Annotated in this window: 111 protein-coding genes and 2 pseudogenes (1 of these 113 running past the window's edge); 70 read left to right on the top strand and 43 right to left on the bottom strand. The window is 68.9% G+C overall.

Features of this window, described 5'->3' with window-relative positions:
• The 5 genes from map (ACFE87_RS04705) to ACFE87_RS04685 form a co-directional block, all read left to right on the top strand.
• Window positions 1-220 carry the final stretch of a type I methionyl aminopeptidase gene (map, locus tag ACFE87_RS04705; RefSeq protein WP_375458459.1) on the top strand. 533 nt of this gene lie to the left of the window's left edge, so only the last 220 of its 753 coding nucleotides appear in the window; the start codon falls outside the window, past its left edge; it ends in the stop codon at window positions 218-220.
• Between the two features lie 208 nt (window positions 221-428).
• Window positions 429-1460 (top strand): phosphate acyltransferase PlsX, encoded by a 1032-nt coding sequence (gene plsX / locus ACFE87_RS04700; protein ID WP_375458458.1) that lies wholly within the window; start codon window positions 429-431, stop codon window positions 1458-1460.
• Window positions 1461-1507: 47 nt separating this feature from the next.
• Window positions 1508-2467, top strand: a complete 960-nt coding sequence (locus ACFE87_RS04695; RefSeq protein WP_375458487.1) for a beta-ketoacyl-ACP synthase III — start codon at window positions 1508-1510, stop codon at window positions 2465-2467.
• A 119-nt stretch (window positions 2468-2586) separates the two neighbouring features.
• Window positions 2587-2898 (top strand): integration host factor subunit alpha, encoded by a 312-nt coding sequence (locus ACFE87_RS04690; protein WP_375458457.1) that lies wholly within the window; start codon window positions 2587-2589, stop codon window positions 2896-2898.
• A gap of 25 nt (window positions 2899-2923) precedes the next feature.
• Window positions 2924-3451, top strand: coding sequence for a MerR family transcriptional regulator (locus ACFE87_RS04685; protein WP_375458456.1), 528 nt, complete (start codon window positions 2924-2926; stop codon window positions 3449-3451).
• A gap of 29 nt (window positions 3452-3480) precedes the next feature.
• Here the strand turns inward: ACFE87_RS04685 and ACFE87_RS04680 are convergent, their stop codons facing one another.
• Window positions 3481-5169 (bottom strand): thiamine pyrophosphate-binding protein, encoded by a 1689-nt coding sequence (locus ACFE87_RS04680; protein WP_375458455.1) that lies wholly within the window; start codon window positions 5167-5169, stop codon window positions 3481-3483.
• A 208-nt stretch (window positions 5170-5377) separates the two neighbouring features.
• Here ACFE87_RS04680 and ACFE87_RS04675 point away from each other — a divergent pair, with 208 nt between their 5' ends.
• The 9 genes from ACFE87_RS04675 (at window position 5378) to ACFE87_RS04635 (ending at window position 15426) form a co-directional block, all read left to right on the top strand.
• Window positions 5378-6232, top strand: a complete 855-nt coding sequence (locus tag ACFE87_RS04675; RefSeq protein ID WP_375458454.1) for a tellurite resistance TerB family protein — start codon at window positions 5378-5380, stop codon at window positions 6230-6232.
• A gap of 62 nt (window positions 6233-6294) precedes the next feature.
• Window positions 6295-7404: a M20 family metallopeptidase gene (locus ACFE87_RS04670; RefSeq protein ID WP_375458453.1), complete on the top strand. Its 1110-nt coding sequence runs from the start codon at window positions 6295-6297 to the stop codon at window positions 7402-7404.
• An 11-nt stretch (window positions 7405-7415) separates the two neighbouring features.
• Window positions 7416-7967 (top strand): sugar O-acetyltransferase, encoded by a 552-nt coding sequence (locus ACFE87_RS04665; protein ID WP_375458486.1) that lies wholly within the window; start codon window positions 7416-7418, stop codon window positions 7965-7967.
• A 185-nt stretch (window positions 7968-8152) separates the two neighbouring features.
• Entirely contained in the window at window positions 8153-8902 is a 750-nt protein-coding gene (locus tag ACFE87_RS04660) for an alpha/beta fold hydrolase (protein WP_375458452.1), read from the top strand.
• A 156-nt stretch (window positions 8903-9058) separates the two neighbouring features.
• Window positions 9059-9862: an ImuA family protein gene (locus tag ACFE87_RS04655; RefSeq protein ID WP_375458451.1), complete on the top strand. Its 804-nt coding sequence runs from the start codon at window positions 9059-9061 to the stop codon at window positions 9860-9862.
• Entirely contained in the window at window positions 9759-11303 is a 1545-nt protein-coding gene (locus tag ACFE87_RS04650; protein WP_375458485.1) for a DNA polymerase Y family protein, read from the top strand. Before ACFE87_RS04655 ends, ACFE87_RS04650 begins: the two co-directional genes overlap by 104 nt.
• 52 nt (window positions 11304-11355) lie before the next feature.
• Window positions 11356-11607 (top strand): plasmid stabilization protein, encoded by a 252-nt coding sequence (locus tag ACFE87_RS04645; protein WP_375458450.1) that lies wholly within the window; start codon window positions 11356-11358, stop codon window positions 11605-11607.
• Window positions 11604-12038, top strand: a complete 435-nt coding sequence (locus ACFE87_RS04640) for a type II toxin-antitoxin system VapC family toxin (protein ID WP_375458449.1) — start codon at window positions 11604-11606, stop codon at window positions 12036-12038. The genes ACFE87_RS04645 and ACFE87_RS04640 overlap by 4 nt, the downstream gene beginning before the upstream one ends.
• 22 nt (window positions 12039-12060) lie before the next feature.
• Window positions 12061-15426: an error-prone DNA polymerase gene (locus ACFE87_RS04635; RefSeq protein ID WP_375458448.1), complete on the top strand. Its 3366-nt coding sequence runs from the start codon at window positions 12061-12063 to the stop codon at window positions 15424-15426.
• 22 nt (window positions 15427-15448) lie between these two features.
• On the opposite strand, the gene rpsU is transcribed toward ACFE87_RS04635, so the two are convergent.
• Window positions 15449-15778: a 30S ribosomal protein S21 gene (rpsU, locus tag ACFE87_RS04630; protein ID WP_375458447.1), complete on the bottom strand. Its 330-nt coding sequence runs from the start codon at window positions 15776-15778 to the stop codon at window positions 15449-15451.
• A 314-nt stretch (window positions 15779-16092) separates the two neighbouring features.
• Here rpsU and ACFE87_RS04625 point away from each other — a divergent pair, with 314 nt between their 5' ends.
• Window positions 16093-17178 (top strand): mandelate racemase/muconate lactonizing enzyme family protein, encoded by a 1086-nt coding sequence (locus tag ACFE87_RS04625; protein ID WP_375458446.1) that lies wholly within the window; start codon window positions 16093-16095, stop codon window positions 17176-17178.
• An 18-nt stretch (window positions 17179-17196) separates the two neighbouring features.
• Here the strand turns inward: ACFE87_RS04625 and murJ are convergent, their stop codons facing one another.
• Together murJ and ACFE87_RS04615 are read right to left on the bottom strand one after the other, a co-directional pair.
• Window positions 17197-18720 carry a murein biosynthesis integral membrane protein MurJ gene (gene murJ / locus ACFE87_RS04620; protein ID WP_375458484.1) on the bottom strand — a complete coding sequence of 508 codons (1524 nt, stop codon included), beginning with the start codon at window positions 18718-18720 and terminating at the stop codon, window positions 17197-17199.
• Between the two features lie 124 nt (window positions 18721-18844).
• Window positions 18845-19858: a glycosyltransferase family 2 protein gene (locus ACFE87_RS04615; RefSeq protein ID WP_375458445.1), complete on the bottom strand. Its 1014-nt coding sequence runs from the start codon at window positions 19856-19858 to the stop codon at window positions 18845-18847.
• A 22-nt stretch (window positions 19859-19880) separates the two neighbouring features.
• On the opposite strand from ACFE87_RS04615, the gene ACFE87_RS04610 reads away from it, so the two are divergent.
• Window positions 19881-20735 (top strand): ChbG/HpnK family deacetylase, encoded by an 855-nt coding sequence (locus ACFE87_RS04610; RefSeq protein WP_375458444.1) that lies wholly within the window; start codon window positions 19881-19883, stop codon window positions 20733-20735.
• Window positions 20736-20745: 10 nt separating this feature from the next.
• On the opposite strand, the gene ACFE87_RS04605 is transcribed toward ACFE87_RS04610, so the two are convergent.
• A complete protein-coding gene (locus tag ACFE87_RS04605; protein WP_375458443.1) occupies window positions 20746-21342 on the bottom strand; it encodes a superoxide dismutase in 597 nt (198 codons plus the stop codon).
• A gap of 176 nt (window positions 21343-21518) precedes the next feature.
• On the opposite strand from ACFE87_RS04605, the gene ACFE87_RS04600 reads away from it, so the two are divergent.
• The gene (locus tag ACFE87_RS04600) at window positions 21519-22013 is read left to right on the top strand and encodes a hypothetical protein (RefSeq protein ID WP_375458442.1); all 495 of its coding nucleotides are present in this window, start codon (window positions 21519-21521) and stop codon (window positions 22011-22013) included.
• Window positions 22014-22020: 7 nt separating this feature from the next.
• On the opposite strand, the gene ACFE87_RS04595 is transcribed toward ACFE87_RS04600, so the two are convergent.
• The 3 genes from ACFE87_RS04595 to ACFE87_RS04585 form a co-directional block, all read right to left on the bottom strand.
• Complete coding sequence (locus ACFE87_RS04595; RefSeq protein WP_375458441.1) at window positions 22021-24150, bottom strand: S9 family peptidase; 2130 nt, start codon at window positions 24148-24150, stop codon at window positions 22021-22023.
• 1246 nt (window positions 24151-25396) lie between these two features.
• Window positions 25397-25567, bottom strand: coding sequence for a YegP family protein (locus ACFE87_RS04590; protein WP_375458440.1), 171 nt, complete (start codon window positions 25565-25567; stop codon window positions 25397-25399).
• 310 nt (window positions 25568-25877) lie between these two features.
• Window positions 25878-26831 (bottom strand): IS1595 family transposase, encoded by a 954-nt coding sequence (locus ACFE87_RS04585; RefSeq protein WP_375458439.1) that lies wholly within the window; start codon window positions 26829-26831, stop codon window positions 25878-25880.
• Between the two features lie 255 nt (window positions 26832-27086).
• Here ACFE87_RS04585 and ACFE87_RS04580 point away from each other — a divergent pair, with 255 nt between their 5' ends.
• Complete coding sequence (locus ACFE87_RS04580) at window positions 27087-27839, top strand: DUF6456 domain-containing protein (RefSeq protein ID WP_375458438.1); 753 nt, start codon at window positions 27087-27089, stop codon at window positions 27837-27839.
• A gap of 1 nt (window position 27840) precedes the next feature.
• Here the strand turns inward: ACFE87_RS04580 and ACFE87_RS04575 are convergent, their stop codons facing one another.
• Window positions 27841-28272: a SufE family protein gene (locus ACFE87_RS04575; RefSeq protein ID WP_375458437.1), complete on the bottom strand. Its 432-nt coding sequence runs from the start codon at window positions 28270-28272 to the stop codon at window positions 27841-27843.
• Window positions 28273-28339: 67 nt separating this feature from the next.
• Window positions 28340-28603 (bottom strand): hypothetical protein, encoded by a 264-nt coding sequence (locus ACFE87_RS04570; RefSeq protein ID WP_375458436.1) that lies wholly within the window; start codon window positions 28601-28603, stop codon window positions 28340-28342.
• 327 nt (window positions 28604-28930) lie between these two features.
• Here ACFE87_RS04570 and ACFE87_RS04565 point away from each other — a divergent pair, with 327 nt between their 5' ends.
• From ACFE87_RS04565 to ACFE87_RS04555, 3 genes are read left to right on the top strand one after another with little or no spacing between them, the layout of a single operon-like run.
• Complete coding sequence (locus tag ACFE87_RS04565; RefSeq protein WP_375458435.1) at window positions 28931-30661, top strand: ATP-binding protein; 1731 nt, start codon at window positions 28931-28933, stop codon at window positions 30659-30661.
• Window positions 30658-31305, top strand: coding sequence for a peptidoglycan-binding domain-containing protein (locus ACFE87_RS04560; protein WP_375458434.1), 648 nt, complete (start codon window positions 30658-30660; stop codon window positions 31303-31305). Before ACFE87_RS04565 ends, ACFE87_RS04560 begins: the two co-directional genes overlap by 4 nt.
• A 19-nt stretch (window positions 31306-31324) precedes the next feature.
• On the top strand, window positions 31325-31675 hold the full coding sequence (locus ACFE87_RS04555; RefSeq protein WP_375458433.1) for a DUF1491 family protein: 351 nt from the start codon (window positions 31325-31327) through the stop codon (window positions 31673-31675).
• On the opposite strand, the gene ACFE87_RS04550 is transcribed toward ACFE87_RS04555, so the two are convergent.
• A complete protein-coding gene (locus ACFE87_RS04550; RefSeq protein WP_375458432.1) occupies window positions 31587-32720 on the bottom strand; it encodes a hypothetical protein in 1134 nt (377 codons plus the stop codon). The two genes, ACFE87_RS04555 and ACFE87_RS04550, sit on opposite strands and share 89 nt — an antisense overlap.
• Window positions 32721-32847: 127 nt before the next feature.
• On the opposite strand from ACFE87_RS04550, the gene ACFE87_RS04545 reads away from it, so the two are divergent.
• Together ACFE87_RS04545 and ACFE87_RS04540 are read left to right on the top strand one after the other, a co-directional pair.
• Window positions 32848-33075 (top strand): hypothetical protein, encoded by a 228-nt coding sequence (locus ACFE87_RS04545; protein ID WP_375458431.1) that lies wholly within the window; start codon window positions 32848-32850, stop codon window positions 33073-33075.
• Window positions 33076-33101: 26 nt separating this feature from the next.
• Window positions 33102-33896, top strand: coding sequence for a hypothetical protein (locus ACFE87_RS04540; RefSeq protein WP_375458430.1), 795 nt, complete (start codon window positions 33102-33104; stop codon window positions 33894-33896).
• Between the two features lie 6 nt (window positions 33897-33902).
• On the opposite strand, the gene ACFE87_RS04535 is transcribed toward ACFE87_RS04540, so the two are convergent.
• On the bottom strand, window positions 33903-35927 hold the full coding sequence (locus ACFE87_RS04535; protein WP_375458429.1) for a transglycosylase domain-containing protein: 2025 nt from the start codon (window positions 35925-35927) through the stop codon (window positions 33903-33905).
• 199 nt (window positions 35928-36126) lie between these two features.
• Here ACFE87_RS04535 and ACFE87_RS04530 point away from each other — a divergent pair, with 199 nt between their 5' ends.
• From ACFE87_RS04530 to ACFE87_RS04495, 8 genes are all read left to right on the top strand, one after another.
• Window positions 36127-36579: a YcgN family cysteine cluster protein gene (locus ACFE87_RS04530; RefSeq protein ID WP_375458428.1), complete on the top strand. Its 453-nt coding sequence runs from the start codon at window positions 36127-36129 to the stop codon at window positions 36577-36579.
• A 110-nt stretch (window positions 36580-36689) separates the two neighbouring features.
• Entirely contained in the window at window positions 36690-37196 is a 507-nt protein-coding gene (locus ACFE87_RS04525; protein WP_375458427.1) for a ferritin-like domain-containing protein, read from the top strand.
• A 675-nt stretch (window positions 37197-37871) separates the two neighbouring features.
• Window positions 37872-39305 (top strand): N-acetylmuramoyl-L-alanine amidase family protein, encoded by a 1434-nt coding sequence (locus tag ACFE87_RS04520; RefSeq protein ID WP_375458426.1) that lies wholly within the window; start codon window positions 37872-37874, stop codon window positions 39303-39305.
• A gap of 632 nt (window positions 39306-39937) precedes the next feature.
• Entirely contained in the window at window positions 39938-40552 is a 615-nt protein-coding gene (locus tag ACFE87_RS04515; protein ID WP_375458425.1) for a hypothetical protein, read from the top strand.
• Window positions 40458-41744, top strand: a complete 1287-nt coding sequence (locus tag ACFE87_RS04510) for a DNA-packaging protein (protein WP_375458424.1) — start codon at window positions 40458-40460, stop codon at window positions 41742-41744. The genes ACFE87_RS04515 and ACFE87_RS04510 overlap by 95 nt, the downstream gene beginning before the upstream one ends.
• A gap of 45 nt (window positions 41745-41789) precedes the next feature.
• Window positions 41790-43022 carry a phage portal protein gene (locus tag ACFE87_RS04505; protein WP_375458423.1) on the top strand — a complete coding sequence of 411 codons (1233 nt, stop codon included), beginning with the start codon at window positions 41790-41792 and terminating at the stop codon, window positions 43020-43022.
• Window positions 43019-43606 carry an HK97 family phage prohead protease gene (locus ACFE87_RS04500; RefSeq protein ID WP_375458422.1) on the top strand — a complete coding sequence of 196 codons (588 nt, stop codon included), beginning with the start codon at window positions 43019-43021 and terminating at the stop codon, window positions 43604-43606. The genes ACFE87_RS04505 and ACFE87_RS04500 overlap by 4 nt, the downstream gene beginning before the upstream one ends.
• Window positions 43603-44859: a phage major capsid protein gene (locus tag ACFE87_RS04495; RefSeq protein ID WP_375458421.1), complete on the top strand. Its 1257-nt coding sequence runs from the start codon at window positions 43603-43605 to the stop codon at window positions 44857-44859. Before ACFE87_RS04500 ends, ACFE87_RS04495 begins: the two co-directional genes overlap by 4 nt.
• A 48-nt stretch (window positions 44860-44907) precedes the next feature.
• Here ACFE87_RS04495 and ACFE87_RS04490 read toward each other — a convergent pair whose 3' ends face one another.
• The 3 genes from ACFE87_RS04490 to ACFE87_RS04480 form a co-directional block, all read right to left on the bottom strand.
• Window positions 44908-45480 (bottom strand): fasciclin domain-containing protein, encoded by a 573-nt coding sequence (locus ACFE87_RS04490; protein ID WP_375458420.1) that lies wholly within the window; start codon window positions 45478-45480, stop codon window positions 44908-44910.
• Between the two features lie 85 nt (window positions 45481-45565).
• Window positions 45566-46336: a trypsin-like serine protease gene (locus tag ACFE87_RS04485; RefSeq protein WP_375458419.1), complete on the bottom strand. Its 771-nt coding sequence runs from the start codon at window positions 46334-46336 to the stop codon at window positions 45566-45568.
• Window positions 46337-46443: 107 nt separating this feature from the next.
• Window positions 46444-47241, bottom strand: a complete 798-nt coding sequence (locus tag ACFE87_RS04480) for a trypsin-like serine protease (protein WP_375458418.1) — start codon at window positions 47239-47241, stop codon at window positions 46444-46446.
• A 4-nt stretch (window positions 47242-47245) separates the two neighbouring features.
• Here ACFE87_RS04480 and ACFE87_RS04475 point away from each other — a divergent pair, with 4 nt between their 5' ends.
• From ACFE87_RS04475 to ACFE87_RS04420, 12 genes and pseudogenes are all read left to right on the top strand, one after another.
• Window positions 47246-47818 carry a hypothetical protein gene (locus ACFE87_RS04475; protein WP_375458417.1) on the top strand — a complete coding sequence of 191 codons (573 nt, stop codon included), beginning with the start codon at window positions 47246-47248 and terminating at the stop codon, window positions 47816-47818.
• Complete coding sequence (locus ACFE87_RS04470) at window positions 47815-48147, top strand: phage head closure protein (RefSeq protein ID WP_375458416.1); 333 nt, start codon at window positions 47815-47817, stop codon at window positions 48145-48147. Before ACFE87_RS04475 ends, ACFE87_RS04470 begins: the two co-directional genes overlap by 4 nt.
• Window positions 48144-48563, top strand: coding sequence for a DUF3168 domain-containing protein (locus tag ACFE87_RS04465; protein WP_375458415.1), 420 nt, complete (start codon window positions 48144-48146; stop codon window positions 48561-48563). Before ACFE87_RS04470 ends, ACFE87_RS04465 begins: the two co-directional genes overlap by 4 nt.
• Before the next feature lie 27 nt (window positions 48564-48590).
• Window positions 48591-49001 carry a phage major tail protein, TP901-1 family gene (locus tag ACFE87_RS04460; RefSeq protein ID WP_375458414.1) on the top strand — a complete coding sequence of 137 codons (411 nt, stop codon included), beginning with the start codon at window positions 48591-48593 and terminating at the stop codon, window positions 48999-49001.
• A 1-nt stretch (window position 49002) separates the two neighbouring features.
• Window positions 49003-49344 (top strand): gene transfer agent family protein, encoded by a 342-nt coding sequence (locus ACFE87_RS04455; protein WP_375458413.1) that lies wholly within the window; start codon window positions 49003-49005, stop codon window positions 49342-49344.
• Window positions 49341-49556, top strand: coding sequence for a phage tail assembly chaperone (locus ACFE87_RS04450; protein WP_375458483.1), 216 nt, complete (start codon window positions 49341-49343; stop codon window positions 49554-49556). Before ACFE87_RS04455 ends, ACFE87_RS04450 begins: the two co-directional genes overlap by 4 nt.
• 3 nt (window positions 49557-49559) lie before the next feature.
• The gene (locus ACFE87_RS04445) at window positions 49560-50162 is read left to right on the top strand and encodes a phage tail tape measure protein (protein WP_375458412.1); all 603 of its coding nucleotides are present in this window, start codon (window positions 49560-49562) and stop codon (window positions 50160-50162) included.
• A 15-nt stretch (window positions 50163-50177) separates the two neighbouring features.
• The gene (locus ACFE87_RS04440) at window positions 50178-50810 is read left to right on the top strand and encodes a TIGR02217 family protein (protein ID WP_375458411.1); all 633 of its coding nucleotides are present in this window, start codon (window positions 50178-50180) and stop codon (window positions 50808-50810) included.
• A 22-nt stretch (window positions 50811-50832) separates the two neighbouring features.
• On the top strand, window positions 50833-51726 hold the full coding sequence (locus tag ACFE87_RS04435) for a DUF2163 domain-containing protein (RefSeq protein WP_375458410.1): 894 nt from the start codon (window positions 50833-50835) through the stop codon (window positions 51724-51726).
• Window positions 51723-52154: a DUF6950 family protein gene (locus tag ACFE87_RS04430; protein WP_375458409.1), complete on the top strand. Its 432-nt coding sequence runs from the start codon at window positions 51723-51725 to the stop codon at window positions 52152-52154. Before ACFE87_RS04435 ends, ACFE87_RS04430 begins: the two co-directional genes overlap by 4 nt.
• Window positions 52151-56075, top strand: a pseudogene (locus tag ACFE87_RS04425) (glycoside hydrolase/phage tail family protein). The gene ACFE87_RS04430 and the pseudogene ACFE87_RS04425 overlap by 4 nt, the downstream one beginning before the upstream one ends.
• 13 nt (window positions 56076-56088) lie before the next feature.
• On the top strand, window positions 56089-57843 hold the full coding sequence (locus ACFE87_RS04420; protein ID WP_375458408.1) for a DUF2793 domain-containing protein: 1755 nt from the start codon (window positions 56089-56091) through the stop codon (window positions 57841-57843).
• Between the two features lie 7 nt (window positions 57844-57850).
• Here ACFE87_RS04420 and ACFE87_RS04415 read toward each other — a convergent pair whose 3' ends face one another.
• Complete coding sequence (locus ACFE87_RS04415) at window positions 57851-58105, bottom strand: hypothetical protein (RefSeq protein ID WP_375458407.1); 255 nt, start codon at window positions 58103-58105, stop codon at window positions 57851-57853.
• A gap of 159 nt (window positions 58106-58264) precedes the next feature.
• Between ACFE87_RS04415 and ACFE87_RS04410 the strand changes: the two genes are divergently transcribed.
• Genes ACFE87_RS04410 through ACFE87_RS04390 form a run of 5 tightly spaced genes read left to right on the top strand, consistent with a single transcriptional unit; the run spans window position 58265 to window position 60534 of the window.
• Entirely contained in the window at window positions 58265-59005 is a 741-nt protein-coding gene (locus tag ACFE87_RS04410; RefSeq protein ID WP_375458406.1) for an N-acetylmuramoyl-L-alanine amidase, read from the top strand.
• Between the two features lie 54 nt (window positions 59006-59059).
• Entirely contained in the window at window positions 59060-59383 is a 324-nt protein-coding gene (locus ACFE87_RS04405) for a hypothetical protein (protein ID WP_375458405.1), read from the top strand.
• Between the two features lie 19 nt (window positions 59384-59402).
• Window positions 59403-59678 carry a hypothetical protein gene (locus ACFE87_RS04400; protein ID WP_375458404.1) on the top strand — a complete coding sequence of 92 codons (276 nt, stop codon included), beginning with the start codon at window positions 59403-59405 and terminating at the stop codon, window positions 59676-59678.
• Window positions 59679-59681: 3 nt separating this feature from the next.
• A complete protein-coding gene (locus ACFE87_RS04395; protein ID WP_375458403.1) occupies window positions 59682-60197 on the top strand; it encodes a hypothetical protein in 516 nt (171 codons plus the stop codon).
• The gene (locus ACFE87_RS04390; RefSeq protein WP_375458402.1) at window positions 60178-60534 is read left to right on the top strand and encodes a hypothetical protein; all 357 of its coding nucleotides are present in this window, start codon (window positions 60178-60180) and stop codon (window positions 60532-60534) included. Before ACFE87_RS04395 ends, ACFE87_RS04390 begins: the two co-directional genes overlap by 20 nt.
• A 15-nt stretch (window positions 60535-60549) precedes the next feature.
• On the opposite strand, the gene ACFE87_RS04385 is transcribed toward ACFE87_RS04390, so the two are convergent.
• Window positions 60550-60720, bottom strand: coding sequence for a hypothetical protein (locus tag ACFE87_RS04385; RefSeq protein ID WP_375458401.1), 171 nt, complete (start codon window positions 60718-60720; stop codon window positions 60550-60552).
• Between the two features lie 83 nt (window positions 60721-60803).
• Between ACFE87_RS04385 and ACFE87_RS04380 the strand changes: the two genes are divergently transcribed.
• The 5 genes from ACFE87_RS04380 (at window position 60804) to ACFE87_RS04360 (ending at window position 64897) form a co-directional block, all read left to right on the top strand.
• Entirely contained in the window at window positions 60804-61130 is a 327-nt protein-coding gene (locus tag ACFE87_RS04380; RefSeq protein ID WP_375458400.1) for a PepSY domain-containing protein, read from the top strand.
• 15 nt (window positions 61131-61145) lie between these two features.
• The gene (locus ACFE87_RS04375; protein ID WP_375458399.1) at window positions 61146-61829 is read left to right on the top strand and encodes a response regulator; all 684 of its coding nucleotides are present in this window, start codon (window positions 61146-61148) and stop codon (window positions 61827-61829) included.
• Between the two features lie 9 nt (window positions 61830-61838).
• Window positions 61839-63221 carry an ATP-binding protein gene (locus ACFE87_RS04370; protein WP_375458398.1) on the top strand — a complete coding sequence of 461 codons (1383 nt, stop codon included), beginning with the start codon at window positions 61839-61841 and terminating at the stop codon, window positions 63219-63221.
• Window positions 63222-63284: 63 nt separating this feature from the next.
• A complete protein-coding gene (ccmI, locus tag ACFE87_RS04365) occupies window positions 63285-64403 on the top strand; it encodes a c-type cytochrome biogenesis protein CcmI (protein ID WP_375458397.1) in 1119 nt (372 codons plus the stop codon).
• Window positions 64400-64897, top strand: coding sequence for a cytochrome c-type biogenesis protein (locus ACFE87_RS04360; RefSeq protein ID WP_375458396.1), 498 nt, complete (start codon window positions 64400-64402; stop codon window positions 64895-64897). Before ccmI ends, ACFE87_RS04360 begins: the two co-directional genes overlap by 4 nt.
• 7 nt (window positions 64898-64904) lie before the next feature.
• Here ACFE87_RS04360 and ACFE87_RS04355 read toward each other — a convergent pair whose 3' ends face one another.
• The 7 genes from ACFE87_RS04355 to map (ACFE87_RS04325) all read right to left on the bottom strand — a co-directional run bounded on the left by ACFE87_RS04355 (window position 64905) and on the right by map (ACFE87_RS04325) (window position 72919).
• The gene (locus tag ACFE87_RS04355) at window positions 64905-67061 is read right to left on the bottom strand and encodes a putative bifunctional diguanylate cyclase/phosphodiesterase (RefSeq protein WP_375458395.1); all 2157 of its coding nucleotides are present in this window, start codon (window positions 67059-67061) and stop codon (window positions 64905-64907) included.
• 110 nt (window positions 67062-67171) lie between these two features.
• Window positions 67172-67948 (bottom strand): peptidase, encoded by a 777-nt coding sequence (locus ACFE87_RS04350; protein WP_375458394.1) that lies wholly within the window; start codon window positions 67946-67948, stop codon window positions 67172-67174.
• A gap of 23 nt (window positions 67949-67971) precedes the next feature.
• A complete protein-coding gene (locus tag ACFE87_RS04345; RefSeq protein ID WP_375458393.1) occupies window positions 67972-68835 on the bottom strand; it encodes a transglutaminase N-terminal domain-containing protein in 864 nt (287 codons plus the stop codon).
• A 13-nt stretch (window positions 68836-68848) separates the two neighbouring features.
• Entirely contained in the window at window positions 68849-69787 is a 939-nt protein-coding gene (locus ACFE87_RS04340; protein ID WP_375458392.1) for an alpha-E domain-containing protein, read from the bottom strand.
• 62 nt (window positions 69788-69849) lie between these two features.
• A complete protein-coding gene (locus ACFE87_RS04335) occupies window positions 69850-71286 on the bottom strand; it encodes a circularly permuted type 2 ATP-grasp protein (RefSeq protein WP_375458391.1) in 1437 nt (478 codons plus the stop codon).
• 75 nt (window positions 71287-71361) lie between these two features.
• Window positions 71362-72051: a DNA repair protein RadC gene (gene radC / locus ACFE87_RS04330; protein WP_375458390.1), complete on the bottom strand. Its 690-nt coding sequence runs from the start codon at window positions 72049-72051 to the stop codon at window positions 71362-71364.
• Between the two features lie 37 nt (window positions 72052-72088).
• Window positions 72089-72919 (bottom strand): type I methionyl aminopeptidase, encoded by an 831-nt coding sequence (gene map / locus ACFE87_RS04325; protein ID WP_375458389.1) that lies wholly within the window; start codon window positions 72917-72919, stop codon window positions 72089-72091.
• A 144-nt stretch (window positions 72920-73063) separates the two neighbouring features.
• On the opposite strand from map (ACFE87_RS04325), the gene ACFE87_RS04320 reads away from it, so the two are divergent.
• The 3 genes from ACFE87_RS04320 (at window position 73064) to sufA (ending at window position 75129) form a co-directional block, all read left to right on the top strand.
• Entirely contained in the window at window positions 73064-73921 is an 858-nt protein-coding gene (locus ACFE87_RS04320; RefSeq protein ID WP_375458388.1) for an FkbM family methyltransferase, read from the top strand.
• Window positions 73918-74664 carry a competence/damage-inducible protein A gene (locus ACFE87_RS04315; protein WP_375458387.1) on the top strand — a complete coding sequence of 249 codons (747 nt, stop codon included), beginning with the start codon at window positions 73918-73920 and terminating at the stop codon, window positions 74662-74664. The genes ACFE87_RS04320 and ACFE87_RS04315 overlap by 4 nt, the downstream gene beginning before the upstream one ends.
• A 90-nt stretch (window positions 74665-74754) precedes the next feature.
• Window positions 74755-75129: a Fe-S cluster assembly scaffold SufA gene (gene sufA / locus ACFE87_RS04310; RefSeq protein ID WP_375458386.1), complete on the top strand. Its 375-nt coding sequence runs from the start codon at window positions 74755-74757 to the stop codon at window positions 75127-75129.
• A 68-nt stretch (window positions 75130-75197) separates the two neighbouring features.
• Here the strand turns inward: sufA and ACFE87_RS04305 are convergent, their stop codons facing one another.
• The 4 genes from ACFE87_RS04305 to ACFE87_RS04290 all read right to left on the bottom strand — a co-directional run bounded on the left by ACFE87_RS04305 (window position 75198) and on the right by ACFE87_RS04290 (window position 80817).
• Window positions 75198-76187 (bottom strand): GGDEF domain-containing protein, encoded by a 990-nt coding sequence (locus ACFE87_RS04305; protein WP_375458385.1) that lies wholly within the window; start codon window positions 76185-76187, stop codon window positions 75198-75200.
• 160 nt (window positions 76188-76347) lie between these two features.
• Complete coding sequence (locus tag ACFE87_RS04300) at window positions 76348-77901, bottom strand: DEAD/DEAH box helicase (protein ID WP_375458384.1); 1554 nt, start codon at window positions 77899-77901, stop codon at window positions 76348-76350.
• A 175-nt stretch (window positions 77902-78076) separates the two neighbouring features.
• Window positions 78077-79444: an ABC1 kinase family protein gene (locus ACFE87_RS04295; RefSeq protein ID WP_375458383.1), complete on the bottom strand. Its 1368-nt coding sequence runs from the start codon at window positions 79442-79444 to the stop codon at window positions 78077-78079.
• A gap of 125 nt (window positions 79445-79569) precedes the next feature.
• On the bottom strand, window positions 79570-80817 hold the full coding sequence (locus tag ACFE87_RS04290) for an NAD(P)/FAD-dependent oxidoreductase (RefSeq protein ID WP_375458382.1): 1248 nt from the start codon (window positions 80815-80817) through the stop codon (window positions 79570-79572).
• Window positions 80818-80886: 69 nt separating this feature from the next.
• Between ACFE87_RS04290 and ACFE87_RS04285 the strand changes: the two genes are divergently transcribed.
• Window positions 80887-81675, top strand: a complete 789-nt coding sequence (locus ACFE87_RS04285) for an MBL fold metallo-hydrolase (RefSeq protein ID WP_375458381.1) — start codon at window positions 80887-80889, stop codon at window positions 81673-81675.
• On the opposite strand, the gene ACFE87_RS04280 is transcribed toward ACFE87_RS04285, so the two are convergent.
• Window positions 81668-82162, bottom strand: coding sequence for a DUF29 domain-containing protein (locus tag ACFE87_RS04280; protein ID WP_375458482.1), 495 nt, complete (start codon window positions 82160-82162; stop codon window positions 81668-81670). The two genes, ACFE87_RS04285 and ACFE87_RS04280, sit on opposite strands and share 8 nt — an antisense overlap.
• Window positions 82162-84021: a M3 family oligoendopeptidase gene (locus tag ACFE87_RS04275; RefSeq protein WP_375458380.1), complete on the bottom strand. Its 1860-nt coding sequence runs from the start codon at window positions 84019-84021 to the stop codon at window positions 82162-82164. Before ACFE87_RS04275 ends, ACFE87_RS04280 begins: the two co-directional genes overlap by 1 nt.
• A gap of 137 nt (window positions 84022-84158) precedes the next feature.
• Between ACFE87_RS04275 and ACFE87_RS04270 the strand changes: the two genes are divergently transcribed.
• On the top strand, window positions 84159-85649 hold the full coding sequence (locus ACFE87_RS04270) for a sigma-54-dependent transcriptional regulator (RefSeq protein WP_375458379.1): 1491 nt from the start codon (window positions 84159-84161) through the stop codon (window positions 85647-85649).
• 81 nt (window positions 85650-85730) lie between these two features.
• The gene (locus ACFE87_RS04265) at window positions 85731-87338 is read left to right on the top strand and encodes a murein L,D-transpeptidase (protein WP_375458378.1); all 1608 of its coding nucleotides are present in this window, start codon (window positions 85731-85733) and stop codon (window positions 87336-87338) included.
• A 2-nt stretch (window positions 87339-87340) separates the two neighbouring features.
• Here ACFE87_RS04265 and ACFE87_RS04260 read toward each other — a convergent pair whose 3' ends face one another.
• Window positions 87341-88330, bottom strand: a complete 990-nt coding sequence (locus tag ACFE87_RS04260) for a bifunctional riboflavin kinase/FAD synthetase (RefSeq protein ID WP_375458377.1) — start codon at window positions 88328-88330, stop codon at window positions 87341-87343.
• 166 nt (window positions 88331-88496) lie between these two features.
• On the opposite strand from ACFE87_RS04260, the gene ACFE87_RS04255 reads away from it, so the two are divergent.
• Window positions 88497-88880, top strand: coding sequence for a response regulator (locus ACFE87_RS04255; RefSeq protein WP_375458376.1), 384 nt, complete (start codon window positions 88497-88499; stop codon window positions 88878-88880).
• A gap of 17 nt (window positions 88881-88897) precedes the next feature.
• Here the strand turns inward: ACFE87_RS04255 and ACFE87_RS04250 are convergent, their stop codons facing one another.
• Window positions 88898-89845, bottom strand: a complete 948-nt coding sequence (locus tag ACFE87_RS04250; protein WP_375458375.1) for a TIGR01459 family HAD-type hydrolase — start codon at window positions 89843-89845, stop codon at window positions 88898-88900.
• A gap of 31 nt (window positions 89846-89876) precedes the next feature.
• On the bottom strand, window positions 89877-91319 hold the full coding sequence (locus ACFE87_RS04245; protein WP_375458374.1) for an EAL domain-containing protein: 1443 nt from the start codon (window positions 91317-91319) through the stop codon (window positions 89877-89879).
• Window positions 91320-91472: 153 nt separating this feature from the next.
• On the opposite strand from ACFE87_RS04245, the gene ACFE87_RS04240 reads away from it, so the two are divergent.
• Both ACFE87_RS04240 and ACFE87_RS04235 read left to right on the top strand, forming a co-directional pair.
• Window positions 91473-91694, top strand: a complete 222-nt coding sequence (locus ACFE87_RS04240; protein WP_375458373.1) for a hypothetical protein — start codon at window positions 91473-91475, stop codon at window positions 91692-91694.
• 77 nt (window positions 91695-91771) lie between these two features.
• On the top strand, window positions 91772-93121 hold the full coding sequence (locus ACFE87_RS04235) for an aspartate aminotransferase family protein (RefSeq protein WP_375458372.1): 1350 nt from the start codon (window positions 91772-91774) through the stop codon (window positions 93119-93121).
• Between the two features lie 63 nt (window positions 93122-93184).
• Here ACFE87_RS04235 and ACFE87_RS04230 read toward each other — a convergent pair whose 3' ends face one another.
• Window positions 93185-93616 (bottom strand): DUF1236 domain-containing protein, encoded by a 432-nt coding sequence (locus tag ACFE87_RS04230; protein WP_375458371.1) that lies wholly within the window; start codon window positions 93614-93616, stop codon window positions 93185-93187.
• A 238-nt stretch (window positions 93617-93854) separates the two neighbouring features.
• Here ACFE87_RS04230 and ACFE87_RS04225 point away from each other — a divergent pair, with 238 nt between their 5' ends.
• From ACFE87_RS04225 to ACFE87_RS04200, 6 genes are all read left to right on the top strand, one after another.
• On the top strand, window positions 93855-95486 hold the full coding sequence (locus tag ACFE87_RS04225; protein ID WP_375458370.1) for a histidine--tRNA ligase: 1632 nt from the start codon (window positions 93855-93857) through the stop codon (window positions 95484-95486).
• Between the two features lie 80 nt (window positions 95487-95566).
• Window positions 95567-96466: a hypothetical protein gene (locus tag ACFE87_RS04220; protein WP_375458369.1), complete on the top strand. Its 900-nt coding sequence runs from the start codon at window positions 95567-95569 to the stop codon at window positions 96464-96466.
• A 154-nt stretch (window positions 96467-96620) separates the two neighbouring features.
• Entirely contained in the window at window positions 96621-97724 is a 1104-nt protein-coding gene (locus tag ACFE87_RS04215) for an ATP phosphoribosyltransferase regulatory subunit (protein WP_375458481.1), read from the top strand.
• A complete protein-coding gene (gene hisG / locus ACFE87_RS04210) occupies window positions 97721-98734 on the top strand; it encodes an ATP phosphoribosyltransferase (RefSeq protein ID WP_375458368.1) in 1014 nt (337 codons plus the stop codon). The genes ACFE87_RS04215 and hisG overlap by 4 nt, the downstream gene beginning before the upstream one ends.
• 51 nt (window positions 98735-98785) lie before the next feature.
• Window positions 98786-99256: an META domain-containing protein gene (locus ACFE87_RS04205; RefSeq protein WP_375458367.1), complete on the top strand. Its 471-nt coding sequence runs from the start codon at window positions 98786-98788 to the stop codon at window positions 99254-99256.
• Window positions 99257-99464: 208 nt separating this feature from the next.
• On the top strand, window positions 99465-101567 hold the full coding sequence (locus ACFE87_RS04200) for an ABC transporter ATP-binding protein/permease (protein WP_375458366.1): 2103 nt from the start codon (window positions 99465-99467) through the stop codon (window positions 101565-101567).
• Between the two features lie 24 nt (window positions 101568-101591).
• Here ACFE87_RS04200 and ACFE87_RS04195 read toward each other — a convergent pair whose 3' ends face one another.
• Window positions 101592-102059, bottom strand: a complete 468-nt coding sequence (locus ACFE87_RS04195) for a MarR family winged helix-turn-helix transcriptional regulator (RefSeq protein WP_375458365.1) — start codon at window positions 102057-102059, stop codon at window positions 101592-101594.
• Complete coding sequence (locus ACFE87_RS04190) at window positions 102056-102829, bottom strand: ferredoxin--NADP reductase (protein WP_375458364.1); 774 nt, start codon at window positions 102827-102829, stop codon at window positions 102056-102058. The genes ACFE87_RS04195 and ACFE87_RS04190 overlap by 4 nt, the downstream gene beginning before the upstream one ends.
• Window positions 102830-103008: 179 nt before the next feature.
• Here ACFE87_RS04190 and ACFE87_RS04185 point away from each other — a divergent pair, with 179 nt between their 5' ends.
• Together ACFE87_RS04185 and ACFE87_RS04180 are read left to right on the top strand one after the other, a co-directional pair.
• Entirely contained in the window at window positions 103009-104208 is a 1200-nt protein-coding gene (locus tag ACFE87_RS04185) for an amidohydrolase family protein (RefSeq protein ID WP_375458363.1), read from the top strand.
• A gap of 10 nt (window positions 104209-104218) precedes the next feature.
• Window positions 104219-104455 (top strand): hypothetical protein, encoded by a 237-nt coding sequence (locus ACFE87_RS04180; protein WP_375458362.1) that lies wholly within the window; start codon window positions 104219-104221, stop codon window positions 104453-104455.
• Between the two features lie 96 nt (window positions 104456-104551).
• Here the strand turns inward: ACFE87_RS04180 and ACFE87_RS04175 are convergent, their stop codons facing one another.
• The 7 genes and pseudogenes from ACFE87_RS04175 to ACFE87_RS04145 all read right to left on the bottom strand — a co-directional run.
• On the bottom strand, window positions 104552-105253 hold the full coding sequence (locus tag ACFE87_RS04175; RefSeq protein WP_375458361.1) for an ABC transporter ATP-binding protein: 702 nt from the start codon (window positions 105251-105253) through the stop codon (window positions 104552-104554).
• The gene (locus tag ACFE87_RS04170; RefSeq protein WP_375458360.1) at window positions 105246-106028 is read right to left on the bottom strand and encodes an ABC transporter ATP-binding protein; all 783 of its coding nucleotides are present in this window, start codon (window positions 106026-106028) and stop codon (window positions 105246-105248) included. Before ACFE87_RS04170 ends, ACFE87_RS04175 begins: the two co-directional genes overlap by 8 nt.
• Entirely contained in the window at window positions 106025-107905 is a 1881-nt protein-coding gene (locus tag ACFE87_RS04165) for an ABC transporter permease (RefSeq protein ID WP_375458359.1), read from the bottom strand. The genes ACFE87_RS04170 and ACFE87_RS04165 overlap by 4 nt, the downstream gene beginning before the upstream one ends.
• Window positions 107906-108130: 225 nt before the next feature.
• Window positions 108131-109336: an ABC transporter substrate-binding protein gene (locus tag ACFE87_RS04160; RefSeq protein ID WP_375458358.1), complete on the bottom strand. Its 1206-nt coding sequence runs from the start codon at window positions 109334-109336 to the stop codon at window positions 108131-108133.
• Window positions 109337-109430: 94 nt separating this feature from the next.
• Entirely contained in the window at window positions 109431-110015 is a 585-nt protein-coding gene (locus tag ACFE87_RS04155; protein WP_375458357.1) for an amino acid synthesis family protein, read from the bottom strand.
• Window positions 110012-111145 (bottom strand): UPF0280 family protein, encoded by a 1134-nt coding sequence (locus ACFE87_RS04150; RefSeq protein ID WP_375458356.1) that lies wholly within the window; start codon window positions 111143-111145, stop codon window positions 110012-110014. The genes ACFE87_RS04155 and ACFE87_RS04150 overlap by 4 nt, the downstream gene beginning before the upstream one ends.
• A pseudogene (locus ACFE87_RS04145) lies at window positions 111142-111428 on the bottom strand (6-hydroxynicotinate reductase); the annotation flags it as partial. The pseudogene ACFE87_RS04145 and the gene ACFE87_RS04150, both read right to left, overlap by 4 nt.

The raw sequence follows: 111428 nt of genomic DNA, 5'->3' as shown, positions 1-111428 counted from the left end.
GGAGATCGCAACGTGGGACGACCCCTCCGAGCGGCGCATCATGCAGGATGGGCTGGTCTTCACCGTCGAGCCCTTCCTGTCCCTCGGGGCTGAATTCGCCGAGAATGGCGACGACCCCTGGACCCTCTACAGCCGGCCCCGAGCCCTCACGGTTCAATTCGAGCACACGGTCGTCGCCTCACGGAACGGACCGCTGATCCTCACCATGCCGGGACAATAGGGTCGCTTCCAGACCGAGAGTTCGCCCGGCCCGCTCCCGCCACCGTCTCGACGGGCCATCGGACGACGAGGCTATGGTGGATCGGCGCTCATCTGCTTTCGTTCGGTTCCGCTGCGGAGGCCGAGGATCGGAGAAACAGGTTGCGGTCCGGAGCCGCGGAGGCGATATGACGGCAGCCCGCCCGCTTCGAGCCCGTCCGAAAATCTGAATGCCACAACCCGTTCGCATCTCGCTCGACGCCATGGGCGGTGATGCCGGTCCGGAGGTGGTGATTCCGGGTGCGGCGCTCGCGCTCGAACGCCATCCTGGCATGCGCTTTCTGCTCGTCGGCAACGAGGCCCTGCTGAGGCCCATCCTCGCTCGCCACCCGGCGCTCGAAGCCGCCACCGACGTGAGGCATGCCGAACTCACGGTCGGGATGGACGAAAAGCCGAGCCAGGCGCTGCGGGCAGGCCGCTGGAAATCCTCCATGTGGATGGCGATCCAGGCCGTCCGCGACGGCGAGGCCGATTGCTGCGTCTCGGCCGGCAATACCGGCGCGCTGATGGCGATGTCGAAGGTCTGCCTGAAGACCATGGCGCATATCGAGCGGCCGGCCATCGCGGCGATCTGGCCGACGACGCGGGGCGAATCGGTCGTCCTCGACGTCGGCGCGACGATCGGGGCGGATGCCGCCCATCTCGTCGACATGGCCGTGATGGGCGCCGCCATGGCCCGCATCATCTTCGACATCCCCCGGCCGACCGTTGGCCTCCTCAATGTCGGTACGGAGGAGGTGAAGGGGGTCGAGATCGTCCGGGAGGCGAGCCGGATGCTGCGTGAGCAGGATATCCCGGGCCTGACCTATCACGGCTTCATCGAGGGCGACGATCTCGGCCGCGGCACGGTCGACGTGGTCGTGACAGAAGGTTTCACCGGCAACATCGCGCTAAAGACGGCCGAAGGCACGGCGAAGCAGATCGGCGAGTATTTGAGGGCGGCCATGAGCCGCACGATGATGGCCCGGCTCGGATACTTCTTCGCGAGGTCCGCCTTCGACGCACTGCGCGACAAGATGGATCCCCGCAAGGTCAATGGCGGGGTCTTCCTCGGTCTCGAAGGGATCGTCGTGAAAAGTCACGGCGGTACCGACGCACTCGGTTTTGCGAGCGCGGTCGACATGGCGCACGACATGGCGCAGCACCATCTGATGCAGACGATCCGGGACATGCTCGAACAGACCTCGACGATCGCGTCGTGAGGGTGAGGCCTTTGGCAGAAAAGCAAGATCGTCCGACCAGGCGCTCGATCGTGCGCGGATGCGGCTCCTATCTGCCGGAGCGCATTCTCACCAACGCCGATCTCGAGAAGATGGTGGCGACCTCCGATCCCTGGATCGTCCAGCGCACGGGCATCCGCGAGCGCCACATCGCCAACGAGCACGAGACCACCTCGGTGCTCGGCTTGAAGGCGGCGGAGGCGGCGCTCGCCGATGCCGGGCTCGAGGCGGGCGACATCGACCTCATCGTCTGCGCCACCTCGACGCCCGACTACACCTTTCCGGCGACTGCGACCCAGATCCAGATGGGCCTCGGCCTGCAGGGCGGAGCCGCCTTCGATCTGCAGGCCGTCTGCACGGGCTTCATCTACGGCGTCGCGACCGCGGACAAGTTCCTCCTGTCCGGCTCGCATCGCCGAGCCCTCGTGATCGGCGCCGAGACCTTCTCGCGGATCATCGACTGGACCGATCGCGGCACCTGCGTCCTGTTCGGAGACGGCGCGGGCGCGATCGTGCTCGAGGCCGGGGAGGGCGAGGGAACCGCGGCGGATCGCGGGGTCCTCACGACGCAGCTCCGCTCCGATGGACGCTACCGCGACCGCCTCTACGTCGATGGCGGCCCCGGTTCGACCGGCACCACGGGCCACCTCCGGATGGAGGGGCGGGACGTCTTCAAATTCGCGGTCGGCAAGGTGATCGACGTCGTCACCGAGGCTTTTGCAGAGGCCGGCATCGGGCCGGACGATCTCGACTGGTTCGTCCCGCACCAGGCGAACCGGCGAATCATCGAGGCCTCCGCCGACAAGCTCGGCATCCCGCGCGATAAGGTGGTCATCACGGTCGACCGGCACGGCAACACGTCGGCCGCCTCGATTCCGCTCGCGCTCGACGCGGCCCGGAAGGACGGGCGCATCAAGACCGGCGACCTCGTCATGCTGGAGGCGATCGGCGGCGGCTTCACCTGGGGCAGCGCACTCATTCGCTGGTGACCCACCTGTGCGGTCTTGAGGGCCGAACGCCGCGAACGGTTGACCGTCCAGGTGCGACCGAATAGCTCTACGGGCCGAGGCGGGTACGGTCGTGTGTTCGACCGAATGGAGAGGCGGGGATGGCGGGTCGCACGGTGACGCGGGCCGATCTGAGCGAGGCCGTCTACCAGAAGCTGGGTCTGTCCCGCACCGAATCCTCCGCCCTCGTGCAAAGCGTGCTGGACGAGATCTGCGCCGGGCTTGCCCGCGGCGAAACCGTGAAGCTGTCCTCGTTCGGCTCGTTCCTGGTCCGCAGCAAGGGCCAGCGGATCGGTCGCAATCCGAAGACGGGCGTCGAGGTTCCGATCGAGCCGCGCCGCGTGCTGGTCTTCAAGCCGTCGAACGTTCTGAAGAGCCACATCAACCGCGCCGAGAACGGCGACGCATCCTGACCGTCGGCCGGCCCGCCACGATCCGATGAACAAGGGCCCCGACGCGTTCAGGACGATCAGCGAGGTCGCCGAGGACCTGGACATCCCGCAGCACGTGCTGCGCTTCTGGGAGACGCGGTTCACCTCGATCCGCCCCCTGAAACGCGGCGGCGGCCGGCGCTACTACCGGCCGGACGATGTCGAGCTCCTCAAGGGCATCCGCCAGCTGCTCTACGGGCAGGGCTACACGATCAAGGGCGTGCAGCGCATCCTGAAGGAGGATGGCCTGCGCTTCGTCCAGGGCGTCGGCCGCGGCGAGACGGCCGTCTTGCCGGTGTCGCCCGAGGCTGACGACGGGGCCGAGTACGGGCCCGACGACGGTCCGACGTCCGAGGATACCGGACCGGACGAGCCGGAGCCGGAGGGCGTCCGGCAGGACCGAACGGGTGCTCGAACCGCCTCTTTTCGGGCGGAAGCCGGCGGCTTAGCTGCCCGGGATCGCGACCTCCTCAGGGCGGCCCTCGACGAGTTGCTCGATTGCGAGCGCGCCCTGGATTCGCTCAAGCGCGATTGAGGCTGGGCCTCGACCCAACCCGAGCCGTCCTAGGCAGCAGGTGAGGGTTTCGCGCTGGAGCTGCCCTTGATCTCGGACAGGGTTCGATCCGGCGTCAGCGCCTCCTGGTCCACGTGGCAATGCAGGATGGCTGGCTTGCCGGAGGCGAGCGCCCGCTCGAAGGCGGCCGGGAAGTCTTCCGTCCGCATCACCGTTTCGCCATGCCCGCCGAACGCCGTGGCATAGGCGGCGAAATCCGGGTTCCGGAGGCGCGTCGCCGAGATTCGGCCAGGATAGTCCCGCTCCTGGTGCATGCGGATGGTGCCGTACATGGCGTTGTCGAAGACCACGACGACGATCGGGATCTCGTATTGCACGGCGGTCGCGAATTCCTGGCCGTTCATCAGGAAGTCGCCGTCGCCCGCGAAACACACGACGGTGCGCTCGGGATGGGTGCGCTTGGCCATGATCGCGGCGGGCGGCCCGTAGCCCATCGAGCCCGAGGTCGGGGCGAGGTTCAGCCGCGTGCCGTCGAGCCGCAGGAAGCGGTGGACCCAGGTCGCGAAATTGCCCGCGCCGTTGCTGACGATCGCGTCTTTCGGAAGCCGGTCGCGAAGCCAGACCATTGCGGCTCCGGCCTGGAACGCGCCCGGGAGGGAACGAGGGGCGTCGGTGCGTTCGAGGTAATCCGCGCGCGCCTCGGCGCTGCGCTGCTTCCAGCGGATCTCGCGGGGCGGCTGGAGCCGCTCGAGCGAGGCCGCGAAAGCGTTGGGCGATGCCTCGATCGCGAGCGCAGGCTGGTAGACCCGGCCAAGCTCCGAGGCATCCGGATAGACGTGGACGAGCTTCTGCTTCGGCACCGGCACGTCGATCAGGGTGTAGGACGAGGACGGCATCTCGGACATGCGACCGCCGACGAGGAGCAGGAGGTCGGCGTCCTTGATCAGGGCCGTCATCTTGGGCCCGGGATTGATGCCGACATCGCCGGCATAGTTCGGGTGGTCGGCCGGGAACAGGTGGGCGCGCCGGAAGGATGTCCCGACCGGAAGGTCGAACCGTTCGGCGAAGAGGACTACGGCCGCCCGGGCCCGGTCGGTCCAGCGTGATCCCCCGAGGATGACGAAGGGGCGCTCGGCCTCGCCCAGCATGGCCTGGAGCCGGTCCATGTCGGCCGGGGCCGGCCAGGGCTCGACCGGCTCGACCCGGGGCGCGTCGGCCACCTCGGCCGTCTCCGTCAGCATGTCCTCGGGCAGGGCGATGACCACCGGTCCGGGGCGTCCCTGCATGGCCACGCGGAAGGCCCGGGCGACGATCTCCGGAATACGGTCGACGCGGTCGATCTCGACCGCCCATTTGGTCATCGTGCCGAAAACGGCCCGGTAATCGAGTTCCTGGAAGGCCTCGCGCTCGCGCATCGTGCTGTCCACCTGGCCGACGAACACGATCATCGGGGTCGAATCCTGCCGGGCGATGTGGATGCCGGGGCTGGCGTTGGTGGCGCCAGGGCCGCGGGTCACGAAGCAGATACCCGGGCGTCCGGTGAGCTTGCCCTGCGCTTCCGCCATCATGGCGGCCCCGCCCTCGTTCCGGCACACGAGGACGTCGATCTCGGCATCGTAGAGGGCGTCGAGCACGGCGAGGTAGCTCTCGCCCGGGACGCAGGTCGCCCGCTGCACACCCTGCGCGACGAGCTGGTCGACGAGGATCCGGCCGCCGGTCCGGCGTGACTCAGGTTGCATGCCCACTCGCTTCGCTCCCGCCTTGTGCTGGCCGGGAGCCTAGCTATCCGCGCCGGCCAGCCCTGGATAGGGGCGCTCGTCCGTTCGCAACGGCAGAATGTCGGTCCCCGACGCTCTCGAACCTTTCGGTCGGCCTCCTATGCCCCTGCTTCAACCTTGCGGGTGAAGGACGACGCCCCACCTTCCGGTGACAGAGGAAAAGGCAGGCATGTTGGACGCGAAGAGATTGTTGGACCAGTTCCTCGGCGGCGGGGGAGGCAGCCAGGGCGACCGCTTCGGCCAGTCCGGCGGCCGGACGTCGGGTGGCCTAGAGGATATCGGCCGGGTCATCGGGAGCCTGACCGGCGGGTCGGGTGCGGGCGGCGGGTCCATGGCGGCCGGATTGGCCGGCCTTCTCCTCGGCACGAAGGGCGGGCGTCGCCTGGGCGGTTCGGCCATGAAGCTCGGCGGCATGGCGATGGTCGGCTCGCTCGCCTACAAGGCCTACCAGAGCTGGCAGGCCGGGCAGCAGGGCGGGGCACCGTCCGGCAGCTTCTCCGGCGCGGGCGGCCCCACGGGGAGCTATGCCCCTGCGCGTCAGGCAACTGGATGGCCGGCAGCGCCTCCGGCAGGCTCGCCCTTCCATCCTGCCGCCGAGGCAGATCAGCAATCCCTCTGCCGCGCCATCCTCAGGGCGATGATCGCGGCGGCGAAGGCCGATGGCCACGTCGATGCGACCGAGCAGGCGAACGTCTTCGCGGCCATGGACAGGATGACGCTCGACAGCGACGACAAGGCGTTCGTGATGGACGAGCTTCGCGCGCCCCTCGACATCGATGCGGTCGCGCGAGGTGCGCGCAACGTGGAGGAAGCGACCGAAATCTATGCGGCGTCGCTGCTCGCGGTCGATGTCGATAATCCGGCCGAGCGTGGGTACCTGCAGCTTCTTGCAGCCCGGCTCCAGCTGGACGAGGAACTCGTCCGACACCTTCATGCGGTCGTGGAGGAGGCGGCGCCGGCCCATGACGGCTCGGCCGGTTTCGCGCAGGGGGGAAGCCACTCGCCCTTCGTGCCCCCGAGATGACATCTCCGGTGCGATCGGTTCATGCTCGTCCCTGAGCTGAAGCCTCGGCCACCGGAGATCCTATGACCGACCTCGCCCGCGTGGCGCTCGATCTCGCCCGCGACCTCGTCCGGATCGACAGCCGGAGTTTCGTGTCGAACCTCGCGATCGCGGATCGGATCGAGGCTGAACTCTCCGGCTTCGAGATCGAGCGGCTCGACTACGTGGACGAGAGCGGCGTGGCGAAGCGGGCCCTGGCAGCCCGGCGCGGCCCACCCGGAGGCCTCGCCTTCTCCGGTCACATGGATACGGTTCCCGACACGGGTTGGCAGGAGGACCCCTGGAGCGGCCGGATCGCGAACGGGCTTCTCTACGGGCTTGGCTCGGCCGACATGAAAGGGCAAACGGCGGCCGCCATCGTGGCCGCCCGCGCGCTCCCGGACCATGTGCCGGCGACGTTGCTCATCACGACGGACGAGGAGACCACCAAGGGCGGCGCCAAGGCGATCGCGGAACGCTCAGAACTCGCCCGAGGCCTGGCCGCGATCCTCGTCGTCGAGCCGACCTCGATGGTGCCGATGCGTGGCCACCGCGCCCATGTCCAGTTCACGGCGACGGCGATCGGGGTCCAGGCCCATTCTTCGACGGGGCGCGGCCGCAATGCGAATTGGGATCTCGTCCCTTTCCTGTCCGCGATGCGCGAGATCAACGAGCGGCTGCGGACGGACCCGGCGCTGCAGGATACGGCCTACGATCCGGTCTTCAGCGACTTCAACCTCATCATCGACAACCACGGCACCGCCGTGAACGTGAATGTTCCGCGTGCGACCGCTACGATCAAGTTTCGCTACAGCGCCGGCGTCGATCCCATCTTCGTCGTCGAAGGGGTGCGGGATGCGGCACGCCGCTTCGGCCTGGCGCTCGCCGAATCCTGGGAAGGACGCCCGCCCGAACTGCCGGTCGACCACCCCTTCGTGCGTCTCTGCAGCGAGACGACCGGCGCCGCCCCGCAGGTTGCTCCCTACGGGACCGACGCGGCCGAGCTCCAGGCGATTGCGCCCTGCGTGCTCCTGGGCCCGGGCGATATCGGGGTGGCGCATCGCCCGAATGAATGCGTGGCCACGGCCGATCTCGCGGCGGCCGTGCCGGTCTTCATGCGGCTGGCCGAGAAGGTGGCGGAGCAGGGCCGGTGAGTAGCACGATCATGAGCGAGAAGGAGAAGATGCTGGCAGGCCAGCTTTATCGGCCTGTGGACCCGGAGATCCAGGCCGATCTCGCCGACACCAAGCGTTGGCTTGTTCGCTACAACGCGGCGCTCGCAGCGCCGCTGGCCGAGCGCCGTGTCCTCCTGGCCGAGCGGCTCGGGGCCGTGGGGGAGGGAGCCGTCATCCGGCCGCCCTTCCATTGCGATTACGGATTCAATATCCGGCTCGGTCGCGACGCGTTCCTGAATTTCAGCTGCGTCATCCTCGACGTGGTCGAGGTCGAGATCGGGGAGGGGACCCAGATCGGCCCGGCCGTGCAGATCTACGCAGCCGACCACCCGCGCGACCCCGAGACCCGCCGCAGCGGCCTGGAATTCGGTCGCCCGGTTCGGATCGGCCGTCACTGCTGGATCGGCGGCGGCGCCATCATCCTGCCGGGCGTGACGATTGGCGACGATGCCGTGATAGGAGCCGGTAGCGTGGTCACCCGCGACGTACCGGCGGGCGCCACGGTCGTCGGCAACCCGGCCCGCGTAGTCAGGACGGGCTGAAAGCCCCTGTTGCCATGCAACCGGTGGACACAGGAGGGCGAGGCCTCTTGCGACGGAGCGCATGCGCGGCGATTCTGGCCTTTGCGGCAGGACCGGTTCTCGGGCGCGAGGCGGAAGCGCCGGCGCCAACGAAGCCGAAGCGGCGCGATGCGGGCACACCGCTGCCGTGGTCGAAGCTCCCAGGGATGCCGAAGCTCGATCTGAGCCGGGCCCAGACCGGGAGGGTGACGGCCGAGAGGCTCTTCTACGCTCAGTTCGGGCAAGGCGAAGACGTTCTCCTCCTCCACGGCGGATTGGGCAGCTCGGACGTCTGGGCAGGGCAGGTCCGCCATCTCGCGGGCCGGTATCGCGTGACGGTGATGGATACGCGGGGGCATGGCCGGAGCCCGGTCGTGTCGAACCGCTACGGCTTCGCGCTCTTTGCCGGTGACGTGGAGAAAGTCCTGGATCATCTCGATACCGGCAGGACGGCCATCGTCGGCTGGAGCGACGGCGGCATCACGGGGCTGTTGCTCGCGATGTCGAGGCCCGAGCGGGTCAGCCGGCTCTTTGCCTATGGGGCAAATGCCTCGCCGGGCGGGCTGATCGCGGGCGGGTCGAAGAAGCCGGCCTTCGCAGCCTATGCCGCGCGCTGCCGGGAGGAATACCTCACGCTCTCGCCGGAGCCGAAACGATGGCCGGACCTCGTGGCCGGCCTCGGCGCGATGTGGCGGCGCGAACCCAATGTCTCGACGGCCCAGCTGGCCACCATCCGGGTGCCGACGACGATCGCCTTCGCGGATCGCGACGAGATCATCCGGCCGGACCATGCCCGCTACCTGGCCGACACGATCCCGGGTGCCAGGAGCGTCGCCCTCAAGGACGTAAGCCATCTCGCGATGCTGCAGGACCCGGCTCGCTTCAACGCCGCCCTCGACGCCTTCCTGGCCGGCTGACCCACGGATAACGCTGGCTGGGTGACCGCGCCAGACGACCGCCACGTTCACGCTTTCGTTGCCGGGACGGCCGCGCTCGGCGCGGCGGATTGACTCACGGGCCTGCATGAGAACAAAATAGGAACAATACGGCTTCCGCAACCTCTCGGGCAAGGCATGACCCATGCCGGGCACAATCCTGTTTTGTCTGATCTGCGTCGGCGGGTCGTGGCGCTCGAACGGTCCCGGCGGGCCGCGCGGCCTCCGCTCGCCTTCGGCCTCGCGGCGATCGATGAGCATCTGCCCTGGGGCGGGCTGCCGCTCGGCACGGTCCACGAATGCGTCGAGAGCGGCATCGACAGCGAGCATGCGGCGGCCGCGACCCTGTTCACGGCCGGCATCCTCGCCCGCAGCCGCGGCACGGTCCTCTGGTGCCTCCGCGGCCGCGACCTGTTCGCGCCGGCGCTTGCCTCCGTCGGGCTCGGGCCCGACCGGGTCATCTATGTCGAAACCTGGAAGGACGGCGAGGTCCTGCCCGCCATGGAGGAGGCCCTGCGGCATGGCGGCCTTGCAGGCGTCGTGGGCGAGGTCGCCCGGCTCGGGCTCACGGCGTCGCGGCGGCTCCAGCTCGCGGCCGAGGGATCGGGCGTGCCGGCCTTCATCCTGCGCCGGTGGCGGAGCGAGGCCGAGCGCGCCTCCGCCGACGAGCCGAGCGCCGTCTTCACGCGCTGGCGCATCTCGGCGGCCCCGTCCCGCGCGTGCTCCGCCCCGGGCCTCGGCCGCGCCCGCTGGCGCGTCGAGCTCCTCCGCTGCCGTGGCGCGGAGGCCACGTCCTGGATCGTCGAGGCCTGCGATGCCGAGGGTCGTCTCGCTCTACCTGCCCTTCTTCCCGAGCGACCGGCTCCGCAGGAGATCCGGGTCCCCGGCCGCATCGACCGGCCCGCTCGGGTCGAGCAACTCGGCCAACGCGCCGTCGCGTGAGGGTAGCGCTCCGCTCGTCACCGTCACGCGGCAGGGCTCGCGCCGAATTGTCGCCGCGGCCGACGAAGCCGCGCTCGCGATCGGGATCCGGCCCGGCCAGGCGGTGGCCCAGGCTCAGGCCTCCGTCCCTGGGCTCGTGCTCGTCGACGCCGCGCCGGAGGCGGACGCGGCGGCGCTCGCCGATCTCGCGGGCTGGTGCGGCCGCTACTCGCCCGTGGTCCAACCCGACCCGCCGGACGGCATCCTGATCGACATGGAGGGCGCATCCGCCCTCTTCGGCGGCGAAGCCGCCATGATGGCGGACGCGGTCCGGCGGCTCGGCCGCGCCGGGATCACGGCCCGGGCCGCACTCGCGGAGACGCCCGGCGCGGCCTGGGCGCTCGCCCGCTATCGGCCCGGGACCATCGCGTTCAGGGGCGAGATCGAGCCCGCGCTCGCCCCCCTTCCGGTCTCGGCCCTGCGGCTCGAGGACGAGGCCGTGCGCAGCCTGCATCTTCTCGGGATCGACCAGATCGGGGATCTCACCCGGCTGCCCCGGCCCGAACTCGCCCGCCGGATCGGCCGGCCGGTGCTCGACCGGCTCGACCGGGCTCTCGGCCATGTGGCCGACCCGCTCGCACCCCTCGTGCCGGCGACCATTCCGCAGGTCCGCCTCGCCTGCGCCGAGCCGCTCGGGCATCTCGAAGGGCTCGTGGCCGCGCTCGACCGTCTCGTGCCGGCGCTCTGCCGGGAGCTCGACCGGCGCCACGTGGGCCTGCGCCGGCTCGACGCCATCCTGCGCCGGGTCGACGGCCGGCCGTTCGGCTTCCGGATCGGCACCGCCGCGCCCTCGCGCGATCCGGCCCATCTCGTCCGCCTTCTCGGGGAGCGGCTGCCCGAGATCGACCCGGGTTTCGGCATCGACGAGATCGTGCTGGCCGCGAGCCATGTCGAGCCCCTGCGGGCGCGCCAGCTCGATGCGGCCGTCATGCTGGACCTGTCCGGGCCGGGGGAGGGCGATGCGGCGCTGGCGCCTCTCGTCGACCGTCTCGCCGTGCGGCTCGGCGCCGCCCGGATCTTCCGCGCCGCCCCCGTCGAGAGCCATGTGCCGGAGCGCTCCGTCCGTCGGGTCCCGCCGCTGTCCCTCGGCGGGAAAGCCTCTTGGCCGGCCGTCCTGCCGCGCCCGAGCCGCCTCATCGAGCCGCCGGAACCCGTCACCGCGATCGCGATCGTTCCGGACGACCCGCCGACCTTCTTCGTTTGGCGCCGCGTCCGCTACGTCGTCCGCGGCGCGGACGGGCCGGAGCGCGTGCGCGGCGAATGGTGGCGAATGGACGAGGAGACCGCCTCCCTGCGGGATTATTACCGGGTCGAGGACGTCCAGGGCCGCCGCTTCTGGCTCTTCCGCGACGCACCCATGGCGGAGAACGGCCGCTGGTGGCTGCACGGGAGGTTCGCGTGACGCGTTCCGGCCCCGCTGATATCATTGATATCGCTGCAGAGGGGTCTCGGTCTTGGCGACACTGCTCATTCGTAAGCTCGACGACGATCTCAAGACCCGCTTGCGAAAACGGGCCGCCTTCCATGGTCGCTCAATGGCTGAGGAGGCAAGAAACATCCTTCGGGAGAGTCTTTCGGAGGCAATGCCTAGGACGGGAGCCGGGTTCGTTGCCTCCATCCGGGCCAAGTTCGAGCATTTGGGTGGCATTAACCTCGATATCCCGCCCCGAGAGCCGATGCGCGCCCCCCCCTGCTTCGACGAATGATCATTCTCGACACGAACGTGTTGTCGGAGGTGATGCGGGAAGCTCCTTCGCCGCAGGTTCTCATGTGGCTGTCCGGCCAGGAGCCGGCTCGGCTGTGGACGACCGCGGTCAGCCAGGCGGAGATCATGGTCGGCATCACTGTCCTGCCGCCAAGCCGAAAGCGGGCGGCTCTGGCATCAGCGGCCCAGCATATGTTCAAGGAGGACTTCGCCGACCGGATTGTGCCTTTCGACCAAGCGGCGGCGTCCTGGTACGCGGATGTCATGGCGCATTGCCGAAGGGTGGGCCGACCAATCAAGGCCTTCGACGGATTGATCGCCGGAATTGCGAGAGCTCGAGGCGCTGCGGTCGCCACGCGAGACATCCTCCATTTCCGAGATTGCGGGCTCACCCTGCACGATCCCTGGCAGGAGGGCGGCACCTCCGCCTGAGCGCGTGGCGCGGGATGCGCCGATGAGCGCCGGGATTGTCCGGGCCATTCCTCCTCCGACCGACGCCCGAATCCCAAGAACGGACGGCGGTGGAAGAGGCACCGCACCGTTCCCAATCCCCGAACTCCAGGTCACGAGCCATTACTCCTTCCTGCGCGGCGCCTCCTCGCCGGAGGAGCTGTTCGCCGCCGCCGCTCTGCTCGGCATCCCGGCGCTCGGGATCGTCGACCGGGGCTCGCTCGCCGGGATCGTGCGATGCTGGCAGGCCGCCAAGGCGACCGGCACGCGCCTCGTGGTCGGGACGCGGCTCGATCTCGAGGGCGGGCCCACCCTCCTCGTCTACCCGACCGACCGGGCCGCCTATTCGCGGCTGACGCGCCTTCTCTCGCTCGGCAAGGCGCGGGCCGGGAAGGGCGGCTGCCGGCTCGACTGGGACGACCTCGCGGAATGGGGGAGCGGGCTCGTCGCGATCCTGGCGCCCGACCGGCCGGACGGCCAGCTCGCGGGGGATCTCGGCCGCTTGCGGGAGCTGTTCGGCGACGCCGCCTATTGCGGCCTGACCCGCCGTTTCCGGCCGGACGATCATCTTCGGCTCGACGCGGTGGCGGGCGCAGCCCGGACGGCCGGGGTCGCGACCGTCGCCATCGGAGACGTGCTCTACCACGAGGAGGAGCGACGCATCCTCCAGGATGTCGTGACCTGCATCCGGCTCGGCGTGACGATCGACGAGGCCGGTTTCCGGCTCGAAGACCATGCCGACCGGCACCTGAAGCCGCCGGCCGAGACGGCCCGGCTCTTCGCCCGCCATCCGGATGCGATCGCCGGCGCGGTCGAGATCGCTGACCGTTGCCGCTTCGACCTCGGCGAACTCCAATACCAATACCCGCAGGAGGTGGTGGAGCCCGGCCGCACCGCCCAGGAGACCCTCGTCCGTCTGTCGGAGGAGGGCGCCGCCGCCCGCTACGGCGGCAGCATTCCGGACCCGGAGGCGAAGCAACTCCGTCACGAACTCCAGCTGATCGAGAGCCTGGATTACGCGCCCTATTTCCTCACCGTCCACGCCATCGTGCGGGCGGCACGCGGGATGGACATCCTGTGCCAGGGGCGCGGTTCGGCCGCCAATTCCCTCGTCTGCTACCTCCTCGGCATCACGGCCATCGACCCGATGGAGAAGGACCTCCTGTTCGAGCGCTTCGTCTCGGCGGAACGACGCGAGCCGCCCGACATCGACGTCGATTTCGAGCATGAGCGCCGGGAGGAGGTCATCCAGTGGGTGTACCGGGAATACGGCCTCCACCGCGCCGCGCTCTGCGCAACCGTGATCCGATACGGTGCGCGCGGCGCCGTGCGCGAGGTCGGCAAGGTCCTGGGCGTGCCGGAGGACGTAACCGGCGCGCTGGCCGGCCTCGTCTGGGGCTGGAGCCGGGACGGCGTCGGCGCCCGGGAGGTCGACAGCCTCGGCCTCAATCTCGAGGATCGCCGCCTCAGGATGACGCTCGACCTTGCCCGTGCCCTCATCAACACGCCGCGCCACCTCTCGCAGCATCCCGGCGGCTTCGTCCTGACCGAGGACCGGCTGGACGAGCTTGTGCCGATCGAGCCCGCCTCGATGAAGGACCGGCAGGTCGTCGAATGGGACAAGGACGACATCGACGCGCTCGGCTTCATGAAGGTCGACCTGCTCGGCCTCGGCATGCTCGGCTGCATGAGGCGGGCCTTCGACCTCATCGAGAAGCACCGTCCGGGACAGCCTACGACGCTGGCCGGCATCCAGCAGGGCTGCGAGGACACCTACGACATGATCTGCCGGGCCGACACGCTCGGGACCTTCCAGATCGAGTCGCGCGCGCAGATGGCGATGCTGCCGCGCCACAGGCCCAGGACCCTCTACGACCTCACCATCCAGGTCGCGGTTGTTCGGCCCGGGCCGATCCAGGGCGACATGGTCCATCCCTATCTTCGTCGACGGGAGAACCCGACCCTCGTCGATTATCCGACGCCGGAACTGAAGAAGGTTTTGGAAAAGACCCTCGGGGTGCCGCTTTTCCAGGAGCAGGCGATGCGGGTCGCGATCGTCTGCGCCGGCTTCAGCCCCGGCGAGGCGGACCAGCTGCGCCGCGCCATGGCGACGTTCAAGGTGACGGGTGGCGTGTCAGCCTTCAAGGAAAAAATGATCCAGGGCATGATCGCCCGCAAATACTCGCCTGAATTCGCGGAAAAGACCTTCAAGCAGATCGAGGGCTTCGGCTCCTACGGCTTCCCCGAAAGCCACGCCGCCTCCTTCGCGCTGATCGCCTACGCGTCGGCCTGGGTGAAGTGCCACCATCCCGACGTCTTCCTGGCAGCGCTCCTCAATTCGCAGCCGATGGGCTTCTACGCCCCGGCGCAGCTCGTCCGCGACGCCCAGAATCACGGCGTCACGGTGCTGCCCCCCGACGTGAACCTCTCGCGATGGGACACGGTCCTGGACGAGGTGCACGGGAGCGCTCGTCGCTACCTCCCCGTTCGCCTCGGCCTCCGGGTGGCCAAGGGCCTCTCCAACGCCGAGGGCGCTCGCATCGTCACGGCGCGAGGCGAGGCGGATTACGGATCGGTCGAGGAAATCTGGCGGCGCGCCGGCGTGACGGTCGCGGCCCTGACCCGGCTCGCCGAGGCGGATGCCTACGGGTCGCTCCGGCTCCAGCGCCGGGATGCGCTCTGGGCCATCCGCGGGCTTCCGTCCGAGCCGCTGCCGCTCTTCGCGGCGGCGGACCGGCGCGAGGGAAGGCTCGCGCCCGAACTTCCCGACATTCCGGTCGCGCTCGCCCCGATGACGGAGGCTCGGGAGGTGGTCGAGGATTACCGCTCGCGCGGCCTCAGCCTACGCCGCCACCCGGTGGCCTTCCTGCGGGGCGAGCTGGAAAGGCGGGGCGTCATCCCATGCGGGCGGCTGAAGCAGCTGCGAGACGGGCGGAATTTGACGGTCGCCGGCCTCGTCCTCGTGCGTCAGAAGCCCGGCTCCGCCAAGGGCGTCATGTTCATCACGATCGAGGACGAGACGGACGTCGCCAATCTCGTGATCTGGCCGTCGGTCTTCGAACGGCAGCGCCGGTTGATCCTCTCGGCCGGCATGATCAGCTGCCGGGGCCGCATGCAGCGGGCCGGGGAGGTGATCCACGTCGTGGCCGACGACCTGGTCGACCTGTCGGGCCTTCTTCGCAGCGTCGGCCAGAGCGGGCGCGGCGACGAGGATTTCCCGCTCCGGACGGGCCGGGGCGACGAGGCCAAGCATGGAGGCTCGCCCGACCAGCGCGACGATCCGCCGATCGGTCACCGGGCCCGGACCATCTCCGCGCCGGACATGAGAACGAGGCCGGAGATCAAGGTCACCACCCGGGATTTCCGGTGAGCGACCCTGACCTGGACGGGTCTTAGAAGCGTTCCGCGGGCCGACCGGCACCGGTGCCGGCAGCGGCACCCGGAGCAGGCGGTGCGCCCGGGGCGCCGCCCGGCCGGCGAGCGCCTGCCGCGAAGCGAGGCTTTGGCTTCGGGGCCGCGATCAGGCCTTCCCGAATCGCCTTCTTGCGGGCCATCTTGCGCGCACGGCGGACGGCTTCCGCCTTCTCGCGGACCTTGCGCTCGGAGGGCTTCTCATACGCCTTCCGCATCTTCATCTCGCGGAAGACGCCCTCACGCTGCATCTTCTTCTTCAGCACCCTCAACGCCTGATCGACGTTGTTGTCGCGAACAAGTACCTGCAAAACCTATCCGATCCCAGGAAAGCCTAACGAGCGGGGGCGCCCGTCCGGCCCGGTGCGAAGCAGTGCTCGACCGTGGAAACGTCCTCCATAGCACCCAATCGGCGCCGCTGTCGCGCGAAATTCTGCCCCGGCCCGATCCAGCCCCCGGCAGCGGAGCACCGAGATCGCGATCGGGACACCCGCTTCCACGCCAACGATAGACCGCAGCTTCGGCAACGGCTCCACATTCCGTTCGCCACCCCTTATGCGATGGCGGGACGGCAAAGGGACCGGGCCGCGACGAGCCCGCCACCATGCCGGGGAGGAATGACACTATGGTGGCCTTGTCGTCGATCCAGCCCGGCTTTTTCCGGATCCCGCTTCCCGAGGTGCTCTCGGACTCGACCCACGGCGAGATGACCGCCTTCGAGCTGAACACCGTCCGGGTCCGGGACGCCGACGGGGCGGAGGGTGTGGGTTACACCTATACGGTCGGGCGGAACGGCGGGGCCGTGAATGCCGTGCTCGGTGAACTCTCGGAGATGATGCTCGGCGAGGATGCCGACGCGATCGAGCGGCTCTGGCACAAGGGCTGGTGGGGGCTGCATTACGGCGGCCGCGGCGGCCCGACGGTGCTGGCGCTCTCCGCCTTCGACATCGCGCTCTGGGACCTGAAGGCGAATCGAGCTGGACTGCCGCTCTGGAAGCTCCTCGGCGGCTACGATCCGCTCGTCCCGGTCTATGCCGGTGGCATCGATCTCGACCTGTCCGTCGATGCGCTGCTGCGGCAGACTGACGGCAATCTCGGGCGCGGCTTCCGGGCCATCAAGATGAAGGTCGGCCGCAAGAACCTGCACGAGGATGTCGAGCGGGTCCGGGCCATGCGCGAGCATCTCGGGCAGGATTTTCCCCTCATGGTCGACGCCAACATGAAGTGGAGCGTGGACGAGGCGATCCGGGCCGCACGGGCCTTCCAGCCCTTCGGGCTCACCTGGCTCGAGGAGCCGACCATCCCGGACGATCCGGCCGGCCACGCCCGCATCGTCCGCGAGGGCGGCGTGCCGATCGCGGCCGGCGAGAATCTCCGCAGCCTCTGGGAATTCAAGCTCTACATCGCGGGCGGCGGCGTCACCTATCCCGAGCCCGACGTCACGAATTGCGGCGGCGTCACCTCTTTCATGAAGATCGCGCACCTGTCCGAGGCGTTCAATCTGCCGGTGACCAGCCACGGCGCCCACGATGTCACCGTGCATCTTCTGGCGGCCTGTCCGAACCGGTCCTTTCTCGAGGCGCATGGTTTCGGACTCGACCGCTACATCGCCGATCCGCTCGTCATCCGGGAGGGGGTCGCGATCGCACCCGACCGGCCGGGTCACGGCATCCGATTCGATTGGGACGGGCTCGCCGCCCTGACCTCCTGACCCGGGCAGCTCGGCTGACTAACCCCGCCCGAGGCTCACCCGGAAGAGACGCAGGAGGATGAGGAGCACGCCGCCATAGACGACGACGCTGGCGCCGCCGAGCGCGAGCAGCGTGGCAAGGTCCGAGAGGGATCCTGCGATCGGCCGAAGCCAAAGGTCCAGAGGCGCGCGGCCGAACCAGGTCACGACGGCCAGCAGCATGCAGCCGATCGCGACGGCAAGCAGCGTGAGCAGGAACGGTCGTGACGGCGCCGTGAATCGTTTCCTAAGGGCGAGAATCCAGAGGATCAGGACATTGGTCCAGGCCCCGACCGAGGTCGCGAGCGCCAGCCCGACGATGCCGAAACGACCGATCAGCAGGATCTTCAGTGCGATGTTGACCGCGTAGCCGGTGAGCGAGGCCCAGAGCGGGGTCGCCGTGTCCTGCCGGGCGTAGAAGCTCGCCGTCACCGATCGGAGGATTACCGCGGCCGGCAGCCCGACCGCGTAGGCGGCGAGCACGCCACCCGAGCGGGCGGCTGCCGCGGCGTCGAATGCGCCGCGCTGGAAGAGTGCGGCCAGGATCAGGTCCGGAACCGTCAGGAAGGCCACGGCACAGGGCGCGGCCAGCGCGAGGGTCAGGCCGATGGCGCGGTTCTGAGCCGCGTGGGCGCCGGCGACGTCGCCCACGGCGATGCGGCGGGTCATCTCCGGCAGGAGCACGGTGCCGGCCGCGATCCCGACCACGCCGAGCGGCAGCTGGTAGAGGCGCTCGGCATAATAGAGTGCCGAGAGCGCGCCCGTCGGCAGCGTGGACGCGATGATGGTGTCGGCGAACATGGCGAGCTGCACGCCCGCCGAGCCGACGACGGCCGGGCCGAGGAGCCGGAAGAATTGGCCGATGGCGGGGTCGCGCCGGGGCAGGGCGGGCCGGGGCGCGATCCCGCCTCGCCCGGCATCCACCCAGACGAGCACCAGCTCCAGCAATCCCGCAGCCGCCACGCCCCAGGCGGCGGCATGCCCGGCGCTCGGGAAGAAGGCTGTCAGGAGGAGCGCCGTCACCATGGAGACGTTCAGGAGGATCGGCGCCGCGGCTGCCGCCCAGAATCGGTCATGGGCGTTCAGGATTCCCGAGATCAGCGTCACCTGGGTGACGAAGAAGAGATACGGGAAGGTGATCCGGGTCAGCGCGATCGCGAGATCGAAGGTGCCGGGTGGCAGCCCCGGGGCGAGGAGCCCGACAAGCGACGGCGTCCAGATGATCGCCGCGGCTAGGATCGCGAGCTGCACGGCGATCATCAGGCCGAGGATGCGGTCGGCGAAGGCCCGGGCGGCGAGGTCGCCCGCTGTCGCTCGAAGCCGGCCATAGGACGGGATGAAGGCTGCGTTGAAGGCGCCCTCGCCGAAGATGGCGCGGAAATGGTTCGGCAGTCGGAAGGCCACCACGAAGGCGTCCGCGACCGGCCCGGCACCGAGAACGGCCGCCATGACGACGTCGCGGACGAAGCCGGTCGCCCGCGACACGAGCGTCCAGCCCCCGACGGAGAGGATGCGGGCCAACATGGTCAGAGCCTTTCGGGCAGGCTGGTCGGCGAGCCGGCTCGCGGCCGAGTCGCCGGGCAGGGTGTCGCGGATAGCCGTCTCCGCGTCCACCTCGCGCAGGCAGCGCGGATGACGATAGAGGCCCTCAGGCCAGGGAGGTGCGTCGGTCCTCGGCCGGAACGGGCATGGAGGCGGAGACGCGGCCCACCGTCTCGCCGACGACGTAGAGAGGCCGACGCTTCACCTCGGCGAAGATGCGACCGATATACTCGCCGATGATGCCGAGCGACATCAGCTGAATGCCGGCGAAAAAAGTGATCGAGACGATGATCGAGGGGTAGCCGGCCACGTCCGATCCGAAGATCAGGGTCCGGACGGCGACGTAGATCGCGGCCGCGATGGCGCACAGGGAAACGAGGCCGCCGAGATAGGTCCAGACCCTGAGCGGAACGGTCGAGAAGGACGTGATGCCGTCGAAGGCGAAGCGGAACAGCCGGCGAAAGCTCCATTTCGTGGTGCCGTGATGGCGGTCCTCGACCACGAACGGGACGCCGGTCGACTTGAACCCGATCCAGGCGTAGAGGCCCTTCGAGAACCGGGCGCGCTCTCCCAGCGCCGTCAGGACCTGGACGCCCTTTCGGTCGATCAGGCGGAAGTCGCCGGCCCCTTCGGGCAGCTCGGTCTCGCCGAAACGCGCGAACAGGCGGTAGAAGACATGGGTGAAGCTCCGCTTGAGCCGGCTCTCGCCCGCACGGTCCGTCCGCTGGCCGTAGATCATCGTGTAGCCCTCGCGCCACCGCTCCACGAAGGCCGGGATCGTCTCCGGCGGATGCTGCAGGTCGGCATCCATGATCACGACGGCCCGGCCGCGCGCATGGTCGAGCCCGGCCGCGATCGCGATCTCCTTGCCGAAATTGCGGCTGAACGAGACCGCCGCGATCCGAGGCTCGGCGGCGTTCGCCCGCCGGATCTCGTTCAGCGTCCCGTCCGTCGATCCGTCATCCACGAACAGGATTTCGAAGGCGGGCGTGATCCGCTCGACAACCGGCAGGAGGCGGGCGCAGAGGGGGGCGATATTCCCGGCTTCGCGGTAGACCGGGATCACGACGCTGATCTCGGTCTCGCCGGCTTCGCTGATCTCAGAGGTGACGGGCTGCATGGCGTCAGGGACTGGTCCGGCCGTGAGCAATAGCTCGAGCCACCATGTCGTGCTCTGCGCCGATGACTACGGCATGAATGCGGGCGTGAGCCGGGGCATTCTTCACCTGGCCGAAAGGGGTCGCATCTCGGCCACGAGTTGCATGACGAATTCTCCCCATTGGCCCGAGGCCGGGCGGGCACTGGCAGCCTTGGGCGCCCCGATCGGAATCGGCCTGCATCTGACCTTGACCTGGGGCCGGCCGCTGGGCGCGATGCCGGGCTTTGCCGGGAAGGGGAGCATGCCGCCGCTCCGGCGCGTGCTGGGGGAGGCTTTTGTCCCCGGGTGGGGCGGTCCCGGACGGGACGCGGACATCGGGCGGGAGATCGCGCGGCAGCTCGATGCGTTCGGCGAGGTGATGGGACGGCCGCCCGATTTCGTCGACGGTCACCAGCATGTCCATGTCCTCCCAGGCATCCGGGCTCAGCTCCTGGATGTGCTGTCCGGCCGGGGACTCGCCGGCCGACTGTGGCTCCGAAACCCGTTTGACCGGATGCCGGCCATCGTCGCCCGACGGCTCTCCGCCGCGAAGGCGCTCTTCGTCGGCGCTCTCGCGGCCACGTTTGGCCGCGACGCCCGTCGGGCCGGCTTCGCGACCAATGCCGGATTCTCGGGGTTCAGCCCCTTCGATCCGGCTCGCGATCCGGCGGCGGATATGAAGTGCTATCTGGCGGCGCTCGGCCCGCGACCGCTCGTCATGTGCCATCCCGGTCTTTCAGACACGAGTCCCGACGAGATCGCCGGGGCCCGGCTCCGGGAATTCGGCTATCTCGAATCCCCCGAATTCATCCGCGACCTGGAGAGTCGGGGCGTGGCACTCGTGCCGGCCCCGACCTGACAATGCCAGATCAGGCCGTCTTGCTCATCATCTCGGCCACGTGTTCCCAATTCACGAGGTTGTCCACGAAAGCTTTGAGGTAATCGGGCCGGCGGTTGCGGTAGTCGATATAGTAGGAATGCTCCCACACATCGACGCCGAGGATCGGCTGCGCGCCGTGAACCAGCGGGTTCTCCCCGTTCGGCGTCTTCATGATCTCGAGCTTTCCGTTCTTCACGGCGAGCCAGGCCCATCCGGAGCCGAACTGGGTCTTCCCGGCCTCCATGAAATCGGTCTTGAACTTCTCGACGCCGCCGAGATCGGACGTGATCCGCTTCTCCAGTTCGCCCGGAATGGACCCGCCGCCATTCGGCTTCATCCACTGCCAGAAGTGAATATGATTGTAATGTTGACCCGCATTGTTGAAGAGCGGCTGGTTCTTGCCGTAGCTCTCCTTGACGATCTCTTCGACGCTCTTGCCCTCGAGCTCGGAGCCTTTCAGCAGCGTGTTGCCGGTGTCGACATAGGCCTTGTGATGCTTGTCGTGATGAAATTCCAGCGTCTCCTTGGACATGTAGGGCTGGAGCGCGTCATAGGCGTAGGGAAGCTCGGGCAGGCTGAAGGTCATGATGATCTCCTCGGACGGTCCGGGTTCGCGGCAGACGGGGCGGGTCGCCGCGAGGCGATGCCACCGGGCCGGACACAGGGCACCAGAGGGACTTAGCGAGGCGCGTCGCGGTTGCCAAGGCGAGGCTTTCCTCCCTAAGCTCGACGGCTGGCAAGCGAAGTATCTGGGTGGCGTCGATGGTCGTGGTCTTGATCCTGCTCGCGCTCTCCCTGGTCGGCGTCGGCGGTGCGGCCGTGGTCTTCGGGGCCCCCATCATCCAGATCGAGCGCGGCTACACGATGGTCCTCGCCGGCACCATGGCGGTCTGCTCCGGCATCCTCCTGCTCGGTGTGGCGCTCGCCGCCCAGCGGCTCGGGCGGGCGGCTCAGGAACTCGTCCGCATCCGCGACCGGCTTCAACGGATGGAGATGTCGACGGCGTCCTCCGGCGTAACCGCGATGCCGGCGAATGGGCCGCTTCCCGCTTTCTCGCCGTCGCCCGGGGCGAACGCGGGGTACGGGTCCCCGGCCGAACCGAACGTGGTCGGCCAATATTCCTCGGGCGGCAACGCTTATGTGATGTATTCCGACGGCACCATCCTGGCCGACACCCCGAGCGGAAAGCACCGCTTCCGCTCCCTCGACGAACTCCGGGCCTTCACGTCGGGAGGAGGCGAGCGGGCGAACGCCTAAGGGCGTGTCAGGCGCCTGCCTCGGACCAGCCGCCCTCGGCCACCCTGAGCGCGAAGGCGTAGATCAGCGCGACCTCTTCGAGCCGATCGAACCGGCCCGCCGCCCCGCCATGACCCGCCTCCATGTTGATGCGCAGGAAGACGGGCCCGCCGCCCGTCATCGTCGCCCGGAGCTTCGCGACCCATTTCGCGGGTTCCCAATAGGTCACGCGCGGGTCGGTCAGTCCCCCGAGCGCCAGGATGGCCGGATACGGCTGCGGCGAGACGTTGTCGTAGGGCGAGTAGGACAGGATGGTGCGGAAAGCTTCCTCGTCCTCGCCGGGATTGCCCCATTCGGGCCATTCGGGCGGCGTCAGCGGCAAGTCGCCATCCAGCATCGTGTTGAGGACGTCGACGAAGGGTACGTCGGCCACGATCCCGCCGAAGCGGTCCGCGCCGATATTCGCAACCGCGCCCATCAGCATCCCGCCCGCCGAGCCGCCGTGGGCGACGATCCGGCCGCGGCGCGTGAAGCCCTGGGTGATCAGGGCGTCGGCGCAGGCCACGAAGTCCGTGAAGGTATTCGGCTTTTTGGTACGCTTGCCGTCGAGGTACCAGCGCCAGCCCTTTTCGGTGCCGCCCCGGACATGGGCGATAGCGTAGACGAAGCCGCGGTCCACCAAGGAGAGGAGGTTGGTCCGGAACGACGCCGGCATCGAGGAGCCATAGGAGCCGTAGCCGTAGAGGAGGCAGGGGGCCGTGCCGTCCTGGGCGAGGTCGCTCCGGTAGACGAGCGAGATCGGGACGGTCTCGCCGTCCGGCGCGGTCGCGTGGATGCGGCGGGTCCGGTAGCGCGAGCCGTCGAAACCGCTCGGGATCTCCTGGCGCCGGCGGAGCACACGCTCGTGGGTGACGAGGTTGTAATCGTAGGTCTCGTTCGGCGTCGTCATCGACGAATAGACGAAGCGGATCGTATCGGTGTCGAACTCGTAGCCCGTGCTGAAGGAGAGGCTGTAGGCCTCCTCCGGAAACGAGATTGCGTGTTCGGCCCCGGTCCAGGTCTCGCGCACGACGATGCGGGGATTGGCATCCTGCCGCTCGAGCCGGACGAGGTGGCGGGCAAGCGCCGCGTGCCACAGGATCATGGTCCCGGGGCGGTGCGGAACGAGGTCGCGCCAATTCTCCCGTCCGGGATCACCGAGCGGCGCCACCACGAGCTTGAAATCCTCCGCCGCGCCGTCATTCGTCCGGACCAGGAGGTCGGAGCCGTGATGCGCGACCGAATAGAGAATCAGCGGAGATCGGGCCGCGACGAGCCTCGGCTGGCCTTCATTCTCCAAGTCGACGAGCCAGGTCTCGGACGTCTCGTGGTCGCTGATGTCGATCGTCAGGAAGCGATGCGAGCTCGTTTGGCCGATGGAGACGAACCAGCCCGTCTCCCGCTCTTCGTAGATCAGGACGTCGTCCTCGCCCGAGGTGCCGATCGTGTGGCGCAAGACCCGGAGCGGCCGGTGATTCGCGTCGACCTCGACATAGTAGAAGGCCGCCCCGTCGCCACTCCAGACGACCTCGCCCGAGGTCGCCCGCACCTCGTCGTCGAGATCCGTCCCGGTCTCGAGGTCGCGGATGCGGACGGTATAGAGCTCCGAGCCGGAGCGGTCCGCGCTCCAGGCGAGACGCCGGTGGTCGGGGGAATGCACTGCGCCTGACAGGTCGAAATAGGCGAGCCCTTCTGCCTCGACGTCGCCGTCGAGCAGAATGTGCTCGTCGCCACCGTCACGCGGGCGTCGGCAGACGATCTCGTGCTGCCCGTTCTCGCGGTGGCGCGCGAAATACGACCAGGGGCCGTCCGGCGACGGCACGCTCGATTCGTCTTCCTTGATGCGGGCCCGCATCTCGCGGACGAGTTCGACCCGCTGCGGCTCGAGATCGGACAGCGCCGCCGCCGTATAGGCATTCTCGGCTCCGAGATGCTCCGCGATGTCGGCCGGCAGCCGGGAGGCGTCCTTCAGCACATCCTTCCAGTTCGGCGCCTTGAGCCACGCATAATCATCCTGAACGAGGGTGCCATGGACACCGAATTCGACGGTCCTGACCTCCGCTCGAGGCGGGTCGAGACGCGTGCGACGCACGGCCGGTAGGGCCTGTGATGTGGACATCCGTTCTCCCGAAGCCGGCCCGGCCCAGCCCGGCCGATTGGCCCGAGCCCTCTTAGAAGGCGGGAGCCACCCCATCAACGCGGTGTCGCGTCGGCAAAGTTGCGCCCGCAAGCCTCGGCTTGACAGATCTAGGAATATATACGCAATTACGCACTTGAGTTAGCACGATGGGCGAGGTAGGTAGGCAGGGACAGGCCGGCACGGATGCGCCCGTCTCGCAAGAGACGGAGCGCTGGGTTGCGACTTTGGATCCGATGATCCAGCACGTCATCCTCGCGGAATTCACTGAAATGCTCAGGGAATATACCTGCGGGGAGAGCGAGCTACCTCCTGATTGGGTTGATGACTATCACGTGCTAGCCGAGGCGATGCTCTCTTTCGTCTTGAAAGTGGCGGTTCTTGGCCCCGTTAGATAGCCAGTAAAAAGCATCCTTAAGCGCCAGGAGTTCTGTTGCCGCTATGCGCTGAAGCTCATCTATGGAATACGAAACGTCGATTCTAAAGCCGGCCGTTCGGCGCCAACGTATAAGCTCAGCAAACGTTGATATAGCCTTTAGTTCGGGAGGGGCCTTCTCCCAAATGCGCCTAGCGGCTTTACGGTGATGGCCTTTGTGATTCGTAAGGATGTTGCACGTTATGTGAGTTCCATTGAGCGTAAGGCGACCGTGGATGATGTTGTCGCGAACCTCACGAAGGACAATAATGCTGTCCTTCATCTTCTTGATGTCTGCGGACAGTTTGGCGTCTTGGCCGGCGGCCGCGAACGCAGCCACACACCAAGCGTCTAACTGAGGACGAAACTCAGGCCGACTTGCTTTCTCGCAGTTAGCTATCCCGCACAGGAACGATGCCTGTCCTATTATGAGATTTTCGAAATCGTTCCATTGGAGCACGAGACAGCCTACAAGATAGGCGAACTCGTCATCGGGACCTCGAAATGGTGGACACTCAAAAGAAAGACGCATCCGCAGACCCTACCAAGGCGCCTGAGTTTCAGCGCGTCCTCGGCAACATGCTCCGGACGCCGCCTAAGCCGCAATCTGAGATGAAGGTCGGGAAGCGGGCGCCGCCGAAGCCGAAGAGTGGCAAGGCCGCTACACCGAAGAGCGAGCAAACAATCTGATCATAAGCGGGATTGCGGGGATTAAAGCTTGTGTGTCATACCAAGCGGGTCGAGCCGAACCGACTCGATAAAAAAAGGGCCGGCAAACGGGCCGGCCCTCAGTCCAAATAAGCAGCCTAAAAATCAGCGCTCATGAACGAGCGCTTGACCGGAAGTAGCAACCAAAGCGATGGCATGACGACAGTCAGCCTTGTTATGGTAACCCTCGCCAGCATTGGCGATTTTCCGGTTGTTGGCCGCGTACAGCGTCCAACGCCACTGCTTGTCAACGTCTATATAGATAACATAGTACATGACACACCTTCCTGACCGTAACGGTCATATCAATCGGTACCTGTTCGAGTACCGGTTTCAGGGAGCGGAGTGGGGCTTTGAGGTGACCGCACGATCGCCGGAAGAGGCGAAAGAGCGGATCAAGGCACTGACCTGGGCCCGTTACGAGGGCCAAGTCAGACTCAAGGTTCCAGTTCCTGGCGCAGGGCTGATCCAACGAATCGCCGCGCGCTACCATCAGCTTAGCAGTTCCTTAAAATCCTAGCGAATCCACCTGCGGATAACTTTCGGCTTCGGGCCGGGATGCTTCTCGCGCCAGCGGACGAAGCGGTTAGCTTTGTAGGTGAAGACCGGAGCCGTCAGGCCGTCGATAGGTGAGACGCTTACCTTCGATGCCTTTGAGCGCAGCGGCGGCGCGGTCCGTGTCGTTGAAGCCGAGCGCGGTGCGGTAGTTGTAGCGGAAGTCGAACTCGGCAAGGTAGCGGTGCAGGTGCTTCTCGCCGCAATGCTGGTAGATGCCCTTCATCCCGCGCTTGAACACGGAGAAGTAGCCCTCGATCGTGTTGGTGTGGACCTCGCCGCGCACGTACTCGCCGGACGAATGATGCACGGTCAGGTGCTCGCCGAAGTGGCCTTTGACCTCGCCATAGAGGCGGCTTTCGTCGGTGAAGACGCGGGACTCGCGGGCGATGTTGCCCTTCACGATCTCGGTCACGGACGCCTTCGTGGCGATGCCTGAGTAGAACGAACGAACGGAGCCGCCGCGCTCGACCAGGGAGACGATCGGGCGCTTGCCGCCAAGCCCGCGCTTGCCGCGGATCGTGGTCTTGCCCTTGGTCTTGTCGTCCATGTTGCCGTGATAGGTCTCATCGACCTCGACAATCTTGCCTTCGCCGCCGATCGGGCCGGCGTCGGGCGCGGGAGCCATGGCAGCGCGGATGCGGTGAGCCATGAACCAAGCGGTCTTGTACGTCACGCCGAGCATGCGGTGCAGCTGGTGGGCGCTCATGCCCTTCTTGCTCGACGTAAGCAGGTGAATGGCGAGGAGCCACTTATGAACCGGAACGTGCGAGCGGCCCATGACGGTGCCAACGCGGGCCGTGAACTTGTCGCGGCAATCGTTGCACAGGAACATGCCGGCCTGCGTCTTGCCGGCCATGCGGTGGACCTTGAACGATCCGCAATGAGGGCAGGACACCTCACCGTTCGGCCAACGCGACTCCTCAAGGTGAGCCATCGCAGCGGCTTCGTCGGTGAATACGGGATTGGTGAGGTCGGCAGACATGGGAAGCTCCTATGCCCAGGACCCTACGCCATCACGCCTGCTAACTCAAGTGTATAATTGCCAATATATACTTAGTACATCGTGAGCAGCGGGGCCTGGAGGAAGGCCTCGACGGGAACGAAGAGGCAACATCCCATGAGTCGTCATGTCGCGTCCAGAACGTCGCCCCCGATTTCCCGAACGACGGCCGAGTCGCCGCTCCCGCGCGCGTCGTACCGCCTGCTCACGTCCCTCGCGGAGACCGGCGCCGCCGCGATGTCGGATCCGACGCGCGACGGGGTCGTGATCCTCCAGACCCAACGGGCCGGCATGTCGCTGGGACGCGGCACTCATCGCAAGCCTGTGCTCGAAGACTTGCGCCGTCGCGACCTCGTGAATGTCGACCTGCGCGGGCGGGCCACGATCTCCGAGGCGGGGCGGGCCCATCTCCGCCGCCGGGGAGCGGTCGAGGCGGGCTTCTCGGCCCAGCATCGCGATCTCGTGTCGGCCGTCATCCCGGGAGAGGACGGGCCCGAACGCGTTACGGTGAATGCGGCCGAGAGCCCCCTCGACTGGCTCCGGCGCCGCCGCGACCGGGACGGAGAGCCGCTCATCGACGCGGCCAGTTTTGCGGCGGGCGAACGGCTCCGGCGCGATCTCACAGCGGCCGGGATGATGCCGAGCGTGACGGCGCGCTGGGACGGCGCGGTCGCGAGCGGCGCCGGCGGGGCACGCGATCCCGCGAGCGCGACCGATGCGGTCATCGCCGCCCGGCAGCGTGCCCGCGCCGCCTTCGCCGCGGTCGGATCCGACTTCGCCGACCTGCTGCTCGACCTCTGCGGCTTCCTGAAGGGTCTCGAGGTGATCGAGCGCGATCGGGGCTGGCCCTCGCGCTCCGCCAAGGTCGTCACCCGCCTGGCCCTCCGTCAGCTCGCACGCCATTACGGTCTCGAATCCGAGGCCCGGGGTCCCGCCCAGGCCTCGCGCCTTCGGACCTGGATCGCCCCGGAGGTGGAGGAGGCCGCCTGACCTAGGCCGGGGCGGCCGCGACCCGGCTCGCCTCGGCCTTGATCCGGTCGACCATGGAGCGAAGACCGTTCGAGCGTTTGCTTGTGATGTGCTGGCCGAGGCCGAGGTCGCGAAACATCTGGAGCGCATCGATCTCGACGACGCGACGGACGGGTTGTCCGGCGTAGAGGGCCACCAGAAAGGCCACGAGCCCCTTCGTGATATGCGCGTCGCTGTCGGCGCCGATCTCGAGGACGGCCTCGTCGCCCCTTCCGCGGACCTGCATATCGAGCCACACCTTGCTCTGGCAGCCGGGCACGAGCTTGTCGTCCGTATGCGCCTCAGCCGGCAGGGCCGGCATCTGGCGCCCGAGCTCCATCAGATACTCGAACTGCTCGTGCGCATCGTCGAGGAGTTCGAAATTGGACAGGATCTCGTCCGCGGGAGGCAGCATCTTGGGCTCATCGCTCGTCTTCGAGAGCGATATAGGCGCGGCGCCCCCTCGGCGCGAGCCGGCCGGCTCAGCGCCGCGACGACGAGGTCTCGGGTCTCGCCCCGACGGTCCCGGCCGCCGTCGCGCTCGGCGCGGCATCCGCGATCGTGCGGCGCAGCACCGCGTCCGCCATGGCCGGCCCGGCCCCGCTTGCCGCGACGGCACCGGCGAGGTGAGCCGAGGCATCCTTCGTGGCCGCCGCTAAGCTCTCGGCCAAGCCGAGGCCGGGCCGTTGGGGAGAGTAGGAATAGATCGAGGCGATCACTGCCGTCGCCAGAACGATACGCAACATGGATGGACCTTGACCGAGCAGGAGATCTTCTGTGCCGAATAATCATTGAAATTCTGAGTACTTGCCACCTGACTTCAGGATTAACGGCGGGTTAAATGCCAAGAAGCGCCGGAATGGCGTGATCTTGCCCGATCTCATAATAAATTATGAAGTCCCAGGCGGATCAAGTCTGCGTTCCCCTTTAGCTTTGATTTAAGTCCGCTCTGTCACGGTCCGTTTGTGCAGGCGAGGGGCGCACGGCCAACGTGTGGACAGGGTTTGCGTAACTTAACAGCCTTCGTTTCCGACGAGAGCGTCGCGCTTCGCGCCTCCCGTACGGAACGGGAGATGGTCGGCAGCCTGGCAGCTTTCGTGTCCGCTCGGAGCGCCTCGGGCATTGTCGGGCTCGCCTCCGTTGCAGCCTGTCTCGCCGTCTCAGTCGCGACCGGCTGGACCGCGCCGCTGCTCGTCGTCGCGGCTGCGGCGCCCTGCCTTTCGGCGGCGGTCGCATCCCGCATGGGCCGGTCGGCGCCCGCCTATTTCATCTCGGGCACAGGCTTCGGAATCTTGGCCGCCGCGAGCGCCGGCTCCTCCCCCCTCGGCCTGTTGCCGCTTTTGCTCGTCCTCCTCGCTGCCGAGCCGGCCGACGCCTTGCTGTCCAACCACCGCCGCGGCTTCCTCGCTGCCTCGGTCGGCTCGATGCTGGCCTTCGCGGCCGTCATCTCGGCTGCGCTGCCGACCGACGCAGCCGCGTCCTGGGCGGCTCCGATCCTAATCCTGCAGGTCGCGGTACAGGCGGCCGTCTCGGCCAAGCTGCGGTCGCAGGGGGCGACGGTTCGGCGTCCGGAAAGGTCGTCGCCGATCGAGGATACCGTGCCGATCGCGGCCATCGGCGATCTCGTGACTTGGCATGACGCATTCGGCGACGTCCTGCGGGCGAGCGCAGCCTCGGGTCGCCTCCTCGGCGCGGCACCCCGCGCGCTCGCCGGAGGCGGTCTCTTGGCCCGCGTTCACGTCTCCGACCGTCCCATCTACCTGAAGTCCCTGAGCGACGCCGCGAATGGCGTCGAGCCGGTCAGGGTCGAATTCCGTGTTCACCGCGACCGGTCGGACGAGCCCGATCAGGGCCATGCGTCGCGCACCTCCGGCGCCGTTGTCTGGGTCGAGATGCGGGCGCATCCGCTGCGAAGGCCGGGGCATGACCAGGCGGGTGCGGCCGTGCTCGCCGTGACCCGCGACGTGTCGGACCAGCGCCGTCACGCCGAGGAGCTCGAGACTGCAAGGCTCGAAGCCGAGCGGGCGAACGAGATAAAGGGGCGTTTCCTCGCAACCGTCAGCCACGAACTCCGTACGCCCCTGAATGCGATCATCGGCTTTTCCGAGCTGCTCTCGGCCGACCATCCGTTCCTCCTCACCGAGGAGCGCCGGAAGGAATACGCCCACATCATCCGGGGATCCGGCCACCATCTCCTCGAGATCGTGAACACGCTTCTCGATATGTCGAAGATCGAGACCGGAAACTTCAACTTCGAACCCGAACCCTTCGGGCTTCGAGAACTCGCAGCGAGCACCTGCGACCTGATCCAGCTCAAGGCCGATGAGGCTGGTGTCAGGATCGAGCGCCGCCTCGATTCCGGCCTGCCCGAGATCGTCGCCGACCGGCGTGCCTGCCGGCAGATCCTGATCAACCTGATCTCGAACGCCGTGAAGTTCACGCCTCGGGGCGGCCTCGTAACCGTGTCGCTCGGGATGGCCGACGAGGAGGTCGTGATCGGGGTCGCCGACACCGGCATCGGGATTCCCGAGACGGACCTGCCGCGGCTGGGCGATCCCTTCTTCCAGTCGGGCGACGTTCACCGCCGCTCGCATGAGGGGACCGGGCTCGGCCTGTCCGTCGTGCGTGGGCTCGTCGGCCTCCATCGTGGCCGCATGTCGATCGAGAGCGGGTCGGGCGCCGGGACCACGGTCACGGTGAGCCTGCCTCTGGAGGCCGGCGACGATGTCCTGCCTGCAAAGCCGGCCGTCGTTCACACCTTGACGCGCCTGCCGGTGCGTCAGCCCGAAAGGATGAGCGCGTGAACCCGCGTAGCGCCACGATGTCCCGCGCCCCTGCACGGGGCGCGCCCGCGGGATCTGCGGTGGCGAATGTCGGCCGGCGCGCCGGCATGGCCGTGTTGCGCCTCGCTGCCCGCAATCCGGGCAAGATCCTCGGCTTCGTGGCGGTCTTCGGCGGGGCCGGCGTGTTCGGCTGGAACGTGCTGATGACCCAGACGGCGCGCCACCCGGCGCCCCTGTTCGGCCCCGCGAAGCCCGCCGTCGCCCCACCGGTCGAACCGCCCCGGAGGCCGGAGGCCGCGACCATGCCGCCCCTGCCGGCGCCGCGTCCGGATCCCGCCGCCCTGCCGGGGCGGCCGGCGGCGGAACCGGTCAGCCGGACGGGATCGACCTCCGACCCGATCGGCGCCTTGATCAAGTCGTCGGACCCGCAATCCCCGCGCGCCTCCGCGGAGACGAAACCCGCTCCCTTGCCCCGAGTGGCGTCGGCCCAGAAGGCCTTGGCCAAGCTCGGCTACGGCCCGATCGGCGCGGACGGCCTGATAGGGTCGGCGACGCGCCAGGCGCTGGAGCGTTTCGAGCGGGACCGGAGCCTGCCCGTCACTGGCGCACTCGGCCCCCGTACCGCAAAGCTCCTGGCCTCGGCGTCCGGCATCCCGGTCGAGTGACCGGCGGGGATCGGGGGAGATGGCGCGGCTGCGCTCGGATTTCTGGGTGGCGGCCCATCTCCGGCGCTGCGGCGTCGAGGGGATCGAGGCCGTCTTGCGCCGGCGCGGCGCGGCCGAGGCCGGCGCAATCTACGTGACAGTGGACCATCTCGACGGTCTGGTGGATCTCTACGGTCCCGCGCCGCAATCGGAGCTGACGGGCGACGAGACTGACCGGCTGTTCGCACCGCTCCTTTCAGGGGCGGCCCCGCCCGACATCGAGGTCCGGATGGTCCGGGAGCTCAGATACGATCCAGACCTCTGGTGGATTTCGATCGATGACCGGCTGGGACGCTCGGCCCTGACGCTCGTGCGGGCCGAACCGCGCTGAGCGCGGGGTTTGCGGCATCGAGACGACCGGCCGCGGCCTTGCCCCGGCGGCCCCGGTCGAGCTCCCGTGTATCCGACCGACGCGTCTCGACGGGCGCCTGCCTCTGCGGTACGTCCGACCCGACCAGATAGGCCGCGGCGTCCAGGCTCGTCGACCGCGCGACTGCGGCGAGTTCGAAGATCACGTCGACGGATTTCGCTTCCCGCCAGTCGAGACCGAGGAGAACCCGGACGCAATCGTCCGGCGCGAGATCGAGCGCCCGGAGAGCCAGGACGAGCGTCTCGCGACTGGCCTCGTGATTCGCGTCGAGCCGCCAGCCCGGGCCGAGCCGCAGCTCGGCTGCGAGGAACGAGACGAGCCTGGTCGGACGCTGGCCGGCGGCGAGAGCCAGGATGCGCTCGCCCGCCCCAGTGCCGGGGCGCGGCCGCGACGGCGCCGTGCGGGCCAGATGGCCCTCGACCTCGCCTCTGATCGCCGCTCGGACGTCCGTGGGGGCGAAGCCGTAGAGGGCTGCCCGGTCGGCGACGCTGAGATCCGAGCGCGCGAGAAGCCGCAAGGCCAGGCTTTCGCGGAAGCGGGCCCGGTCCACAAGCGATGCCAGGGCATGGCCGCCGAGGCGGACGGCCCGGTTCGCGGCCAGCGCCAGATCGACCTCGTCCCGCGCGAGGGATACGAAGTCGTCCACCTCGGAGGGCGAGAGGTCCGCGAGGGTGGCTCGCGCCGCGGAACTGTGCCGGTCCGCAGTCGCAGGTGCGGGCGGCGGCATATCGGGGGCGAGCCGCGAGCGGAGAGCCCCGAGGACGGCTTCGGGCGCGTCGTCCACATTGCCGAGCAAGGCAGCCGTCTCCGAGAGAACATCGTCGGTGACGAGCGGGATCAGGCCGAGCGCGATTTCCTCGTAGTCGCGAGCCGCCGCCGGGCAGCGATTTTGCGCCGAGACGAAGGTCTGCGTCTGGATTCGCAGCAGCAGCGGTCGCAAATCCGCCTTCGGACTCTGCGCCAGCCGCGCGAGATGGGACAAATCGGGGACGGGATCGCTCCGCATGGTCGAGCTCGAAGAAGCCCGGTCGTTATCGGACGATCAAGCTTACCGAACACATAACGCGGAGCGCCGAAGCCAGAAGAAGCGCGGCGGGAACGAAGTCTTAACCATAACCGGGTGGATTTCCGTCATGGCGGCGGAGAGGATGATGTCGAAGGAACGAAGGCAGGGTGAGGTCGTACCCTTCCCGGTGTCCAACCCCCAGGGACCGCGTCGGCAGGACGACGGCCCGGACGAACGGGGCGTCCTCCTCCTGTTCACCGGCGTCCGGTACGAGCGCGCCGCGCCCGATGCCCCCGTGCCGCCGTCGCCCGGAGACCGGACCCGCCCGACCCGTCGGCGTCGGGTCGGGCGCTGACGCGCATCCGCGGTCAGGACCGTCGCGTGCAGCGCCTCTCCGCGACGCCCCTTATCCTGATCCTCGCCTCGACCCTCGCGGGCTGCGTCGAGCGGGGCGATTTCGGCCGCGTGAAGACCTCCGCGTGGAACAGCATGGTCGGGCAGACGGGATCTCTCGCGGCCGCCGCCCGAGGCGAGCCCGTCTCCGGCAACCCCTTCACCGACGACGAGACGGAGTTGCGCGACCGCGCCTGGCGCTTCCTCGTTCCGGGACGGGACCGGCCCTGGTTCGACCGCATCCTGGCCGAGCTCGTTGCGACCCGGATCGTCCCGCCCGACCTGATCGGGCCCGACCGCCAAGCCTATCATCGTGGCCTGCTGGAGGATCAGGGCCGCTCGCCCGTGTCCCTGTACCGCCGGCTGTCCGAGGATGCGGCGGCCGATCTCCGGCTCGTCGAGCCCTTCGCCCGTGTCGCCGCCGAGGTCCTGGCCGCGGACCGTATCCGTCTCCGCGCGCTCGGCCGGGCAGCCGAGGTGAGCCCCGACGATGTCGGCGACGCCCGGGCGCGCGTGGCCGAGAACCGCTGCCTCATCGCCTGGGTGACCGCGGCGAGCGCCTTTCGGGTCGCCGCCTACGCCTACGCGCTCGACCACTTGGTGATCGAGGCGCCGCAGCGCGATGCCGGGCCGACGGAGCGCGTCATCGCGGCGCTCCGCGTCGAGCGGATCCGTCTCGAGCGGCTCGGCGTGCGGCCGCTCGCCGCCGCGTCCTGCGCCGGAGAGGTCGAGACGATCGTCCGCCCGATGCGCAACGATGCTCCTCTCGTCCGCAAGGGCTGACGCGCCTCAGCGCAGGCCGGTCCGCCCGGACCCCGAGACCACGTCGAAGCCGCGTCTGCCCTGAACCGGGCTGAAACCTGAAGCCGCGGCGGCGGGCTCGATGAACCCTCGCTCCCGCTGGGCGGCGGTGCGGGGGCCCGCGCTGTCGAGCCCTGGCAAGGGCAGCGGGGCAAGTCCGCGATGGGCCGGCGCCATGACGTCGTGCCAGAGCGCGGCGGGCAGGGCTCCGCCGGTCAATTGGCGGGTTGGGCGGTCGTCGTCGTTGCCGAACCAGACGCCCCCGACGAGATGGCCCGTGAAGCCGACATACCAGGCGTCCCGATAGGCGCTCGTGGTCCCGGTCTTGCCGCCGGAGGGATGGCCCGGGATCGCCGCGCGCCGCGCCGTTCCCTCGTCCACCACCTTGCGCAGCATGCTGTTCATGTCGGCCACGATGTCGAGCGCGATCGCGCGGCCCGGTCGCGGCATGTCGCGGTCGCGGCGAAACAGCAGGGTGCCGCGGGCATTGGCGACGCCGACCACGGCGTGCGGTTCGACCCTGACGCCGCCGCTCGCGAAGACCGCGTAGGCGGCCGTCATGTCGAGGAGCTTTACCTCGGAGGCGCCGAGCGGCAGCGAGGGCGTGTCCTGAAGCTTCGTCGTGAGGCCGAGCCGCTGGGCCACGTCGATGATGCGGCCGCGGCCGAACCGGGCCTGCCGCGCTGTCGTGGTCTCGCCGGCCGCCCGGCCGATCTCGACCGAGAGCCTGACCGCGACCGTGTTGATCGACCGCGCCAGCGCGGAGGAGAGCGGCATGGCGCCCGCGAAGCTTCGCCCGTAATTCGCCGGGCACCACGAGCCGAGACAGATCTCCGCATCCTGAACGAGCGAATTCGGCCGCAGCGAGGTGTAGGCGAGGGCGGCCGCATAGACGAAGGGCTTGAAGGCGGAACCGGGTTGCCGGAGCGCGTCCGTCGCGCGGTTGAACTGGCTGTCGCCGTAGTCGCGCCCGCCGACCATCGCCCGCACCGCCCCGTCCGGGTCCATCACCACCATGGCGGCCTGCCGCACGGCGAAGCGCTGGCCGTCCCGGGCGAGCGCCGCCCGGAGGCTCGTCTCGGCCTGGCGCTGGATGGCTCCGTCGAGCGGCGTCTCGACGACGAGCACCGTCTCGGCGCCGAACCGGCCCGCTCCGGCAAGGCGCTGCACTTCCCGGAAGGCCCAGTCGAGATAATGGTCCGGGTGGAGCGCCTCGTCGCGCGCGACCGCGACGGCGGGCGCCTCCTTGGCCGCATCGCGCTCCCGCCGGCCGATCGCGCCCGTGTCGTACATGCGGTCGAGCACGTCGCCGGCACGGGCCTGGGCCGCGGCCGGCGAGGCATGGGGCGCGTATCGCGACGGCGCCTTGAAGAGGCCGGCCAGGGTGGCGGCCTCGGCCAGGGTCACGTCGCGGGCGGACTTCTCGAAATAGAAGCGCGAGGCGGCCTCGACGCCGAAGGTTCCGGCGCCGAGATAGGCCCGGTCGAGATAGAGTTTCAGGATCTCGGCCTTGCCGAGCCGGAATTCGAGCCAGACCGCCAGGAAGGCCTCGCTGATCTTGCGCTCCAGCGTCCGCTCGCCCGACAGGAACAGGTTCTTGGCGAGCTGCTGGGTGATGGTTGAGCCGCCCTGGACGATGCCGTCCGCCTGCGCATTCGCGACGAGGGCCCGGACCAGGCCGACAGGGTCGATGCCGTGATGGTCGTGGAAGCGCCGGTCCTCGGTCGCCAGCACGGCCGCGACGAGATGCGGCGGCAGGTCGTCCAGCGCGAGCCGGTCGTCGTGCCGGATGCCGCGGCGGCCGATCTCGCGCCCATGGCGGTCGAGGAAGGTCGCCGAGAGATCGAGCCGCTTCAGCCAATCGGGCCCGGTCTCCCGGAAGGCGGGCTGGGCGAGGGTGAGGAGAAGGAGGGCGCCGACCGTCGCCAGCGTGACGGCCTCGTCGAGGCCCGCCAGCAGGAGGCGGAGCGCGCGGCCCAAGGCGAGCCCGGCCGCGTGCAGAGCGGAGCCCAACCATCCGCCGACGCGTCTCGTGATCCCGACCACCCCCGGCCTTCCTCGCCGGGAGGTGCGCTGCCTCGACACGCGGCCGGGACACGCGTCCCGTGCGGGTTCGTGCTACAGGGCGGAGCGGCGCAAAGCGCGTTCCCGACAAGACCGTCCCGGGCCGACCCAGACGGACGGGACCATGCGCCGAAACGGATCATTCACCATGTCGCAGCCGGTCGGACCGGAACAGCCATTCTGGCGCACGAAGACCCTGGAGGAGATGAGCCCCTCCGAATGGGAGAGCCTGTGCGACGGCTGCGGGCGCTGCTGCCTGATCAAGCTCGAGGACGACGAGACCGGGACCATCCACTACACGGATGTCGGCTGCATCCTCCTCGACGGCGGGACCTGCCGCTGCCGCGACTATGAGCGCCGGCAGGAGCGGGTCTCCGATTGCGTGCGCCTGACCCCCGAAAGCGTGCGGGCGATCCGCTGGCTCCCCCGCACCTGCGGCTATCGCCTCGTCAAGGAGGGCCGCGACCTCGCGCGGTGGCACCCGCTGGTCTCGGGCGATCCGGACAGCGTTCACCGGGCCGGGATCTCGGTCCAGGGCGAGGTCGCCGGGACCGAGGAGGATTTCACCGTCGACGAACTGCTCGACCGCATCGTGGATTGAGCGCGCGCGGGCGACCCCCGCCGGAACTCCCGCCGCCCTAGTCCGTTCTGCTCACGGGACGTGGCCGCCCGGCGGCCGCCAGTCTTTCCTCGAGAATCAGGAGCGGGCCCATGGGGTTCTTTTCGTCACCGATCAAGACGATGGATGATCTGTATCTGCATACGCTGCAGGACATCTACTACGCCGAACATCAGATCACGAAGGCTCTGCCTCTGATGGTCGACAAGGCGGGCAATTCCGCGCTGAAACAGGCGTTCAAGAAGCATCTCGGCGAGACCGAGAAGCAGATCACCCGCCTCGACGAGGTGTTCAAGATCCTCGGCAAGGAGCCCAAGGGTGCGACCTGCCCGGCGATCGACGGCATCATCAAGGAAGCCAACGAGCTGATGTCGGATTGCGACGACACCGAGGTGCGCGATGCCGCCATGCTGGCCGCCGCCCAGGCGGTCGAGCATTACGAGATCACCCGCTACGGCACCCTGATCGCGTGGTCGAACCAGGCCGGCAAGGCGAACATCGCCAAGATCCTCGAGCAGACGCTCGAGGAGGAAAAGGCGACCGACCAGAAGCTGACCCAGCTCGGCGAGACGAACGTCAACAAGAAAGCCGCCGCCTAACCGCGCCCGGCGACTGCGCCCTCAGGGGCGACGCGGACGGCGGCCGAAAGGCCGCCGTTTTCGTGCGAGAAAGCAAGCCGCGCCGGGGTTGGTACGCTAGGGAGCGTATTGACGGGGCATTTCCTACGTGCTGCTGCCCTTCTCGGCACCTATGGAGGCTTGAGCGGCGCGCAGGGAATCTTCCGGCTTTTGGCCCAGGACGGGATCGCCCCCACCCGAGAACGTCCAGCGTGGTCTCGCCCGTCTCGGTTCCGCTGGCCAACAAGGTAATCCGGGCTGGGCAACCCGTTGTAATGTGGTGGTGTGTCGAGGCCGTCCCCGCTCGGGCGCGCCGCCGACCGCGGTGGTGGAGAGGGTCGGTCCTTGGCCTGAACGGAACGCCGCCCTCCTAACGCGACGTGCGCCGACGGCCACTGCCGGGACCAGGCTACCATCGGGGTCAGACAAGGGGCGGCACTTCTTCGACAGTGCCGCGCTACATGAGCGGGCGCCCACGTTGCTCACCCGTTGTCCTATAGGGAGCGGCGCGGCCGTTTGCCAATTTTGCGCTTTGCGCGGCCGGGTCGGGATGCGTCCTCCCTCCAAGTAGTAACGGCCACCCCAAATCAGTGCTGAGAGTCCTCTTGCTTGAGCGTGGCGAACGGCTACCATCCCAAAGTAGAACGGGAGGGTGTCGTGAGCGAAACTATCGAAACAACAACAGTTCCAATTTTGGTAGAGTTGATTGCGCAAGGACGACCGAATAGACCAGGCAAAAATATTAATCCAAAATACATTACTGTACACAATACGTCGAACGTAAGTAAAGGGGCTGGAGCAAAGGCGCATTCGAAGTTTGTACGTGAGACGGGGTACTACGTGTTACCCAACGGGCAGAAACAATGGGTGTCATGGCATCTCACCGTCGACGACACATACGTTATCAAGCATTTGCCTTTCAACGAGATCGCTTGGCACGCGGGCCCGGGAAACGCGGCGAGCATCGGCATTGAGATTTGCATGAACTCCGACGGCGACCAGGCGGTAGCCAACAAGAAGGCGGCCGCGCTGATCGCGCAATTACTCAAGGAGCTGAAACTTGAGATCGGTGCCGTTAGAACTCATCAATCCTGGACCGGCAAGTACTGTCCAACTTTGCTGATCGGCCAGTGGGCCGCATTTCTTGCTATGATTAAGGCCGCCCGGGACGCTATCGATCCAAAGTTGGACGATTTCATCATTTCTCAGGACGAGCGCAATGAGATGAAGGATCTTGAGCCGTCCGACGAAGACCTTCGCCCCGAGATCGATCACGATGAGGTGGCGCGCGTCGTGTCGTCGGAGCTCCGAACTCAGTCCGCGGAGCTTGGGGCCTACTCGACGGCCCTCGAGACTTTTAACGCCCTGATCAACAAGGCAGCAGGGGTCCACGAGCATGCCAGGCCGAGGCTGTTTCCGAAGGGCATCGACTATATCGAATTCAGCCTCAAAGCTCCGACCGAGCTCAAGTTCATCATCGCAGGCCCGAAGAGCAGACCCTCCACTTCTTCATCGCCGGAGGTCCCGCACCAGGCTCACGAGGATCACCTATCGGGCGAGGCGGATGGGGATGACAGCCCATCAGGCTATCTCGATCCGGAAGGAGACACCGTTCCGGAGGAGAACTGGTTCGACGCTCTGAGCGCGCCGCCGGTCAACGCGCAGCTTGTCATGCCCAAGACGGGCTTGTGGACTTACGGAAGCGCCTCGAAGCGATGGGGGATACAGCGAACCATCCAGGCCCTGACGGCCGTCGGTCAGTCCTTCGCGACCAAGCACCCCGGCGTCTCGATCGGGATCGGCGACGTCAGCAAGCAAGGAGGAGGTCATATTCCCGGCCACAAGTCTCACCGGCTCGGCGTCGATGTCGACGTCCTCCCGCTGCGATCGGACCACGCGAAGCAGGGTGTAACATGGAAGGACGCCGCCTATTCCCGCGTGCTCACGCAAGACCTCGTCCACCATTTCCTAACTAACAGCGTCTTTCCCGTTCGGCTGATCTTCTTCAATGACTCGAAGGTGAAGGGCGTTCAGCCCTGGCCAAACCACGACAATCACCTTCACGTCCGTTTCAACCTCGACGTCGTGTGACTAGCTACCGACCGCGTTGCGTCGTCACAGCACTTCTGGCGGTGCTGTGACGATCCACTGTCCGGTCGAGGTGGTGCTGATCGAGGGATCGTACCACAGACCGCTGCCTTCCTGTATTACTACGCCCGTGGTTCTGTTCTTGCACCGGCGTTCTGGTCATCGTCCAGCCCTCCACGGAAGAATAGCCCACGCGCTGCTCGGAAGGCCTGCCCCCACCGCGACGGCCCGCGTAGCTCCATAGCCGCCAAGGCGCGCGCTCCCGCCACCCAACTCTCTCGACTATCGTGCCAATGCGGTGTGTCCGCAATGGGTCGGAATCGGTCAGGAAGCGATGTCTGCTCTCCGCGCTGACTTTCGACAGCGGTCCCTTCCGCTTCCGGCCAGCCTCTGACTTTCACGACCAGGATGTCACGGCAACGGGGAGACGCCCCGGTCCCGGTCCCCCCGCGGCCTCGTACGCCGACACTGTAAGCCCCTCGATCACCTTCGCAGCCCCTAATGTGAAAATAGTCCTTGACACCGGTGCGCTCCTGGGCTACTCAACGGGAACGCTGACGAAGTGTGTCGAGGCGAGGCGCCGCTGCCCGGTGGGGCGGGACGCCGAGGGCCTCCACCCCAACAACGGCCCGACCTTGCAGACATCTCGACCCCTGCTGAGCCCGCACGAGCGGGCCCTGCTCGACAGCTACCGGGCGGGCGATCTCACCGTCGCCGAGATCCTCGTCCAGCATGATGCGACGCGCGAGGAACTCTACCGCACCCTCGGCAAGGCGAGGGAGCCATTCCGCCGGCCCGCCTCCGCCCGGCCCGGCCGGAACCTTCTTCGCCGGCGGCCGGTCGCCTTTCCGGAGGAACAGGACGGTGCGGTCTCGCGGCTGGAGCGGCGGCTCGCCCGCCTCCTGTCGGAGCGCATCGCCGAGCTCGAGGACCGTGCCTCGCCCGGGCGCAGCGCCGATCCGGAGGCGACCGCCAAGGCCCTCGCGCTCAGCGTCAGCACCTTCGCGACCCTCCGGCGGGCCGGGATCGGCCAGGACAAGCAGGACATCGATGCCGCTGCCGACGACAGGCCCCTGCGCAGCCTCGCCGAGCTGCGGGACGAGCTTTACGGCCACCTCCAGCGCATTTCCGACGAGGAGCGAGCGCGACGCGGCGATGGATGCGCTCCGGCTTCGGAGGAGCGAGCTGGAGGACCTGCTGCGCCATTGGTCGATCTATTGTCGGGAGAAGCAGCGTCCTCCGGCGATTGAGCCGGGCGGCCCCGACTGGACGATCTGGATGATCCTCGGCGGGCGCGGCTCGGGCAAGACGAGAACCGGGGCCGAATGGATCCGGGGCGCGGCTCTCGGCCATCCCGGCTTCTGCGAACCGCGCGCCGGCCGCATCGCGCTGGTCGGCGAGACCTACGCGGCGGTGCGCGACGTCATGGTGGACGGCCCTTCGGGCCTGCTCGCCGTGCATGGCGGCAGGTCCGACCGGCCGATCTGGGCGCCCAGCCTGCGCCGGCTCTCGTGGCCGAACGGGGCGGTCGCGCATGCCTTCTCGTCCGAGGACCCCGATGCGCTGCGCGGGCCGCAATTCGGCGCGGCCTGGGCGGACGAACTGGCGAAGTGGCGCCATCCCGAGGAGACGTGGGACATGCTGCAATTCGCCTTGCGGCTGGGGGCGAGGCCGCGCGAGGTGGTGACGACCACCCCGAAGCCGATCCGCCTCCTGAAGCGCCTCCTCGCCGAGCCGCGCGTGGTCGTCAGCCGGACGCGGACAGGGGAGAATGCCGAGCACCTGGCGCCGGCCTTTCTCGACACGGTGGTCGGGCAATATGCCCACACGCGGCTCGGCCGCCAGGAGCTCGACGGCGAGCTCGTCGAGGAGCGGGCCGACGCATTGTGGACGCGGGACATGATCGAGGCCGCCCGGGTCGCGGCGGCGCCCGATCTCGCCCGCGTCGTGGTCGCCGTCGACCCGCCGGTCTCGTCCGGGGCCCGGGCCGATGCCTGCGGCATCGTCGTGGCCGGGATCGACGCGATGGCGACGGGCTTCGTCCTGGCCGATGCCACCCTGCAGGGCGCGAAGCCCGGCGAATGGGCCGCGAAGGCGGTGGCGACCTGGCGGCGCTGGTCGGCCGACGCCCTGATCGTCGAGGCGAACCAGGGCGGCGAGATGGTCCAGGCCGTGCTGCACGAGGTCGATCCCGGCGTGCCGGTGACCTCGGTCCGGGCGAGCCGCGGCAAGTATCTCCGGGCCGAGCCCGTCGCGCTCCTCTACGAGCAGGGGAGGGTGCGCCATGTCGGCGCCTTCCCGGCGCTCGAGGACGAGATGGCGGATTTCGGCCTGGGCGGGCTCTCCAACGGCCGCTCGCCCGACCGGCTCGACGCCCTCGTCTGGGCGATCACCGACCTGATGCTGCGCGCGCCGGGCGAGCCCCGGATCAGGGCGCTCTGAGGGCGGGGTACGCCCACGACACCTCCTCGTTCCAAGGACCATCGCATGCTGCAACCGATCCTCGGCTGGCTCGGGCTCGCGCCCGACCGCAAGGCCGCGCAGACCCGGCCCCCGCCGCTCGGCTCGACCCTCGCCTTCTACCTCACCGGCCGGCCCGTCTGGACGGCGCGCGATTACACTGCGCTCGCCCGGGAGGGGTTCCAGCGCAACGCCGTCGTCCACCGCGCGGTCCGGCTGGTCGCGGAGGCGGCCGCCTCGATCCCGCTGACGCTCACGGAGGACGGACGGGCCGTGGATCGGCATCCCGTGCTCGACATCCTGGCGGCGCCGAACCGGCGCGAGGCCGGAACGCGCTTCCTGGAAGGCATCTACGGGCATCTGATGGTGTCCGGGAACGCCTACCTGCAGGCGGCCTCCGTCGATGGCGTGCCGCGCGAACTCTACGGGCTCCGGCCGGACCGGATGCGGGTGGTGCCCGGCACGGACGGATGGCCCGAGGCCTATGACTATGCCGTCGGCTCCCGCACCCTCCGCTTCGAGCAGGAGGGGGAGGGCGTCCCGCCCATCCTCCACCTCACGCTCTTCCATCCGCTCGACGACCATTACGGATCGTCGCCGATGGAGGCCGCGGCCGTCGCGCTCGACATCCACAATGCGGCCGGCGCCTGGAACAAGGCGCTGCTCGACAATGCCGCGAGGCCGTCCGGCGCGCTCGTCTTCGCCGGTCCCTCCGGCGCCTCGCTGACCGACATCCAGTTCGACCGGCTGAAGACCGAACTCGCGCAGAATTACCAGGGCGCCGGCAATGCCGGCCGCCCGCTTCTCCTCGATGGCGGGCTCGACTGGAAGCCGCTGTCGCTCTCGCCGAAGGACATGGATTTCGTGGAGGCCAAGAACGGGGCGGCGCGGGAGATCGCGCTCGCCTTCGGGGTGCCGCCGCTTCTCCTCGGCCTGAACGGCGACAACACCCACGCGAACTACGCCGAGGCGAACCGCGCCTTCTACCGCCAGACCGCGATCCCGCTCGCGCGGCGCACCGGCGAGGCGCTGATCCAGTGGCTCGGGCCGGCCTTCGGGCCCGCGTCGCGGGCGCACGGCTTCCGGCTCGAGCCGGATCTCGATGCGATCGAGGCGCTCGCGACGGAGCGCGAATCGCTTTGGCGACGGGTCGGCGGCGCGACCTTCCTGGACGAGGACGAGCGCCGCGAAGCGGTCGGCTACGGGCGGCGCGTCGCCGGCGCCCGGGCTCCGGCCTCTACTGGAAAGGCAACGGCATGAGACCGGCAGCAACCCGTCGGGCAGGCCCGGCCCGGGAGACGAAGCTCCTCGCCGATCCGGCCCTCGCCGTGTCCCGGGCCGGCGAGTTCGAAGGCTATGCGAGCCTGTTCGGCACGCCCGACCTCGGCGGCGACGTGGTCCTGCCCGGCGCCTTCCGGGACAGCCTGGCGCGGCGCGGTCCGGCGGGAATCCGCATGCTGTGGCAGCACGATCCGGCCGAGCCCCTGGGCCGCTGGATCGCGCTCTCCGAGGACGCGCGCGGGCTCCGGGTCAGGGGACGTCTCAACGCCAACGTCGCCCGTGCCCGCGAGATCGCCGCGCTGATGGCGGAGGGCGGCGTCGACGGGCTCTCGATCGGCTTCCGGGTCGTCGAGGCCGACCGCGACCGGGCGAGCGGCCACCGCCGCCTGCGCCGGGTCGACCTCTGGGAGATCTCGGTCGTGACCTTCCCGATGCTGCCGGGGGCGCGGGTCTCCGCGCCGCCTCCCGCCCCGACGCAGAGCCTGGCTCTCGCCATCCGCCGAGCCGCGATCCGGCTCTCCCACCCCGCCGGCCTGCCGGCGCTCACCATGAGGACACGATGACCCCCCACGCCCAAGCCCCCGAGACCAAATCCGCCGCCGCCGGCCGCGACGTCGCCGACGCCTTCGAGGATTTCGCCCGCGGCTTCGACGCCTTCCGGCAGACGAATGACGAAAGGCTGAGCCAGATCGAGAGCCGCCACGGCGCCGACATCCTCACGGACGAGAAGCTCGCCCGCATCGACGGCGCGCTCGACGACGCCAAGCGCCGGCTCGACCGGCTCCAGCTCGACGGGCGGCGGCCGGCGCTGGCCGGCCAGGCCCGCGACCGCCGCGACCCGGCACTCGTCGAGCACAAGGCCGCCTTCGACCTCTATGTCAGGGCGGGCGAGGCCGGCGGGCTGAAGGAGCTCGAGGCGAAGGCGCTCTCGGCCGGCTCCGGGCCCGACGGCGGCTACCTCGTTCCCGAGACGGTCGAGAAGGAGGTGCTGACCCGGCTCGCGACCCTCTCCCCGATCCGGGCGATCGCGTCGGTCCGGATCATCTCCGGCGGCCATTACAAGCGCGCCGTGTCGACCTCAGGCCCGGCCTCGGGCTGGGTCGGCGAAACGGCGGCGCGTCCGCAGACCGCCGCGCCCGGGCTCGCCGAGATGGCCTATCCGGCGATGGAACTCTACGCGATGCCGGCCGCGACCCAGACGCTGCTCGACGACGCGATCGTGAATATCGACGAGTGGCTCGCCGACGAGGTCGAGACCGCCTTCGCGGCCCAGGAGAGCGCTGCCTTCGTGGGCGGCGACGGCGTGAACAAGCCGAAGGGCTTCCTGACCTCCAGCACCGTCGCCGAGAGCAGTTGGAGCTGGGGCCATCTCGGTTTCGTCGCGACGGGCGTCGAAGGCGCCTTTCCGGCGGACGCACCGTCCGACAAGCTCGTCGAGCTCGTCTACGCCTTGAAAGCGGGACATCGGCAGAATGCCCGGTTCGTGATGAACCGCCGCACGCAGAGCGTGATCCGGAGGTTCAAGGACGATGGCGGGGCCTATCTCTGGCAGCCGCCCGCGACCGTCGACCAGTCCGCGACGCTGATGTCGTTCCCGGTGAGCGAAGTCGAGGACATGCCCGACATCGGGGCGGACAGCCTGTCGGTCGCCTTCGGCGACTTCCGGCGCGGCTACCTGGTCGTCGACCGGGCCGGCATCCGGGTGCTGCGGGACCCGTATTCCGCCAAGCCCTACGTGCTCTTCTACACGACGAAGCGGGTCGGCGGCGGGGTTCAGGATTTCGAGGCCATCAAGCTGCTGAAATTCACGGCCTGAGGCGAACCTCTCCCCGCCTGGGCGGGGAGAGGCAGCACTCGGGAGAGCTTACGTGGCCGGCATCATGACCGTGTCGACGACGTGGATGACGCCGTTCGACTGGTTGACGTCGGCGATCGTGACCTTGGACTTGCCGCCCTTGGCGTCCGTGATCTCGATCCCGCCGCCGGCCGCCATCGCGGTCAGGTTCTCGCCTTCGACCGTCTTCAGCATGGCTTTGCCGCCGCCATCCTTGATGGCCTTGGTGAGCTCGGCTGCGCCCATCTTCCCGGCCACGACGTGGTAGGTCAGGATCTTGGTGAGGGTCGCCTTGTTCTCGGGCTTCACCAGCATGTCGACGGTGCCGGCCGGGAGCTTCGCGAAGGCCGCATTGGTCGGTGCGAAGACCGTGAACGGGCCCTTGCCCGACAGCGTGTCGACCAGGCCAGCCGCCTTCACGGCGGCGACGAGCGTCGTGTGATCCTTCGAATTGACGGCGTTCTCGACGATCGTCTTCGACGGGTACATGGGCGCGCCGCCGACGGTGACGGTCTTCTCCTGCGCGGTCGCGACGGCGGCCATGCCGGTCAGCGAGACGCCGGCCAGCATCGCGGCCAGTATCAACCCTCTGGAATGTGTCATGGTTCAGCTCCGTTGAACCCCGCGTCAGAGCGAGGATGGCGGAGGTACGGCGGCGGCCGAGCGAAGGTTTCAGGCCTGCGCGGCGTTATCGTGCGGTCCAGTCGTAGGCGTTGCCGCCGGCGGAGGACGAGCCCCGCTCGGCCGAATAGCGCCGGAGCGCATCGGAGCGCGAGGCGATCCAGCCTTCGTGCTCCGCGACCGGGGTGACCGCGGTCAGGCCGCCGCAGGCCGTCGGGATGTTCGACTTGAGGGCGCCGCTCGACCAGCTCACGATGCCGAGAAGTTGATACGAGCCGGGTCCCCCCCGCACGATCGGGCCGCCGGAATCGCCCCGGCATGCGCCGGCGCCGGTGGTCTCGGCGAGCCGATCTTCGTCCGCCATCACGAGAACGCGATTACGCACCTGGAGCGTGCCGAGCGAGATCAGGCGGGTCTGGCGCAACACCCGGGCCGATCCGCGCCGGTTCTCGGCCGACAGGCCGAACCCGGCGAGATTGACGAAATCGCCTGGTGCGACACTGGACGCCGCGGCCGGGTCGAGGGGCGTGAAATCGGGGCCGAGAGGCCGGGCCAGCTTGATGATGGCGAGGTCGATTCCGGGCTGGTTCCGGGGCGTCGTGCCGGGCACGAAGTCGGGGTGCATCGCGGCCGCGACGGCCTTCACGGCAAAGCGCCGGAACCGCTGGTCCACGAGGACGACGCGGTAGGCGGCGCGCTGCAGCACGCAATGCGCCGCCGTGAGGATGAGGTCGGGCGCGATCACGGCGCCCGAGCACAATTCGCCGCGCGAGCTCTCGATCTGCACCACGGACCTGCGGAGGCCGTTCGGGTCCTGCGTGACCACGCCGCGGGTCACCGCGGCCGCCGTCGCCGGTGAGAGTGCAAGACAGGCGGCGAGCATTCTGATCAGGCGGCGCATGGCGGCACTTTGCGTCGCACTCTGCCGAACGGCAAGGGCCGGGCTCACTCCCACGAGGCGGCCCGCCCCCAGCCGGAGAGCGTCCGGTCGATCCAGGCGCGCTGGGGCGCGACGAGCACGCCTTGGCTCATCTCGCCACAGCGGGCCCGGCCCCGCCCGGTCGCCCAGGTCGAGACGGCGGCAACCGCGCCGCCCGCCGACGCGATCGGACCGCCGGAATCGCCTTCGCAGGCGCCGGATGCTCCGCCCCCGCTGCTGGCCGCCCAAAGCAGGATCCGGCCGGGCCCGTAGGGCTCGACGGCGGCGAGCGCGGCCGTCCTGAAGGTCCCGGTCGAGCGGGGATCGCCCTCGCGCGACACGCCGTAGCCGCCGAGCGAGACGGCCGCACCCTTCGCCGGAAAAGCGGTGGTGAGGGTCGCGGCGGAGAAGCCGGCCGGCAGGGCGGTCGCGGTGCGGATCAGCGCGAGATCGATGGATCGACGGCGCGCCTTCGCGGCTCCCCGGTCGTAGCCGGGATGCACGGTGATCGCGGACGGTTCGATCAGGATCGGCGAGCCGCCGCCGCCTGGAAGATGGATTCGGTACTGGTCGGTCCCGGTCGCGCAATGGGCGGCCGTGAGGATCGCGTCCTGCGCGACGACGATGCCGGAGCAGACCCCGCCGCGCGAGTTCAGGACCATCACGGTGGTTCGTGAGAGCGGCCCCTGATCATCGCTGCCGCCGACGACGGCGCCGGCCCTGACCGGCGCGAGCGCGAGCGCGAGCGCGAGAATGCGGCCGACGGCACGCGGAACAGCCGGCGCCGGTCGGCGCGGCACAGCATCGATCATATCCGGAGACATCGCGATGAGTCCGATAGCTCTCGTCGGCCCGGCCGTCGAGCCCGTCACGCTGGACGCCATGAAGCGCTACCTGCGGCTGGACGGCACCGAGGAAGACGACCTCGTCTCTGCCCTCATCATGGCCGGCCGGCTCACGGTCGAGCGAACCGCGCGGCTTTCGCTCCTCGAGCAAAGCTGGCGCGTGCGGCTCCGTTCCTGGCCGCCGGGCCGTGTCGTCGCCTTGCCGGTCTTTCCGGTCCTGGCCGTCGAGGCGGTCCGGCTGGTCCGCCCGGCCAGCATGCCGGACCTCCTGTCGCCCGACATGTATCGGCTCGACCTGGATTGCGACCCGGTCCGTCTCCTGATCGACGCCACGGCGCCGGACCCGGCAGGACCGCACGGCGCGATCGAGATCGATGTCGCCTGCGGCTACGGCAGCGCGCCCGCCGCGGTGCCCGAGCCGCTTCGCCTCGCGATCCAGAGGCTCGTCGCGCATTGGTTCGAGCATCGGGGCGACGACGGGCCACCGCCAGGCGGGAAGCTTCCGGCCGACGCCCTCGCGCTCGTCGCGCCGTATCTTCGGCCGAGGCTCGCATGAGGGCGCGTCCCAGCACCGGCCGGCGCGGGCGCCGCTTCACGCTCGAACTCCCGCTCGAAACGCCGGACGGGTTCGGGGGCGTGGTCCGCACCTACCAGCCGGGCCCGCAGCTATGGGGCGCGATGGAGCTCCTGTCGGGCTCGGAGCGGTTCCGGGCGGGGCGGGAGGAGGGGCTCGCCACGCACCGGCTCACCTTTCCGTTCCGGGACGGGGTCACGGCCGCGATGCAGCTCACGCTCGGCGTCCGGCGCTTCCGGATCACCCATGCCGGCGACCCCGACGGACGCCGCCGCGCGCTCGTCTGCCTCGTCGAGGAGTTCGGCCCATGAGCTCTCCCATCCTGCCGCTTCGGGCCGCGATCCGGGCGACCTGCCAGGCCGACGCCACGCTGTCCTCGCTGATGGGGGGACTGACAGGCCCCCATGACGAGGCGCCCCGGGGTGCGCCCCCGCTCTACGCCGTGTTCGGCGACGCGGTTCTGCGGGACCGCTCCACCTCGACCGAGCGCGGGCACGAACAGGACGTCTCGATCGTCGTCTACGCGAAGGCCGGAAGCGCCGCCTCCGCCCTCCGGGCCGCGGACCGGATGGCGGCGCTGCTCGACGATGCGCCGCTCGCGCTCTCCGGACACCACCTGGTCCGCCTGTCCGTCGGCGAGATCGCGAGCGACCGGGATCCGGAGACGCGCCTCGCCCGGGTGACCTTGCGGCTCGTCGCCGTGACGGACGTCGCCGCCGCGCCGTGAGGCAGGCCAACCAACGAGGATGATGGAATGAGTGCCCAGAAGGGGAAGGACCTCCTGATCAAGCTCGCCGACGGTGCGGGCGGCTTCGAGACCGTGGCCGGGCTGCGGACACGGCAACTCGCCTTCAATGCCGAGACGGTGGACGTGACGAACGCCGATTCGGCCGGGCGTTGGCGGGAGCTCCTGGCCGGAGCCGGAATGCGGCGGGCCGCGATGAGCGGGTCGGGCGTCTTCAAGGATGCCGCGTCGGATGCCCGGATGCGGGCCATCTTCTTCGATGGCGGCATCGAGATCCTGCAGGTGATCGTCCCCGATTTCGGCCGGATCGAGGGCGCCTTCCAGATCACGGGTCTCGAATACCGGGGCGACCATGCCGGCGAGGTCACCTTCGAGATGGCCCTCGAATCCGCCGGCGCCCTATCCTTCACGGCGCTCTGACATGGCCAATCGCAGACGCGGCGAGGTGAGCGCGACGGTCGATGGCCGGCGCTACACCCTGTGCCTCACCCTCGGCAGCCTCGCCGAATTGGAAGACGCCTTCGGCGTCGACGATCTCGGGGCGCTCGCGGCCCGGTTCGGCACGGGCCGGCTCTCGGTCATGGACCTTGTCCGCATCTTCGGCGCGGGGCTCCGGGGCGCGGGTCACCCGATCAGCGACGAAGAGGTCCGGGCGATGCCCGTCGGGGGCGGCTTGCACGAAATCGCGGCGGCCGTCGCGGCGCTTCTCGACGCGACCTTCGGAGCGCCGTCGCCAAACCCTCCCGAGCCGCAGCAGGCCTGAACCCGGAGCCAGGCGTCTCGCCCTTTCCCTGGGACGAGGTGCTGGGATTCGTGCTCGGCCGGCTGCGGTGGACTCCCGAGACGGCGTGGCGTGCGACGCCGCGCGAAATCGTGGCCGCCCTCGGCCCGCCTGCGCAAAGTCTCGTGCCTCTCCTCGGCCGGGACCTCGCCGCCCTGATGAGGTCCTACCCGGACCGCCAACCCGGAGATTGACCCATGCCGATGTCGGATGACGGCGAGGCGCTCGCCCGGCAGCAGCGCCAGCTCGAGACGCTCGATCGCCTGGCCCAGAGGTTCGGACAATCGCTCTCCGGCGCGCTCTCCGCCGGCACCTCGACCGGCAAGGAATTATCCGGCGTGCTCGACCGCGTCGCGAGCTCGCTCACGTCGTCCTTCGGACGCGACCTCGGTTCCACGATCGGAACGACGCTGTCCGGCGCGCTTCGAAACGCCGTCCAGTCGCTGTCGGAGACCGCGAGCCTGACGAGTTTCGGGGGTGGCGCCTTCCCGTTCGCGAGCGGCGGGGTCTTGGCTGCCGGGCGGCCGGTTCCCTTTGCGGAGGGCGGGGTAGTCGCGGCGCCGACCTTCTTCCCAATGGCGCAGGGCCGTCTCGGGCTGATGGGAGAAAGCGGGGCCGAGGCCATCCTGCCGCTCGCCCGGGGCGCCGACGGCAAGCTCGGCGTGCGCTCGGCCGCGGGCGGCACGACCCAGGTGACGGTGAACATCGCGGCCCACGACATCGAAAGCTTCCGGCGCTCCGAGGCGCAGGTCTCGGCCGCGCTCGCCCGGGCCGTCTCCCGCGGCCGGCGGGCTCTCTGAGCGGAGCGCACAGCCATGCCGACCGACTTCCACGAGATCCGCTTCCCGCTCGACATCGCGCTCGGGTCGCGCGGCGGACCGGTCCGGCGCACCGACATCGTGACGCTCGCCTCCGGCCGCGAGCACCGGAACGCGCGCTGGGCGAATTCGCGCCGGCGCTACGATGCCGGGCTCGGGATCCGGAATGTCGACGCGCTTCACGCCGTTCTCGTCTTCTTCGAGGAGCGGCGGGGCCGGCTGATCGGTTTCCGCTTCCGTGACCGGATGGACGATCGGTCCTGCCCGCCCTCCGCCGAGCCGACGGCGACCAATCAGCTGATCGGGACCGGAGACGGCGTCAGGACCGTCTTCCCGCTCGCGAAAAGCTACGGGACGGGCGCGACAGCCTGGCATCGGGCGATCGCGAAGCCGGTCGACGGGAGCGTTCGGATCGCCGTCGGCGGCGTCGCGCGCACCACCGGAATCGGCGTGGATGCGACGAGCGGCCTCGTCACCTTCGCGGTCCCGCCGCCTCCTGGAGCCACGGTCACGGCCGGCTTCCGCTTCGACGTGCCCGTCCGCTTCGACACCGACGCGCTCGAGATCGATCTCGCGGCCTTTCAGGCCGGGCAGATCCCGTCGATGCCGCTCATCGAAATCCTGCCCTGAGGGCATCAACCCGGAGCAGCTCATGCGAGCAATCCCGGCCGGTCTCGCCGGCCATCTCAGTGAGGGTGTGACCACCCTCTGCCGCTGCTGGACCCTGACCCGCCGCGACGGCGTCGTGCTCGGCTTCACCGATCATGACCGCGATCTCGTCGTCTCCGGCGTGACGCATTCCGCCGGGACGGGGCTCGAGGCCGCGGAGGCGACGAGCGAACTCGGCTTCGCAGTCGGCACCGGCGACGTCTCCGGCGCGCTGGACTCGGCCGCGATCGAGGAGGGCGACATCCTGCGCGGGCTCTACGACGATGCCTCGGTCGAGATCCGACTCGTGAACTGGGCCGACCCGGCGCAGCATCTCCTGCTCGAGCGCGCGTCCATCGGCGAGATCCGGTGGCAGGACGATTCCTTCGTGGCCGAGTTGCGTGGGCCGTTGCATCGCTTCGACGAGGAGCACGGCCTCATCTACCGCGCCACCTGCTCCGCCGAACTCGGCGACGCGCGCTGCCGGGTGGACCTCGCCAGTCCGGCCTATCGCGGGGAGGGGACCGTCGTTGAGACGGACGGCGCCCTGCGCCTATCGGCCGACGGCCTCGCAGCCCATCCGGAGGGCCTGTTCACGGCGGGACGCCTCCTTTGGACCGGGGGCGCGAATGCCGGTGACGCGATCGAGGTGGAATCCCACCGCGTGACGGAGGCCGCCGTCTCGCTAGACCTCTGGCAGCGGGCGGCTCGGCCGATCGTGGCCGGAGACGCCTTCGTCGTGACGGCAGGCTGCGACAAGCGCCTCGCGACCTGCCGCGACACCTTCGCGAACGTGCCGAACCATCGCGGCTTTCCGCACCTGCCCGGCAACGATTTCATCGTGAAGCTGCCGGTCCAGGGCGAGGCCGGGCTCGACGGCGGGAGCCTGTTCCGGTGACGCGCGAGGCGATCGTCGCCGCGGCGCGAGGCTGGATCGGCACGCCCTACCATCACCAGGCCTCGCTCCGGGGCGTCGGCTGCGACTGCCTCGGCCTCCTCCGGGGCGTGTGGCGGGAGGTGGTCGGGCCCGAGCCCGAACCGCCGCCGGCCTATTCGGCCGATTGGGCGGAGGCGTCGGGCCGCGAGACGCTCCTCGATGCCGCGCGCGCCCACCTCCTACCCGTCGCCGTCGAAGCGGCGGGTGCGGGTGACGTGCTCCTGTTCCGCTGGCGGGACCGGCTGCCGGCGAAGCATTGCGGCATCCTGACCGGGCCGGACCTGATGGTCCACGCCCATGACGGCGCGGCCGTCTCGGAAGTCGCCGTCGCGCCCTGGTGGTCGCGCCGGATCGCGGGCGCCTTCCGGTTCCCCGGAGTGGTGGAATGACGACGCTCGTCCTCCAGGCCGCCGACTCGCTCGTCGGCGGCGTCGCCAATGCCGCGACGTCGCTCGCCGGGCGCGCGGTCGCGAGCCTCTTCACCGGCGGGAGCAGGGCCGCGGATACGGTCCGGGTCACGGAAGGCCCGCGCCTCACCGAAATGGGCGGGCTCGCCTCGACGGAAGGCGCGCCGATCCCGCGCGTCTACGGCCGGGCCCGGATCGGCGGGCAACTGATCTGGGCGACGCGGTCGAGGAGGTCGTGCAGACGACGACCAGCGTCGAGCGCCAGGCGCCGAGCCGGGGCGGCAAGGGCGGCGGGAGCCAGGGAGCGACCCGCACCACGACGGCGACCACCTATTCCTATCTCAGCAATCTCGCGATCGGCCTCTGCGAAGGCCCCATCGCCTTCGTGCGCCGGGTCTGGGCGGATGGGCGCGAGGTCGATCTCACCGGGCTCACCATGCGGGTCCATACCGGGACCGAGACGCAGGCGCCGGATCCCCTGATCGTCGCCAAGGAGGGCGACGCGCCGGCCTATCGCGGGCTCGCCTATGTGGTCTTCGAGCGGATTCCGCTCGCACCCTACGGCAACCGCGTGCCGCAATTCTCCTTCGAGGTCGTCCGGCCTGCGGACGGGCTCCGTCAGCTGATCCGGTCCGTCTGCCTCGTCCCGGGCGCGACCGAGTTCGGCTACGACACGCAGCCCGTCGCCCGCCTGCTCGGGCTCGGGGCGTCCGTGCCCGAGAATGTCCACCAGCTCGTCCGCGCGACGGATGTCGCGGCGTCGCTCGACGCGCTCGAGGCGCTCTGTCCGAGCCTCGCCGGGGTGTCGCTCGTGGTGAGCTGGTTCGGCGACGATCTCTGGGCCGGCCTCTGCACCGTCGCGCCCCGGATCGACCTGGCCGGCAAGGCGACGTCCGGCGCGGACTGGTCGGTCGCCGGCCTGGTCCGGGCGACGGCGCAAGAGACGAGCCGAACGGCCGGGGTCGCCGCCTATGGCGGGACGCCGTCGGACGCGAGCGTCGTCCGGCTGATCGCCGAGCTGAAGGCGAGGGGGCTCGCGGTCACGCTCTATCCCTTCGTCATGATGGACATCGCCGAGGACAACGCGCTTCCGGATCCCTGGAGCGATGCCGGGCAGCAGCCGGCCTATCCCTGGCGCGGGCGGATCACCTGCCACCCGGCGCCGGGCCGGCCCGGCAGCGTCGACGGGACGGCGGCCGCGGCTGCGCAGGTCACGCATCTCTTCGGGGCCGCGAGCCCGGCGCATTTCGGCGTGTCGGGCGGTACGGTCACCTATGGCGGGCCGGCCGAGTGGAGCCTGCGCCGGCTCGCCCTGCACTATGCCCATCTCGCGGTTCTGGCCGGCGGGATCGATGCCTTCGTGATCGGCTCCGAACTCGTCGGGCTGACGCGGGTGCGGGGCGCCTCCGGCACCTATCCGGCGGTCGCAGCGCTCAGGAGCCTCGCGGCCGATCTCAGATCCGTGCTCGGCCCCGCGACGAAGCTGACCTACGCGGCCGACTGGACCGAATACGGCGCGCACGTTCGCGATGGCGGGGCGGAGATCCGTTTCCCGCTCGACGCGCTGTGGGCCGATCCGGCGATCGATGCGGTCGGGATCGACTGGTACCCGCCGCTCTCCGATTGGCGCGACGAGCCCGGCCATGCCGACGAGAGCGAAGCGGCCGGGCCTCACGATCTCGCCTATCTGCGTGGCAGGCTCCGGGCCGGCGAGGCCTTCGACTGGTACTACGCGAGCGAGGCCGACCGGGTCGCGCAGATCCGGACGCCGATCACGGACGGCGCCTTCGGCCAGCCCTGGATCTACCGGGCGAAGGACCTCGCCTCCTGGTGGTCCAACCCGCATGTCGAGCGGACCGGCGGCGTCCAGCTCGCGCCGAGCGGCTGGGTGCCCGGCTCGAAACCGATCTGGCTGACGGAGTTCGGCATCCCGGCCGTCGACAAGGGGCCGAACGGCCCGAACGTCTTTCCGGACCCGAAATCCTCGGAATCGGGGCTCCCGCCCTTCTCGGACGGGAGCCGGGACGACCTCGCGCAGCTGCGCGGGCTCGAGGCGGTGCTGTCCGCGCTCGACCCCGACCACCCGGACCATCGGCCGGATGCGAACCCGGCCTCGACGATCTTCCCGGGCCGGATGATCGACCCGGCGCGCAGCTCCGTCTGGTGCTGGGATGCCCGGCCCTATCCCGCCTTCCCGGATTTCGGCGAGGTCTGGGCGGATGGCGCGAACTGGGCGGCGGGCCATTGGATCACCGGCCGGCTCGAGGGCGTGCCGGTCGACCGGCTCGTCTCCGCGATCCTCGCCGATCACGGGCTCGATCCGGCCGGCACCGGAGCCCTGGACGGGTATCTCGACGGCTACGTGGTCGATCGCCCGATGTCGGCCCGCGACGCGCTCGACCCCTGTCGCAGCTCTTCGGCTTCGATGCCGCCAGCGATGCCGGGGCCGTAACCTGGCGCGGGCGTGGTGGAGGGGTCGACCGAATCCTCGATGCCGCCGACCTGGTCGCCGTCGAGGGCGACACCGTCCTGTCCCGGTCGCGGGCGCAGGAGACCGAGTTGCCGGCGGCACTGGAACTCGGCTTCACGGACGGGGAGGGGGAGTATGCGCGGGCCGCGGTCGGGTCGCGACGGCTCGCCGGCACGAGCCGCCGCGAGCTCGCGGTCGACGTCGCCGCCGTGACCCGGCGGGCGGAGGCGCAAAGACTTGCCGAGATCAGGCTCCAGGACCTCTGGGCGGCCCGTGAGACCGCCGCCTTCGCCCTCTCCCCGCGGGAGATCGCGCTGCAGCCGGGCGACGTGGTCGCGCTGGCGACGGGCGGGCAGGATCGCCTGCACCGCGTCGTCCGCATCACCGACGGTGCGGCGCGCGCCGTCGAGGTGCGGGCCGTCGAGCCTGCGGTCTTCCGGGCGAAGCCGCGGGACCTCGCCGGCACGCGGCCGCACCGGCCGCCGCTTCTCCCGGGCCCGCCCGCGGCGGTCCTCCTCGACCTGCCGGCCTCGGCGCGGTCGCCCGACGCCCTGCAACATCTCGCGGTCGCGGCCGATCCCTGGCCGGGCGCGGTCGCGGTCTGGCGCTCCGCCGACGGAGAGAGCTTCGCGCTCCAGGCGGTCGTGTCGGTCCCGGCGGTGATCGGGCGGACGCTCACGACTTTCACGCCCGGGCCCGTCTGGCTCTGGGACGAGCTGTCGAGGCTGGATGTCGAGATCTCGGGCGGCGGCCTCAGCACGAGCACGCGCGATGCGGCGCTCGCCGGGGCCACGCTCCTCGCGATCCGGGGTCCCGACGGCGCCTCGGAGGTCGTCTCGGTCCGGTCGGCCGAGCTGATCGGGGAGCGCCGCTACCGCCTGTCGGGCTTCCTGCGCGGCCTCGGCGGCACCGAGCGGCTCGCCGTCCATACGCTCGCGGCGGGCGCCGCCATCGTCAGGCTGGACGGCGCCGTCCTGTCGCTCTCGACGTCGCTCGCCGATCTCGGCCGGAGCTGGACCTATCGCATCGGCCCGGCCGGCCGCGACCATGCCGATCCGGCCTGCGTCGAGATTTCGGCCGGGGTCGGGCCGACGGCGCTGATGCCGCTCTCGCCCGTCCAGCTTCGGGCGCGGCGTCGGGCGGATGGGATCCTTCTCTCCTGGATCCGGCGGACGCGCCTCGACGGCGACAGCTGGGACGTGGCCGAGGTCCCGCTCGGCGAGGAGACCGAGGCCTACGGCCTCGACATTCTCGACGGCGGCGGCGCGGTCAGGCGGAGCGTCGCCTCCGCGACGACCGAGTGGCTCTACGCCCATGCGGACGAGCTCGCCGATTTCGGGGGGCCGCAGGGGCAGATCTCGCTGCGGGTCGCGCAGCTCAGCCGCGTGGCCGGTCGGGGCTTCGACGCCGCCCGAACCGTTCCGGTCCTCTGAACAGGAACATCCCATGCAGGATACGCCGAACCTGGCTTTGCCGCTGATCGCGGCCGCCCAAGCCCAGAAACACGTCACCCACAACGAGGGCCTCCTCGCGATCGACGCGCTGCTGCAATGCGCGGTCGCGGACAAGGACCTCACGGTCCCACCCGGCTCTCCCGTCGCGGGCCAGCGCTACATCGTGCCGTCCGGCGCCACCGGCGCCTGGTCGGGCAAGGCGACCCTGATCGCGTGCTGGCAGCAGGGGTTCGGCTGGAGGTATTTCGCGCCGAAACCCGGTTTCATGGCCTTTGTGCTGGACGAGAGCCTGCTCTACGTCTTCGACGGCGCCGCCTGGACCTCGCTCACCTCGGCCTTGGCCGCGATCCAGAATCTCGGCCGGCTCTGCATCGGCACGACCGCCGACGCCACGAACCCCTTCGCGGCCAAGCTCAACAAGGCATTGTGGACCGCGAGGTCCGTCGCCGAGGGCGGCGACGGCGATCTCCGCTACACGCTGAACAAGGAAGCCGCCTCCGACATCGTCTCGCTCCTGTTCCAGACCGGCTTCTCCGGACGGCTCGAATTGGGGCTGATCGGTTCCGACAACCTGTCGGTCAAGGTGAGCCCGGACGGGACGACCTGGCGCACCGCGCTGAGCCTCGATGCCGGCACCGGAAGCCTCGATTTCACGTCGCCCTTCACGACGGTCGCCTCGGCCGCGACGACGGATATCGGATCGCTCCCCAGCCGGAAGATCCTCGTCACCGGGACGACCGCGATCACGTCCTTCGGATCGGCGGCCAGCAAGGAGCGCATCCTCGTCTTCACGGGAGCGCTCACGCTCACCCACAACGCGACGACGCTCATCCTGCCGGGCGCGGCGAACATCACGACGGCGGCGAACGACGTCGCCCATGCGGTGTCCGATGCCGCCGGCAGCTGGCGCATCGCGGCCTATGCCCGCGCGAGCGGGAAGTCGGTCGTCGCCGGCTCGGCAACGGAGGTGGGGCTCGGGCCTACGGTCACGCCCAGCTTCGGGGGGCTCGTGCTGAACAGCGCCGGACCCTTCCTGACCTTCGCGGCCTCCGCTGCCCCGGCCACGATGGGCATGTCCATCTCGGTCGGCGGGACGAGCCGCTGGTTCCATTTCTTCTCGGACGGCACCGGCGAGACCGGAAGCAATGCCGGCTCGAACTACACGCTGTCGCGCTACAGCGACGCGGGAGTGTATCTCGGCCCGGGCTTCAGCGTCATGCGGGCGAGCGGCAACGCGACCTTTCACGGAACCGTCTTCACGCCGACCGGCACGGTCACGACCTCGGACGCCCGCCTGAAGACGGAGGTGCAGCCCTTCGATGCCCCCCGGATCGCGGCCGCCCGCGACCTTGCGGCGGCGATCGGCTCGTTCAAGTTCCTCTCCTCGATCGCCGAGAAGGGAGAGGCGGCGGCCCGCACCCATACGGGCCTGACGGTTCAGCGCGCGATGCGGATCCTGGCCGCCCACGGCCTCGATCCCGTCGCCGAGGCCTTCATCTGCTACGACGAATGGGAGGCCTGCGCGGAGCTTCCGCCGCTCGAGGCCCGCGCGGCCGTCATCGCCGAGGACGGCAGCGAGACCGAGCCCGCGACCGACGGCCGGCCCGGCATCCCGGCCCGGCCCGCCGGAAGCGAATACCGGTTCCGGACCGATCAGCTCGCGCTGTTCATCGCCCGCGGGCAGGAGGCCGCCCTGGCCGGAATCGAGGCCCGTCTCGCCGCGATCGAGGCGCGGCTCGCGGCCTGACGGCGCCTCAGCCGTCGAGCAGGCTCTCGGCGAAACCTTCCGGGATCTCGCCGAAGGTCCCGAGGATGGTCGCGGTGAAGAGCTCGCCTGTTTCCTCGTCGGCCACGATGCACAGGGCGGCCGCGCCCGGCAGGCGGGTCGCCAGCGCCTCGGCGCGTTTGAGGGCGCCCCCCTGCGTCGGGGCGACGTCCCTCTGTCCAGGGACGAGTCGCTTCCGCTTCAGCTCGAAACCCTGAACCACGAAGGTCGTCTTGCTGGCCATGGGATCCCGCAAAAAAAGAGGCGGCCGAAGCCGCCTCGTCGAGGTCGGTTGATACCAGTGCCGCGAGGGCAGACTGCCAACCTCGCCCTCTGGCTAGCACAACTCGCCCGTCCTGTCCCGCCCGGCCTCGCGCCGGGCTTTTTCTTGTGCGGAGATGGTATGGATCGCGTGAAGCTCATCCAGCGGGCGCTCGTCGCGCAGGGCTACAAGGCCGGTGCGGCCGACGGCCTTCCGGGGCCGCTCTACGACGCCGCGGTCCGGGCCTTCCAGCAGGGGCGCGGCCTCCTCGTGGACGGCATCGTCGGGCCGGTCACCGAGGCCGAGTTGTTCGGGCTGCCTGGGACGCGAGAGCCGCCGGTCGCCGCGCCGCCCGGTCGCGTGCCGGCCGCCTGGATGCCGGATTGCCGGATGAAGGGCATCGTCGTCCACTGGACGGCCGGAGCCCACGAGGCGACCGATCTCGACCGCCAGCATTACCACCTGCTGATCGAGGATGACGGCCGGCTCGTCCGCGGCATCCCGACGATCGATTCGAATGCCGTCCCGATCAAGCCGGGCTATGCCGCCCACACGCTGAACGGCAACGGCGGCATGATCGGCGTGTCGCTCTGCTGCATGGGCGGGGCGATCCCGAGCCCGTTCAGCTCGGGCCCCTTCCCGATGACGCGCGCCCAATGGGACGCCCTCCCGCGAGTCCTCGGCGATCTCTGCCGCCGCTACGGCATCCGCGTGGCGCGGAACACGGTCCTGAGCCACGCCGAGGTGCAGCCGACGCTCGGCATCGCCCAGCGCGGCAAGTGGGACATCGCGCGCCTCTCCTTCGACCACTCGGTCGTCGGCCCACTCGCCTGCGGCGACATCGTCCGCGCCCGGACGGCGGCTCTGCTCGAGGCCGCATAGCGAGGCTCCCCGCTCGCGCTCGCCCACCCTTCATCCAACCATCAGGAGATCAGCATGAAACGACGCGTCATCGCGGCGGCCGCGCTCTCGTGCGCGCTCGCCGGATGCATCGGCCTGCCAGGCCCGGGAGCCCGGACGGCGAGCCTGGGCGCCAAGGTCGAGACCGCCCTGGTCCAGCTCGCCCGGTCCTGCGCGGCCCTCCGGGCGGGGCTCGCCATGGCGGACCTGTTCGCGTCCGGAGGTGCGACTGCCGCGCTCGACGAGGCGGAGGCCGTGATCGACGCCGTCTGCACCGACCCGCCGCGCGACGCCGCCGGCGCCCTGGCTGCCGCCCTCCGGGCGGCCGCGGCCCTCCGGGCCGTGCGACCCGCATCCTGAAGCTCGAGGAGAGCCCAACATGACCCGAGAACAGATCTTCTCCATCCTCCGCCAGATCATGCTGGTCGGCGGCGGCACCTTCGTGTCGCGCGGCTGGTTCGACGCCGTGACCTTGAACGACCTCGTCGGCGCGATCCTTATCATTATCGGCGCGGGCTGGGCACTCTACGAGCGCCGTGGCGCCGGGCTCCTCGCCTCCGCCGCGGCTCTGCCTGAGGTCCGGGCCATCGTCACCGACGCGACAGTCGCGGCCTCCGCCTCGAGCGACAAGGTCGTCGGCTCGGGGGAGGGCTGACCGATGCGGCCCGGCACCGGCGACCCCCATCCGCGCCTCGCCCTGGCCAATCCTGCGGCCGGACGTCTGATCGAGCGCCCATTCCCGTACGGCCCGACGCGCTGGACCGAACTCTGGCTCGCCTGCGTCATGGCCCTGTTCGGCGCCTGTCTCTTGGCCGGAGGCGACACCTTCGCGCTGCCGTCCTACCGCGTGATCAAGGCCTTCGCGTCGGAGGATGCGACGGGTGCCGCTGCCGCCGTCGTCGCGGCTGCCCGCCTCGCGGCCCTCTGGCACGACGGCCGCATCCGCGCGGCCCCCCTCGTCCGGGTGGCGGGCTGCGCCGGCGGCTTCCTGTTCTACACGGCGCTGGCGGTCGGCTTCGCGCTCGCCGCGCCCCCCTTTCCGACGGGCCTGATCTACGGCGCCCTCGCGGCCGCGGAGCTGCATGCATCGAGCCGCGCGGCCCGGGATGCGGTCCTGTCGGACAGTTTGGGCGTTAGGCGACGGAGGCGGAACCGTGAACAGCCTGCTGCCTGACGCGGAGAGCTGGATCAAGGTCGCCGGCGCGGCCGTCGCGGTGCTGATGGCCGTCCTCGTCCCGCTCCGGAGCTGGATCGTGGAAGACCGCCGCTACCGGGCGCAGACGCTCGAAGCCTTGACCGGCGCTTCCCGGACCGTCGTCTCCGGCTTGTCCGCGCCGTCTTCGATGCTCGCCGATACGCTGACCGTCGCCGCGCTGGCCGAGGCCGTGAACCGGGTCGCGGCAGCCATGGAGACGCTTGTCGAGACCGAGCAGGATCGGGACAAGGACCGCCTCACGCGCGCCCTGGAGCGGTTCCTCCTCCACCACGGGCAAGGTCCGCCGGCTCCGTGACCCTGGCGCTATCGGTCAGCGGACCTTCCAGCTTGCCGGCCACCAGCCATTCTGTTCGGCGAGGACGACGACCAGGATCACGGCCAGCGTCCCGGCGAGGATCACGGGCCAGACCCGGCCGGGGAGTCCGCGGCCGATCAGAAACAGCACGGCAATCAGCGCCACGACGCCAACGATCTTGTCCATCCGAACTCCTCGCCTGCTTCGTGCCAACCCTGGCCCGCAGGACGTTCACCGGCAATTCAGGCCGCAACCTCTATTGAGGTCCAATGCGCGTTTTCTCCATAGCCTTCGGATTGGCATGGGTCCTCGCCGCCTCCGCGGCCGGCGCGGCCCCGCCCCCGAAACCTCACCGCGAGACGGCCTGCCTGTCCTCCGGAGATGCGGCCGAAGCGGTTACGATGCACAAGGTGATCGCCCCGGCCGAGGCCCTCGGGAAGGCCAGGGGGGCCGTCCCGAACGCCGACGTGCTTCGCGCGTCCCTCTGCCGCGATCCGGATGCGCTCGTCTATCGCATCACCGTGCTGCGGCCCGACGGCCGGGTCGTCCGCGTGACGGTGGACGCACCTTCGGGCAAGGTCCGCCACGTGCATTGAGAGCGAGACCCGACCGTGCGCCTGCTGCTCGTCGAAGACGACAAGAACCTCAACCGCCAGATCGCCGCCGCGCTCGTCGATGCCGGCTACGCCGTCGACAAGGCTTTCGACGGCGAGGAGGGCCAGTTCCTGGGCGAAACCGAGCCCTACGACGCGGTGGTGCTGGACCTTGGGCTGCCTGGGATCGACGGCGTCTCGATGCTGACGAACTGGCGCCGGGCCGGGAAGAAGATGCCTGTCCTGATCCTAACGGCCCGCGACCGCTGGAGCGACAAGGTCCAGGGATTCGACGCGGGCGCGGACGATTACTTGGCGAAACCCTTTCACATGGAGGAGCTCCTGGCCCGCCTCCGCGCGCTCCTCCGCCGCGCGGCCGGCCACGCCACGAGCGAACTCGTCTCGGGCGCGGTGCGGCTCGACACGCGGTCCGGCCGCGTCAGCGTCGACGGCAATGCCGTGAAGCTGACCTCGCACGAATACCGGCTGCTCTCCTATCTGATGCACCAGTCCGGCCGCATCGTCTCGCGCGGCGAGCTGACCGAGCATCTCTACGACCAGGATTTCGACCGCGATTCCAACACGATCGAGGTCTTCGTCGGCAGGTTGCGCAAGAAGCTCGGCGTGGACCTGATCCAGACGGTGCGCGGCCTCGGCTACCTGATCGACAGCGTGGATCAGAAGGCCGGCACCCCATCCTGAGCCGTGGCCATGCGGCTTCTCGCGGGACGGTCGATCGCGGTCCGGCTTGCGGTCTCGTCCCTGTTCTGGAGCGGCCTCGTCCTGCTGGTCGCGGGACTGATCCTCTCGACCCTGTATCTTCGAGCCACCGAGCGGTCCTTCGACGAACGGCTTCTCGTCTACGCGAACGATCTCGCGGCCGACCTCGTCGCCACGGATGACGGGCAGCCTCGCGACCTCGGTTCCCTTGGCGACCCGCGTTTCGAGATACCGCTCTCCGGCTGGTATTGGCAGGTCGGGCGGGTCGACGCCCCGCCGAAGGACCTGCGCTCGTCGCGCTCGCTCATCGGCAACCCGCTTCCGATGCTGGCGCCGGCCGTGGCCGACCGGCCCTTCGGCGACGTGCGCAAGGACAATGTGTCGGGCCCGGAGGGCCGGCTCCTGCGCGTGGTCGAGCGCGACATCGACCTCGGCGAGGACGGCCGTTTCGTCGTCAGGGTCGGGGGACCGACGGACGAGATCTCCTCGGCCTTCCGCCGCTTCGTCCTGGCGCTGATCGCGACCTTCCTGCTGCTGGGCGTCGGGCTCGGGCTCTCGACGCTGCTGCAGATCCGGTTCGGGTTGCGTCCCCTCATCGAACTCCGGGGCGCGGTCTCGGCCGTCCGCCGTGGCGAATCGGAGCGGATCTCGGGCGCCTATCCGGGCGACGTCGCGCCGCTGGCGGACGAACTGAACCTCCTCCTCGAGGCCAATCGCGAGATCCTCGAGCGGGCCCGCACCCAGGTCGGCAATCTCGCTCACGCGCTGAAGACCCCGCTCAGCGTCATCGTCAACGAGGCCGACGGGCCGACCGACGACCTGTCGTCGCGGGTGCGCGAACAGGCGACACTCATGCGCGACCAGATCGAGCATTACCTGAACCGCGCCCGGACCGCGGCGCTGTCCGGGACGCTCGGGACCATGACCGAGATCGCGCCCGTGATGGAGGCTCTGCGCCGCACCTTCGGCAAGATCTTCCAGGACCGCGCGCTCGAGATCCTGGTGTCGGTCCCGGACGGGGCTCTGTTCCGGGGCGAGCGCCAGGATTTCGAGGAGATGGCCGGCAACCTGATCGACAATGCCTGCAAATGGGCCTCGTCCCGGGTCGAGGTCGCGATCGAACTCGCAGAGGATCGCGGCCGTCACGTGATCCGGGTCGTGGTGGAAGACGACGGGCCGGGCCTGCCGGAATCGGCGCACGCCGAGGCGAAGAAGCGTGGCCGCCGGCTCGACGAGACGAAGCCCGGCTCCGGCCTCGGCCTGTCGATCGTGGTGGACCTGTCCAGCCATTACGGGGGCCGCCTGCAACTGGGCGCGTCCCGGCTGGGAGGTGCCCGCGCGGAACTCGAATTGCCGGCCGTCCCCGCGGCCTGACCAGGCTGTCGCTGTGGCCACGTGCCGCTTTCGGGTCGGCCGCGGCGCGTTGTATGTCGAGGGATGGCTCTCTGGATCGTGTTGGCGTTGATGACGGGGGCGGCCGTCCTGGCCGTCCTGTGGCCCTTGTCCGGTACGTCGGCTGCGCCGTCGTCCGAGGTCGGCAGCGACGTCCCGTTCTACCGGAACCAGCTCGCCGAGATCGATCGGGACCAGGCACGTGGTACCCTGGCCGCCGCCGAGGCCGAGGCGGCTCGCATCGAATCGAGCCGGCGCCTGTTGAGGGCGTCCGCCGAAGCGCCGAGCACCGTCGACGCAACCTCCGAGCCGGCGCTTCGTCGCCGCCGCACCGCGTCCGCCCTGGCGCTCTCGATCGTGCCCATCACCGGCCTCGCCATCTATGGCGGGCTCGGCTCTCCCCAACTGCCCGCCCAGCCGGTCTCGGCCCGGGTGGCGGCCGCCCCGACCGCCCCGACCCTCCCGAAGGAGGTCGCCTCGGCCCTGGCCCGGATCGAGGAGCATCTTGCCGCCAATGCGGGCGACGCACGCGGCTGGGACGTCCTGGCCCCTATCTACCTGCGGGCCGGGCGTTTCGACGACGCGGCGCGCGCCTATGCGCAAGCCCGCAAATCCGGGGGCGACACGGTCGAGCGACTGCTGGGCGAGGGCGAGGCGCGGGTGAGTGCCGCGGAAGGCGTCGTCGAGGATGACTCCCGGGCGTTGTTCAAGCGCACGCTCGAACTGGATGCCTCCATGCCGGCCGCACGCTATTACCTGACGCTCGCCGCCGAGCAGCAGGGTGACGGCGAGGCCGCGCGCGCGGGCTATCGCGCGTTGCTCGCCGACGCGAAGCCGGACGCACCCTGGGTGTCGCTTGTTCGCTCCCGCCTGGCGCGTCTCGAGGGCCAGCCCTCGCCGAGCGCCGGTCTGCCGCCCCATTCGGTCACGCCGGACATCGCCGCCATGGTCTCCGGGCTCGACGACCGACTCGCTGCGAATGGCGGCAGCGAGGCGGAATGGTCGCGGCTCGTGAGGTCATTCGTGGTCCTGGGCCGGCGCGACGATGCGCTCCACCGGCTCGCCCAGGCGAGAGACGGCCTGAAGAGCGACACGGCCGCGCTGGAACGCCTCGATCGTCTCGCCTCGGAACTCGGTCTCCGGGCGGAGGTGGCGGGCCGTTGATCCGGGCGGGCCGGGGAGGGCGGCTCCGTCCAGCCCGTTGGGCTTGGCTCTGCCTCGTCGGATGGGGGCTGCTCTCCAGTCCCGCCGGCGCCGTTCAGCCGGACGAACTTCTCCCCGATGCGAAGCTCGAATCGCGGGCCCGCACGATCTCGGCCGAGATCCGCTGTCTCGTCTGCCAGAACCAGTCCATCGACGATTCCGAAGCCCCGCTCGCCCGCGATCTTCGCCTCCTCGTGCGCGAGCGGCTCACGACGGGCGACAGCGACGAGGCCGTCCGGGATTTCGTGGTGCGGCGTTACGGGGATTTCGTGCTGCTCCGGCCCCCATTCGGCCCGCGCACGCTGATCCTGTGGTTCGGACCCGTCCTCATCGTGGGCGGCGCCGCTGCCTATCTGTTCCTCGGCCGACGCCGGCTCGCCGCCGCCTCTCCCGTGCCCCTGAGCGCGGAGGAGGAGACTCGCCTGCGCGCCGTCCTCGAGCTCGAGCGAGGCTGATCGGCTCCTAGGCCGCGACGGCGATGCCCTGCGGGCCGGGCAGAACCGGAAGGCCTCTTTCGGCCAGCAGCACGTCGATGTCGGCGGCGGGTACCGGCCGCGAAAACAGATAGCCCTGCAGCTGATGACAGCCGAGCGCCTGGAGGAAACGGTGCTGCTCGTGGGTTTCGACGCCCTCGGCCGTGACGGTGAGCCCGAGCGCGCGGCCGAGATGCACCATCGAGTGAACGAGGATCGCCGATTCGCCGGTCGCTTCCATGCTCTCCAGGAAGGACCGGTCGATCTTGATGGTGTCGAAGGCGAAGCGGCGCAGGTAGATCAAGCTCGAATAGCCGGTGCCGAAATCGTCCAGCGCCAGATGGATGCCGAGGGCCCGAAGCTCCATGATCGCGCTCTCGGCCGCGTCCGCGTCCTCGACGACGACGCCCTCCGTCAGCTCGAGCTCGAGGCGTCCGGCCTCGAATCCGGTCTCGTCCAGCAGGGCGACGACCTTCTCCACGAAATCCCGGTGACGGAACTGGATCGGCGAGACGTTGACAGCGACCCGCAGGCCCGGCCACCTTTTTCCGTCCTCGCAGGCCTGCCGCAGAACCCATTCGCCGAGCGGGATGACGAGGCCTCGCTCCTCGGCAATCGGGATGAACTCCGCAGGCGAGATCATCCCGCGGGTGGGATGCGGCCAGCGTACCAGGGCCTCGACGCCGACGATCCCGATCCCGTCCGACGAGAAGAGTGGCTGGTAATGCAGCACAAGGCCGTTCCGGGCGATCGCGTTCCGAAGCTCCTCCTCGACGAGCTTGCGCATGCGGAGGGTCTCGTCCATCCGGCTCTGGAAATAGCTGAACCGGTTCCGCCCCTCGCCCTTCGACTGGTAGAGCGCGGCGTCGGCGAGACGCATCAGCGATTCCCGGTCCGATCCGTGCTCCGGAGCGAGCGCGATGCCGATCGATGCACCGATGATCACCTGACTGTCGGCGAGTGCGAAGGGCTTCGTCAGCGCCTCGAGAATGCGCCGCGCCAGCATGCCGGCATCATCCTTCGAGCGGAGCGCCGTCTGGATGATCGCGAACTCGTCGCCCCCGAAACGGGCGGTCGTGTCGGTCGAGCGCACGAGGTTGGTCAGCCGCTCCGCCACGAGCTGGATCAGGTCGTCGCCGACCTGGTGGCCGTAGGTGTCGTTCACGTCCTTGAAGCGATCGAGGTCGATGAAGAGGACGGCCAGCACGCCGTCCATCCGCGGCAGTCGGGCGAGTTCCCGGTCGAGCCGCTCGCCGAAGAGCAGCCTGTTGGCCAGACCCGACAGGGGGTCACGACCGATCATGTCGCGAGAGCGGGCCTCGGTCGCCGCGAGGTCGCGCGCGAGGTGGTGCAGATAGCCCGCGACGATCCCGAACAGCACCACGGCGATGGCGAGGCCGGTGAGGGTCAAGGGGACGAGGCGCTGCCGCATGACGTCGCCGGGACGGCTGGGGGACCAGCTCATCTGGCCGGTCACCTCTCCGGCGGCGTTCCGAAGCGCGAGCGATGCACCCGCGTCGGCGGGTGGTTTCGACGAGATGGTCAGTTGCTCGATGTCCGGGAAGGCCAGGATCCGGCGGAGTTCTTCCATGCTGACGTTTTCGGTGGCGAGGAGTATGGCGGCCCGTGGCGCGCTATCGGGACCGGGAACCTGCACGGCCATCGCGAGCGCCGCGTAGGCTTGCGCTCCGTCGAAGAAGAGGCGAGTGGCGGCTTCATCCAGACGCCGGGGCGGCGGATTCCCGTCACTGTCCCGCAAGAGGAGGAGGGCGTCCACCACCGGGCCGGCGAGGCTTCGGAGCCGGTCCACGCTGCCCGGGGTCACGGCCGCGCCGCGATCGAGCCCTGCCAGCGGGATCCAATCCGGCGTCATCAGGACGACGGTGTCGAGGTCCCGCAGGCTCGCGATCTGCTCGTCGAAGGCGGACTTGCGTTGCACCGTGGACGGAGCGGCGGTCAGGCCCTCGAGGATCCCGGGCCGGGAGAGGAAGTCGGACAGCCGGGTCTGGAAACGGCCGAGGCCGTGGTCGATCGCCACGGTGAGCTGCTCGCGCTGACGCTCCACCGCGAGTTCGTTCACGCTGTCGCTGGTCCACAGGATGGTCGAGAAAACGATCCAGAGCGTTCCACCGAACAGCACTGCCATCGGCCACAAGAGCCGAGAGAGCAACACGCCATGAGACCGGGCGGAGGTGACAGCGTGGCTCGACATTCCGCCTGACCGTTTGAGGCTACCGGACGCTAGGCTCCAAGCGTTTAGAAGCCGTTGCGTTGCCGCCCGCCTACAACCTGGGGCTTACCGTAGGGCGGTGTCGGGATCGCCATATGGGCGGCCCGCAGGGCGGTGGACCACCGCTCGCGGAGATCGTGGAAATAGGGCTCGCCGACCTCGATCCGATGGATCAGTTCGGGCTGGATCGCGTCGCGCCGGACCACCGCGATGTCGATCGGCAGGCCGACGCTGAGATTGGACCGCATGGTCGAGTCCATGGAAATCAGCGCGATCTTCAGGGCGTCGTACAGATCCGTGCCGTGATACACGGCGCGGTCGAGAATGGGCTTTCCGTATTTGTGCTCGCCGATCTGCAGGAAGGGCGCATCCTGGCTGCATTCGATGAAGTTGCCGGCCGAGTAGATCATGTAGAGCCGCATCGGGCCGCCCGCGATCTGCCCCCCGAACAGGAAGGTACAGTTGAACCTGACCTCTGCCTCTTCGAGCGCGGGCCCGTCGACATTCCTGACATGCCGGATGACGCGGCCGATGAGCTGCGCCGCCCGGAACATCGTCGGGGCACGATGGATCGTCTCCACCTCTCCGGTGGCGGGGTTTTCGAGCCCCTCGGACAAGAGGCTCACGACCGTCTGGGACACGGACAGGTTGCCGGCCGAAGCGAGGGTCAGCACCCGGTCGCCGGGCGTCTGGAACAGGTTGAGCTTGCGATAGGTCGAGATGTTGTCGAGCCCCGCATTGGTGCGGGTGTCGGCGATCATCACGAGACCGGCTTCGACGAGCACGGCCGTGCAATACGTCATGCGATCTCCTCAGGCTCCCGCCTTCAGTTGATGTTCGAGCCTGGCTCGGACGGAGCCTGGATCTGGCTTTGGCTCTGGCGTTGCGCGAGCCCGACGAGCAGCCTGACGCTCAGATTCTCGGTCCCGCCGCCCCGCCGGCTGCCCCGGATCGGCGCGGCACCATGATAGTCGAGGCCGATCGCGACCCGCACATGGGCGTCCGTGACCGCGATCCCGTTCGTCGGATCGAACCCGACCCAGCCAAGATAGGGCACCTTGGCTTCCGCCCAGGCGTGTCCCGCGTCCTGCTGGTCCACGCCATCGTTCCGGTGGAAGTAGCCCGACACGTAACGGCACGGAATGTGAAGGTGCCGTGAAGCGGCAACGAAGATATGCGTGAGGTCCTGGCACACGCCGCGCCTCAGCGCGAAGGCCTCGGCCGCACTGGTGCCCGAATTCGTGGGCTCGACGTCGAACCGGATGGTCTCGTTGATCGCCATCAGCAGGCGGTGAAGCGTCGCGAGCGTGTCCCCGCGCGAATCCCCGAGGCCTGCCGCGAAATCGCGGATCGCATCATCCGCCGTGGTCAGGACGGTCTCCCTCAGAAAGCAGGCCTCGGGCATGCGTTCGACGGCATTGCGCACGATCCCGTCCGTGTCGCTCGTCTCGACGATGCCTTCGGCCCTGAGGGTCAGCTCGCGGACGGGCTGGTCCGCCGAGAAGGTATGGACCACGTTTCCGAAATGGTCGGAGCCGGCCGCGAGCTTGCCCTCGTCGCTCGGCTCGACCCGCCAGCGCACGACATGCTGCCCTTCATGGTCGCGGGGCGTGAGGCGAAGATATTGCAGCATCGAGCGCGCCGGCTCGGTGTAGCGGTAGCTCGTCTCGTGGATGATCGCGAGGCGCATCGATGACTCGCGATCAGCTGAGATACTGCTCGCCGATCGCGGCGCCGAGGCGATTGTTCTCGCCGATGAACTCGCCGATGAACTCGTGCAGCCCGCTCGCGAACACGCCGTCGATCCGCGATGCCGAGAGGCGTGCCAGGAGACCGGACGCGATGCGCTGGCTCGGGCCCCGCCGTCCGTAGGATTCGGCGACCAGGTCGAGGTGCCGCACCAGGATCTCGTAGCAATTCGCAAGCGAGCGCGGCATCTGCCGGTTCAGGATCAGGAGGTCGGCGACGAGCCAGGGCTTCACGCTCTGCCGGTAGACCCAGTGGTAGGCGGTGAGGGCCGACACCTCGCGCAGGATCGTCGTCCACTGGAAATAGTCGAGGCTGCCGCCGATCCCCTCGGATTCCGGCAGGAGCAGATGGTATTTCACGTCGAGGATGCGGGCCGTGTTGTCGGCCCGTTCGATCGCGTTGCCGAGGCGCGTGAACCAGAACGCGTCGTTCCTGAGCATCGTGCGATAGGCCGAGCCGTCGAAGGTCAGCGCGACGCGCTTCACCCAATCGAGGAAACGGGAGAATTCCTCGCTGCTCATTCCGTTGTCGAAAGCCTTGAGCTCGAGCCAGGCTCCGTTCAGCACATCCCACATCTCCGAGGTGAGTGCGGTCCGGACCGACCGGGCATTCTCCCGCGCCATCTGGAGGCAATGCCGGATCGAGGACGGGTTGAGCTGGCTGAAGGCCAGGAAGTCGCGAACCGTATCCTCGTTCGCATGGCCGTAATGGCTGCGGAAGAGGGAGAGGTCGCCGGCCGAATCGACGGCGCTCTCCCATTCGTTGCGCGCGCCGGCATAGCTTTGCGGGAGAGCGGCCAGGCGAACGGTCGCGTCCAGCGTGCGGGCGATGAAGTCGGCGCGCTCCGTGTATCGGGCGACCCAGAACAGGCTGTCGGCGGTGCGGGATAGCATCGGCGGGATGTCAGTCGGTCGGGCGCTGCGAAGACATGTCGAGGTGGCGACCGGCGCCGGGCTCAGGCGTCATCCAGCACCCACGTGTCCTTGGTGCCGCCGCCCTGGCTGGAATTCACGACGAGGGATCCCGGCTTCAGCGCGACGCGCGTGAGGCCGCCCGGGACGATGCGGATCTCGTCGGCGCCGGTCAGCACGAAGGGCCTGAGATCGACATGACGCGGCGCGACGCCGGACGCGACGAAGGTCGGGCATGTCGAGAGGGACAGGGTCGGCTGGGCGATGAACCCTTCCGGGAGGTGCCTGAGCTTGCGGCCGAACTCGTCGATCTCGCGGCGCGTCGCGTGAGGGCCGACCAACATGCCGTAGCCGCCGGAGCCGGAGACCTCCTTCACGACGAGATCGCCGAGATTGGCGAGAACGTGAGCCAGCGCGTCGGGCTCCCGGCAGCGCCAGCTCGGCACGTTCTGCAGGATCGCGTCCTCGCCCGTGAAGAAGCGCACGATCTCGGGCATGTAGGTGTAGACGGCCTTGTCGTCCGACACCCCCGTGCCGACGGCATTGGCGAGGGTGACGTTCCCGGCCCGATAGGCGCCCATCAGGCCCGGGACGCCGAGAACGGAATCGGGCTTGAAGACGAGCGGGTCGAGATACTCGTCGTCGATGCGCCGGTAGAGGACGTCGACGCGCGTCGGGCCCTCGGTCGTGCGCATGTAGACGACGTCGTCCTTAACGAAGAGGTCGGTCGCCTCGACGAGTTCGACGCCGAGTTTGTCGGCCAGAAACGAGTGCTCGTAATAGGCCGAGTTGTAGCGGCCCGGGGTCAGGAGAGCCACGACGAGGTCGGAGCCACGCGCTTCGGGAGCGACCGAACGCAGCGTGGCCAGGAGGGCATCGGGATAATTCTCGACCGGAGCCACGCGATGGTTCGCGAAGAGCTCCGGAAACAGCCGCATCATCACCTCGCGATTCTCCAGCATGTAGGAGACGCCGGACGGGGTGCGGGCATTGTCCTCGAGGACGTAGAACTCGTTCTCGGCCACGCGGACCACGTCGATCCCGGCGATGTGGACGTAGACGTCATGCGGGACGGCGGCGCCCTGCATCTCGAGACAATAATTCGGGTTTCGGTGGATCAAGTCGGCCGGGACGATGCCGGCCCGGATGCATTCCTGGGGGCCGTAGATGTCGGCCAGGAAGGCGTTCATCGCCCGGACGCGTTGTTTCAGTCCGCGCTCCAGGAACGCCCATTCCGACTTCATGAGCACGCGCGGGATCACGTCGAAGGGGATCAGCCGCTCCGAGGCGTCGTTGTCGCCATAGACCGCGAAGGTGATTCCGACCCGGCGGAAAAACAGCTCGGCCTGGCTGCGGCGCAGGTCGAAGGTCTCGTTCGGGGTCTCGTCCAGCCACTTCCGGAGGTGGGCATAGGCGGCGCGAACCGAGGGTGATCCTCCGTTCGTGTAACCATTCATCTCGTCGAAGGCGGTCGTTGCCATGCGGATCCCGTCGGGCTGACGCGAGATTAGAGGCAAGTCGCGTTCCATGGGAAGCGGGCCGAGAATACCCGTACTTTAGATGAGCTTCAGTCCCTTCATGCTCGCATGTCCCTCGCGCCCGACGATGATGTGGTCGTGGACGGCGATGCCGAGCGGCTTCGCGATCTCGACGATCTCGCGGGTCATGCGGATGTCGGCACTGGAGGGTGTCGGGTCGCCGGACGGATGATTATGGACGAGGATCACGGCGGTGGCCGCCAGTTCGAGCGCGCGCTTCACGACCTCGCGCGGATAGACCGGCGTGTGGTCGACGGTGCCGGTCTGCTGCACCTCGTCGGCGATCAGGAGGTTGCGCTTGTCGAGGAACAGCAACCGGAACTGCTCGGTGTCGGCGAAGGCCATGGTGGTCCGGCAATATTCGAGGACCGCGCTCCACGAGGAGAGGGCGTGACGCTTCGCGACCGCGCCGCGCGCCAGCCGCCGCGCCGCGGCCTCGACGATCTTCAGATCCGTGACGACGCCCTCGCCGAGACCGCCCTCCTGGCGAAGGCGCTGAGGCGAGGCGGCCAACACCTCGGCGAACGAGCCGAATGTGCGCACGAGGTCCTTGGCCAGCGGCTTCACGTCCCGGCGTGGGATCGAGCGGAACAGGACGAGTTCGAGGAGCTCGTAATCCGGCAGCGCCTCGCCGCCGGCCTCGGCGAAGCGCGCGCGGAGGCGGTCGCGGTGGCCGAGATAATGCGGGGGAGCGTCGTCGGAGGGCATCGGAGCGGACCCGGTCGGGCAGACCCGAGTATCGCCGTCAGGAGGCCGTATCGTAAGGCGGCTTGTGGTAACCTTTGGGCGAATAGGTGAAGACCTCCGCCCCGTTCTCGGTCACGCCGACGGTGTGCTCGAATTGCGCGGAGAGCGATCGGTCGCGCGTCACCGCGGTCCACCCATCAGACAGCACCTTCACCTGGGGCCGGCCGAGATTGATCATCGGCTCGATCGTGAACAGCATCCCGGGCCGGAGCGGCACCGAATAGCTCGGCTCGACATAATGCAGGATCGTCGGGGAATCGTGGAAGACGCGGCCGAGCCCATGGCCGCAGAAGTCGCGCACGACCGAGCAGCGCTCCGCCTCAGCCAGCGACTGGATCGCCGCCCCGATGGCGTTCGTCGTCCGGCCCGGCATCACGGCGGCGATGCCCCGGGTCAGGCATTCGTGAGTGATGTCGCAGAGCCGTGCGGCCCGCCGGGGCACCTCGCCGACGAAATACATCCGGCTCGAATCGCCATGCCAGCCGTCCAGGATCAGCGTCACGTCGATGTTGAGGATGTCGCCGTCGCGGAGCGGCTTGTCGTTCGGCATGCCATGGCACACGACGTGATTGATCGAGGTGCAGATGGAGTGCGGATACCCGCGATAGAGCAGGGTCGCCGAATAGGCGCCATGGTCGTGGGCGAAGTCCGAGACGAGCCGGTCGAGGATCTGGGTCGTCGCACCCGGCCGGACGTGCTCGACCAGAAGATCGAGCGCCTCGGCGGTCAGGCGCCCTGCACGACGCATCGCGGCGAAGGCTTCCGGCCCGTGCAGAGGGGGCGCGACTTCCCGCCGCTGCCCGAGTTTCGTGGTTTCGTCCTGGCTCATCCGTCACGATCGCCGAAGCTTCGGGGGCGCTCTTCCCGGCCCGACGGGTCCGGCTCTCTCGGCGCCAGGGTTGCGACGCCAAGTGGGTGATGCGAAGAGCACGCCTGTCCTCGATGTGGCAGGACTGGACGCCCGGCACAAGGCATGGACGAAGCAAAGCCGTTCGGCACCTACGCGCCCACGGGTTTCGTGCGCTGGGCCGTGGAGACCACGCGGTCCTTCCCGGATTCCTGGCTCGCCCGTCGGGCGGTCATCGCGATCCGGCGCATCGTCGTGTCGCGCCTGCGAGGCGCTCCCGTCGACATCGAGGCGCTCGGCGCGCGGATGAGGGTCAGGCCCTACAACAACGTGTGCGAGAAGCGCATGCTGTTCACGCCGCAGAGCTTCGATCCGAGGGAACTCGAAATCCTGGCGTCGCGGCTGCGCGACGGCTTCACCTTCATCGATATCGGCGCGAATGTCGGCGCCTATTCGCTCTTCGTCGCCTCCCGGGCCGGCTCCTCCGCCCAGGTGCTGGCGATCGAACCTCAGCCCGCCATCTTCGACCGGCTCGTCCACAACATCCGGCTGAACGCCTTCGCGAATATCAAGGCGATCGCCTGCGCCATCGCGGACAAGGCCGGAGAGGTCACGCTGTTCATCGATGCCCGCAACAGTGGCGAATCCAGCGTCAAGATCGTGGCCGCCGAAGGCGCCGAGCCGATCCGCGTTCCGGCCAAGACCCTCCTCGACCTCGTCCGGGAGGAAGGGTTCACGCGGATCGACGCGATCAAGCTCGACGTCGAGGGCGCCGAGGACATCGTGCTGGGCCCCTTTCTGGGCGAGGCTCCCGAGACCCTGCTTCCGTCGCTCCTGATCATCGAGGACGGGGTCCGGCAATGGCAGATCGATCTGCCGGCCCTTCTGCGTCGGCACGGCTATCGCGAGATCGCGAAGACGCGGCTGAACCTCGTCTACGAACGCATCGCCGGAGCATCGCTTCCGGCCGGGACCTCCGCATGACCGACACTCCCGTGACCGCCGCATTGCTCGTGATCGGCGACGAGATCCTGTCCGGCCGAACCAAGGACAAGAATATCGGCTACGTCGCCGAATACCTCACCGGGCTCGGGATCGACCTCCGCGAGGTGAGGGTCGTTCCCGACGTCGAGGAGGAGATCGTCGCGGCCGTGAACGCGCTGCGGGCGCGCTACGACCACCTGTTCACGACCGGCGGCATCGGGCCGACGCATGACGACATCACGGCCGATTGCATCGCCAAGGCTTTCGGCGTCCCGATCGACGTCGATCCGCGCGCCGTCGAGATGCTGCTGCAGCGGATCAAGCGAGAGGACCTGAACGAGGCGCGGCTCAGGATGGCCCGCATCCCGCAGGGTGCCGACCTCATCGAGAACCCGATCTCGCGCGCGCCTGGTTTCCGCATCGGCAATGTCGTCGTGATGGCAGGCGTCCCGGCCATCATGCAGGCGATGCTGGACAACGTCGTCCCGGGGCTCGTCAAGGGCGTGCCGGTCACGGCCGTGACGATCGAGGCCACCGGTCTGCCGGAAGGGCTCTATGCGGCCGGGCTCGGCAAGATCGCGGCCAGCCATGCCGATCTGTCGATCGGCTCCTACCCGTCCTACTCGCCGGGCGGCTTCACGAACCAGATCATCGTTCGGGGCCGGGACATGGCACTGCTGCAGGAGGCCGAGACCAGGATACGGGCCCTGCTCGATCGGCTGCGGACCGAGCGGCCGTCCTGAAAGGGGCGCGACCGTCGGTTTTGAAATCTCAACCCTCCGACGCTACATAAGACGATCGCGGGCGAAGTTTGGCCTGCTGGGACAGATCAGATGTCGGGCTTCAAGGTTGTCTCGCTCACGGACGCGGCGGCGAACCGGGTCAAGTCGATCATGGCCAAGGCCGAGAAGCCGATCGCCGGGCTTCGCGTCGGGGTGAAGAATGGAGGCTGCGCCGGCATGTCCTACACGATGGAATATGCCGACGAGATCCGGGCCCAGGACGAGGTCGTCGAGGATCGTGGCGTCAAGATCCTGATCGACCCGAAGGCGGTCCTCTTCCTCCTCGGGACAGAGATGGATTTCGAAACCAGCAAGATGTCGTCCGGCTTCACGTTCAGGAACCCGAACCAGACCTCGGCCTGCGGCTGCGGTGAGTCGGTCGCGATCACGCCGGTGAAGGCGGAGCTTGTTTCCGCCCGCGCCTGACGTCGCGGTCTCGGTGGAAGGGCAGTTCTCGCCCGGGTTTACCGACCGTTGGAAAGCGAAGGTAGGCGTCAGGCGGCCTGAGAGAGGTCGAGAGCGTCCTCGACGACGGTCCGGTTCCGCCCGGCCTGCTTGGCCCGGTACATCAACCTGTCCGCTCGCTCGAGGAGCGACACGGCCGTATCCTTCAACCCCATCACGGCGATCCCGAGCGAGACCGTGACGCGCCCGAGCGATTCGCCCGTCGATCGCTTCAGCAATTCCCGGCTCATCACATTGCGTCGGATGCGTTCCGCGCACGCGTGCGCGGATGGCTGCTCCGTCCCGGGAAGGATGATGCCGAATTCCTCGCCCCCGAAGCGGGCGAGGACGGATCCGGGCTCCACGTTCTCCCGCATCGCCCCGCTGACGAGGCGAAGCACCTGGTCGCCCGTGAGATGGCCGTAGAGGTCGTTGAAGCGCTTGAACTCGTCGATGTCGATCACGATCAGCGTGAGGGCGGACCCCTCGGCATGGGCCCGGGCAACACTCTCGGTCAGCGACGCCTCGAAATGCTTGCGGTTGGCGATCCCGGTGAGCGGATCCGTGAGGCTCTCCTGACGAACCTGGTCCAGCAGCCGGCGCAGTCCGTCGATCTCGCCTTTTGATTCCCTCAGCCGGGTCTCCAGGATCCTGTTGCTGTCCGAGATATCCCGGGTCGCCTGGACCAGCGAGCCCACCACCTCGCGCAGCCGGCTGTGCTCCATCGGGTGTTGCAGGTCGCCTGACAGAACCTCGAGCGAAGCGCCGTATTGGGCCGACGAGCCGAGGGCGGCCTCGATCAGGCCCATCACCTGGTCCATTTCGAGCAAGAGGCCGGAGCCTGCCTGCTCCGTTCCGCGGGCCAGGCGATCGGTGCCGAAATGGGCCTCGTAGAGCCGGTCGACATCGTCGCCGCTCAGCCGCTCCTGCAACGCGACGAGCCGCTTGACGGCCTCGTTCAGAGCAGGTTTCAGGCAGGTGACGTAGGTGTACCAGAGTTCATAGGCGCATGGCGACGCCGAGCGGGAATAGGCACCCATCAGCTCGGACGCTCGATGTCCGATCGACAATGTGCGATCGACCGCGTGCATGAGGACCCCTCACCATCGCGCCCCTGCTACGGTGAGCAACCAGCGGCTGTAGTCCGAGTAGATTGTCCCGACTACCACCAACAATGCGTTAAAGCCGAGAAGTCGGCAGCTACTCGCTCGGCTTCTGCTTGGAAGCACGAAGCAAGAAGGCAGGCACGTGGTCACCGAGGCCGACCACCGAGGCACCGCCGTCGCTGTCGAACGAGGATGCCCGACGCTGCTCGCGCGGAGGGGAGGGCGCCCGCACCGAACCTACGGATTGACGCGAATCGGCGGAGCCTCTGGCGGGCCCATCCTCGCGACGGGGCCTTCGAGCCGGCCGCGGGGCTTCCGCCGCTTCGGGTGAGCGCTCCTGGACGTGATCCGGAGCCGCTTCCTTCGTGCGCTCGCGCAGGGGCTCTGCCCCGGGTTCCCGCGCCCGCTCGCGGCCACGACGGGGCGAAGCAGCCCGCTCCCTGTCTGGTTTCGCAGAGCCGGAACGGCCACCACGGCTCTCGCGACCGCCGCGCGGGCGACGTTCGCGCTCCGCGCCTTCCTCGGGCTTCGGTCCCTCCCAGGCGACGGTCTGGCCCATCAGGCTCTCGATCGCCGCGAGCGAACGCTCGTCGCCCGGAGCGACCAGCGTGAAGGCGTGGCCCGTGAGGCCGGCACGCCCGGTCCGGCCGATGCGGTGGACGTAATCCTCCGCGTGATGCGGCACGTCGTAGTTGAAGATGTGGCTCACGGCCGGGATGTCGAGGCCGCGCGCCGCGACGTCGCTCGCGACGAGAAGGGCCACCTCGCCGGTCCGGAAACTGTCGAGCGCCGCCATTCGGGCCCGCTGGTCGAGATCGCCGTGCAAGGCGGCGGCATTGAAGCCGTGCCGCTTCAGAGACTTGTGGAGGAGCGCGACCTCCGTCTTCCGGTTGCAGAAGATGATCGCGTTCTTGAAGTCGGGCGCCGTCCGGATGAGCTCGCGCAGGCGCTCGCGCTTTTCCTGTCCATCCGACCCGGTCGCGTAGAGCCGCTGCGTGATCGTCGTCGCAGCCGACGCCGGGCGGGCCGTCTCGACCCTGACCGGGTTATGCAAGAAGTTGTCGGCGAGCCGCTGGATCTCGGACGGCATCGTGGCGGAGAAGAACAGCGTCTGCCGGGTGAAGGGCACGAGCTTCACGATCCGCTCGATATCCGGGATGAAGCCCATGTCGAGCATCCGGTCGGCCTCGTCGATGACGAGAAGCTCGACCCCGGTCAGGAGCAGCTTGCCGCGCTCCTGATGGTCGAGAAGGCGGCCGGGCGTCGCGATCAGGACGTCGACGCCGCGTGTGATCTTCACGTCCTGGTCGCCGAAGGACACGCCGCCGATGAGGAGCGCCACCGACAGCTTGTGGTTGATCCCGTAGCGCTCGAAATTCTCGACGACCTGGGCAGCGAGTTCCCGCGTTGGTTCCAGGATAAGCGTCCGGGGCATCCGGGCCCGGGCTCTGCCCGTCTCGAGCAGAGTCAGCATCGGCAGCACGAAGGCCGCCGTCTTGCCGGTGCCGGTCTGGGCGATGCCGAGGACGTCGCGCCTCGCCAGAACGTGGGGGATCGCTTCAGCCTGGATCGGCGTCGGCGTCGTGTAGCCGGCCGCCTCGGCCGCCTGGAGGACTTTTTCGCTCAGTCCGAGTTCAGCAAACGACATTCGGGAGGATGACCATGCCGGGCCGCCTCGCGCGACCCCAATGTGTGGCTTGATGCTCGGGGCGAGGCGTCGGCGCGCGCACGATCAAGCGCTGTCGAACCGACGGCTCCGACATTGCCAACATAAGTCCTTGACCACCATTGTCAATGAGACGGCTTGTTCTGAGCGAGATCTGTCAAGCACCGGCGGGCGGCAAGCCCGCTGCCGACAAGGCGGCAGACTGGCGAGCCGTGAGGGCGTCGAACTCGATATGCTCGATCTCGGCCTGGAACATGCGGTGAAAGTTCAACTCCGCATTGAGGTGTAGGAACACGGCGCCAAGACCGACGGCCGCCCGGTCCATGAAGACGAACTCCCGCGGCACCGTCACAGGGCCCTTCTCGCGAAGAGCCTGATGGACGGAGAAGGCCTCGCGCCGCCCGTATTCGCCGGGCTTCACGCCGTCCGCGATCGTCCGCACCCGGTCTTCGAGCAGGGGCCCGTAGATGAAGCGCGCCCAGATATTCAGGATGTCGATCAGCTCCGACGAGAGCCGTCGGAAACCCCAGGTCTCGTAGGCATGGACGACGCGGTCGCGCTCGCCATGCAGCAGGCCGTAATAGAGGTCGACGACGCCCGCCAGGAACCGGGGCGGAAACACCCGGATGCAGCCGTAATCCATGAGGTTGATGCCGGCCGGCTCGCCGCCTTCGGAGAAGACGCTGTAATTGCCGAGATGAGGGTCGCCGTGGATGACGCCGATCTGCGCGACCGGGTGCCACCAGGCCTTGAACATGGCGACGGCCAGCCGGTTGCGGATCTCGAGCGAGCCTTCCTTGAAGTTCAGGATGTTCTCGCCTTCGAGCCAGTCGAGCGTCAGCAGGCGCTTGGTCGAGAGGTCGCTCCGGACGGCCGGGACCCGGACCAGGGGCACGGACTCGAGGACGCTCCGATAGAGCGAGGCGTTCTTGGCCTCGTGCTCGTAGTCGAGCTCCTCCCGGAGCCGGTCGCCGATTTCGCCCTCGATCTCGCGGGTGTCGATGATCGAGCTCATCCGGCGCTGGACCGCGAAGACGAGCTGCAATTGCTTGAGATCGGCTTCGACGGCCGATTGCATGTCGGGATATTGCAGCTTGCAGGCGAGCGATGCTCCGTCCAGTGACGTCGCACGGTGGACTTGGCCGAGCGACGCCGCGGCGGCGGGTTTGAGGTCGAACGAGCCGAAGCGGGAGCGCCAATCCGGCCCGAGTTCGCTCATCATCCGGCGGGTCACGAAGGCGGCGCCCATCGGCGGGGCGGCGCTCTGCAGCTTCTGCAATTCGGCCGCATATTCCGGCGGCACGAGGTCGGGGACGGTCGCCATCAGCTGGGCGACCTTCATGATCGGGCCCTTGAGACCGCCCAGCGCGGCCGCGAGCGACGCGGCATTCGAGGCGTCGCCGCTCGCTCCGAAAAGCCGCTGCCCGGCCATTTTGGCCGCGACCCCGCCGACATTGGCGCCTACTCGGGCGTAGCGGGCGGCGCGCGCGGAGAAGCGGTTCGCTTCGCGATCTGGTTCAGCCATGGTCCGGGGATCGTCGCTGGTGGGCTTCAGAGATGGGGCAGGCCGGCGTGGGCCGCCAGGGTTCGCGCCCTCCCGACAAAGCCCGAGCCCTGCGGCCGTTCCGCACTGCGGTTGGGCGGGCGGGCCTAACCGGCAGCGCCGCCTCGCGACCACGCCCATGCGCCTTCCGCCGCCGCGACGCCCGTGGCGAAACAGGCCTGCAGCAGATAGCCCCCTGTCGGGGCTTCCCAATCCAGCATCTCGCCGGCCGCGAAGAGGCCCGGCCTCGCGCGCAGCATCAGCCGTTCGTCGAGATCCTCGAAGCGGATGCCGCCTGCCGTCGATATGGCCCTGTCGAGCCCGCCCGTCCCGACGACCCGGACCGGAACGGCCTTGATGAGCTGGGCCAGGCTCTGTGGCCCCGTCGGCAAGACGGTTCCCGTCGCCTCGTGCAGCAGGCCGATGCCGACCGGAGCGAGATGGGCGGCCTTGCGCAGGAAGGTCGATCCGGATTGGCGTCCTCTCGGGCGGGCAAGGGCGGCGGCCAGATCCGCGACCGATCGATCCGGCCGAAGATCGATGGACAGCGACGCCTCCTCGCCCCGCGCCAGCGCATCGCGGACCGGACTCGACAGGGCGTAGACGACGCCGCCCTCGACGCCGGCCCGCGACACCACGGCCTCGCCCAGGCGCCTCTCTCCCGCGAAGGTCACGGCGACCCGCTTCAGCGGCTCGCCCGCGAACCGTCCCGCGAAATGGTCCGTCCAGGGCACGAGCAGCGAACAATTCGCGGGCCGCAGGGCATTCGGCCGGGGCCCCAGGCCCTCCAGCACGGGCACCCATGCGCCGTCCGAGCCGAGCCGGGGCCAGCTCGCGCCGCCGAGCGCCAGGATGGTGGCGGCCGGTGGAGGAACCTCGACCGGGCCGTCCGGGGTCTCGAAGCGGAGCGCTCCGTCCGGCCCGATCCCGGTCCAGCGATGCCGGAGTGCGAGGCGAATGCCGGCGCCGTCCAGGCGGCGGAGCCAGGCTCGGAGGAGCGGCGACGCTTTCCAGCCGACGGGAAAGACGCGGCCGCTCGACCCCACCATCGTCTCCTGGCCGAGGTCGGCCGCCCAGGCCCGCAGAGCCTCGGGTGGAAACCGGTCGAGATAGGGTCGTAGCCGCTCCGCTCCCGAGCCGTAGCGGGTCAGGAAGAGGTCGAGCGCCTCGCTGTGGGTAAGGTTGAGGCCGCCCCGGCCCGCGAGGAGGAATTTACGGCCGACCGACGGCATCCGGTCATAGACGACGACCTCGCCGCCTCTGGCGGCCAGGGTCTCGGCCGCCAGAAGCCCGGCCGGGCCCGCCCCGATCACCGCGAAAGGGCCCGGCGCAGCGCGAGGCGTGGACGAGATCATCCCGTCTCATGCAAGCTGATGCGGGGCCGGCGCAACCACGGACGGTTGCGTGATTGTCGGGAGAGCTGGGTGAGACCGATCTGCGTCACCTGCGGAACGCAATACGAGGACGAGCATCCTCGCTCGTCCTGCCCTGTCTGCCAGGACGAGCGCCAATGGGTGCGTTGGGAGGGGCAGGCCTGGACGGATCTCACGACGTTGCAGGCTGAATATTCGGCTCGGATCGCCGAGGATCATGGGGTGCTCGGTATCGACGTCACCCCGCATTTCGCCATCGGGCAGCGTGCGCTCCTGGTCGAGACGCCGGCCGGCAACCTGCTATGGGATTGCGTGTCGCTGATCGATGCCGAGGTGATCGCCGCGATCGAGGCCCGAGGCGGCCTCGTCGGCATCGCGATCTCGCATCCGCATTACTACACGACGATGGCGGATTGGAGCGACGCCTTCGGCGGCGTTCCGATCCACCTCCATGCCGACGATGCCGGATGGGTGCAGCGCCCGCATCCCTCGATCCGTCACTGGACGGGGGAGACCCTGTCCCCGCTTCCCGGCCTGACCCTGATCCGCGCGGGCGGCCATTTCGAGGGCGCGACCGTTCTGCACCGGGAGGAGGGCAGGGGCGATCTGTTCGTCGGGGACGTGCTTCAGGTCTGCCAGGACCGGCGCTTTGTCAGCTTCATGCGGAGCTATCCGAACTACATCCCGCTGAACACCGCCGCCGTGCGCCGGATCGAGACCGCGCTGGCGCCTTTCCGCTACGAGCGGATCCACGGAGCGTTCCGCGAGAGGAGCGTCGCGCAGGACGGCGAGGCCGTGGTGGCGCGGTCGGTCGAGCGCTATCTGGCGGCGATCAGGTAGGTGGCGCTCCCCCGGCATCGTCGGGCATCCAATCGCCGAAGACCTGGTCGACGCTGAAATCGCCGCCGTGCAAGCGAGCCTTCACGCCTGCCGCGCTCTCGCCGAGATCTTCGAGAGATTGCGCCACGTTCCGCGCGGTCTTGCTCCGCACTCGCTCCAGTATCGCTCCTCGCTCGCGCAGGAGGCTCGGGCTCGTTTCGAGCAGATCCTCGACCTCGTCCCTTGTGCGCCTGATCGTTTCGCGCCAGCCGTGTCGCGGCTCCGTCGCCGCCGAGCAGGCGAGTTTCAGGAGATGCTCGACGAGCGTCCTCGTCCGGCTGGCCAATTCGCTGCGTTGCGACTTCCCCAAGCTGTCGATCTCCTCCGCGAGGTTCTCCCAATCGAGCGGCAGGTTGGTGCCCGACGAGGCGGCGGAGCGGATCGCGGCGGCCTGCTCCTCCGACCAGCGCACGAAATCCTCATCGTAGAGGGAGCGGCCTTCGGGCATCACGGCACCTCCATCTCCTCGAGTTCCGCGATCATGCCCTCGATCATCGAGAGCCCGATCTGCCAGAAGCCCGGATCCTTCGCGTCGAGGCCGAACGGGGCCAGGAGCTCCCCATACGGCTTCGTGCCGCCGGCGGAGAGGAGGGCGAAGTAGCGGTCGACGAAGCCGCCCTCGGCCTGCTGGTAGACGCCGTAGAGCGAGTTCACGAGGCAATCCCCGAACGCGTAGGCGTACACGTAGAAGGGCGAGTGGATGAAGTGCGGGATGTAGGTCCAGAAGCTCTCGTAGCCCTCCGACAGCCGGATCGCCGGCCCTAGGCTCTCGGCCTGGACCGACATCCACAGCTCGCAGAGCTGGTCCGGCGTCAGCTCGCCCTTGCGGCGCTCGAGATGCACCTTCCGCTCGAAGGCGTAGAAGGCGACCTGGCGCACGACCGTGTTGATCATGTCCTCGACCTTGGCGGCCAGCATCGCGCGCCGCTCGGTCGGGTTGCTGGTCGCGGCGAGCAGCCGCCGGAAGGTCAGCATCTCGCCAAAGACGCTCGCGGTCTCGGCAAGGGTCAGCGGCGTCGGCGCCATCAAGGCTCCGTTCGGGGCCGCGAGCACCTGATGCACCCCATGCCCGAGCTCATGCGCCAGGGTCATTACGTCCCGCGGCTTGCCCTGATAGTTCAGCAGCACATAGGGATGGGCCGACGGGACGGTCGGGTGCGCGAAGGCGCCTGGCGCCTTGCCTGGCCGGACGGGCGCATCGATCCAATTGCCGTCGAAGAAGCGGCGGGCGATCGCGGCCATCTCGGGCGAGAAGTCGGAATAGGCGGACAGGACCGTATCGCGCGCCTCGGTCCAGCCGATCGTGCGCTGCTCGACCTTCGGCAGCGGAGCGTTACGGTCCCAGTAATCCAGCACCTCGCGTCCGAACCAGCGCGCCTTCAGCTTGTAGTAGCGGTGCGACAGGCGCGGATAGGCGTCCTGCACGGCCTCGACGAGGGCCTCGACGACCTCGCGCTCGACGCGGTTCGCGAGATGGCGGGAATCGCCGACATCCTCGAAGCCGCGCCAGCGGTCAGAGATCTCCTTGTCCTTGGCGAGGGTGTTCGTGACGAGGGTGAAGACCCGCAGGTTCTGCTTGAACACCTCCGCCAGCGCCTGCGCGGCGTCGCGGCGCAGCGTTCCGTCGGTATCCTGGAGCTTGTTCAGGGTCGGTTCGAGGGCGAGTTCCTCGCCCCGGACCTTGAAGCGGAGCGAGGCCAGCGTCTCGTCGAAGAGCCGGTTCCAGGCGCCGCGCCCGGTAACCGACTTCTCGTGGAAGAGCTGCTCGATCCGGTCGTCGAGCTGGTAGGGCCGGTCGCGGCGCAGGTCCTCGATCCAGGGCCGGTAGCGGGCGAGCGGCGCCTCCGCCATCGCTGTCTCGAGGACGGCATCCTCGATCCGGTTCAGCTCCAGCGTGAAGAACAGGAGTTCGCTCGAGGCCGCCGTCAGGCGTTCCTGGGTGTCGCCGTAGAACTTTGCCCGCTGCGGATCGGTCGTGTCCCCGGAATAGACGAGACCCGCATAGGACATCAGGCGACCGAGGCGATCCTCCACGGTTTCGTAGCGTTGGACCACGGGCCCGAGTACCGCGCCGCCTTGGCGCGCGAGGTCATCGAGGCGGCCCTTGAAGGTCTCCGCCATCGACCGGCAATCGGCCTCGACCCCGGCGAGATCCTCGGCGAAGGCGGCGCTGTTCGTGCCGGGGTAGAGGTCGTCGAGATTCCATTCGGGCAGGAGCCCGAGTTCGGCCTGGGCGCGGGTCGCCGCCGCTGCGGCATGGACGGCCGGCGCGAGGACGAGACGGTCGGCGGGGTCGACCCATGACATGGAGGCTACAATCCTTCGCTGCTCGGCGCTCATATCGGACAGGGCGCCGTCGCGATCAACGCCGGGAAGGGCCGATGGGTTAAGGCCGAATTTACCCTTCTCGCAGACCATGCGGCGCTCCGAGACCGACGAGCCGCATGTCGCAGACTGTCCTGATCGTCGATGACGACCCCGTCCAGCGGCGCCTGCTGGACGCGATGATTCGGCGCTTCGGTTACGGCAGTGTGGTGGCCGAGGACGGGGAGGCCGGCCTCGCCGTCATGCGGTCCGGCGAGCCTTTCGCGCTCGTCATCCTCGATCTCGTGATGCCGGGCCTCGACGGCTTCGGTGTTCTGGCCGCGATGCGGGACGGGAAGATCGAGATCCCGGCGATCGTCCAGACCTCTCACGGCTCGATCGAGACGGTCGTGAACGCGATGCGGGCGGGCGCGGTCGACTTCGTCGTCAAGCCCGTCGGCGCCGAGCGCCTGCAGGTCTCGATCAAGAATGCGCTCCGGCTCGGGTCTCTCGAAAGCGAGGTCCGGCGCATGCGCCGGCGCGCGGGCGGAACCCTGGGTTTCGGCGACCTGACCACCAAGAGCCCGGACATGCTCCGCCTCATGCGTCTTGCGGAACGGGCCTCGAAATCCTCGATCCCGGTCCTGATCGAGGGGGAATCGGGTGTCGGCAAGGAGGTTTTGGCGCGTGCGATCCAGGGCTCCGGCGAGCGCAAGAGCAAGCCCTTCATCACGGTGAATTGCGGCGCGATCCCCGAGAACCTGGTCGAGTCGACCCTGTTCGGTCACGAGAAGGGGGCCTTCACCGGCGCGACCGAGAAACACGCGGGCAAATTCGTCGAGGCCTCGGGCGGCACCCTGTTCCTGGACGAGATCGGCGAATTGCCACCATCCGCTCAGGTCAAGCTGCTCCGGGCGATCCAGGAGGGCGAAGTCGACCCTGTCGGCGGCAAACGCTCTGTCCGGGTCGATATCCGACTGATCTCGGCCACCAATCGCAGCCTCCTCGACATGGTCAGGGAGGGCCGCTTCCGGGAGGACCTCTATTACCGCCTGAACGTGTTCCCGATGACGCTGCCGCCCTTGCGGGCCCGGCGGGAGGATATCGCGGACCTCGCGCGCTCGTTCCTGGCCCGCTTCTCAGCCGAGGAGGGCAAGCGCGTCCGGGGCATCGCGTCCGAGGTGATGGCGCTGATCACGCGCTACGATTGGCCCGGCAACGTGCGCCAGCTCGAGAATGCGATGTTCCGGGCGGTCGTTCTGGCCGACGGCGACGAGCTGACCCTGGCCGAGTTTCCGCAGATCGCCCACCAGGTCGACGGGTTCGAGATCCGCATCCCGGCCGCCCCCACGCCGCTCGCGGAACACGCCTCGTCCCCGGCGCCGGTCCGGGAGATCGTGCGGGTCGAGGTGCGGGACCCGCACGCGACATCCCTCGTCGCCGAATCCGGAGAGGTGAAGCGATTGGAGGAGCTCGAGGCGGAGATCATCCGTTTCGCGCTCAGCCACTATCGCGGGCACATGTCCGAGGTCTCGCGGCGGCTCGGGATCGGCCGCTCGACGCTGTATCGCAAGCTGAAGGAACTCGGGCTCGAGGACGGCGAGCCCGAAGAGACGGAAGAAGCCGCCTAAAAGATTGGGTGTTGCAGCCGTACGCTAGCGTCGAATTCGGCAGTATCGGACAAGGCGCGAAGGTCGGACAGGGCGGTGAGCATGAGCGCGACTCGCGCGAGCGGATGGATCGTCGGTCTCGGGCTTCTGGCATCTATGCCGGCCTATGGACTGCCGGCAGGCGGGGCCCCGGCCGACCATGGCCAGGACACCGTCTCGGCACCAACCGACCTGCCCATTCCGGCCGAAACCCTGCTGCGCAACACGGCCGGCACCGAGGGCGTGGCCTCGCGCGACCTCGTCCTGCCCGAGCCGCCCGCGGTCACGGTCGAGATTCCCGCTCCGGCGCGTGCCCAAACCGCCGGGGGCGTTTTCCTCGACCTCCCTCCCGCGCCCGTCCAGATCACCCGCGACGACATCCTGCCCGGCGCGATCGAGCTTCGGCTCGCGGATGCGAAGCTGCCGCTGCCGCCCAAGCTGTCCCGCCGGGACCGCGAAGGCCTCACCGCCTTCTACGCCGCCTCCCGCTACCGATCGCTCTGGATCGTGGACGGCGCCTGGACCGCGCGGGCGCAGGCTGTCTCCGACACCCTCGCGCAGGCCGATGCCGAGGGGCACGATCCGGCGGATTACCCTGTGCCGCGGCTCGAAGTTGGTACGAAGGCCCTGACGGCGGGCGATCTGGCCGAGGCCGAGCTGAAGCTCAGCGCCGCCGCCTATCTCTACGCCCGTAACGCCCGGGGCGGGCGGATCGACCCGAGCCGCATCTCGGGCCTGATCACGCCCAAGCTCGAATTGCCCTCCGTGGACGCCGTGCTGACCGCGCTCGTCGCGAGTGCCGAGCCCGACCAGACGCTCGTCGGTTACAATCCGGCTTATCCGGGCTACCGGGCGCTGCGGGCGAAGCTCGCCGACATTCGCGCGAATCGTCCGGCGGTTGCGCGCTCACTCTCGACCTCGGCTGAGATCAGGCAAGCCGCGGCCGGGATATCCGACATGGCAGCCTTGCCGAAACTCGCTCCGGCACGGCTCGAATCCGACATCGTGGCGAACATGGAGCGCTGGCGCTGGCTGCCGGCCCAGGTGTCGCCCCGCTACATCCTGGTCAACGTTCCGGAATTTCGGCTTCGCCTGATCGAGGACGGTCAGGTCAGGCACGAGACCCGCGTCATCATCGGCAAGACGGAGACCCCGACGCCGATCTTCACCGGCAAGTTGGACCATGCCGTCGTCAATCCGTCCTGGTTCGTGCCACCGTCGATCATCAAGAAAGACTTCAGCGACGGGGTAGCCAAGCCTGGATACACGGTGACGCGCCGCGGAAAGACGGTCGTCGTGCGGCAGCCGCCCGGCCCCAAGAACGCGCTCGGCTACATCAAGCTGATGTTCCCGAACGACCATGCCGTCTACCTGCACGACACGCCGAGCCGTCATCTCTTCGGCTCTGCCAGCCGCGCTTTCAGCCATGGCTGCGTGCGAGTCGAGAACCCGTTCGCGCTCGCCGGCAAGATCATGGGTCCGGATTGGACGGAGGAGAGGCTGAAGCGCCTGATCGGCTGGGGCGAGCGCTACATCGCCGTACCGGACAAATTCCCGGTCAACATGGCCTATTTCACCGTCTCGGTGGACGAGTTCGGCGAGCTGAAGACCTTCGGCGACATCTACGGCTTCCACCGCCGGGTCAGGGCCGCGCTCGGGCTCGGCGCCTGAACTCACCCGATCAGGCTGAGACGACCGTCGCCGCCGGCCGCCATCCGGCGCGCCGCGTTGGTGTCGCGGTCCATCTGGCCGACCAGCGCCTCGGCTGACGCGAACCGCTCCTCGCCGCGGATCCAGCCGAGAAACTCGACCTCGATCCGGCGGCCGTAGAGATCGCCGGCGTAGTCGAACAGGAAGGTCTCGAGGAGAGGCGCGCCGTTGTCGAAGGTCGGGCGCCGGCCGAAGCTCGCGACGCCCGCCACGATCGGGCCGTCGCCGAGAGCCGCCCGAACTGCGTAGATGCCGTGCGCCAGCCGGCAACTCGCCGGCAGCCTGACATTCGCGGTCGGGTAGCCGAGCGTGCGGCCGCGCTTCTCGCCGTGGACGACCTCGCCCTCGACGAACCACCGATATCCAAGAAGCCGGTTCGCGACAGCGACGTCGCCGGTCTCCAGCGCGCGGCGGATGCGGGTGGAGGAGACCGGTGCGCCGTCCTGCTCGAGCGCGGCCTCGATCCGGACCCGCAGGCCGCAAGCCTCTCCGTGCTGGCGGAGGAAGACGGAATCGCCCACCCGTCCCCGTCCGAAGTGGAAATCCTCTCCGACCACGATTCCGGACAGCCGCATCTCGTCGGCGAGAAGGCGGCCGACGAAATCCGATGCCGTGGTCGCGGCGAAGGCGGCGTCGAACCGGCGCACGAAGGCGATGTCGACGCCGAAGGCCGCGAGAAGCTTGAGCTTCACCGCCTCCGAGGTCAGGCGAAAGGCAGGATCGTCCGGCCGAAACACGTCCCGGGGATGCGGCTCGAAGGTGAGAACCGCCGTCGGCTGGCCGTAGCGGCCGGCCTCGTCCCGGACGATCTCCAGCAGGCGCTGATGACCGAGATGGACCCCGTCGAAATTGCCGATGGCGGCGAAAGCCCCCGGGGCCGGCGGGGCCGTATGCTCGCGGCAGATCGCGAGGCCGGGATGGGGCCCGACCTTTCGGGGTATCGTCACCGTCACGGGGGGATGAACCAAGAGGGGAGTTGCCCGAACCCTGTCGAATGGGTCGGGCGTGGTCAAGTTCAGGCTTTGTGCCGGGTCGGTTTAACGGCTCTGCAACGGACCCGTCCTATAGAACACTCGCAGTGCTTCGCCCCTCGGCGGCGCTTCCGCTCGGAGGGGCACGATGGCCCTAGATTACGGCACTCCGATCCTCGTCGTGGACGATTACCAGACGATGATTCGGATCATCCGCAACCTGCTGAAACAAATCGGATTCGAGGATGTCGACGAGGCGGCCGATGGGTCCGCCGCTCTGTCCAAGCTGAAACAGCGTCGCTATGGGCTCGTGATCTCCGACTGGAACATGGAGCCGATGACGGGATTCGAACTCCTCCAGGAGGTGCGGGCCGATCAGTCCTTGAAGGAGACGCCCTTCATCATGGTGACGGCGGAATCGAAGACCGACAACGTGATCGCGGCCAAGCGGGCCGGCGTGAACAACTACATCGTCAAGCCCTTCAACGCCCAGACGCTCAGGTCCAAGATCGAGGCCGTCTGCGGCCATTGACGCGCGTGTAACGGCGGTCAGGCGTCCCCGCCCCAGACGAGTTCGTGCGTCGCGAAGGTCGGCGCGACCGCCTGCTGGCCGATCCAGGCTGCCGCCACCTCCCTGTCGATGAGGCCGTCGGCGAGTCCGAGTTCCGCCGCGTGGATGCCGCGCGCGACGAGGAGCGTGTCGAGGCCCGCCGCGTTCCCCCCTGCGATATCCGTCCGGACGGCGTCGCCGACGGCGAGCACCCGGCGGAGGTCGGGCTGGCGCCCGAGCAGCCCGGCGCCCACGGCGAGAGCCGATGCATAGACCGGCGGGTGCGGCTTCCCATACGTCACCGTGCGGCCCCCGATTTCCTCGTAGGCGGCCGCGAGCGCCCCGGCGCAGAGGATGAGCCTGTCCCCGCGCTCCACGACGAGGTCGGGATTGGCGCAGATCATCGGAAGGTTGCGCGCCTTCATCTCGCGCAGCCGGTCGGCGTAATCCGCGACCGTCTCGGTCTCGTCAGCGAAGAGTCCCGTGCAGACCACGTATTCCGCCTTGTCGAGACCGGCGGGGCGGGCGGACAGGCCGCGGAACAGGCCCAGATCGCGCTCCGGCCCGACATGGTGGAACGGGCGGGCGCCGCTCTCGGCGACCGCGTCGCGCGTGAGATCGCCCGAGGTCCGGATGGCATCGAAGGCGTCACGGGCGACGCCGAGCTGGGTGAGGTGGCCGATTACGTCCTCGCCCGGGCGGGGCGCGTTCGAGACGAGGACGACTTTACCACCGCCGGCCCGGTAGCGCCCGAGCGCTTGGCTTGCGGCCGGGAAGGCTTTGACGCCGTCATGCAGCACGCCCCAGACGTCGCACAGGAGGAGGTCGTAGCCCGACGCGATCTCCACCAGTCCATCGATGAAGGTGACGCTCCGCCGGGCGTGCGGCGGGACAGCCTCGGAAAGCCCGGAGGGCTGGGGAAGTTCGGCGACGGTCTCGTGCGACATGGGGGGCGGCTATGGGCTGGCCCGGACCGTGTCAACCGGCGCGGCGGAGCATGTCCCGGAAGGACGGCCGCCTTTCCGGGGCCGGTTCGCTGGGGGCCGGGGGATCTGGGGCCGTGGCCGGCGCAGGGGAGGCCGCCGGGTCGGCCCTGATCGATCGGGGGGTGCCGAGCGCCTCGCCCTGGGCCAGGGGAATATCCAGCTCGATGAGGTCGGGCACGTCGCTCTCGCGGTCGACGCCGCCTGCCACGATGCGGATTTCCGCCCGGGCCAGGGCCCGCAACCCTCCCCGCAGCTCCCCCCGATTCGGCGGGTCGAGCAGCAGCCCGCAACCGATCCGCGCGACGACGATCCCGCGTCGGGCCAACCCGTCCCAATCTGCCGAGAGATCGGTCACCTCGGTCAGCGCGATCTCGGGCCCGAGCGACACGAGTTGGGTAAGCGCCTCGTGCTCGTTCGCATCGAGCGAGGCGTAATGGTGCTGCTGGATCGACAGCATCACGCGCCGGGCCGCCTCGGGCTCGGAGGCGAAAAGCCGCGCCGTCTCGGCCCGTGCATCCGCGGACCGGAGCAGGTCGGGCGCGATCGGGCAAACGATGGCCGCACCCCCCTCGCGCCCCGCCAGGTGACGGGCGATCGCGAAGACACGCGCGAGGGCCTGCCGGTCGAAGTCGGATGCGCGGCCATGCCGGCGCAGGATCGGCATCACTTCCGCTGCAGGGCGCAGGGCGGACGCCTCGTCCCCGTCCGCGATCCTGAGCCGCGGCTGCGCTTCGAAGAAGCGCGTCCGCCTCTGCGGCAGCGTGACGATGGCCTGGAGGTGGAGTTCGACGCGGCCTGCATCCAGGGCCGCCAGCACGGCATTCTCCCCCGCGACGTCCGCCTCGGACGGAGCCGGCGATACCGTTTCATGGGCGGCCGCGCCGGGTGCGAGCTTCTTCAGGATGGCGGCGGCGGTCCGGGCGAAATCCTCGCGGGAGGTGAGGTCGAGATCCAGGATGGATGGCGAGACGTGGTCGGGCGCCCGCACGGCGGCCGGAACGGGGGTCGGCACGGCTGCCGGCATCTCCGTCCGTCGCTCACGGAGCGCCTGAAGCTGCAGCTCATGCCCGCCCAGCGACTCGGCGAGGTCTCCGACCAGGCGCCCGAGGAGCTCGACATCCGAGGCGAGGCTTGCCTGGGCCGCCCCGGCCCGCAGGCCAGAATCCTCGCGCAATGCGTTGGCCCTTTCCTCCATCCGGAGCAGACGCTCGGACAGGGCGGTCAGCTCGGACGAGACCTTCGACTCGCGTCGCCGCCCTTGCCGGACGGATGCGAGGGCGAAGGCGAGCGTCGCGAGGCCCACCAATCCGGTCGTGGCGGCCATCGGCAGGGAGGGCCCGATCAGGACCAGCAGCAGAGCGCAGACGGCCCAAACGCCTCCCGAGAGCAGCGCGAAGCTGCCCCAATCGACCCGATCCTTCAGCTTCACCGGCATGAGGCAGATGCTCCGCGCTCGCACGTCTCCAAGTCGCGCGGCCAAGTCATCGCCGACGAGGTCGAAGGCGACAAGGGCGCGATCCGGTCCTGAACAGCTATCGTGGATCGAGGCCGCGCCTCGATCGTTGGTCACGGCACCAGAGGGGACGAGATGAACGACGACACGATCGAACTCGAGATGCGGATCGACGGCCTCGATACGGAAGGCGGGCTCCGGCACGCCGAGGAGGTCTTGCTGAGCCTCGATCCGGACGCGACGCTGCGCCTCGACCCCGAGACCGGCATCGCCCATCTCCGCACGACCCGTCAGGCCCTCGAGATCGAGGACGCCATGACCCGCGCCGGGCTCCAGGTCACAGCCGCCACGGGCTGATCAGATGCGCGCCTCGGTCGTTGGCGAGGCGGGAAAAGGCGTGTAGCGTCGGAGGCTGATTGACACGAGGATGGACCATGTCCGGAGCCCGCAGCTTTAAGGCCGCCAACGATTCCGCGCCGAACGATCTCAGCGCCTGGTGGCTGCCTTTCACCGCGAACCGCTCGTTCAAGCAGCGGCCGCGCATCATCGCGCGCGCCAAGGACATGTATTACTACACCCCGGACGGTCGCGAGGTGATCGACGGGTCGGCCGGCCTCTGGTGCGTCAATGCCGGGCATAACCGCGAGCCGATCGTCGCGGCGATCCAGGCGCAGGCGGCCGAGCTCGACTTTGCCCCGTCCTTCCAGTTCGCGCACGGGACCGGCTTCACGGTCGCGAGCCGCATCGCCGAACTCGCGCCGGGCGACCTCGACCACGTCTTCTTCTGCAATTCCGGTTCGGAGGCCGCCGATACGGCGCTGAAGATCGCGATCGCCTATTGGCACACGCAGGGCCAGGGCCAGCGCAGCCGCCTGATCGGGCGCGAGCGCGGCTATCATGGCGTCGGCTTCGGCGGCATCTCGGTCGGCGGCATCGTGTCGAACCGCAAGATGTTCGGCTCGCTCCTCAGCGGCGTCGATCACCTGCCCCACACCCACAATCGCCAGGAACAGGCGTTTTCGCGCGGCGAGCCCGAATGGGGCGCGCATCTGGCCGACGATCTCGAGCGCATCGTCGCCCTCCACGACGCCTCGACCGTCGCGGCCGTGATCGTCGAGCCGATGTCCGGCTCGACCGGCGTCCTGCCGCCGCCCAAGGGTTACCTGAAGCGCCTGCGCCAGATCTGCGACAAGTTCGGCATCCTCTTGATCTTCGACGAGGTCATCACCGGCTTCGGACGCACCGGCTTCGCCTTCGCGGCCGAGCGCTACGGCGTCATCCCGGACATGATCACCTTCGCCAAGGGCGTGACCTCCGGCACCGTGCCGATGGCCGGCGTGATCGTCCGCAAGGGCATCCACGACGCCTTCATGACCGGGCCGGAGCACGTGATCGAGCTTTTCCACGGCTACACCTATTCCGGCCATCCGCTCGCCTGCGCGGCGGCCCTCGCCACGCTCGACGTCTACCGGGACGAGAAGCTGTTCGAGCGGGCTCTCAGCCTCGAGGATGCCTGGGCGGATGCGATGTTCAGCCTGAAGGGTCTGCCGAATGTGCTCGACATCCGCACGCTCGGTCTCGTCGGCGCCGTCGAACTCGCGTCGCGACCCGACGCCGTCGGCAAACGCGGCTACGAGGCGATGGACCTGGCCTTCCAGGAGCACGGCCTCATGTTCCGGGCCGCGGGCGACACGCTCGCCCTGTCGCCGCCGCTCATCATCACGGAAGACCAGATCGGCGAGATCGTCGACAAGCTGGAGAAGGTCATTCGCGCGGTCGCCTGAGCGGCACCCGCTTTACTGCGTCGAAGAGGAGGAAGAGGCAGCGCCCCTTCCTCCCCATTCCGCTCAATCGATGACGTCGACGATGCGGCGGGTCCGCGGGTCGACGAGGACATAGCGGTCGTTGACGACCGTGTAGCGGTAGCCGCCCGTCGAGTCGTATTCGCTCGGCACGTCGTAATAGGTCACGCCGTCGTCCGGCAGCACGACGCCGACCCGGACCTCTTCGCGGTAGCGGTAGGACGGACGACGCTCACGCCCGACATACTCGCGGAAGCGCGGACGCTGCTCGACGCCGAGGATCCCGGCGACGGCTCCCGTCGCGCCACCCACGACACCGCCGATCACGCCGCCCACGGCACCGCCGACCGGTCCGGCCGCACGTTCACCGGCAGCAGCACCGTCCGCGGCACCACGTCCGACGCCCTGGGCGTTGACGGCGAACGGGACGGCAATCAAGGCGACCGCAAATGCGGCGCCGCTCATGAAACGAGTCATATTATCCTCCTCAGGAACCCCCCCGAAGCCTCCTCAACATGCGATTCAACGTTCGGTTCCGATGTAGATCTGGAAATCGATACACTCGCGCGGGCCGGCTGAGCTTGCGATACGAGGCTAATATTACACGTCATCATGCGCCAGCTCTCGAGAGGACGCAGCCTCTGTCCGAGCGACAGCTTGCGGGTCGTAGGAGCGCGCGTTAGGACCGCGCCTCCCTGAATGTGCGAATGCTGTCATGTCCAAGCCCGACATCATGAAGGCGCGGCTGCCGCGCGGATTTGCCGATCGGCCTGCAGCGGACCTCGCCGCCACGCACCGCATGCTGGAGGCCATCCGCGAAACCTACGAGCTGTACGGGTTCGAAGGCGTGGAGACGCCCTTCGTCGAATACACCGAGGCCCTGGGCAAGTTCCTGCCGGACCAGGACCGGCCGAACGAGGGCGTCTTCTCCTTCCAGGACGACGACGAGCAATGGCTCTCGCTCCGCTACGACCTGACCGCGCCGCTCGCCCGCCACGTCGCCGAACGCCTCGACGCGCAGAGCCTGACGCTGCCCTACCGCTCCTACCGGGCCGGCTGGGTTTTTCGAAACGAGAAACCGGGCCCGGGCCGCTTCCGCCAGTTCATGCAATTCGACGCCGATACGATCGGGTCGGCCTCGCCCGCGGCCGATGCCGAGATGTGCATGATGATGGCTGACACGCTGGAACGCGTGGGCATCCCGCGCGGGTCCTACGTCGTGAAGGTGAACAATCGAAAGGTGCTCGACGGCGTGATGGATGCCATCGGCCTCGGCGGAGAGGAGAATGCTCCTCGGCGCCTGACCGTTTTGCGGGCACTGGACAAGTATGACCGCCTCGGCCCGGTGGGCGTTCGGCTGCTACTCGGAAATGGCCGAAAGGACGAAAGCGGCGATTTTACAAAGGGTGCAGGACTGGCCGACGAGGCTATTGGGAAGCTCACCATATTCCTTGCCGTCCAAAGCACAATAGCTCTTCAAGATGTCACAAGCACCGTTCGTCGAGAAAATCATCCTCCGGGGGACGTCCACACTTTCGAACCGATGGGGGGAGGTGACCCTAGCTATTTTATTGAGAGCACCAAAGCCACACTTGATAGCCTTACACAGCACTTCGGCTCGAGCGCTGCAGCAGCGGAGGGGATTGCTGAGCTGAATGCTATTTCGGAGTTTTGTATATCTGCAGGTTATGAGCTGGATCGCATTCGCATCGACCCCTCCGTGGTACGCGGCCTGGAATACTACACCGGCCCCGTCTTCGAAGCCGAACTCACCTTCCCCGTCGTGAACGAGGACGGTGAGACCGTCCGTTTCGGCTCCGTCGCCGGGGGAGGGCGCTATGACGGGCTCGTGGGACGTTTCCGTGCCGAGCCGGTGCCGGCGACGGGCTTTTCGATCGGCGTCTCGCGCCTGATGGCCGCGCTCCAGCACGTGAAATCGCCGATCGTCACAGGCGAGGCTAGCCTCGGGCCGGTCGTCGTCCTCGTCATGGATCGCGACCGGATCGCGGATTACCAGCGCATGGTCGCGCGGCTGCGCAGTGGTGATGACGGCAAATTCGAGCCAGTTCGGGCTGAGCTTTATCTCGGCTCGGCCGGCATGAAGGCGCAGATGAAATATGCCGATCGGCGTCGCGCGCCTTGCGTGGTGATCCAGGGGTCGCAGGAGCGCGAGCGCGGCGAAGTGCAGATCAAGGACCTTCGCGAGGGAGCGCGGCGGGCTGGCTCCGAGGCGTCGGCGGCGTCGAATGCAGAATATCGCGCGGCGCGTCTCGCGCAGGAATCCGTCTCCGAAAGCAGGCTCGTGGACGAGGTCCGACGGGTGCTGGCTGCCCAGGGCGGCGAATAACGTTCCGCACTACTGGTCAAGCGCGGAACATCCTGCAAACTAGGCTGTTAGCCGGTCAAGCTTGGCCTTGGGAGTGTTCGATGGCGCGCAAGAAGGACGAGGACGGAAAATCCGACAAGAAGGGGCGGGCTGACACGGAAGCCGGTTCTGCCGCGAAGCCGCGCCGGGGCCGCCCGCCGGGCGCCGCCTCCGCGACCCGGGCGGCCTCGGCCCGGAAGACCAGCAAATCCTCCCTCGAAGCTGTCCGCGTCCCTGTCGCCGACACCGCTCGGCTGGCGAGCGAGAGCGCCGGAAAGGCCAAGAAGAAGGCCAAGAAGGCGCTGAAATCGGCGAAGTCCCGCGCCCGCGACCTCGTGCCGGACGCGCCCTCGCTGTCCGGGATGCCCGGCATGGTCGGCGACGCCTTCAAGTCGATCGGCACCCAGATCGCGGGTGCGCTGAACACCGATGTCGGCCGCGTGATGATGGCCGAACTTCTGATGTATGTGGCGAAGACGCTGACCAAGGCCGCTTCCGAGACCGACGCGGCCGAGAACGCGAAATCGGCGCTGGTGAAGGCAGGCGCCAAAGTCGGCGCGGCTGCGGCCGATGCAGGCGCCCGCATGGTCGAGACCGGCCATTCCGCGGCGGAGACCGGCGCCAAGATGCTCGAGGAAGGCCGCGCGGCTGCCGGCGATGGCGCGTCTGCGGTCGGCGCGGCCGCGAGCGACGCGGTCGGCGGCGCGCGGGACCTCGTGCGCGAGGTGGCGCAGGCCGCTGTCGGCGCCGTGGGCGGCGTCGTCGCCGATGCCGCCAAGAAGGCGATCTCGCGGCGGACGAAGAAGCCGACCGGCGATGCCGGGGCCCCGGCGGCGAACAGCGCAAGGCGTAGTGCCGGCCCGGCACGTCCCCGTCCGGCAGCGGCAGCGGGAGCCGCAAAATCCGGCTCCGAGGCGAGCACCATCACGGCCGACGCGGGACATCGTCCGCCGGTCATCTGATCGCTCCGCGATAGGAGGCTCATCGAGGGTCGCGCCTCGATGGGCCTCATGCGCTCGCGACCGCCCGACGCGGTCGGGGGTCTGGCCCTTATCTTCACCGTTCCCCTGAAAAGCCTTCGCGCTGTCGAGGCTTCTCGGCTAGGGACCCGGCATGATGACGCGACATGCGGCCGGGCCGGGCGATGCCCTCCTGCGACTCTTCGAGGATCAAGGCTTCGAACGGGTCGAGACACCCGTCCTGCAGCCGGCTGAGCTGTTTTTCGACCTCTCCGGCGAGGACATCCGCCGTCGCCTGTTTCTGACGCAGGACAATGCCGGGGCGGAATTCTGTCTTCGGCCGGAATACACGATCCCGGTCTGTCGCCAGCACGTCGCCTCCGGCGAGCTCGTGGGTGCGTATTGCTATCTCGGGCCGGTCTTCAGGCAGCGTAGCGAGGGGCCCGCGGAATTCCACCAGGTCGGCGTGGAATCGATCGGGCGCGCCGACATCTCTCCGGCGGATGCCGACATCCTGAGTCTCGCCCTCGATGGATTCGCCCTCTCGCCAAGGCTCGGCGGCTATGATGTGCGCGTCGGCGACATGGGCCTCCTGAGCGTGGTCTTCGCGGAACTGGGCCTCGCGCCGCCGGTGCAGCGCCGTCTCATCCGCTCGCTCGCGGGCGGCCAAGGTGCCGACGTTGCGCTCGAGCCCGACAGCCGCGCGGCCGGCTCGGATTATGCCGGGCTCCTGGCCGCGATCGAAGGGCAGGATCCCAAGGCGGCGCGTGCCTTCGTCGAGGACGTGATCTCCATCGCCGGCATTTCCCGCGTCGGGGGACGGAGTGCGGGCGAGATCGCGGACCGCTTCCTGGCCAAAGCCGAGAACAGGTTCGGGACGCTCGGCGATCGCGAGCGCGAGGTCTTGCGGCGCTATCTCGCGATCGCGGGTGACCTCGACGAAGCGGCGGACGCGATCCGGTCCCTTGCTTCGGACGAAAAGCTCGATCTCGCGGCCGCGCTCGACATCTTCGACGAACGGACCGGCTTCATCGCAGCCCGGGGCATCGATCTCGCCCGGCTCCGCTTCGCGGCCGATTTCGCCCGCACCCTCGACTATTATACGGGCTTCATCTTCGAGATCCGCGATGCTGGCCGGCCGGAAGGCTGGTACGTGGCGGCCGGGGGGCGCTACGACCGGCTGCTGCAGCATGTCGGCGCCAGGGCGCCCGTGCCGGCGGTCGGCGTGTCCTTCTGGCTCGACCCGGAGCCTGTCCGATGAACGACTATCCCCTCGTCATCGCCGTTCCGTCGAAGGGCCGCCTGCAGGAGAATGCGGCCGCCTTCTTCGCGCGGGCGGGCCTCCCCGTCCGGCAGGCGCGCGGCGGGCGCGACTACCGGGGTTCGCTCGTCGGCGTGCCGGGTGCCGAAATCCTGTTCCTGTCCGCCGCCGAGATCGTGAGCCAGCTTGCCTCGGGCGGCGCCCATCTCGGCGTGACGGGCGAGGACCTGTTGCGCGAGGGCGTGGACCGGGTCGAGGAGAAGCTCGAACTGATCACGCCACTCGGCTTCGGCAACGCCAATGTCGTGGTCGCCGTGCCGCAATCCTGGATCGACGTGCGCAACATGGCCGATCTCGACGAGGTCGCCCACGCCATGCGGGCGCGGCACGGACGCCGGCTGCGGGTCGCGACCAAATACCTGAACCTCACGCGGCGGTTCTTCGCCGAGAAGGGCGTGCTCGAATACCGCATCGTCGAGAGCCCGGGTGCGACCGAGGCCGCGCCGCAATCCGGCACCGCCGACGTGATCGTCGACATCACGACGACCGGCGCCACGCTGGCCGCGAACGGCCTCAAGGTCCTGGACGACGGGACGATCCTCCGGTCGGAGGCGAACCTGGTCGCCTCGCTCGGGGCCTCGTGGGGCGAGCGGGCTAGGGTCGTCGCCCGCACGGTGCTGTCCCGCATCGCGGCCGAGGAGGTGGGGCGCACGACCCGCGAGGTGCGGGCCGGGATCGATCCGGACCGTCCGGAGATCGCCGACATGGCAGCCCGTTTCGGGACGAGCCGGCCCGCCGGGCGCGCCAGCGCGACGGAGCTGATCCTGCATTGCCCGACCGACGCGGTCTTCGCGGTCGTGGACGGACTCCTGGCCGCCGGGGCCGAGGACGTCGCCGTGCACCGGCTCGACTACGTGTTCCGGACGGGGGAGCCGCTCATCTCGCGGCTATTCAGCCGGATTGGCGAGGAGGTCGACGGCGTCGCGGCAGGCTCGGCCGGTTTGCCCTAATCTTGCGCGAATTTCATGATTGCCGAAGGATGGGATCAATCGGGACGGGACATGCGTAGGCTCGCCATTCTTTCACTCCTCGGCATCGCCGCGTTCGCGAGCGTGGCCGAGGCCCAGTCGCGCGGCAAGCGCGGCAACGAGGATCAGCAGACCCCCGGCTTCGAGCCGCTGAAGAAGCAGGAGGAAAAGCGGTTCCCGCTCGGCAGCTCCTGGATCGCCATCAGCATCAACGGGAAGGCCTTTTCCGGGACCGAACGTCCGGCCTTCTCCGTCGACGAGCAATTCCGGGTCCAGGGCTTCGGCGGCTGCAACAGCTTCTCCGCGACCGCCTTCCCGCTGCGGGCCCAGGGCATCGCGGTCGGCCCGCTCGCGCTGACGAAGCGCAGCTGCGACAAGGGCGTGATGGCGACCGAGATGTCCTTCCTGACCGCGCTTCGAACCTCGGCCAAGTGGGACACGCAGATCGGAAGCCTCGTCATCCGGGGTCCGAATGGCGAGCTGAAATTCGAGCGCTCCCTCTGACCGACCCGTCGCGGCCCGATAGGCCGGGACGCCGATGCCGCGTCCGGTGTTGCGACAGGCCGTTTCTCCGCTAGAGAGTCTGGATGCGGAGCCCGTCCTGCTCGGCATCGGCACACATTTCACCACGGTACGGCTTGCGGCCCGGTCACGGGCGAGGGACGACCCTCGCCCTGCGCCGACAGGCGACGCGACGCGCAGGGAACGATAGATGAAGGCGCTCACCATCGTCATCGGCGCATTCGCGCTCGCGAACCTGCCGATCGGCAAGCTCCCGATCTACGTGACGCTGAGCGGCTTCGCGCTTGCCGCGATCGTCTATGCCGCGCGGCAGATCTCGCCCTATCTCCGCATCTTCGTCGTGATGTACGCGCTGGGCTATCTGCTGCTCGCCTCGGCCACGCTGCTCGGCGAACTCGGACTTCTGCCGGACCTCGTCGTCAGCCTGTTGCCGCCCGCCTTCTCGGCCTCGGCGGCGGGGGTCTTCGCCGCGATCGTGTTCGGCGCGTCCTTCATCCCGGTGATCCGGACCATCACGACGCTCGCCGATCCCTATTTCTACGCGACGACCCCTTCCTCGGGCTTCGGGCGCCTGTTCTCCTGGCTCGGCGCGACGGAAGGCCAGGTCGGATCCAGGCTCGTCGCCCTGCTGATCGCGATCAATTTCGTCCAGGTCGGCATGCAGATCCGGCTGAATCTCTGGTCGCGCGACCTGTTCAACGCGCTCCAGGAGAAGAATACGGACGCCTTCTGGTATCAGATCTTCGTCATCTTCTGCCCCTTGGCCGCGATCTGGATCGCGATCGCGGTCTACGAGGTCTTCGTCGACAGCGCGTTGCAGATCCGCTGGCGCACCTGGCTGACGCGGCGGACGGCCGCGCGTTGGCTCGATAACGGCACGCATTATCGCATCCCGCTGATGAGCTCGGACACGGACAACCCGGACCAGCGCATCCAGGCAGACATCCGGCTCTTCATCGCGCAGACGATGAGCCTGTCGATCCAGTTGCTGTCACAGGCGGCGACGCTCGTCTCCTTCGTCATCATCCTGTGGACGCTGTCGCGCGATTTCGTCATCCCGGGGACGGATCTCGTGATTCCGGGATTCCTGGTCTGGCTCGTGATCGCCTACGCCGTCATCGGTACCTGGCTGACGCACCTGATCGGGCGGCCCCTCATCGCGCTCGACTTCCGGCAGGAGACGGTGGAGGCGGATTTCCGCTTCTCGCTCGCGCGGCTTCGCGAATACGGCGAGCAGGTCGCGCTCCTTCGGGGCGAGAAGGCGGAGACCCAGCGGCTCGACCACAGCTTTTCGCGGGTGGTCGCGAACTTCCTGCAAATCCTGTCCCGTCGGATGAAGCTGACGACCTTCACGGCGGGCTACAGCCAGCTCAGCGTCATCTTTCCCTACGTGCTGGCAGCGCCGTCCTATTTCGTCGGCAAGATCACGCTCGGGCAGTTCCAGCAGACGGCCGGCGCCTTCAACCGGGTGGAGACGGCGATGTCGTTCTTCATCTCGGCCTACTCGACCCTGGCATCGTACAAGGCGAATGTGGATCGCCTCACGACGTTCAACGACTCGATGAGCCGAGCCGAGGCGGTCGGCCGCGAGACGTCGCTCGCCGTGCGGACCTCGGGCGAGGAGCATGATCTCACGCTCCAGGATGTGCGGCTGTCGCTTCCGGATGGCCGGGCGATCGTTCATGTCGACGGCTTCACCTTCGAGGAAGGGCCGTCCGTCCTCGTTACCGGTCCGTCGGGCTCCGGAAAATCGACCCTGCTGCGGGCGATCTCCGGGATCTGGCCGTTCGGGTCCGGGCAGGTCCATGTGCCGCCGGGCCGGAAGATGATGCTGATCCCGCAAAAGCCCTACATCCCGGTCGGTACGCTGCGGGCCGCGGTGACCTATCCCGGGCTCGACCAGCAATACGGGGACGAGGACATCCGGTCCGCTCTAGCCGCCGTGAATCTCGGCCACCTCACGGACAATCTCGATCTCGAGGACAATTGGGCGCACCACTTGTCCGGCGGCGAGCAACAGCGCCTGTCGCTGGCGCGCGCGCTCTTGGCCAAGCCCGACTGGCTCTTCCTCGACGAGGCGACGGCCTCGCTCGACGAGCCGATGGAGGCGATTGCCTACGGCATCATCGCCGAGCAACTGCCGAATACGACGGTGGTCTCGATCGGCCACCGCTCGACCCTGATCGCGATGCACGACAAACAGGTCGTGATGCACAAGGAGGAGAGCGGGCTGTTCGATCTCCGCGAGAAGACCGCGCAGGTCCGGCCGAGCCCGGCCCCGGTCGCGGAGTAGCACGCAGCACGGCACAAGCGACGATCACCGCAGCCGGTCGAGCAGTCCGACCAGCGTCGCGCGCTCGGCGGGACCGAGCGGCTCGAGCGTCGCCTCCGTCACGGCAAGCGCCCGCGGCACGCTGGCCCGATAGGCGTCGAGGCCGGCGGGCGAGAGGCGGAGCAGGAGGCGGCGACGGTCGGCAGGATCGGGCCGGGTCTCGACGAGGCCGCGGCGGGCGAGCCGCTCCACGACGCCCTTGATGGTCGCGACGTCCGTCGCAACGAGGCGTCCGAGATGGTTCTGGGAGCATTCGCCGATATCGGCGAGCCGGGACATGGCCGCCCATTGCAGGGGCGTCAACTCCTCGCCGAAGGCGGCGGAGAAAATCACCGCGTGGCGCTGCTGCACCTGTCGCAGGACGAAGCCGACCTGGTCGTCGAGCACGTAGCCCGGCACGTCGTCCGGGTCGGATCCCGTTCGCGCCGAACCCTCCGGCGCGAGCGCGCTCACTTCTCGACGAAGGCTTTCTCGATCACGTAGTCGCCCGGGACGCCGTGATTGCCTTCCTTGAAGCCGGTCCCGTCGAGCAGCACGCGGAGATCGGCCAGCATGGCCGGGCTGCCGCAGAGCATGACCCGGTCATGCGCGCGCTCCAACGTCTCGATCCCGCAATCCTCGAAGAGCTTGCCCGTGGTGATGAGGTCCGTAATGCGGCCCCGGTTGCGGAAGGGCTCGCGCGTGACCGTCGGGTAGTAGAGGAGCTTCTCGGCGATGAGTTCGCCGATGAGTTCGTCCTTCGGCAGCGTCTCCGTGATCATCTCGCCATAGGCGAGTTCGTTCACCTGCCGGCAGCCATGGACCAGGATCACCCGGTCGAAGCGGTCGTAGGTCTCCGGATCCTTGATGATGGACAGGAAGGGCGCGAGCCCGGTCCCTGTCCCCATCAGGTAGAGGTTGCGGCCCGAATGGAGGTTGTCGAGGACGAGCGTGCCGGTCGCCTTGCGGCTGACGATGATCGGGTCGCCGACCTTCAAATGCTGAAGGCGCGAGGTGAGCGGACCCTCCTGCACCTTGATCGAGAAGAATTCGAGCCGCTCCTCGTAATTGGCCGAGACGACGCTGTAGGCGCGCAGGAGCGGCTTCTCCCCGACCTTGAGGCCGATCATCGTGAATTCGCCGTTTCGGAAGCGAAATGATGGGTCGCGCGTGGTGGTGAAGGAGAACAGCGTGTCGGTCCAGTGATGGACGGACAACACGCGTTCCTCGTTGAAATTGCTCATCGAAAGCTGGTCCGTTCCGGATCGTGCCGCCGACATAGCGCGAAGCGGTCAAAACGCCAGGGCAACGCGAAAGATTGGTAAGCTTCCAGTCTGACGGCATCGTCGTTGCGACAGGGTCGTTCGTACACTAACAAACTGGGCCGAACAACACGCAGCGGGTTCGGCGCACGGAGATCGACATGGCCCATGATGCCACACCGACCCTCGATCCGAATGCCAAGCTCGTCATCCGCAACATCGGCCTCCTTCTCTCGGGGGACCTGAACCGGCCCATTCTCGACGCCGACACGCTCGTTGCCGTCGGTGGCCGCATCACGGCGATCGGGCGGGCCAAGGATGTCGACCAGGAAGGTGCGACCACGATCGTCGACGCCCGCGGCTCGGCGCTCGCGCCGGGCCTGATCGACAGCCACGTCCATCCAGTCGCAGGCGACTGGACGCCGCGGCAGAACCAGCTCGGCTGGATCGACTCGACCCTGAACGGCGGCGTCACCACGATGATCTCGGCCGGCGAGGTGCATACGCCGGGCCGGCCGCGCGACGTGGTCGGCCTGAAGGCGATGGCGATCTTCGCCCAGCGCGCCTTCACGGCCTTCCGGCCCGGCGGCATGAAGATCCATGCCGGCGCCCCGGTGATCGAGCCCGACATGGTCGAGAGCGACTTCAAGGACCTGGCGGAGGCGGGCGTAAGACTTCTCGGCGAAGTAGGACTCGGCGGCGTCAAGGACGGCCCGACCGCCAAACGCATGGTCGGCTGGGCGCGGAAATACGGCATCCAGTCGACGATCCATACCGGCGGGCCCTCGATCCCGGGTTCCGGCCTGATCGATTCCGCCGTGGTGCTGGAAGCCGATACCGACGTCGTCGGGCACATCAACGGCGGGCACACGGCCCTGCCGGACCGCGAGATCCGCTGCATCTGCGAGGGCTGCGGGCGCGGGCTCGAACTCGTCCATAACGGCAATGAGCGCGCCGCCCTCTACACGCTCCGGATCGCCCGCGAGATGGGCCAGCTCGACCGCGTCATCCTCGGCACCGACGGCCCCGCCGGCTCCGGCGTGCAGCCGCTCGGGATCCTGCGCATGATCGCGATGCTGTCCTCGATCGGCGACCTTCCGGCCGAACAGGCCTTCTGCCTCGGCACGGGCAACACGGCCCGGATGCGTGCGCTCGATTGCGGGCTGATCGAGGAGGGCAGAGCGGCTGACCTCGTGCTCCTCGACCGCGCCCAGCATTCCGCCGGCCGGAACCTCCTGGAATGCGTGCAGCTCGGTGACCTGCCGGGCGTCGGGATGGTCATCATCGACGGCGTGCCGCGCATCGGGCGCTCGCGCAACACGCCGCCGGCCGACAAGATGCCGGAGGTGGTGGCCGGATAAGAGAGCTGCCGTGAGCGCCGTCCACAACGAGCGCGTCAAGCTGACGGCAGCGTATCTCAACGCCGCTGCAGCAGCATGCTTCGCGGCTGGCGTCGTCGCTCCGTTAGCCGCCGCGGTGTTTGGCTTGACGAGCGGGAATGCCGGGCTTTCCACATTGACTCTGGTGATCGGTGTCACGATCTTCTTCGTAGCCTCGCTCTGTCTGCATTTCGCGGCGCGCTACATCCTGAGGGGACTGAGGTCGTGAACGATATCCAGATACTGGCTTTCGTGGTTGTGCCGGGCGCAGCTGTCGCCATGGGATGGGGGCTTGCCATCTGGGCTCGTCACTACGCCGACTGAGTCACACCGCCAGATACGCGTCCCTGACCTCCGCACTCCCTTCGAGCTCGGCCATCGTCCCGTCGAACCTCACGCGGCCGCGCTCGATGATCACCGCCCTGTCGGAGATGAGCCGGGCGAAGTGCAGATTCTGCTCGGACAGGACGACCGACACGCCCTCGCGCTTCATGGCCAGGATCGCCTGCGCCATCTCCTCGACGATCTTCGGCGCGAGCCCCTCGGAAGGCTCGTCGAGGAGGACGAGGCTCGGATTGCCCACCAGCGTGCGGGCGATGGTCAGCATCTGCTGCTCGCCGCCGCTCATCCGGCCGCCGGGCCGGCCCCGCATCTCGCCAAGATTGGGGAAGAGGCCGTAGAGCTTCTCGGGCGTCCAGGTCGCGGCGCCGGCGCGGGCCGGCTGGCGGCCGACCTCGAGATTTTCGGCGACCGTCAGTTCGGTGAAGATGCGGCGGTCCTCCGGCACGTAGCCGAGCCCGGCCCGGACGATCTCGTGCGTCGGCAGGCGCGACAGGTCGCGGCCGTCGAACACGACCCGGCCCTCGCGCTTGGCGAGGAGGCCGACGATCGCCCGGAAGGTGGTCGACTTGCCGGCCCCGTTGCGGCCGAGCAGTGCCACGACCTCGCCCGCGCCGACGGCGAGCCCGATATCGAACAGGATGTGGGCCGGCCCGTACCAGCCGTTCAGGCCCGAGACCTCAAGCATGGGCGACCTCGGCCGCGTGGCCGTATGTCAGGCCTTCGCCGAGATAGGTCGCCCGCACGGCCGCGTTCTCGCGGATCTCGGCCGGCGGGCCCTCGGCGATGATGCGGCCGCGATCGAGCACGATGACCCGGTCGGCATGTTCGAAGACGACGTCCATGTCGTGTTCGGTGAACAGGATGCCGAGCCGCGCGTCGCGGGCGATCTTGGCCGCGAGGCGCATCATCTCGATCCGCTCGGCCGGGGCCATGCCGGCCGTGGGTTCGTCCATCAGGAGAAGGGCGGGCTTGTTCGCCAGCGCGACCGCGAGTTCGAGTCGCTTCAGGTCGCCATAGGCGAGCTCGCCGCAGGCGCGGCCGGCCGACTGCGCCATCCCGACGAGCGCGCAGAGAGCGTCGGCCTCCGCCACGAAGGACGCTCCCGCATAGCCCGCGATCCGGCCGATTCTGCCCGCCCCGGAGAGGAGCGCGACCTGCACGTTCTCCCGCACCGTCATCGACGGGAAGGTCGCGGTGATCTGGAAGGTCCGGCCCACGCCGAGCCGCGCCACTTCGCGCGGGGGAAGGCCGGTGATGTCCCGCCCCGACACGGCAACCCGGCCGGCATCGGGCGCGACCTGCCCGTTCAGCATGTTGAAACAGGTGGATTTCCCGGCCCCGTTCGGGCCGATCATCGCGAGAAGCTCGCCGGCCTCGAGCGTGAACGAGACGTCGCGCACCGCATGCACGCCGCCATAGGCTTTCGAGAGGTGTTCGACCGAGAGGAGCGGGCCCGTCACTCGGCAGGCCTCAGCGTTTCGGCTCTCGACCCCGAGAGCCGGTCCCGGTAGCGGGCGCGAAGCTCCGCGAGCGAGCCCACGATGCCGCGTGGGAAGGCGACCACGAGGACGATGATCAGGAGCCCGAGCACGAGCTTCGAGGCGTCGGTGTAGCTCATGAGGACGATCGTCAGCGTCCGGAAGACGAGGGCGCCGACCACGGCCCCGGACACGGTCTCGACGCCACCGAGCAGCACCATGACGAGGCCGTCGACCGACAGCGGGATGCCGAGATTGTCCGGAAAGACGCTGCCTTTCAGGAAGGCGAACAGCGCTCCTGCGAGGCCGGCCACCGCGCCCGCGAGCGTGAAGGCGGCCCATTGCACGCGGCCCCGGTCGATCCCGATCGCCTCGGCCCGAAGCGTCGAATCGCGCACGGCCCGAAGCGCGAAACCGAACGGCGAGAACACGACGACGCGGAGCGCCGCGATGCCGAGCGCCGCCGCCGCGAGCGTGAGATAGAAGAACGCGGTCGGGCTTGCCGCCCAGGCGGGCGGCCAGACGCCCAGGATGCCATTATCGCCGCCGGTGACGCCGGTCCATTGAAAGGCGACCGACCAGGCGATCTGCGCGAAGGCGAGGGTCAGCATGGCGAAGTAGACGCCGGAGAGGCGGACGCAGAACCAGCCGAACAAAGCCGCACCGACGGCCGCGAGCCCGATCCCGGTCGCGATCGCGCCGGGCATCGGCCAACCGAGCGCCTTGGTGGCGAGCGCCGCCCCGTAGGCGCCGAGTCCGAAATAGGCGGCGTGCCCGAACGAGACGAGGCCTCCCGTCGACATCATGAATTGCAGGCTGGCCGCGAACAGCGCGAAGATCAGGAGCTCGGCCGCGACAGTGAGCAGGTAGCTGCCGGCCCCGAGCGGCAGCAGCGCCGCGACGATCACCGCGGCCGGGACTGCCACGCGTTCGCGCCGATCGAGCGGCCGCCAGGGCCGGATCACGGCCGCCACCGATGGTCGGGCTGGTCCTTCCGGCTTCCCGAACAGGCCGAAGGGCCGGATCACGAGGACGACCGCCATCACGGCGAAGACGAGGACGAGCGAGATCTGCGGCAGGATCAGGATGCCGAAGGCGTTCAGCTCCGAGACCAGGAGGGCGGCAACGAAGGCGCCCGTCACGCTGCCGAGGCCGCCGACCACCACGACGACGAAGACCTCGACGATGATGCGAAGGTCCATCGTATGGCTGACGGCGTCGCGCGGCAGCTGCAGCGCGCCGCCGAGGGCGGCGAGGAAGATGCCGAGCGCGAACACGGCCGTGAACAGCCATTTCTGGTTCACGCCGAGCGCCGCGACCATGTCCCGGTCCTGCGTCGCGGCCCGGACCAGGATCCCGAAGCGCGTCCGGTGGAACAGGAGCCAGAGGAGGCCCAGCACCGTCGGCCCGAGCACGACGAGGAACAGGTCGTAGAGCGGCACCGCCTGGCCGAGGATGTCGACGGCGCCGCGGAACCCCGGCGCGCGGCGCCCGACCAGGTCCTCGGGACCCCAGATCATGACGGCGAGGTCCTCGAAGACGAGGGTCACGCCGAAGGTGGCGAGAAGCTGGAACAACTCTGGCGCGTGGTAGATGCGGCGGAGAAGCACGATCTCGATCACGGCGCCCAACGCGGCCACCAGGAGCGCCGCGAGAACGAGACCGCCCCAGAAGCCGAGCCCGCCCGAGAAGCGGGTCGTCAACGAATACGCGACATAGGCGCCGGCCATGTAGAAGGCGCCATGGGCGAAATTCACGATCCGGGTGACGCCGAAGATGATCGACAGCCCGGACGCGACCAGAAACAGCGACGACGCTCCGGCGAGGCCGGTCAGGAACTGGACGAGGAGGAAGTCCACGGGTTCAGGCCACCGTCATTCCGGGCAGGCAACCCGGATGTTTCCGAGTTGCCTCTCTTCCAACTTCGGAAGTCGGGCAGGCTCGACTTTCGCTGCAGCACGCAGTGATGCCCCGCAGACCCGGAACCCACGGTTGGCGCCGCCGGTGAGTCGCTTCCAAGTCCCGTGAGCTTCCGTGGGTTCCGGGTTCTCGCTGCGCGAGCCCCGGAATGACGGGGAGGGGTCTCACCCCTGCGGCCGCATCTTCTTCACCTCGTCGTCGCTCGGCAGGAACTTGGCGCCGTCGCGATACTCGAAATCGACCATGACGCCCTTGCCGTCCTTGACGGTCGTGCGGCCCACATAAGCGCCCATGGTGGCCTGATGGTCGATGGCCCGGAAGGTGGAGGGGCCGAACGGCGTCGAGAACGAGATACCCTCGGCAGCTGCGATCAGCTTCTCGGTGTCGGTCGAGCCGGCCTTGGCGATGATCGCGGCGGCCGCGTTCACGAGCGAGTAGCCGACCACGGAGCCGAGCCGCGGATAGTCGCTGAACTTCGCCTGATAGGCCTTGTAGAAGGCGTTATGGACGTCGGTCTGGATGCCGTACCAGGGATAGCCGGTGACGATCCAGCCTTCCGGCGTCTCGTCCTTCAGCGGATCGAGATATTCGGGTTCGCCGGTCAGGAACGAGACGACGGCGCGGTCCTTGAACAGGCCGCGCGTATTGCCTTCGCGGACCAGCTTCACGAGATCGGGCCCGAAGGTGACGTTGAGGATCGCCTCGGGCCGCATCGCAGCGACCGCCTGAATCACCGGACCCGCATCGATCTTGCCCTGCGGCGGCCATTGCTCGCCGACCCATTCGATGTCGGGGCGCTTCTTGGACAGGATCTCCTTGAAGACCTTCACGGCCGACTGGCCGTATTCGTAATTCGGCGCGATCGTCGCCCATCGCTTCGCGGGAAGCTTGGCGGCCTCCTCGGCCAGCATCGCGGCCTGCATGTAGTTCGACGGCCTGAGCCGGAACGTGTAGCGGTTGCCGCCCGACCAGACCATGGCGTCGGTCAGGGGTTCGCCCGCGAGATAGAACATCTTCTTCTGCTTGGCGTAATCGGCGAGCGCGAGGCCGATATTCGAGAAGAAGCCGCCGGCGATCATGACGACCTCCTCGCGCGAGACGAGCTCGTTCGCGGCCGTGACGGCGTCGGCGGGCTTGCCGCCGTCATCCTTGGTGATGACGTTCAGCTTCCGGCCGAGCACGCCGCCCTTGGCATTGATCTCCTCGACGGCGAGCTGGATGCCCTTGCGGTAGGGCTCGGTGAAGGCCGGCAGGCCGGAATAGCTGTTCACCTCGCCGATCTTGATCTCGCCCTGCTGGGCGAGGGCGGGCCAGGTTGCCGCGGCGGCGCCCAGTGCCAGGGTGGTGAGCAGCACTCGTCTCGTGTTCATGCCTGTCCCCTTCTTCGTTCGGTAGTCCCGCTCACCCCGGCGGAAGCCGAGGCCCAGCCTGACCTGGATCCCGGCTTTCGCCGGGATGAGCGGCCTATTTCAATCCATCCTTGCCGACGATCTCGCCGATTGTCAGCCCGCCGACCCGCGGCAGCGGCCGGCCACCATCCGTCACGGCGACCGCAACCACGATCTCGTCCGCCCGCGGCGCGTCGGTCACCCGAACCTCCATGCCGTCGAAATGGCTCCGCACGAAGGCCGCATCCTTGTGTCCGAGCGGGATGTCGAAGGCGACACCCGGTCCGCCCCGCTTCTTCGAGGACGGGATCAGGGCCGCCCCGCCGCCCAGCGCCGCCCGGACGGGCGCGCCAAACTTCGGGTGCAAGATCGCTGCCGCGTGTTCGAGCTCGCCGTCCTCGCCGACGGCCGCCGCCTTGCCGTAGCTCTGGACCGCGACGCCCGGGATGCCGAGCGCCGCGATCGCCCGTTTGGTGAGGAGCGCGCCCAGTTCCTCGCCGATGGCGACGAGGTCGGACAGGTCCTCGACATAGCGGCCGGCGAAGGGGTTCCGGATCACGGCGACCGCAGCGGCGCGCCGGGTCGGCGGATCGACGGCGCGGCCCATCTCGGTCCGGGTCTCCTCGACCGTGACGACGATCTTGCGGATCTCGGCTGTCACGCTGCCATGCTCCTTGACCCCTTGCCATCCCCATCGGGCGCCATGCTGAGGAGCGGGCCGGAGGTCCGCGTCTCGAAGCACGCTCCGCCGGTGGTGCGTGCTTCGAGACGGCCGGCTTCGCCGACCTCCTCAGCATGACGCTGTCGGTGGAAGTTCGTTGCGACTGTCGACAGCATTTGCCCCTGCACATTCAGGGCGGCGGCCTCGATCAGCCCGCGGGCGATCAACGCCTCCGCCTTTGCCAGGCCGGCCGCGAGCGCCGACCGAATGTCGGCCGGCGACAAGCGACCGACGTCGCACGTGACGAGCAGGCCCCCGAGGTCGCTGTCGGCCTGGACCTCCCGCGCCGGCACCCGCGTCACGGCCGGATGCCCGGGCAGGTCGACGGCATTCGCGACGATCGTGGCGGCCGCGTCCGCCTCGGCGGCGGTGCGGGCCAGGATCGTCACGGCATCTGCGATGCCGAGCGAGAAGCTGCGGCCGCGCCAGCCGCTCGTTGCGATGCCCCGGACGGGGTCTCCGAACCGGATCGTGGCCGTGCCGGCGAGACGTGGCCGGTCGGGACGGTTGACCAGGCCGATGCGGACCTCTTCCCCCTCGGCGAGATAGAGCGCGATGTCGCCGCCATTGTTGACCGAGGCGCGGGCTAGGTCGGCGGCGCCGGTCATGGCGAGAAGGACCTCCTCGGCCACGGCACCGGCGACGGCCGCCATCGGCGTGATGAAGCCGTCGACGGCGAAGGGCAGGACGGCATGGTGCATCCGGCGCGCGACCCGGCCTTGCAGGCGGCATGCGGTCCCGTCGACCGGCCGTTTGAGGAGGGGGAGTTCGGTGCAGAGTTCGTCCAGGATGGTGGCAAAGCGGGCGGTGGCGGCGCGGTAGGCCTCGCGGACGGCGAGGTCCGCGTCTCCTCCCCCAGAGGGGGAGGGGGACCAGGCGAAGCCTGGTGGAGGGGGACCGTCCACAGGGTTGCGCGGGCACCCCCCTCCACCGCGCTTCGCGCGGTCCCCCTCCCCCTGCGGGGGAGGAGAGGGGCGGCGTCCAATTGCCTCGACCACGAGGTCGATCGGCCCGTGCTGCAGGTGCAGGCGGCGGCCGTCGGGGAGGAGGCGGGCGGTGGGCGGGATCACGCGAGCCGCCTCGCGGAGCCGCCGGCGAGCGGCCACGGATTGTCGTCCCGCTGCTGCACGGCCCGGCGGGCCGGGCCCGTACCGGCCCGGACGTCGTCGAGGCGGCGGACCTCGCCCATATGGCCGCCCAGCGCCTCGTAGTCGCGGAGCGGCAGCGAGAACTCGATCGGGGCGACGAGGGCCGGCGTCGGCACGTAGCCGAAGGCGTTGTCCGGCACCCGCGAGACGTCGACCATGAAGGTGATGCCGCCGCCCGGCCAGACATAGACCGGCGCGCCCCCGC

Origin of the sequence: uncultured Enterovirga sp. (genome assembly GCF_964242715.1) — a bacterium.
Classification (GTDB): domain Bacteria; phylum Pseudomonadota; class Alphaproteobacteria; order Rhizobiales; family Beijerinckiaceae; genus Enterovirga.
The sequence above is the reverse complement of the archived record's forward strand: the minus strand, read 5'-3'. Positions and strand labels throughout refer to the sequence as shown.

Bases quoted from the DNA above. Each gene is read 5' to 3' on its own strand.
- ACFE87_RS04525 (WP_375458427.1), top strand. From the start codon at position 36,690: ATGGGGTTCTTTTCGTCACCGATCAAGACGATGGATGATCTGTATCTG.
- ACFE87_RS04680 (WP_375458455.1), bottom strand. From the start codon at position 5,169: ATGCAACCTGAGTCACGCCGGACCGGCGGCCGGATCCTCGTCGACCAG.
- ACFE87_RS04435 (WP_375458410.1), top strand. From the start codon at position 50,833: ATGCGAGCAATCCCGGCCGGTCTCGCCGGCCATCTCAGTGAGGGTGTG.
- ACFE87_RS04585 (WP_375458439.1), bottom strand. From the start codon at position 26,831: ATGTCTGCCGACCTCACCAATCCCGTATTCACCGACGAAGCCGCTGCG.
- map (WP_375458389.1), bottom strand. From the start codon at position 72,919: ATGAGCCAGGACGAAACCACGAAACTCGGGCAGCGGCGGGAAGTCGCG.
- ACFE87_RS04315 (WP_375458387.1), top strand. From the start codon at position 73,918: ATGACCGACACTCCCGTGACCGCCGCATTGCTCGTGATCGGCGACGAG.
- ACFE87_RS04685 (WP_375458456.1), top strand. From the start codon at position 2,924: ATGAACAAGGGCCCCGACGCGTTCAGGACGATCAGCGAGGTCGCCGAG.
- murJ (WP_375458484.1), bottom strand. From the start codon at position 18,720: ATGTTGGCCCGCATCCTCTCCGTCGGGGGCTGGACGCTCGTGTCGCGG.
- sufA (WP_375458386.1), top strand. From the start codon at position 74,755: ATGTCGGGCTTCAAGGTTGTCTCGCTCACGGACGCGGCGGCGAACCGG.
- ACFE87_RS04295 (WP_375458383.1), bottom strand. From the start codon at position 79,444: ATGGCTGAACCAGATCGCGAAGCGAACCGCTTCTCCGCGCGCGCCGCC.
- ACFE87_RS04410 (WP_375458406.1), top strand. From the start codon at position 58,265: ATGGATCGCGTGAAGCTCATCCAGCGGGCGCTCGTCGCGCAGGGCTAC.
- ACFE87_RS04420 (WP_375458408.1), top strand. From the start codon at position 56,089: ATGCAGGATACGCCGAACCTGGCTTTGCCGCTGATCGCGGCCGCCCAA.
- ACFE87_RS04275 (WP_375458380.1), bottom strand. From the start codon at position 84,021: ATGTCATGGGTCGACCCCGCCGACCGTCTCGTCCTCGCGCCGGCCGTC.
- ACFE87_RS04335 (WP_375458391.1), bottom strand. From the start codon at position 71,286: ATGGCAACGACCGCCTTCGACGAGATGAATGGTTACACGAACGGAGGA.
- ACFE87_RS04675 (WP_375458454.1), top strand. From the start codon at position 5,378: ATGTTGGACGCGAAGAGATTGTTGGACCAGTTCCTCGGCGGCGGGGGA.
- ACFE87_RS04200 (WP_375458366.1), top strand. From the start codon at position 99,465: ATGAAGGCGCTCACCATCGTCATCGGCGCATTCGCGCTCGCGAACCTG.
- ACFE87_RS04470 (WP_375458416.1), top strand. From the start codon at position 47,815: ATGAGGGCGCGTCCCAGCACCGGCCGGCGCGGGCGCCGCTTCACGCTC.
- ACFE87_RS04380 (WP_375458400.1), top strand. From the start codon at position 60,804: ATGCGCGTTTTCTCCATAGCCTTCGGATTGGCATGGGTCCTCGCCGCC.
- ACFE87_RS04215 (WP_375458481.1), top strand. From the start codon at position 96,621: ATGACGCGACATGCGGCCGGGCCGGGCGATGCCCTCCTGCGACTCTTC.
- ACFE87_RS04240 (WP_375458373.1), top strand. From the start codon at position 91,473: ATGAACGACGACACGATCGAACTCGAGATGCGGATCGACGGCCTCGAT.
- ACFE87_RS04445 (WP_375458412.1), top strand. From the start codon at position 49,560: ATGCCGATGTCGGATGACGGCGAGGCGCTCGCCCGGCAGCAGCGCCAG.
- ACFE87_RS04405 (WP_375458405.1), top strand. From the start codon at position 59,060: ATGAAACGACGCGTCATCGCGGCGGCCGCGCTCTCGTGCGCGCTCGCC.
- ACFE87_RS04510 (WP_375458424.1), top strand. From the start codon at position 40,458: ATGGATGCGCTCCGGCTTCGGAGGAGCGAGCTGGAGGACCTGCTGCGC.
- ACFE87_RS04500 (WP_375458422.1), top strand. From the start codon at position 43,019: ATGAGACCGGCAGCAACCCGTCGGGCAGGCCCGGCCCGGGAGACGAAG.
- ACFE87_RS04545 (WP_375458431.1), top strand. From the start codon at position 32,848: ATGGCGGCGGAGAGGATGATGTCGAAGGAACGAAGGCAGGGTGAGGTC.
- ACFE87_RS04605 (WP_375458443.1), bottom strand. From the start codon at position 21,342: ATGACCTTCAGCCTGCCCGAGCTTCCCTACGCCTATGACGCGCTCCAG.
- ACFE87_RS04185 (WP_375458363.1), top strand. From the start codon at position 103,009: ATGGCCCATGATGCCACACCGACCCTCGATCCGAATGCCAAGCTCGTC.
- ACFE87_RS04305 (WP_375458385.1), bottom strand. From the start codon at position 76,187: ATGGGTGCCTATTCCCGCTCGGCGTCGCCATGCGCCTATGAACTCTGG.
- ACFE87_RS04670 (WP_375458453.1), top strand. From the start codon at position 6,295: ATGACCGACCTCGCCCGCGTGGCGCTCGATCTCGCCCGCGACCTCGTC.
- ACFE87_RS04160 (WP_375458358.1), bottom strand. From the start codon at position 109,336: ATGAACACGAGACGAGTGCTGCTCACCACCCTGGCACTGGGCGCCGCC.
- ACFE87_RS04455 (WP_375458413.1), top strand. From the start codon at position 49,003: ATGGCCAATCGCAGACGCGGCGAGGTGAGCGCGACGGTCGATGGCCGG.
- ACFE87_RS04300 (WP_375458384.1), bottom strand. From the start codon at position 77,901: ATGTCGTTTGCTGAACTCGGACTGAGCGAAAAAGTCCTCCAGGCGGCC.
- ACFE87_RS04350 (WP_375458394.1), bottom strand. From the start codon at position 67,948: ATGACGTATTGCACGGCCGTGCTCGTCGAAGCCGGTCTCGTGATGATC.
- ACFE87_RS04665 (WP_375458486.1), top strand. From the start codon at position 7,416: ATGAGCGAGAAGGAGAAGATGCTGGCAGGCCAGCTTTATCGGCCTGTG.
- ACFE87_RS04550 (WP_375458432.1), bottom strand. From the start codon at position 32,720: ATGCGGAGCGATCCCGTCCCCGATTTGTCCCATCTCGCGCGGCTGGCG.
- ACFE87_RS04345 (WP_375458393.1), bottom strand. From the start codon at position 68,835: ATGCGCCTCGCGATCATCCACGAGACGAGCTACCGCTACACCGAGCCG.
- ACFE87_RS04320 (WP_375458388.1), top strand. From the start codon at position 73,064: ATGGACGAAGCAAAGCCGTTCGGCACCTACGCGCCCACGGGTTTCGTG.
- ACFE87_RS04595 (WP_375458441.1), bottom strand. From the start codon at position 24,150: ATGTCCACATCACAGGCCCTACCGGCCGTGCGTCGCACGCGTCTCGAC.
- ACFE87_RS04265 (WP_375458378.1), top strand. From the start codon at position 85,731: ATGAGCGCGACTCGCGCGAGCGGATGGATCGTCGGTCTCGGGCTTCTG.
- ccmI (WP_375458397.1), top strand. From the start codon at position 63,285: ATGGCTCTCTGGATCGTGTTGGCGTTGATGACGGGGGCGGCCGTCCTG.
- ACFE87_RS04465 (WP_375458415.1), top strand. From the start codon at position 48,144: ATGAGCTCTCCCATCCTGCCGCTTCGGGCCGCGATCCGGGCGACCTGC.
- ACFE87_RS04370 (WP_375458398.1), top strand. From the start codon at position 61,839: ATGCGGCTTCTCGCGGGACGGTCGATCGCGGTCCGGCTTGCGGTCTCG.
- ACFE87_RS04480 (WP_375458418.1), bottom strand. From the start codon at position 47,241: ATGTCTCCGGATATGATCGATGCTGTGCCGCGCCGACCGGCGCCGGCT.
- ACFE87_RS04225 (WP_375458370.1), top strand. From the start codon at position 93,855: ATGTCCAAGCCCGACATCATGAAGGCGCGGCTGCCGCGCGGATTTGCC.
- ACFE87_RS04290 (WP_375458382.1), bottom strand. From the start codon at position 80,817: ATGATCTCGTCCACGCCTCGCGCTGCGCCGGGCCCTTTCGCGGTGATC.
- ACFE87_RS04220 (WP_375458369.1), top strand. From the start codon at position 95,567: ATGGCGCGCAAGAAGGACGAGGACGGAAAATCCGACAAGAAGGGGCGG.
- plsX (WP_375458458.1), top strand. From the start codon at position 429: ATGCCACAACCCGTTCGCATCTCGCTCGACGCCATGGGCGGTGATGCC.
- ACFE87_RS04415 (WP_375458407.1), bottom strand. From the start codon at position 58,105: ATGGCCAGCAAGACGACCTTCGTGGTTCAGGGTTTCGAGCTGAAGCGG.
- ACFE87_RS04235 (WP_375458372.1), top strand. From the start codon at position 91,772: ATGTCCGGAGCCCGCAGCTTTAAGGCCGCCAACGATTCCGCGCCGAAC.
- ACFE87_RS04600 (WP_375458442.1), top strand. From the start codon at position 21,519: ATGGTCGTGGTCTTGATCCTGCTCGCGCTCTCCCTGGTCGGCGTCGGC.
- ACFE87_RS04245 (WP_375458374.1), bottom strand. From the start codon at position 91,319: ATGCCGGTGAAGCTGAAGGATCGGGTCGATTGGGGCAGCTTCGCGCTG.
- ACFE87_RS04555 (WP_375458433.1), top strand. From the start codon at position 31,325: ATGGCGCGGCTGCGCTCGGATTTCTGGGTGGCGGCCCATCTCCGGCGC.
- ACFE87_RS04530 (WP_375458428.1), top strand. From the start codon at position 36,127: ATGTCGCAGCCGGTCGGACCGGAACAGCCATTCTGGCGCACGAAGACC.
- ACFE87_RS04505 (WP_375458423.1), top strand. From the start codon at position 41,790: ATGCTGCAACCGATCCTCGGCTGGCTCGGGCTCGCGCCCGACCGCAAG.
- ACFE87_RS04385 (WP_375458401.1), bottom strand. From the start codon at position 60,720: ATGGACAAGATCGTTGGCGTCGTGGCGCTGATTGCCGTGCTGTTTCTG.
- ACFE87_RS04495 (WP_375458421.1), top strand. From the start codon at position 43,603: ATGACCCCCCACGCCCAAGCCCCCGAGACCAAATCCGCCGCCGCCGGC.
- ACFE87_RS04660 (WP_375458452.1), top strand. From the start codon at position 8,153: ATGCCGAAGCTCGATCTGAGCCGGGCCCAGACCGGGAGGGTGACGGCC.
- ACFE87_RS04175 (WP_375458361.1), bottom strand. From the start codon at position 105,253: ATGCTTGAGGTCTCGGGCCTGAACGGCTGGTACGGGCCGGCCCACATC.
- ACFE87_RS04575 (WP_375458437.1), bottom strand. From the start codon at position 28,272: ATGCTGCCTCCCGCGGACGAGATCCTGTCCAATTTCGAACTCCTCGAC.
- ACFE87_RS04580 (WP_375458438.1), top strand. From the start codon at position 27,087: ATGTCGGATCCGACGCGCGACGGGGTCGTGATCCTCCAGACCCAACGG.
- ACFE87_RS04655 (WP_375458451.1), top strand. From the start codon at position 9,059: ATGACCCATGCCGGGCACAATCCTGTTTTGTCTGATCTGCGTCGGCGG.
- ACFE87_RS04395 (WP_375458403.1), top strand. From the start codon at position 59,682: ATGCGGCCCGGCACCGGCGACCCCCATCCGCGCCTCGCCCTGGCCAAT.
- ACFE87_RS04590 (WP_375458440.1), bottom strand. From the start codon at position 25,567: ATGTACTATGTTATCTATATAGACGTTGACAAGCAGTGGCGTTGGACG.
- ACFE87_RS04190 (WP_375458364.1), bottom strand. From the start codon at position 102,829: ATGAGCAATTTCAACGAGGAACGCGTGTTGTCCGTCCATCACTGGACC.
- ACFE87_RS04570 (WP_375458436.1), bottom strand. From the start codon at position 28,603: ATGTTGCGTATCGTTCTGGCGACGGCAGTGATCGCCTCGATCTATTCC.
- ACFE87_RS04280 (WP_375458482.1), bottom strand. From the start codon at position 82,162: ATGCCCGAAGGCCGCTCCCTCTACGATGAGGATTTCGTGCGCTGGTCG.
- ACFE87_RS04255 (WP_375458376.1), top strand. From the start codon at position 88,497: ATGGCCCTAGATTACGGCACTCCGATCCTCGTCGTGGACGATTACCAG.
- ACFE87_RS04565 (WP_375458435.1), top strand. From the start codon at position 28,931: ATGGTCGGCAGCCTGGCAGCTTTCGTGTCCGCTCGGAGCGCCTCGGGC.
- radC (WP_375458390.1), bottom strand. From the start codon at position 72,051: ATGCCCTCCGACGACGCTCCCCCGCATTATCTCGGCCACCGCGACCGC.
- ACFE87_RS04635 (WP_375458448.1), top strand. From the start codon at position 12,061: ATGAGCGCCGGGATTGTCCGGGCCATTCCTCCTCCGACCGACGCCCGA.
- ACFE87_RS04625 (WP_375458446.1), top strand. From the start codon at position 16,093: ATGGTGGCCTTGTCGTCGATCCAGCCCGGCTTTTTCCGGATCCCGCTT.
- ACFE87_RS04355 (WP_375458395.1), bottom strand. From the start codon at position 67,061: ATGGCAGTGCTGTTCGGTGGAACGCTCTGGATCGTTTTCTCGACCATC.
- ACFE87_RS04490 (WP_375458420.1), bottom strand. From the start codon at position 45,480: ATGACACATTCCAGAGGGTTGATACTGGCCGCGATGCTGGCCGGCGTC.
- ACFE87_RS04205 (WP_375458367.1), top strand. From the start codon at position 98,786: ATGCGTAGGCTCGCCATTCTTTCACTCCTCGGCATCGCCGCGTTCGCG.
- hisG (WP_375458368.1), top strand. From the start codon at position 97,721: ATGAACGACTATCCCCTCGTCATCGCCGTTCCGTCGAAGGGCCGCCTG.
- ACFE87_RS04400 (WP_375458404.1), top strand. From the start codon at position 59,403: ATGACCCGAGAACAGATCTTCTCCATCCTCCGCCAGATCATGCTGGTC.
- ACFE87_RS04270 (WP_375458379.1), top strand. From the start codon at position 84,159: ATGTCGCAGACTGTCCTGATCGTCGATGACGACCCCGTCCAGCGGCGC.
- ACFE87_RS04460 (WP_375458414.1), top strand. From the start codon at position 48,591: ATGAGTGCCCAGAAGGGGAAGGACCTCCTGATCAAGCTCGCCGACGGT.
- ACFE87_RS04690 (WP_375458457.1), top strand. From the start codon at position 2,587: ATGGCGGGTCGCACGGTGACGCGGGCCGATCTGAGCGAGGCCGTCTAC.
- ACFE87_RS04440 (WP_375458411.1), top strand. From the start codon at position 50,178: ATGCCGACCGACTTCCACGAGATCCGCTTCCCGCTCGACATCGCGCTC.
- ACFE87_RS04615 (WP_375458445.1), bottom strand. From the start codon at position 19,858: ATGCAGCCCGTCACCTCTGAGATCAGCGAAGCCGGCGAGACCGAGATC.
- ACFE87_RS04230 (WP_375458371.1), bottom strand. From the start codon at position 93,616: ATGACTCGTTTCATGAGCGGCGCCGCATTTGCGGTCGCCTTGATTGCC.
- ACFE87_RS04640 (WP_375458449.1), top strand. From the start codon at position 11,604: ATGATCATTCTCGACACGAACGTGTTGTCGGAGGTGATGCGGGAAGCT.
- ACFE87_RS04475 (WP_375458417.1), top strand. From the start codon at position 47,246: ATGAGTCCGATAGCTCTCGTCGGCCCGGCCGTCGAGCCCGTCACGCTG.
- ACFE87_RS04340 (WP_375458392.1), bottom strand. From the start codon at position 69,787: ATGCTATCCCGCACCGCCGACAGCCTGTTCTGGGTCGCCCGATACACG.
- ACFE87_RS04250 (WP_375458375.1), bottom strand. From the start codon at position 89,845: ATGTCGCACGAGACCGTCGCCGAACTTCCCCAGCCCTCCGGGCTTTCC.